General features: G+C 66.7%; 110 protein-coding genes (1 of these 110 cut by a window edge). 43 read left to right on the top strand and 67 right to left on the bottom strand.

Annotated elements, in window-relative coordinates:
* The coding region (locus tag QH168_RS20760; RefSeq protein WP_280236414.1) for a hypothetical protein at positions 1 to 564 on the bottom strand (564 nt) is incomplete at its 3' end.
* A 256-nt stretch (positions 565 to 820) separates the two neighbouring features.
* Positions 821 to 2,224: a dihydrolipoyl dehydrogenase gene (gene lpdA, locus QH168_RS20755; protein WP_280236413.1), complete on the bottom strand. Its 1,404-nt coding sequence runs from the start codon at positions 2,222 to 2,224 to the stop codon at positions 821 to 823.
* A 117-nt stretch (positions 2,225 to 2,341) separates the two neighbouring features.
* Between lpdA and QH168_RS20750 the strand changes: the two genes are divergently transcribed.
* Together QH168_RS20750 and QH168_RS20745 are read left to right on the top strand one after the other, a co-directional pair.
* Entirely contained in the window at positions 2,342 to 3,337 is a 996-nt protein-coding gene (locus tag QH168_RS20750; RefSeq protein ID WP_280236412.1) for an AraC family transcriptional regulator, read from the top strand.
* 228 nt (positions 3,338 to 3,565) lie between these two features.
* Entirely contained in the window at positions 3,566 to 4,633 is a 1,068-nt protein-coding gene (locus QH168_RS20745) for an NADP-dependent oxidoreductase (RefSeq protein WP_280236411.1), read from the top strand.
* Positions 4,634 to 4,816: 183 nt separating this feature from the next.
* Here the strand turns inward: QH168_RS20745 and QH168_RS20740 are convergent, their stop codons facing one another.
* Positions 4,817 to 5,791 (bottom strand): dipeptidase, encoded by a 975-nt coding sequence (locus tag QH168_RS20740; RefSeq protein ID WP_280236410.1) that lies wholly within the window; start codon positions 5,789 to 5,791, stop codon positions 4,817 to 4,819.
* Positions 5,792 to 5,898: 107 nt separating this feature from the next.
* Between QH168_RS20740 and QH168_RS20735 the strand changes: the two genes are divergently transcribed.
* The gene (locus tag QH168_RS20735; RefSeq protein ID WP_280236409.1) at positions 5,899 to 7,956 is read left to right on the top strand and encodes a prolyl oligopeptidase family serine peptidase; all 2,058 of its coding nucleotides are present in this window, start codon (positions 5,899 to 5,901) and stop codon (positions 7,954 to 7,956) included.
* 37 nt (positions 7,957 to 7,993) lie between these two features.
* Here the strand turns inward: QH168_RS20735 and QH168_RS20730 are convergent, their stop codons facing one another.
* The 6 genes from QH168_RS20730 to QH168_RS20705 form a co-directional block, all read right to left on the bottom strand.
* Entirely contained in the window at positions 7,994 to 9,043 is a 1,050-nt protein-coding gene (locus QH168_RS20730) for an ABC transporter ATP-binding protein (RefSeq protein WP_280236408.1), read from the bottom strand.
* Positions 9,040 to 9,798: a molybdate ABC transporter permease subunit gene (gene modB / locus QH168_RS20725; RefSeq protein ID WP_432421145.1), complete on the bottom strand. Its 759-nt coding sequence runs from the start codon at positions 9,796 to 9,798 to the stop codon at positions 9,040 to 9,042. Before modB ends, QH168_RS20730 begins: the two co-directional genes overlap by 4 nt.
* Positions 9,799 to 9,848: 50 nt before the next feature.
* A complete protein-coding gene (gene modA, locus QH168_RS20720) occupies positions 9,849 to 10,631 on the bottom strand; it encodes a molybdate ABC transporter substrate-binding protein (RefSeq protein WP_280236406.1) in 783 nt (260 codons plus the stop codon).
* Positions 10,631 to 11,029, bottom strand: coding sequence for a TOBE domain-containing protein (locus QH168_RS20715; protein ID WP_280236405.1), 399 nt, complete (start codon positions 11,027 to 11,029; stop codon positions 10,631 to 10,633). The genes modA and QH168_RS20715 overlap by 1 nt, the downstream gene beginning before the upstream one ends.
* Before the next feature lie 437 nt (positions 11,030 to 11,466).
* Positions 11,467 to 11,823 (bottom strand): DUF4288 domain-containing protein, encoded by a 357-nt coding sequence (locus QH168_RS20710; protein ID WP_280236404.1) that lies wholly within the window; start codon positions 11,821 to 11,823, stop codon positions 11,467 to 11,469.
* Positions 11,824 to 11,880: 57 nt separating this feature from the next.
* Positions 11,881 to 13,023 (bottom strand): helix-turn-helix transcriptional regulator, encoded by a 1,143-nt coding sequence (locus QH168_RS20705; protein ID WP_280236403.1) that lies wholly within the window; start codon positions 13,021 to 13,023, stop codon positions 11,881 to 11,883.
* A gap of 351 nt (positions 13,024 to 13,374) precedes the next feature.
* On the opposite strand from QH168_RS20705, the gene QH168_RS20700 reads away from it, so the two are divergent.
* Positions 13,375 to 13,620 (top strand): hypothetical protein, encoded by a 246-nt coding sequence (locus QH168_RS20700; protein ID WP_280236402.1) that lies wholly within the window; start codon positions 13,375 to 13,377, stop codon positions 13,618 to 13,620.
* 8 nt (positions 13,621 to 13,628) lie between these two features.
* Here the strand turns inward: QH168_RS20700 and QH168_RS20695 are convergent, their stop codons facing one another.
* Together QH168_RS20695 and QH168_RS20690 are read right to left on the bottom strand one after the other, a co-directional pair.
* Positions 13,629 to 14,489: an alpha/beta hydrolase family protein gene (locus QH168_RS20695; RefSeq protein WP_280236401.1), complete on the bottom strand. Its 861-nt coding sequence runs from the start codon at positions 14,487 to 14,489 to the stop codon at positions 13,629 to 13,631.
* Positions 14,490 to 14,521: 32 nt separating this feature from the next.
* Positions 14,522 to 15,127 (bottom strand): TetR/AcrR family transcriptional regulator, encoded by a 606-nt coding sequence (locus tag QH168_RS20690; protein ID WP_280236423.1) that lies wholly within the window; start codon positions 15,125 to 15,127, stop codon positions 14,522 to 14,524.
* Between the two features lie 418 nt (positions 15,128 to 15,545).
* Here QH168_RS20690 and QH168_RS20685 point away from each other — a divergent pair, with 418 nt between their 5' ends.
* Entirely contained in the window at positions 15,546 to 16,232 is a 687-nt protein-coding gene (locus QH168_RS20685; RefSeq protein ID WP_280236400.1) for a ZIP family metal transporter, read from the top strand.
* Between the two features lie 81 nt (positions 16,233 to 16,313).
* Here QH168_RS20685 and QH168_RS20680 read toward each other — a convergent pair whose 3' ends face one another.
* Positions 16,314 to 16,781, bottom strand: a complete 468-nt coding sequence (locus tag QH168_RS20680; protein WP_280236399.1) for a MarR family winged helix-turn-helix transcriptional regulator — start codon at positions 16,779 to 16,781, stop codon at positions 16,314 to 16,316.
* 123 nt (positions 16,782 to 16,904) lie between these two features.
* On the opposite strand from QH168_RS20680, the gene QH168_RS20675 reads away from it, so the two are divergent.
* Positions 16,905 to 17,909 carry an SMP-30/gluconolactonase/LRE family protein gene (locus QH168_RS20675; RefSeq protein ID WP_280236398.1) on the top strand — a complete coding sequence of 335 codons (1,005 nt, stop codon included), beginning with the start codon at positions 16,905 to 16,907 and terminating at the stop codon, positions 17,907 to 17,909.
* 86 nt (positions 17,910 to 17,995) lie between these two features.
* Here the strand turns inward: QH168_RS20675 and groL are convergent, their stop codons facing one another.
* The 8 genes from groL to QH168_RS20635 all read right to left on the bottom strand — a co-directional run bounded on the left by groL (position 17,996) and on the right by QH168_RS20635 (position 25,249).
* A complete protein-coding gene (gene groL / locus QH168_RS20670) occupies positions 17,996 to 19,621 on the bottom strand; it encodes a chaperonin GroEL (RefSeq protein ID WP_280236397.1) in 1,626 nt (541 codons plus the stop codon).
* A gap of 220 nt (positions 19,622 to 19,841) precedes the next feature.
* Positions 19,842 to 20,135 (bottom strand): hypothetical protein, encoded by a 294-nt coding sequence (locus QH168_RS20665; protein ID WP_280236396.1) that lies wholly within the window; start codon positions 20,133 to 20,135, stop codon positions 19,842 to 19,844.
* A gap of 79 nt (positions 20,136 to 20,214) precedes the next feature.
* Entirely contained in the window at positions 20,215 to 20,934 is a 720-nt protein-coding gene (locus QH168_RS20660; protein ID WP_280236395.1) for a Clp protease N-terminal domain-containing protein, read from the bottom strand.
* Between the two features lie 53 nt (positions 20,935 to 20,987).
* Positions 20,988 to 22,073 carry an NAD(P)/FAD-dependent oxidoreductase gene (locus QH168_RS20655; protein WP_280236394.1) on the bottom strand — a complete coding sequence of 362 codons (1,086 nt, stop codon included), beginning with the start codon at positions 22,071 to 22,073 and terminating at the stop codon, positions 20,988 to 20,990.
* Between the two features lie 165 nt (positions 22,074 to 22,238).
* Positions 22,239 to 23,120, bottom strand: coding sequence for an RNA polymerase sigma-70 factor (locus tag QH168_RS20650; protein ID WP_280236393.1), 882 nt, complete (start codon positions 23,118 to 23,120; stop codon positions 22,239 to 22,241).
* Between the two features lie 44 nt (positions 23,121 to 23,164).
* Positions 23,165 to 24,100: a CDP-alcohol phosphatidyltransferase family protein gene (locus QH168_RS20645; protein WP_280236392.1), complete on the bottom strand. Its 936-nt coding sequence runs from the start codon at positions 24,098 to 24,100 to the stop codon at positions 23,165 to 23,167.
* Positions 24,097 to 24,822: a phosphatidylserine decarboxylase gene (locus tag QH168_RS20640; RefSeq protein WP_280236391.1), complete on the bottom strand. Its 726-nt coding sequence runs from the start codon at positions 24,820 to 24,822 to the stop codon at positions 24,097 to 24,099. The genes QH168_RS20645 and QH168_RS20640 overlap by 4 nt, the downstream gene beginning before the upstream one ends.
* Before the next feature lie 154 nt (positions 24,823 to 24,976).
* Positions 24,977 to 25,249 carry a GlsB/YeaQ/YmgE family stress response membrane protein gene (locus QH168_RS20635; protein ID WP_280236390.1) on the bottom strand — a complete coding sequence of 91 codons (273 nt, stop codon included), beginning with the start codon at positions 25,247 to 25,249 and terminating at the stop codon, positions 24,977 to 24,979.
* A gap of 235 nt (positions 25,250 to 25,484) precedes the next feature.
* Between QH168_RS20635 and QH168_RS20630 the strand changes: the two genes are divergently transcribed.
* Positions 25,485 to 26,516: a beta-ketoacyl-ACP synthase III gene (locus QH168_RS20630; RefSeq protein ID WP_280236389.1), complete on the top strand. Its 1,032-nt coding sequence runs from the start codon at positions 25,485 to 25,487 to the stop codon at positions 26,514 to 26,516.
* Between the two features lie 21 nt (positions 26,517 to 26,537).
* Here QH168_RS20630 and QH168_RS20625 read toward each other — a convergent pair whose 3' ends face one another.
* Positions 26,538 to 26,993 (bottom strand): SRPBCC family protein, encoded by a 456-nt coding sequence (locus tag QH168_RS20625; RefSeq protein ID WP_280236388.1) that lies wholly within the window; start codon positions 26,991 to 26,993, stop codon positions 26,538 to 26,540.
* Between the two features lie 399 nt (positions 26,994 to 27,392).
* On the opposite strand from QH168_RS20625, the gene QH168_RS20620 reads away from it, so the two are divergent.
* The 11 genes from QH168_RS20620 to mnhG all read left to right on the top strand — a co-directional run bounded on the left by QH168_RS20620 (position 27,393) and on the right by mnhG (position 40,023).
* Positions 27,393 to 29,060 carry an FAD-dependent oxidoreductase gene (locus tag QH168_RS20620; protein ID WP_280236387.1) on the top strand — a complete coding sequence of 556 codons (1,668 nt, stop codon included), beginning with the start codon at positions 27,393 to 27,395 and terminating at the stop codon, positions 29,058 to 29,060.
* Positions 29,061 to 29,072: 12 nt separating this feature from the next.
* Complete coding sequence (locus tag QH168_RS20615) at positions 29,073 to 30,542, top strand: ATP-binding protein (protein ID WP_280236386.1); 1,470 nt, start codon at positions 29,073 to 29,075, stop codon at positions 30,540 to 30,542.
* A 42-nt stretch (positions 30,543 to 30,584) separates the two neighbouring features.
* On the top strand, positions 30,585 to 30,947 hold the full coding sequence (locus tag QH168_RS20610; protein WP_280236385.1) for a UBP-type zinc finger domain-containing protein: 363 nt from the start codon (positions 30,585 to 30,587) through the stop codon (positions 30,945 to 30,947).
* 198 nt (positions 30,948 to 31,145) lie between these two features.
* Positions 31,146 to 31,568, top strand: coding sequence for a hypothetical protein (locus tag QH168_RS20605; protein WP_280236384.1), 423 nt, complete (start codon positions 31,146 to 31,148; stop codon positions 31,566 to 31,568).
* Positions 31,569 to 31,653: 85 nt separating this feature from the next.
* Positions 31,654 to 33,888 (top strand): AAA family ATPase, encoded by a 2,235-nt coding sequence (locus tag QH168_RS20600; RefSeq protein ID WP_280236383.1) that lies wholly within the window; start codon positions 31,654 to 31,656, stop codon positions 33,886 to 33,888.
* A 203-nt stretch (positions 33,889 to 34,091) separates the two neighbouring features.
* Positions 34,092 to 36,917 carry a Na+/H+ antiporter subunit A gene (locus QH168_RS20595; RefSeq protein WP_280236382.1) on the top strand — a complete coding sequence of 942 codons (2,826 nt, stop codon included), beginning with the start codon at positions 34,092 to 34,094 and terminating at the stop codon, positions 36,915 to 36,917.
* Positions 36,914 to 37,297 (top strand): Na(+)/H(+) antiporter subunit C, encoded by a 384-nt coding sequence (locus QH168_RS20590; RefSeq protein WP_280236381.1) that lies wholly within the window; start codon positions 36,914 to 36,916, stop codon positions 37,295 to 37,297. The genes QH168_RS20595 and QH168_RS20590 overlap by 4 nt, the downstream gene beginning before the upstream one ends.
* Positions 37,294 to 38,889 carry a Na+/H+ antiporter subunit D gene (locus QH168_RS20585; RefSeq protein ID WP_280236380.1) on the top strand — a complete coding sequence of 532 codons (1,596 nt, stop codon included), beginning with the start codon at positions 37,294 to 37,296 and terminating at the stop codon, positions 38,887 to 38,889. The genes QH168_RS20590 and QH168_RS20585 overlap by 4 nt, the downstream gene beginning before the upstream one ends.
* Positions 38,886 to 39,419 carry a Na+/H+ antiporter subunit E gene (locus tag QH168_RS20580; protein WP_280236379.1) on the top strand — a complete coding sequence of 178 codons (534 nt, stop codon included), beginning with the start codon at positions 38,886 to 38,888 and terminating at the stop codon, positions 39,417 to 39,419. Before QH168_RS20585 ends, QH168_RS20580 begins: the two co-directional genes overlap by 4 nt.
* Positions 39,416 to 39,676, top strand: coding sequence for a monovalent cation/H+ antiporter complex subunit F (locus tag QH168_RS20575; protein ID WP_280236378.1), 261 nt, complete (start codon positions 39,416 to 39,418; stop codon positions 39,674 to 39,676). Before QH168_RS20580 ends, QH168_RS20575 begins: the two co-directional genes overlap by 4 nt.
* Positions 39,673 to 40,023 carry a monovalent cation/H(+) antiporter subunit G gene (gene mnhG, locus QH168_RS20570; RefSeq protein ID WP_280236377.1) on the top strand — a complete coding sequence of 117 codons (351 nt, stop codon included), beginning with the start codon at positions 39,673 to 39,675 and terminating at the stop codon, positions 40,021 to 40,023. Before QH168_RS20575 ends, mnhG begins: the two co-directional genes overlap by 4 nt.
* A gap of 10 nt (positions 40,024 to 40,033) precedes the next feature.
* On the opposite strand, the gene QH168_RS20565 is transcribed toward mnhG, so the two are convergent.
* The 5 genes from QH168_RS20565 to QH168_RS20545 all read right to left on the bottom strand — a co-directional run bounded on the left by QH168_RS20565 (position 40,034) and on the right by QH168_RS20545 (position 44,369).
* Positions 40,034 to 41,320 (bottom strand): phosphatase PAP2 family protein, encoded by a 1,287-nt coding sequence (locus QH168_RS20565; RefSeq protein WP_280236422.1) that lies wholly within the window; start codon positions 41,318 to 41,320, stop codon positions 40,034 to 40,036.
* A 154-nt stretch (positions 41,321 to 41,474) separates the two neighbouring features.
* Positions 41,475 to 42,620 (bottom strand): glutamate--cysteine ligase, encoded by a 1,146-nt coding sequence (locus QH168_RS20560; protein ID WP_280236376.1) that lies wholly within the window; start codon positions 42,618 to 42,620, stop codon positions 41,475 to 41,477.
* A gap of 12 nt (positions 42,621 to 42,632) precedes the next feature.
* Complete coding sequence (sodC, locus tag QH168_RS20555; protein WP_280236375.1) at positions 42,633 to 43,346, bottom strand: superoxide dismutase[Cu-Zn]; 714 nt, start codon at positions 43,344 to 43,346, stop codon at positions 42,633 to 42,635.
* Between the two features lie 120 nt (positions 43,347 to 43,466).
* Positions 43,467 to 44,006, bottom strand: a complete 540-nt coding sequence (locus tag QH168_RS20550; RefSeq protein WP_280236374.1) for a LytR C-terminal domain-containing protein — start codon at positions 44,004 to 44,006, stop codon at positions 43,467 to 43,469.
* Positions 44,007 to 44,024: 18 nt separating this feature from the next.
* Positions 44,025 to 44,369, bottom strand: a complete 345-nt coding sequence (locus tag QH168_RS20545) for a DUF3263 domain-containing protein (protein WP_280236373.1) — start codon at positions 44,367 to 44,369, stop codon at positions 44,025 to 44,027.
* Positions 44,370 to 44,586: 217 nt separating this feature from the next.
* On the opposite strand from QH168_RS20545, the gene QH168_RS20540 reads away from it, so the two are divergent.
* From QH168_RS20540 to QH168_RS20530, 3 genes are read left to right on the top strand one after another with little or no spacing between them, the layout of a single operon-like run.
* Complete coding sequence (locus QH168_RS20540; RefSeq protein WP_280236372.1) at positions 44,587 to 45,174, top strand: peptide deformylase; 588 nt, start codon at positions 44,587 to 44,589, stop codon at positions 45,172 to 45,174.
* Positions 45,167 to 46,147, top strand: coding sequence for an N-acetylglutamate synthase, CG3035 family (locus QH168_RS20535; protein ID WP_280236371.1), 981 nt, complete (start codon positions 45,167 to 45,169; stop codon positions 46,145 to 46,147). The genes QH168_RS20540 and QH168_RS20535 overlap by 8 nt, the downstream gene beginning before the upstream one ends.
* 45 nt (positions 46,148 to 46,192) lie before the next feature.
* Positions 46,193 to 47,008, top strand: coding sequence for an exodeoxyribonuclease III (locus tag QH168_RS20530; RefSeq protein ID WP_280236370.1), 816 nt, complete (start codon positions 46,193 to 46,195; stop codon positions 47,006 to 47,008).
* Positions 47,009 to 47,020: 12 nt separating this feature from the next.
* Here the strand turns inward: QH168_RS20530 and QH168_RS20525 are convergent, their stop codons facing one another.
* Both QH168_RS20525 and QH168_RS20520 read right to left on the bottom strand, forming a co-directional pair.
* Complete coding sequence (locus QH168_RS20525; protein WP_280236369.1) at positions 47,021 to 47,602, bottom strand: Uma2 family endonuclease; 582 nt, start codon at positions 47,600 to 47,602, stop codon at positions 47,021 to 47,023.
* Between the two features lie 85 nt (positions 47,603 to 47,687).
* Positions 47,688 to 49,619 carry an acyl-CoA dehydrogenase family protein gene (locus QH168_RS20520; RefSeq protein WP_280236368.1) on the bottom strand — a complete coding sequence of 644 codons (1,932 nt, stop codon included), beginning with the start codon at positions 49,617 to 49,619 and terminating at the stop codon, positions 47,688 to 47,690.
* Between the two features lie 154 nt (positions 49,620 to 49,773).
* Here QH168_RS20520 and QH168_RS20515 point away from each other — a divergent pair, with 154 nt between their 5' ends.
* The 5 genes from QH168_RS20515 to thiC all read left to right on the top strand — a co-directional run bounded on the left by QH168_RS20515 (position 49,774) and on the right by thiC (position 55,450).
* Positions 49,774 to 50,400: a TetR/AcrR family transcriptional regulator gene (locus tag QH168_RS20515; protein WP_280236367.1), complete on the top strand. Its 627-nt coding sequence runs from the start codon at positions 49,774 to 49,776 to the stop codon at positions 50,398 to 50,400.
* Positions 50,401 to 50,516: 116 nt separating this feature from the next.
* Positions 50,517 to 51,713, top strand: a complete 1,197-nt coding sequence (locus QH168_RS20510) for a homogentisate 1,2-dioxygenase (RefSeq protein WP_280236366.1) — start codon at positions 50,517 to 50,519, stop codon at positions 51,711 to 51,713.
* Positions 51,710 to 52,888: a fumarylacetoacetase gene (gene fahA / locus QH168_RS20505; RefSeq protein WP_280236365.1), complete on the top strand. Its 1,179-nt coding sequence runs from the start codon at positions 51,710 to 51,712 to the stop codon at positions 52,886 to 52,888. The genes QH168_RS20510 and fahA overlap by 4 nt, the downstream gene beginning before the upstream one ends.
* Positions 52,889 to 53,097: 209 nt before the next feature.
* A complete protein-coding gene (locus QH168_RS20500; protein ID WP_280236364.1) occupies positions 53,098 to 53,571 on the top strand; it encodes a VOC family protein in 474 nt (157 codons plus the stop codon).
* 217 nt (positions 53,572 to 53,788) lie between these two features.
* The gene (thiC, locus tag QH168_RS20495) at positions 53,789 to 55,450 is read left to right on the top strand and encodes a phosphomethylpyrimidine synthase ThiC (protein ID WP_280236363.1); all 1,662 of its coding nucleotides are present in this window, start codon (positions 53,789 to 53,791) and stop codon (positions 55,448 to 55,450) included.
* A 51-nt stretch (positions 55,451 to 55,501) separates the two neighbouring features.
* On the opposite strand, the gene QH168_RS20490 is transcribed toward thiC, so the two are convergent.
* The 3 genes from QH168_RS20490 to QH168_RS20480 form a co-directional block, all read right to left on the bottom strand.
* Complete coding sequence (locus tag QH168_RS20490; protein WP_432421144.1) at positions 55,502 to 56,452, bottom strand: ABC transporter substrate-binding protein; 951 nt, start codon at positions 56,450 to 56,452, stop codon at positions 55,502 to 55,504.
* Between the two features lie 75 nt (positions 56,453 to 56,527).
* Positions 56,528 to 57,256, bottom strand: coding sequence for an ABC transporter ATP-binding protein (locus QH168_RS20485; RefSeq protein WP_280236361.1), 729 nt, complete (start codon positions 57,254 to 57,256; stop codon positions 56,528 to 56,530).
* Complete coding sequence (locus QH168_RS20480; protein ID WP_432421143.1) at positions 57,253 to 58,062, bottom strand: ABC transporter permease; 810 nt, start codon at positions 58,060 to 58,062, stop codon at positions 57,253 to 57,255. The genes QH168_RS20485 and QH168_RS20480 overlap by 4 nt, the downstream gene beginning before the upstream one ends.
* A 146-nt stretch (positions 58,063 to 58,208) precedes the next feature.
* Between QH168_RS20480 and QH168_RS20475 the strand changes: the two genes are divergently transcribed.
* Complete coding sequence (locus QH168_RS20475; protein ID WP_280236359.1) at positions 58,209 to 59,354, top strand: GTP-binding protein; 1,146 nt, start codon at positions 58,209 to 58,211, stop codon at positions 59,352 to 59,354.
* 199 nt (positions 59,355 to 59,553) lie between these two features.
* Here QH168_RS20475 and QH168_RS20470 read toward each other — a convergent pair whose 3' ends face one another.
* Complete coding sequence (locus QH168_RS20470) at positions 59,554 to 60,690, bottom strand: epoxide hydrolase family protein (protein WP_280236358.1); 1,137 nt, start codon at positions 60,688 to 60,690, stop codon at positions 59,554 to 59,556.
* A 90-nt stretch (positions 60,691 to 60,780) separates the two neighbouring features.
* Here QH168_RS20470 and QH168_RS20465 point away from each other — a divergent pair, with 90 nt between their 5' ends.
* Complete coding sequence (locus QH168_RS20465; protein WP_280236357.1) at positions 60,781 to 61,434, top strand: TetR/AcrR family transcriptional regulator; 654 nt, start codon at positions 60,781 to 60,783, stop codon at positions 61,432 to 61,434.
* Between the two features lie 10 nt (positions 61,435 to 61,444).
* Here QH168_RS20465 and QH168_RS20460 read toward each other — a convergent pair whose 3' ends face one another.
* Both QH168_RS20460 and QH168_RS20455 read right to left on the bottom strand, forming a co-directional pair.
* Positions 61,445 to 62,068: an NAD(P)-dependent oxidoreductase gene (locus QH168_RS20460; protein ID WP_280236356.1), complete on the bottom strand. Its 624-nt coding sequence runs from the start codon at positions 62,066 to 62,068 to the stop codon at positions 61,445 to 61,447.
* Positions 62,069 to 62,279: 211 nt separating this feature from the next.
* Positions 62,280 to 63,470: a KasA/KasB family beta-ketoacyl-ACP synthase gene (locus QH168_RS20455; protein WP_280236355.1), complete on the bottom strand. Its 1,191-nt coding sequence runs from the start codon at positions 63,468 to 63,470 to the stop codon at positions 62,280 to 62,282.
* 90 nt (positions 63,471 to 63,560) lie between these two features.
* Between QH168_RS20455 and QH168_RS20450 the strand changes: the two genes are divergently transcribed.
* Positions 63,561 to 64,118: a TetR/AcrR family transcriptional regulator gene (locus QH168_RS20450; RefSeq protein WP_280236354.1), complete on the top strand. Its 558-nt coding sequence runs from the start codon at positions 63,561 to 63,563 to the stop codon at positions 64,116 to 64,118.
* A 63-nt stretch (positions 64,119 to 64,181) separates the two neighbouring features.
* Here QH168_RS20450 and QH168_RS20445 read toward each other — a convergent pair whose 3' ends face one another.
* The gene (locus QH168_RS20445; protein WP_280236353.1) at positions 64,182 to 64,691 is read right to left on the bottom strand and encodes a DUF2199 domain-containing protein; all 510 of its coding nucleotides are present in this window, start codon (positions 64,689 to 64,691) and stop codon (positions 64,182 to 64,184) included.
* 1,434 nt (positions 64,692 to 66,125) lie between these two features.
* On the opposite strand from QH168_RS20445, the gene QH168_RS20440 reads away from it, so the two are divergent.
* Positions 66,126 to 66,644: a nitroreductase/quinone reductase family protein gene (locus QH168_RS20440; RefSeq protein ID WP_280236352.1), complete on the top strand. Its 519-nt coding sequence runs from the start codon at positions 66,126 to 66,128 to the stop codon at positions 66,642 to 66,644.
* Positions 66,645 to 66,742: 98 nt separating this feature from the next.
* Positions 66,743 to 67,456: an HAD family hydrolase gene (locus QH168_RS20435; RefSeq protein ID WP_280236351.1), complete on the top strand. Its 714-nt coding sequence runs from the start codon at positions 66,743 to 66,745 to the stop codon at positions 67,454 to 67,456.
* A 111-nt stretch (positions 67,457 to 67,567) separates the two neighbouring features.
* On the opposite strand, the gene QH168_RS20430 is transcribed toward QH168_RS20435, so the two are convergent.
* Both QH168_RS20430 and QH168_RS20425 read right to left on the bottom strand, forming a co-directional pair.
* Positions 67,568 to 68,734, bottom strand: a complete 1,167-nt coding sequence (locus QH168_RS20430) for a hypothetical protein (RefSeq protein WP_280236350.1) — start codon at positions 68,732 to 68,734, stop codon at positions 67,568 to 67,570.
* On the bottom strand, positions 68,721 to 69,497 hold the full coding sequence (locus QH168_RS20425; RefSeq protein WP_280236349.1) for a hypothetical protein: 777 nt from the start codon (positions 69,495 to 69,497) through the stop codon (positions 68,721 to 68,723). The genes QH168_RS20430 and QH168_RS20425 overlap by 14 nt, the downstream gene beginning before the upstream one ends.
* Before the next feature lie 500 nt (positions 69,498 to 69,997).
* Here QH168_RS20425 and QH168_RS20420 point away from each other — a divergent pair, with 500 nt between their 5' ends.
* Together QH168_RS20420 and thiD are read left to right on the top strand one after the other, a co-directional pair.
* The gene (locus QH168_RS20420; RefSeq protein WP_280236348.1) at positions 69,998 to 70,399 is read left to right on the top strand and encodes a hypothetical protein; all 402 of its coding nucleotides are present in this window, start codon (positions 69,998 to 70,000) and stop codon (positions 70,397 to 70,399) included.
* A 9-nt stretch (positions 70,400 to 70,408) separates the two neighbouring features.
* Positions 70,409 to 71,263: a bifunctional hydroxymethylpyrimidine kinase/phosphomethylpyrimidine kinase gene (gene thiD / locus QH168_RS20415; protein WP_280236347.1), complete on the top strand. Its 855-nt coding sequence runs from the start codon at positions 70,409 to 70,411 to the stop codon at positions 71,261 to 71,263.
* A gap of 146 nt (positions 71,264 to 71,409) precedes the next feature.
* Here the strand turns inward: thiD and QH168_RS20410 are convergent, their stop codons facing one another.
* Positions 71,410 to 72,144, bottom strand: a complete 735-nt coding sequence (locus tag QH168_RS20410) for a TetR/AcrR family transcriptional regulator (protein ID WP_280236346.1) — start codon at positions 72,142 to 72,144, stop codon at positions 71,410 to 71,412.
* Between the two features lie 259 nt (positions 72,145 to 72,403).
* Here QH168_RS20410 and QH168_RS20405 point away from each other — a divergent pair, with 259 nt between their 5' ends.
* Positions 72,404 to 72,676, top strand: coding sequence for a MoaD/ThiS family protein (locus tag QH168_RS20405; RefSeq protein ID WP_280236345.1), 273 nt, complete (start codon positions 72,404 to 72,406; stop codon positions 72,674 to 72,676).
* 14 nt (positions 72,677 to 72,690) lie between these two features.
* Complete coding sequence (locus QH168_RS20400) at positions 72,691 to 73,998, top strand: hypothetical protein (protein ID WP_280236344.1); 1,308 nt, start codon at positions 72,691 to 72,693, stop codon at positions 73,996 to 73,998.
* On the opposite strand, the gene QH168_RS20395 is transcribed toward QH168_RS20400, so the two are convergent.
* The 7 genes from QH168_RS20395 to QH168_RS20365 all read right to left on the bottom strand — a co-directional run bounded on the left by QH168_RS20395 (position 73,989) and on the right by QH168_RS20365 (position 80,106).
* Positions 73,989 to 74,810, bottom strand: coding sequence for a hypothetical protein (locus QH168_RS20395; RefSeq protein WP_280236343.1), 822 nt, complete (start codon positions 74,808 to 74,810; stop codon positions 73,989 to 73,991). The genes QH168_RS20400 and QH168_RS20395 overlap by 10 nt on opposite strands.
* Positions 74,807 to 75,949, bottom strand: a complete 1,143-nt coding sequence (locus tag QH168_RS20390) for a YcaO-like family protein (protein WP_280236342.1) — start codon at positions 75,947 to 75,949, stop codon at positions 74,807 to 74,809. Before QH168_RS20390 ends, QH168_RS20395 begins: the two co-directional genes overlap by 4 nt.
* Positions 75,942 to 77,222 (bottom strand): TfuA-like protein, encoded by a 1,281-nt coding sequence (locus tag QH168_RS20385; RefSeq protein ID WP_280236341.1) that lies wholly within the window; start codon positions 77,220 to 77,222, stop codon positions 75,942 to 75,944. The genes QH168_RS20390 and QH168_RS20385 overlap by 8 nt, the downstream gene beginning before the upstream one ends.
* Positions 77,223 to 77,244: 22 nt before the next feature.
* A complete protein-coding gene (locus QH168_RS20380) occupies positions 77,245 to 77,400 on the bottom strand; it encodes a hypothetical protein (RefSeq protein WP_280236340.1) in 156 nt (51 codons plus the stop codon).
* Positions 77,401 to 77,549: 149 nt separating this feature from the next.
* Positions 77,550 to 78,818, bottom strand: a complete 1,269-nt coding sequence (locus QH168_RS20375) for an MFS transporter (protein WP_280236339.1) — start codon at positions 78,816 to 78,818, stop codon at positions 77,550 to 77,552.
* A gap of 452 nt (positions 78,819 to 79,270) precedes the next feature.
* Positions 79,271 to 79,744 (bottom strand): SRPBCC domain-containing protein, encoded by a 474-nt coding sequence (locus QH168_RS20370; RefSeq protein WP_280236338.1) that lies wholly within the window; start codon positions 79,742 to 79,744, stop codon positions 79,271 to 79,273.
* A complete protein-coding gene (locus QH168_RS20365; protein WP_280236337.1) occupies positions 79,741 to 80,106 on the bottom strand; it encodes an ArsR/SmtB family transcription factor in 366 nt (121 codons plus the stop codon). Before QH168_RS20365 ends, QH168_RS20370 begins: the two co-directional genes overlap by 4 nt.
* A gap of 112 nt (positions 80,107 to 80,218) precedes the next feature.
* On the opposite strand from QH168_RS20365, the gene cutA reads away from it, so the two are divergent.
* Positions 80,219 to 80,557 (top strand): divalent-cation tolerance protein CutA, encoded by a 339-nt coding sequence (gene cutA, locus QH168_RS20360; RefSeq protein WP_280236336.1) that lies wholly within the window; start codon positions 80,219 to 80,221, stop codon positions 80,555 to 80,557.
* A gap of 79 nt (positions 80,558 to 80,636) precedes the next feature.
* Here cutA and QH168_RS20355 read toward each other — a convergent pair whose 3' ends face one another.
* The 10 genes from QH168_RS20355 to QH168_RS20310 all read right to left on the bottom strand — a co-directional run bounded on the left by QH168_RS20355 (position 80,637) and on the right by QH168_RS20310 (position 92,485).
* Positions 80,637 to 82,373, bottom strand: coding sequence for a GMC family oxidoreductase (locus tag QH168_RS20355; RefSeq protein WP_280236335.1), 1,737 nt, complete (start codon positions 82,371 to 82,373; stop codon positions 80,637 to 80,639).
* A gap of 95 nt (positions 82,374 to 82,468) precedes the next feature.
* On the bottom strand, positions 82,469 to 82,930 hold the full coding sequence (locus QH168_RS20350; protein ID WP_280236334.1) for a PIN domain-containing protein: 462 nt from the start codon (positions 82,928 to 82,930) through the stop codon (positions 82,469 to 82,471).
* The gene (locus QH168_RS20345) at positions 82,927 to 83,157 is read right to left on the bottom strand and encodes a ribbon-helix-helix domain-containing protein (RefSeq protein ID WP_280236333.1); all 231 of its coding nucleotides are present in this window, start codon (positions 83,155 to 83,157) and stop codon (positions 82,927 to 82,929) included. The genes QH168_RS20350 and QH168_RS20345 overlap by 4 nt, the downstream gene beginning before the upstream one ends.
* Before the next feature lie 63 nt (positions 83,158 to 83,220).
* A complete protein-coding gene (locus QH168_RS20340) occupies positions 83,221 to 83,835 on the bottom strand; it encodes a TetR/AcrR family transcriptional regulator (protein ID WP_280236332.1) in 615 nt (204 codons plus the stop codon).
* A gap of 4 nt (positions 83,836 to 83,839) precedes the next feature.
* The gene (locus tag QH168_RS20335) at positions 83,840 to 84,622 is read right to left on the bottom strand and encodes an enoyl-CoA hydratase family protein (protein WP_280236331.1); all 783 of its coding nucleotides are present in this window, start codon (positions 84,620 to 84,622) and stop codon (positions 83,840 to 83,842) included.
* Positions 84,623 to 84,753: 131 nt separating this feature from the next.
* Complete coding sequence (locus QH168_RS20330) at positions 84,754 to 85,914, bottom strand: acyl-CoA dehydrogenase family protein (protein ID WP_280236330.1); 1,161 nt, start codon at positions 85,912 to 85,914, stop codon at positions 84,754 to 84,756.
* Positions 85,915 to 85,996: 82 nt separating this feature from the next.
* Positions 85,997 to 88,009, bottom strand: a complete 2,013-nt coding sequence (locus QH168_RS20325) for an acetyl/propionyl/methylcrotonyl-CoA carboxylase subunit alpha (protein ID WP_280236329.1) — start codon at positions 88,007 to 88,009, stop codon at positions 85,997 to 85,999.
* Between the two features lie 11 nt (positions 88,010 to 88,020).
* The gene (locus QH168_RS20320; RefSeq protein ID WP_280236328.1) at positions 88,021 to 89,619 is read right to left on the bottom strand and encodes an acyl-CoA carboxylase subunit beta; all 1,599 of its coding nucleotides are present in this window, start codon (positions 89,617 to 89,619) and stop codon (positions 88,021 to 88,023) included.
* Positions 89,616 to 90,764 carry an acyl-CoA dehydrogenase family protein gene (locus QH168_RS20315; protein ID WP_280236327.1) on the bottom strand — a complete coding sequence of 383 codons (1,149 nt, stop codon included), beginning with the start codon at positions 90,762 to 90,764 and terminating at the stop codon, positions 89,616 to 89,618. Before QH168_RS20315 ends, QH168_RS20320 begins: the two co-directional genes overlap by 4 nt.
* Before the next feature lie 2 nt (positions 90,765 to 90,766).
* Positions 90,767 to 92,485 carry an acyclic terpene utilization AtuA family protein gene (locus QH168_RS20310; protein ID WP_280236326.1) on the bottom strand — a complete coding sequence of 573 codons (1,719 nt, stop codon included), beginning with the start codon at positions 92,483 to 92,485 and terminating at the stop codon, positions 90,767 to 90,769.
* A gap of 219 nt (positions 92,486 to 92,704) precedes the next feature.
* Here QH168_RS20310 and QH168_RS20305 point away from each other — a divergent pair, with 219 nt between their 5' ends.
* Complete coding sequence (locus tag QH168_RS20305; RefSeq protein ID WP_014353372.1) at positions 92,705 to 92,860, top strand: hypothetical protein; 156 nt, start codon at positions 92,705 to 92,707, stop codon at positions 92,858 to 92,860.
* A 122-nt stretch (positions 92,861 to 92,982) separates the two neighbouring features.
* On the opposite strand, the gene QH168_RS20300 is transcribed toward QH168_RS20305, so the two are convergent.
* The 6 genes from QH168_RS20300 to thiO form a co-directional block, all read right to left on the bottom strand.
* The gene (locus QH168_RS20300) at positions 92,983 to 93,747 is read right to left on the bottom strand and encodes an adenylate/guanylate cyclase domain-containing protein (RefSeq protein ID WP_280236421.1); all 765 of its coding nucleotides are present in this window, start codon (positions 93,745 to 93,747) and stop codon (positions 92,983 to 92,985) included.
* Positions 93,748 to 94,091: 344 nt separating this feature from the next.
* On the bottom strand, positions 94,092 to 94,850 hold the full coding sequence (locus tag QH168_RS20295) for an ABC transporter permease (protein ID WP_280236420.1): 759 nt from the start codon (positions 94,848 to 94,850) through the stop codon (positions 94,092 to 94,094).
* Positions 94,850 to 95,803 carry an ABC transporter ATP-binding protein gene (locus tag QH168_RS20290; RefSeq protein ID WP_280236325.1) on the bottom strand — a complete coding sequence of 318 codons (954 nt, stop codon included), beginning with the start codon at positions 95,801 to 95,803 and terminating at the stop codon, positions 94,850 to 94,852. The genes QH168_RS20295 and QH168_RS20290 overlap by 1 nt, the downstream gene beginning before the upstream one ends.
* Before the next feature lie 246 nt (positions 95,804 to 96,049).
* On the bottom strand, positions 96,050 to 96,826 hold the full coding sequence (locus QH168_RS20285) for a thiazole synthase (RefSeq protein WP_280236324.1): 777 nt from the start codon (positions 96,824 to 96,826) through the stop codon (positions 96,050 to 96,052).
* Positions 96,819 to 97,037, bottom strand: a complete 219-nt coding sequence (gene thiS / locus QH168_RS20280) for a sulfur carrier protein ThiS (RefSeq protein WP_163823531.1) — start codon at positions 97,035 to 97,037, stop codon at positions 96,819 to 96,821. The genes QH168_RS20285 and thiS overlap by 8 nt, the downstream gene beginning before the upstream one ends.
* Complete coding sequence (thiO, locus tag QH168_RS20275) at positions 97,034 to 98,128, bottom strand: glycine oxidase ThiO (protein WP_280236323.1); 1,095 nt, start codon at positions 98,126 to 98,128, stop codon at positions 97,034 to 97,036. Before thiO ends, thiS begins: the two co-directional genes overlap by 4 nt.
* Before the next feature lie 52 nt (positions 98,129 to 98,180).
* Between thiO and thiE the strand changes: the two genes are divergently transcribed.
* On the top strand, positions 98,181 to 98,879 hold the full coding sequence (gene thiE / locus QH168_RS20270; RefSeq protein ID WP_280236322.1) for a thiamine phosphate synthase: 699 nt from the start codon (positions 98,181 to 98,183) through the stop codon (positions 98,877 to 98,879).
* A gap of 283 nt (positions 98,880 to 99,162) precedes the next feature.
* Here thiE and QH168_RS20265 read toward each other — a convergent pair whose 3' ends face one another.
* Positions 99,163 to 99,852 carry an NUDIX hydrolase gene (locus QH168_RS20265; protein WP_280236321.1) on the bottom strand — a complete coding sequence of 230 codons (690 nt, stop codon included), beginning with the start codon at positions 99,850 to 99,852 and terminating at the stop codon, positions 99,163 to 99,165.
* A 394-nt stretch (positions 99,853 to 100,246) separates the two neighbouring features.
* Here QH168_RS20265 and QH168_RS20260 point away from each other — a divergent pair, with 394 nt between their 5' ends.
* The 3 genes from QH168_RS20260 (at position 100,247) to QH168_RS20250 (ending at position 105,327) form a co-directional block, all read left to right on the top strand.
* On the top strand, positions 100,247 to 101,602 hold the full coding sequence (locus QH168_RS20260) for a hypothetical protein (RefSeq protein ID WP_280236320.1): 1,356 nt from the start codon (positions 100,247 to 100,249) through the stop codon (positions 101,600 to 101,602).
* Positions 101,599 to 102,564, top strand: coding sequence for a glutamate ABC transporter substrate-binding protein (locus QH168_RS20255; protein ID WP_280236319.1), 966 nt, complete (start codon positions 101,599 to 101,601; stop codon positions 102,562 to 102,564). Before QH168_RS20260 ends, QH168_RS20255 begins: the two co-directional genes overlap by 4 nt.
* 402 nt (positions 102,565 to 102,966) lie before the next feature.
* Entirely contained in the window at positions 102,967 to 105,327 is a 2,361-nt protein-coding gene (locus QH168_RS20250) for a serine/threonine-protein kinase PknG (protein WP_280236318.1), read from the top strand.
* A 47-nt stretch (positions 105,328 to 105,374) separates the two neighbouring features.
* Here QH168_RS20250 and QH168_RS20245 read toward each other — a convergent pair whose 3' ends face one another.
* Positions 105,375 to 106,580, bottom strand: a complete 1,206-nt coding sequence (locus tag QH168_RS20245; RefSeq protein ID WP_280236317.1) for an acetate kinase — start codon at positions 106,578 to 106,580, stop codon at positions 105,375 to 105,377.
* Positions 106,581 to 106,683: 103 nt separating this feature from the next.
* On the bottom strand, positions 106,684 to 108,756 hold the full coding sequence (pta, locus tag QH168_RS20240; protein ID WP_280236316.1) for a phosphate acetyltransferase: 2,073 nt from the start codon (positions 108,754 to 108,756) through the stop codon (positions 106,684 to 106,686).
* A gap of 110 nt (positions 108,757 to 108,866) precedes the next feature.
* Between pta and QH168_RS20235 the strand changes: the two genes are divergently transcribed.
* Positions 108,867 to 109,373 (top strand): nitroreductase/quinone reductase family protein, encoded by a 507-nt coding sequence (locus QH168_RS20235; RefSeq protein ID WP_280236315.1) that lies wholly within the window; start codon positions 108,867 to 108,869, stop codon positions 109,371 to 109,373.
* A gap of 189 nt (positions 109,374 to 109,562) precedes the next feature.
* Here QH168_RS20235 and fgd read toward each other — a convergent pair whose 3' ends face one another.
* Positions 109,563 to 110,594 (bottom strand): glucose-6-phosphate dehydrogenase (coenzyme-F420), encoded by a 1,032-nt coding sequence (gene fgd / locus QH168_RS20230; protein WP_280236314.1) that lies wholly within the window; start codon positions 110,592 to 110,594, stop codon positions 109,563 to 109,565.
* A 528-nt stretch (positions 110,595 to 111,122) separates the two neighbouring features.
* Between fgd and QH168_RS20225 the strand changes: the two genes are divergently transcribed.
* Positions 111,123 to 111,881, top strand: a complete 759-nt coding sequence (locus QH168_RS20225; protein WP_432421142.1) for an HAD-IIA family hydrolase — start codon at positions 111,123 to 111,125, stop codon at positions 111,879 to 111,881.
* Positions 111,882 to 111,924: 43 nt separating this feature from the next.
* Here the strand turns inward: QH168_RS20225 and QH168_RS20220 are convergent, their stop codons facing one another.
* Complete coding sequence (locus QH168_RS20220; protein WP_280236312.1) at positions 111,925 to 112,383, bottom strand: MarR family winged helix-turn-helix transcriptional regulator; 459 nt, start codon at positions 112,381 to 112,383, stop codon at positions 111,925 to 111,927.
* On the bottom strand, positions 112,380 to 112,632 hold the 3' portion of the coding sequence (locus tag QH168_RS20215) for a DJ-1/PfpI family protein (RefSeq protein ID WP_280236311.1). Its footprint extends 380 nt past the window's final position; 253 of the gene's 633 nt are visible here — the last part of the coding sequence; its start codon lies off the right edge, out of view; its stop codon occupies positions 112,380 to 112,382. Before QH168_RS20215 ends, QH168_RS20220 begins: the two co-directional genes overlap by 4 nt.

Below are 112,632 nucleotides of genomic sequence, written 5' to 3'. Positions count from 1 at the left end.
ACCGATCGGACCGGCGAAGAACGTCGGCACCACCAGCGGCGCACCGATGATCGCACCCGCCACACAACCGAGCACACCACCGACCAGCGAACCGAGCAACGTGCCCACCGCCGTCGCCAAACCGAACTGCGTAGCGGCCGTGCTCAACGCGGTATTGAAGTCGACCGGTTCATCGGCGGTCGGCTGCAACATCGCCGCAGGTCGAGCGGCCGCCGGATCGGTGCTCGGCGTGAGCACGGCGGTATCGCCCTCGACCCGCGCCGCGATCGGCCATTCCTTACCGTCCTTCAAATAGGTCAGCGGCATCCCCGCCACCAGCCGACCCTGATCGTCGAGCACCTGGAACTGAGAGCCCTGCGTGGTCAGCGAACCCGAATCGGTCCGCAGCACCACCGAGTTGTCGACCACGCTCGCCGTGTAGTGGATACCGGGCAGCACATCGGTCTGCACAGCACTGCCGGGCGCGGGAGCCGCATCGGGTGCGGGCGCGGCACCCGCGCTCGATGCGGAAGCCACCACGGCGGCCAACGCGAGAACGGATACAGCTGCCGACTTTATCGTCATGAATTCGAACACTTTCCTCGAGGTGAAACGAAGGACCCGAACAGCCGCAATCACGGCACCTGAACAGGCGACTCAAATGACATCACGAAATAAATCGAGGAAGCGTATGGGAGATGACAATTAAACGCAGGAAAGCGTCAAGACGGCATAAAGAAACAGGCTGGCCTGGCCTGCCGATGACCGCCGCCCGAATACGGACGACCCGGCGCGGTGCGGTGGCACCGGCGCCGGGTCGGCAGACAGGATCGAGCCGCGATCAGAAGTTGATCATGTGTCCGGCGAGGCCGTGGATGGCCTCTTGCAGAGCCTCGCTCAACGTCGGGTGGGTGTGCACGTTGCGGGCCAGTTCGTTGACCGTGAGGTCCCACTTCTGGGCCAGGGTCAGCTCCGGCAGCAGCTCGGAGACGTCGGGGCCGATGAGGTGGCCGCCGAGCAGTTCACCGTGGGTGGTGTCGGAGATGAGCTTGACGAAACCGGTGGGATCGCCGAGACCGTGCGCCTTGCCGTTGGCGGTGAACGGGAAGGTCGCGACCTTCACGTCGTAGCCCTCGTCGCGGGCCTGCTGCTCGGTGAGACCGAAGCTGGCGACCTGCGGCTGACAGAAGGTGGCGCGCGGCATCATCCGGTAGTCGCCGAGGGTCAGGGTCTCGGCGCCGCCGATGGTCTCGGCCGCGACCACACCCTGCGCCTCCGCGACGTGGGCCAGCTGCAACTTGGCGGTGACATCGCCGATGGCGTAGATGTGCGCCACGTTGGTGCGCATGTGATCGTCGATGGCGATGGCGCCGCGATCGGTGAGCGCGACGCCGGTGGTCTCCAGGCCGTAGCCGTCCACCCGTGGCGCGAAGCCGACGGCCTGCAACACCTTGTCGACGGTGACCGTCTCCACCGCGCCGGACTTGTTGTCCTTGATGCTGACGGTGACCTTGGACCCGTCGTCATCGATGGACTGCACGGCCGCACCGGTGGTGATGGTGATGCCGAGCTTCTTGTACGCCTTGGTGATCTCCTTGGAGACGTCGGCGTCCTCATTGGGCAGCGCGCGGTCGAGGAACTCGACGATGCGCACGTCGACACCGTAGTTCTTCAGCACGTAGCCGAATTCCATGCCGATGGCGCCCGCGCCGACGATCAGAACGGATCCGGGCAGGTCACGGGTGAGGATCTGCTCCTCGTAGGTGACCACGTTGGCGCTCAGCGAGGTGCCGGGCAGCAGCTTGGTGACGGTACCCGTCGCGATGATCACGTTGTCGAAGGTGACGGTTTCGGTGCCGCCATTGCTCAACGCCACCGAGAGGGTGTTCGGGTCGGTGAAGGTGCCCTTACCGTCGTATTCGGTGATCTTGTTCTTCTTCATCAAGAAGTGGACGCCCTTGACCCGGCCGTCGGCGACCTTGCGGCTGCGGTCGAATGCCGCGCCGAAGTCGAAGGACGCCTCACCGGAGATACCGAAGGTCTTCGCTTCCTTGGTGAAGATATGAGCCAGCTCCGCGTTGCGCAGCAGCGCCTTGGATGGGATGCAGCCGACGTTAAGGCACACGCCACCCCAGTATTTCTGCTCGACAATCGCTGTTCGCAGGCCGAGTTGAGCGGCACGGATCGCAGCGACGTAACCGCCGGGACCAGCGCCGAGAACGACGACATCGTAGTGGGAAGTCACGGCACCGAGCCTAACGCGGTTGCTGGAAGTTCACTCGCCTATCCCCCGCAATGGTGAGGGGTATCCGGTTACCCGTGGGTAGAACATCAGCGCCGCACGATGGTTACCGTGGGGGCCGTGGCTACCGGCACCGTCTCCGCTCCGTTGATCCGGCTGGTGCGTGATGCCGCGTTGCGGGTCGGTGTGGCGGCCGAGCAGCTCGCGGGGATTCCCGGCGTCGCCGACGATGAGCTGCGCGGTGAACTCGACCGGGTGCCGATGCCGTCGCTGTTGCGGCTGTGGGAGGCGGTCGCGCGGTCGGGTACCGGCGCCGGGCTCGCGGTTGTCGACGCGGCGCCGCTCGGGCGGCTCAGCACCTGGGACTATCTGATCACCACCGGCGCGACGTTCGCCGATTCGCTGACCGCCGCCCAGCCCTACCACGGGCTGGTCACCGCCGCCACCGAAGGTTTCGACCTGCACCGCGACGGTGAGCTGACCGTGGGATATCGCACCGGTGCCGGCGACCCGGCCGTGGCGGCGGTGGTCAACGAATACGTGCTCGGTTACTATCTGCGCCGCGCTCGGGAAGGGCTCGGCCGCACCGTGATTCCGGCGCGGCTCACCTTCAGCCATCCGGCGCCACGCGAATATCGCACGCTCACCGAGGCATTCGGCACCCAGCGCATCGAATTCGACGCACCGGCCGACACCATCACCTTCACCGCGGCCGACGCCGAGGCACCATTGGCCCGCGCCGATCCGGCCCTGGCGGAACTGCTGCGCAGCCACGCCGACCTGGTACTCGCCGCCGCCCGGCCGATCCCCGGCCCGCTCGACGAATTCCGTACCGCGCTGGCCGCCGCGATCGACACCGGCGATCCCACCCTGACCACCGTCGCCGCCCGATTGGCGATGAGTCCGCGCAGCCTGCAACGCCGCCTCGCCGAACACGACACCACCTGGCGCGCGGAGCTGGACCTGCTGCGTTACCGGCGCGCCGAACAACTGCTGGCCTCCGGCCTGACCACCGCCACTGTCGCGAGCCGGCTCGGTTTCACCGATGACCGCGCCCTGCGCAAGGCGTTTCAGCGGTGGAGTGGAGTGTCACCGGGCACGGTGCGTAATCGCTGACCGCTGCTACCGGACCAGGCACCGGGCGAACAGCCGCCGACCGACCCGACGGCAGACCGGCCCTGTGCAGCGGCACTCGGCGCGTCGACCACGGTTGCGACGCACGCCGACACCATGTCGCGTAAGGACCGGTTCGTGTCAGGCGCGGACCTGGGGCCCGGCCCGAAACCGCCATAGCTTCTTCGTATCCGGACGAACAGTCCGCGGAATACGAGAGAAGGCGCAACCATGTCATCCACCAAGCAGGATCTGCCCACCTCTGCGGTCGCCGGTTCGGCGCCGGACCGGGTGGACCTTCCGACGACGACCCGAGAGATCCGGTTGGCCGCGCGCCCGTCCGGCGTTCCGACCGCCGAGAACTTCGCGCTGGTCTCGACGCCGATCCAGGAACTCGCCGAGGGCCAGATCCTGGTTCGCAACACCTGGATGTCGGTCGACCCGTACATGCGTGGGCGAATGGACGACAAGCCGTCCTATATTCCGCCGTTCGCACTGGATACGGCGTTGGAGGGCTCCGCACTCGGCGAGGTGATCGCATCCCGGTCCGATATCCCTGTCGGCGCGACCGTCACCCATTTCGCGGGCTGGCGCGAGCACGCCGTGATCGATGCCGCGCAGGCAACGCAGGTCGATCTCGGACTGGCCGAACCTCGCCACTACCTGGGCGCGCTCGGCACCACGGGTCTCACCGCGTATGCGGCGCTCACCGATACCGCGCCGGTCCGGCCGGGTGACACGGTGTTCGTCTCGGCGGCGGCCGGTGCGGTCGGCAGCGTCGCCGGACAGATCGCGCGGGTGCTCGGCGCGAGCCGGGTCATCGGTTCGGCGGGCGGGCCCGTGAAGACCGAACTGCTGACGACCGAGTTCGGCTTCGACGCCGCCATCGACTACCGGGCGGGCGATCTTGCGGGTCAGCTGGCGCAGGCCGCACCGGACGGTATCGACGTCTACCTCGACAACGTCGGGGGCGATCATCTGCGCATCGCCGTCGAGGCCATGCGTCCGGGCGGTCGCATCGCGCTGGTCGGCGCGATCAGCGGCTACAACGGCGACTCCGCCCAGCGGGGACCGGATCTGTTCCTGGCCGCGACCAAGGAGCTGACCCTGCGCGGGATGCTGGTGAACAGCTACTTCCCGATCTTCGGCGAGTACATCGCCAAGGCCGCCGCCTGGCTCGCCGAGGGCACCGTGCGAACCAAGGAGACCGTGTACGACGGGCTCGACCAGGCGCCCGCCGCGTTCCTCGGGGTTCTCACGGGCGCGAACTCAGGGAAGATGCTGGTCCGGCTCGGATGAGGCAGATACCGTGGCGGATCCGCGCGGCCGCCAGGGACTTCCGACTGCTCGGCACCGCGCCGCTTCTCGACTCCACGGCCACGCCGGTGCGGCTGACACTCATCGTGCCGACCTCGGTCGCGGCAGTGGATCGTGATGCCCTTCCTCACTCAGCGCTGCGCCAAGTGGACGGCGCGCTGACGTTCAGTCCTGCCAGACCTGCTCGGCGACGCGACGGAAATTGCCGCCGAACACCGCCGCGCGATCGGATTCGGAGAATCCACGGGCGGCGAGCACCTCGTCCAGTCCGGTGACCCCGGACATGCCGAGCAGGTCTTCCGGTGGGGTCCACTGCAATGGGCCCCACCGGGTGTAGGCATCGGAGAACGCGCCGGGGTTGGTGCGGATCTCGTGATTGAAATCGTCGGCGTCGAACGAATAGTCGGAGCCGATGCCGATATGGTCGATACCGAGCAGTTCCGCACCGTATTCGATGTGGTCGGCCATGGCCGCGACCCGTTCGGCGCGCTCGTCGGCACCATTGCGTCCGAGGAAGATCCCGACGCCGTTGACGCCGATGACGCCACCGGTCTCCGCACAGGCCCTCGCCTGTTCATCGGTGATATTGCGCGGATGCGCCCACACCGCATCGAAATTGGCGTGGCTGTAGATCATCGGGGCGGCGGTGTGTTCGGCCAGGTCCAGGCCGGTGCGACGGGAACAGTGTGCTCCGTCGACGAAGACGCCTGCCGCGTTCAACGCGCGCACCAGATCGCGCCCGTAGGCGGTGAGCCCGGTGTCCTCGGTGTCGAGGCAGCCGCAGCCCGCGGCGTTCGCGTGGTTGTAGGTGGGTAGCAGGGAGCGGACGCCGAGATCACGGAATCGGACCACATTGTCCAGGTCGCCGTCGAGTGGGCCCGCATCCTCGAGGTCGAAAGCGAGCGCGATGGTGTCCGTGTCGCCGATCTCGGAAACCTTCGTGACCAGGCGGAACCGCCCGTCGGCCAGGGCATCACGGCGGAACCCGTACAGGAGCGCGAGAGTGTCGGTGCTCGTCTGCGGCGAATAGCCCACGTTCACCGACAGGTAGGTGCCGAGCGGATACCGCGCCAGCTCGGTGATGTCGGCGGTCGGTAGCAGCGGCAGGCAGCTGTGCTGCTCCCATAAGAACGGCGGCACGGCGACCTCCTGGATCGTTCGGCATTCGAGCAGCTCATCCTATGTCTCGGGCGCGGCCGCATCGGGTAGCCGCGTGGTGGTCGTCACCACTGGGCAACAATGTGGGCATGAGCGGCGTTGAGGAAAAGGTGACCGACCCCTATCTGTGGCTGGAAGAGGTGACCGGCGAGGCCGCCCTCGACTTCGCCCGCGCGCACAATGAGGTCGTCGTGGAGCGCTTCGCCTCGACCGACCGGTTCACCGAGTTGCAGCGCCGCATCCTCGACATGCTCGATACCGATACCAAGATCGCCTATCCGGGCCGTCGCGGTAGCTGGCTGTACAACTACTGGCGCGATGCCGAACATCCGCGCGGGCTGTGGCGGCGCACCACCTTCGCCGAATACGCCACCGATACCCCCGACTGGGATGTGCTGATCGACCTCGACGCCCTCGCCGCCGCCGAGGACGAGAACTGGGTGTGGGGTGGCGCGGGCGTGCTGCGGCCCGCGCAGAGCCGCGCGCTCATCTCACTCTCGCGTGGCGGTGCCGACGCCAAGGTGGTGCGCGAATTCGATCTGGAGACCAGGACATTCATCGCACCCGAGGACGGTGGATTCTTCCTGCCGGAGGCGAAATCGCAGATCAGCTGGATCGATATCGACTCGGTGTATGTGGGCACCGACTTCGGCCCCGATTCGCTCACCGACTCCGGGTATCCGCGTATTGCCAAACGCTGGCACCGCGGCACCCCGCTGACCGAGGCGGAGACGGTGTTCGAGGGCGAATCGGGTGACGTCGCGGTCTCGGCGGGCTACGACCGCACCCCCGGCTACGAGCGTCACTACCTGGGCCGCGCCACCGATTTCTTCAACGAAGAGGTGTATCTGCTGGAGGCCGATGGCGGCTGGCGGCATCTGGAGACGCCCTCGGACGCCAGTGAGTCCTGGTACAAGGATTGGCTGCTGATCCGGGTGAAGTCACCGTGGGAGGTCGGGTCGACGACCTATCCGGCGGGTGCCCTGCTCGCGGTGAACTTCGAGGAATTCCTCGCCGGTGGACGGGATTTCGAAGTGATCTTCGAACCCGACACACACACCTCGCTGCACGGCTACGGCTGGACCGAGAACCATCTGCTGCTCGTCACCCTCGAGGATGTGCAGACGAAGCTGTACGTGCTCACTCCGGGAGCCGACGGCTGGCGCCGGGAATCGCTGGCCGACACCCCACCGATGTCGACCACCGGTGTGATGAACCTCGATCCGCTCGAGGGTGGCGACGAATTCATGCTCACCACAAGCGGATTCACCACCCCGACCACACTGCTCGCGAGTTCCGTCGGTGGTGCGACCACCCGCCTCAAACAGGAACCGGGCTTCTTCGACACCGATGGCATCGAGACCGAACAGTTCTTCGCCCGCTCCGATGACGGAACCATGGTGCCGTACTTCGTCATCCGCCACCGCGACCACAAGGATTCGCCGCGACCGACCGTGATGTCCGGTTACGGCGGCTTCGAGGTCTCTCGCACACCCGCCTACAGCGGCGCCTCCGGTATGGGCTGGCTGGAACGCGGCGGCACCTGGGTGATGACCAATATCCGTGGCGGCGGCGAGTACGGCCCCGAATGGCACACCTCGGTGCAGAAAGCCAACCGGCACAAGGTGTATGAGGATTTCGCCGCCATCGCCCGCGACCTGGTCGCCCGCGGTATCACCACCCACGAACAGCTCGGCGCCGTCGGCGGTTCCAACGGCGGCCTACTCATGGGCGTCATGCTCACCCGCTACCCCGAACTGTTCGGTGGCATCGTCTGCCAGGTCCCGCTACTCGATATGAAGCGGTACCACCTGCTGCTCGCGGGCGCCTCCTGGATGGCCGAATATGGCGACCCCGACGACCCGGAGGAATGGGAGTACCTCGGCAAATACTCCCCCTACCAGCACGTCCGCGCCGACGCGCCCTACCCGCCCATCCTGCTCACCACCTCCACCCGCGACGACCGCGTCCACCCCGGCCATGCCCGCAAGATGGCGGCGCTGCTGGAAGAACTCGGGCACAAGGTCTGGTACCACGAGAACATCGAAGGTGGGCACGGCGGCGCGGCCGACAACAAGCAGTCGGCGTTCCAGGCGGCGTTGATCTATGAGTTCTTCACGCAGATGTTGGTGGAGAAGCAGAAGTGATGGTCACGGCAGAACGTCGCGTGCGCGCGGCTACCTGTCAGGCCGGATAGGCGCGGGTCTCGGTGGCTTTCACCGTCGCCCACAGCTGCTGCCCCGGACGTAGCTCGAGTTCGGCGACGGTGGCCGGGGTGATGTCGGCCAGGACCGGTGGGGTGCCGTCGAGCCGGACGCGGGTGGTGTGGGCGTGCTGTTCGATTCCGGTGATCGTGACCGGCCAGCTGTTGCGTGGACTACCGACGGGCTGATGCGGATAGAGGCCGACGGCGTGCGGCGCGAAGGCCACGTACACCGAGCCTTCGGCCGGTTCCGCGATGGTGAGGGCGCCGCCGCCGTCGAGCGTCACGTCCGTGCCCGTTGCGGTGCCGCGGTACAGGTTCAGACCCATGAGATGGGCGACGTAATCCGAGCGCGGCCGGGCCGCGACCTCGGCGGGAGCGCCCTGCTGTACGACGGCGCCGTCCTCGATGATGATCAACCGGTCCGCCAGCACCATCGCATCGAGCGGATCGTGGGTGACCAGCACCGTATGTCCCGGATAGTCGCGCAGATGCTGAGCGAGGTCGGCGCGTACCGCGAGCCTGGTTCCGGCGTCGAGGGCGGCCAGCGGCTCGTCCAACAGCAGCAGCTGAGGTTCGGTGACCAGCGCGCGAGCCAAGGCCACCCGCTGGGCCTGCCCGCCGGACAGGGCGCGGGGCTTGCGGTGGGCGCAGTCGCCGAGACCGACCCGAGTAAGCCATTGTTCGGCGCGTTCCCTGGCGGGTGCGCGTCGCATTCCGCGCGCGCGAAGACCGAACGCGACATTGTCCAGCGCCGACATATGACCGAACAGCAGGTAATCCTGGAAGACGACACCGACCTCACGGTGCTCGGCGGCCACGAACACCGATGGCGGTGTGTCCCAGCGCTTTCCGTCGAGACCCAGATATCCGTCGGTCAAGGCGAGCAGGCCGGCGAGTGCCCGCAACGCCGTGGTCTTACCCGCGCCGTTGGGGCCGAGTAGGGCAACCACTTCGCCCGGCTCCACATGCAGTGGAAGGTCGAGCGTGAACGATCCGCGCCGCACGCGCAGTTCGGCGTCCACCGTCATACCGCACCTCTAATCCAACGCTCCCGCAATGCGACCAGCACACCTACCGATACGGCCAGCAGCACGAGGCTCAGCACGATCGCCGCCGCCGGGTCGGTCTCCAGCGCCAGATAGACCGCGAGCGGCATGGTGGTGGTGCGGCCGGGAAAGTTGCCAGCGAAGGTGATCGTGGCGCCGAATTCGCCCAGCGCGCGCGCCCAGCACAGGACTGTTCCCGCCACCACGCCCGGCAGCACCGAGGGCAGCGTGACCCGGCGGAAGGTGTACCAGCCGCCAGCTCCCAGTGTCGCCGCCGCCTCCTCGAAGCGAGGATCGGCCGCCCGCAGCGCACCTTCCACCGAGATCACCAGAAACGGCATCGCGACGAATGCCTCCGCCACGATCACCCCGGCGGTCGTGAACGGGAGCGAAACACCGAACCACTCGTACAGGTAGCGTCCGATCAGCCCGCGCCGCCCGAGCACCAGCAGCAATGCGACGCCACCGACCACCGGCGGCAGCACGAGTGGCACCGTCACCAGCGCCCGGATCAGTCCGCGCCCCGGCAGGTTCGCCCGCGCCAGCAGCCACGCCAGCGGAATGCCGAACACCAGGCACACCACGGTCGCCGTCGACGCGCACACCAGCGAAAGTCGCAGCGCCTCACCGACTTCGGCGCTGAACAAACGGCTCGGCAGGGCGGCCCACGGTGCCCTGATCAGCAGCCCGATCAACGGCACCACGAGGAAGGCGAGCCCGCACACGGCGGGCAACATCAGCGCGATCGGCCGTCGCGCCCGCACCGCCCGCCGTCGCGCGGAGGTGGTCACGGCGTGTCGAATCCCGCCGCGGTGAAGACCGGCGCCGCCTGTTCCGAGGTCACGAACTCCACGAACGCCGCGGCGGCCGTGGCATTCGGGCCGTTCGCCAGCGGAGCGACCGGATAGTCGTTGACCGCTGTGGACGATTCCGGGAAGTCGATCCCCTCGACCGTCTCGCCCGCGGCCTGCACATCGGTGCGATACACCAGCCCGGCGTCCACCTCACCGAGAGTGACCTTGGTGAGCACCGCCTTCACATCCTGCTCACGGGTATCGGGCTGCGGTGTGATTCCCGCGGACTCGAATACCTTGTCCGCGGCCGCGCCGCACGGCACCTGTTCGGCGCACAATGCGAGCGTCGGCTCGGTCCGGCCGAAATCGGCGAGGCCGGTGATCTGTCCAGGGTTGCCCTTCGGCACCGCGATCTCGAGCCGGTTACGGACGAAGACCACCGGCTCGACGGTCACCTCACCGGTATCGCGGACCTGCTGCATGTTCTTCGGCGCCGCCGAGGCGAACACATCGGCCGGTGCGCCCTGATTGATCTGCTCGGCCAACCCCGAACTCGGGCCGAAGCTGTAGACGACCGTCACCCCTGGGTGCGCGGCTTCGAACTGCTTACCGAGTTCGGTGAACGTCTCGGTCAGCGAGGCGGCCGCGAACACCGTCACCGTGCCCGAGACCTCGTGTCCACCGGCGGACGAGTCGTCCGAACCGCATCCGGCCAGGCCGACCACCAGGGCGGCGGCCGCGATGGCGCCTGCGCCACGCATCATGTGCATCCTCATCAACTTTCCGGTATCTCCACCACGACATGCGTGGACTTCACCGACGCGACAGCGACACTGCCGACTTCCAGCCCCAGCTCGTCCACCGACTCCCGACTCAGCAGCGACACCAGCCGGAACGGCCCCGCCTGCATCTCCACCTGCGCCATCACGGTGTCCTTCACCACCCTGGTCACGATCCCGCGCATCCGATTACGCGCCGACGCAGCGACCGTGACCCCCGGCGCGGGCGCCTCGGCCGTAGACCGCAAGAACTCGGCCAGTTCCCGCCCACTCACCCCCTTACGCCCGTTCTCCAGCTGAATAGAGGAGAGCCGCCCCTGATCAATCCAGCGCCGCACAGTATCGTCACTGACCCCCAGCAGCCCGGCCACTTCACTGATCCGTAGATTCGCCACAGAGCCCATCATATTGCCGCAGTCGCGGGGTTGAAGGTGAATTTGATCCGCAGAGCGGCATAGGTGCCGATCGGCGCCCTCACCGCCGATAGCACGCGATCCGCTCGCCCCGATCTACGGGCGAGTCCGGCGCTGGGACGGCGCGGCCCCTCACGTCATCGAACGGCCACACATCAGACACCTCTCCTCGAACACCAGATATTTTCGAGATTTGATACTCATATGCGGATATGTCCGCGTTCTTTCACCGCAATTGCCGAACTATCACATAGCCCTCACGCGCGGTCGTCACATACTGTGCGTCCCCGGCCATCGGGCGCGGGTCGATCCATGGAGATCCCGCTTCGGCACCTGGTCGGAGACAGGATGCGCACCCCGGAGCAGAGCGCCATGGAACTACTGCCACACGACCACCGGGCCCGCTGCTCGTTCCACACCTATGCCAATGGGTCCTTACCCCCGAGGAACATCTCGAAGGACCTGTAATCGTCGACGCTGGAGAAGTGTCGCGAATACAGATCGACGGTGCCATCCGAATCCAATGACTCCGTAGCCTCGTTCACATCGACCACCGCGTAGAGCCTGACGAAGCTGCCGCCCTCGGACTCGTACACCTCGTTCCGCACATGACGTTCGGCCAGCTCGCGAGCCTGCTCGAGATTCTCCGCCCATACGAGCACGAAATCCTCGCGGTAGAAGACGCCCTGGCCACCACGTTTGCCCAGTTCGTAGACGATCAATGCGATGTAAGCTTTGCGGCTGTTCGACGAGCTGTTGTCACGCGGGTCGGTCACGGCTCGATTGTCCATCCACGGCCGAATTCTAGATGCCACACCGCGCCGTGACACTGTTCAGTGAGACTCGGCGCCTGCGGATTCCACACCGCTGATCTCCCCCATCAGCATGCGCAGGGTGAGCGAATGCTTCTCCGGGGGAAGCGCTTCGAGAGCTGCGCGGGCATGCCGTATGCCTTCGCTTCGGTCGCCCGCTCGGACCAGCATCAGGCCACGGTGCATTTCCAGGTGGGTGGCGAAACGTGGTAGTTCCGGTGGTAGGTCCGCGCGGGCGTTCTCCTGCGCTTCGATTGCGAGCTTCTCGTCGCCGAGACGGGCGGCGAGTAGGGATAGGAAGACATTCATCCGCCACCACGGCACCGCGTAGTCCGAGGTCTGCTCCTCCGAGTACGACACATCGAACTCACGTCGCCCGATATGGATCAGCTCATACGCAGTGGCTCGGTCACCGGATATCGCCGCCGCGTGAGCCTTTCCCCAGATGGCGTTCAGTCTGCCCAGACTGTGCTGCCCGGAGATGGCGAGCGCCTGGTCGGCGAAGTCGTGCGCGGTCGGGAGCAACGCACCTTCGTACCCCAGCGCGATCGCGGCGCGCCCACGCACCCAGATCCGAATACCGAAGTCATCGGACCGATCAGCAGCCTCCGCCGCCATCCGGTACCACGAAATCGCTTTCCTACCATCGCTACCCGGATAGGTCTTGGCGAACAACGTCATCAGCCGAGCCGCAACCGCCCACATACGCGGAGAATCCAACTGCTGTTGCAGTACGACCAGATCGGCGGCCAGCCGCTGCTGGATCTGGGCTGCTCCCTGGCTCATATAGTCCGATCCGTATCGCGCCAATGTCGCTTCCCATTCGTCCACGGTGGGACCACTGGCATGGAGGCGAGCAGAGAATCCGCGCGACAGGAGATCAGACGCCACGACCGGAGCTACCGATGTCGCCGCCAGATGGGACAAGAACTCGCGACGGTTCACATCGGTCTCCAATAGTTCCAACGGGCAATCCAACACCGCCGCGAGGTGCCGCAGCCAGAAGTTCGAGGGCTCGGTCTTGCCCGATTCCCAATGTCGCGAGATGTATTCGCGGGTCATATTGCATCCCGACGACCTCGACAGCTCGCCCGCGAGCCTGCCCTGACTCCACCCCTTGGCGGCACGAAGCTGTTTGATCAGTCGACCCGTGTCCGCTGACATGGCATCAAGACTGCCACCGTTGTCGGCACCGCGCACCGTCGCGGACAGAATGCCACTCCCATGCCACTAGCGGTGGTACGTCCCAGTCGCAGCGCAGACTCCGACAGCCCTTGCCACCCTCCTACCACTCGTGCGGCGCCTGGTTCAACCGGGAGCCTGAATGGACGCGCCGATCGCCGCCGAGATGTGGCTTCGGCGAGGCGCCGAATGCTCTGCCGACATCAGCATGGACCGACAAGGAGCTTTGATGCGTTTCGGAAGAAGCACAGCCGAACTGGCGGTGTTGAGTGTGCTCGGAGCAGGCGGGATGCTGACCGCGGATCAGATCGCCAGACAATCGAGACTCACCCGATGTCGCACCCGATGGGCGATAGCCCGGCTGGAGAAGCGTGGGCTCATCATGGGCGCCCGGATGAGCGGTCGATACTTCCGCTGGCCGAACAGATGCGGGCCGCGGGTGTCGACGCGCTGATCACGCCCGCGCCGGCGCATCTCGACTCGCTGACTCTGCACACGCTCATGGGGCTCGGTGATGTGGAGATGGTGTGGCCGCGGTTGTCGTTCGCGCGGTGGGCGGTTGTCGGGGTTCGCGGGTGAGCGGCGAATCACCTGTCGCGCAACCACTTCTCGATTCGGTCGATGGTGCTGGTCGGGTCTTTGATCCAGCCGTTGTGGCCGAGGGGGCGGGGTTCGTGCCAGCGGGTGATGTCGGCGTTGGGGAGTTTGTCGAGGAGGTGGCGGGCGGAGGGTTCTGGGGTGAGGTCGTCGCCGGTCATGGTGATGGACAGGACGGGGAGTTCGAGGCGGGCGATGCGTTCTTCGTAGTCGATATCGGCGCCGACGGGGACGAAGCGGCCGGTGCGGGCGAGGCGGGCCCAGTCGGAGATGAGGACCTTGGACTGGCGGCCGAAACCGTTCGGGCCGAAGCGGTCACCGGGCCAGAAGCCCGCCAGGTTAGCCGTCAGCGAGACCGCGGCGGTGCCGACGAGCATGCCTGGGCCGCTCAGGCCGCGGTAGCCGCGGTAGTACGGGGTGCCCGACGCGATCAGAATGAGTCCGCCGAGCCGCCCACGGATACGTGCGGCGTACATGACGCCGAGCTGGCCGCCCATGCTGTGGCCGAGTAGATAGGGCGTGCTGTCCGGGAAGCGGTCGCGCACCACCTCGAACATCGCCGGGAAATCCACCGACACCAGCTCGTGGTAGCCGTAGGTGCTCGACGCATCCGGTTTGGGGGTGCTGTCGCCGTTACCGCGTAGTTCGAGGATCGCCACGTCGAAGCCGCGTTCGGACAGCAGCCGGGCGAAGTAGCTGTAGTACTCGCCGGGGACGCCGAGCCCGGGCACCATCACCACGACCGGGCGCGGCAGATCCGGCGTCACCGGATGCCGATGCGCACCCGTGGCCGAGAGCAGGCGCACCGGGACGGTGCTGCCGTCGAGCATCTGGATCGGTACGGTCTCCACGCGCCAAGGCTACGCGGCGCGGGGCCCGGCGATCACGCGCCGACCGCACCCATGATCACCCGGCTGAGCACTCGGATCACATCGTCGAGCGGGCGGCGCGGGTCCGAGCCGCTCCATTCGTCGACCACGTAGTTGACCGCGCCGATGATGGCCAGCATCCGCATCTCGTAATCGCCGGGCGGGATCTCGCCGTGCATGGCGGCGTCCTCGGCCGCGCCGGCGAGCAGCGAACCCCACATGCGACGCAGTTCCAACCGGAACTTCTCCACCTTCGGTCCGGCGCCGACCACCTCGACCAGTGCCACTCTGGCCTTGCGCGGGTCGGTGCCGATGGACTCCACGTACGCGCGGACCGCGGCGTCGATGCTCTCCACGGCGGTGGCGTCGGAGCGTTCGGCCAATGCCGCCTCCACCGCGGTGCGCGATTCCCGATGGATCTGCTCGTACAGCTCGATCAGTAGGGATTCGCGTCCGGTGAACTCCTCGTAGAACTGTCGGGACGACAATCCCGCATCCTTGCAAATAGCACCCACCGAGCTGTTCGCGTATCCGTCGCGCGCGAATACGGTCAGACCGGATTCCAGAAAACGCGCGCGCCGCTGGCGTTGCCGGTCCTCTACGGGTTGGCCGGCATACATTCGTCCCGTATTCGCATCCTGTGACATTGGGGCAGACAATACCGAAAGGCCCGATCCCCTCGTCATGGATCGGGCCCTTCGCCGCAACTGGCGGCCGACCGCGCGTCGGCCGAGTCGGCAAGTCTGCGTCGGCTCGTTATTCGCTCATGGCGTCGGGGCAGGCGAGATGTTCGACACTCACCGGCCTTCCCCATCGCCGACGACATGCGAGCAACGGTCCGAGCACGTCGAATACAACATCTGTCAAACACGAACTCCGATCCCGGATTACCCGACCCGTGTCACTGGCTGTTTGCCGAATCGGACGATACCGACGGCTGCGCGACACCGGGCGATTTTGGAGGGAATTTTTAGAATTATTTCCTGACATTCGGCGCGGAAACGCGGCAGACCCCGACCGCTCACCTACCGTGACGGAATGGGCACCGCACTGCTCTATGGGCTCGGCACGGCAGTACCGCTGGTGCTCGGCGCCTTCATCGGACTGCGCTGGTCGCTGCCGAAGCCATTGCTCGCCTCGCTCATGGCTTTCGGCGCTGGCACCATGATCGCCGCGGTGACCAATGAATTGTTCGAACCCGCCTTCGTCGAGGCCGGGGTGTGGGTCGCCGGTATCGCACTGTTCGCCGGGGCCACGGTGTACGTGGTCGCCAATCGGTTCATCGAGCAGCGGCTCGGCCCCACCGCGATCGGCTGGGCGTTGATGCTGGGAACGGTGCTGGACGGCGTGCCGGAGAATACGGCGCTCGGCGTATCCCTTTCCTCGGGTGGCGGAGTGGTGTTGCTGGTCGCGGTGGCGGTGGGCAATGTGCCCGAGGCGATCGGCGGTTCGGCGCTCATGCGGGATCGGCACGGTTTCGCACCGGGCCGGGCGCTGACGCTGTGGACCATCACCGGAGTCGTTCTGGTCGTGGTGACGGTGCTGGGAAATGCGCTGTCGGACAACCTTTCCGACACCCAGATCAGCGCCGTACAGGCATTCGCGGGTGGTGCGACGATCGCGGTGCTCGCCGATTCGCTGATGCCGGAGGCGTACCGCGAAGGCGGCTGGTGGGTCGGGATCGCCACGGCGGCAGGGTTTCTCGTCGCCTTCGTGCTCGGCTAGCCGCCGACGTCATCAGCAGGACGTCCGGATCGGGTCGACGGCGCTGAGCCTCGAACAGGTCGGGATCCTCCTCGATTCGATCTAGCGCCGCTCCTGCGAGGTTGCCGCGGCCGACCGCGTCGAGTCGAACAGATCGGCACAGCGGGTGAGCAGATCGCACAGGGTCTGCCGTTCGGCGTCGGTGAATCCCGCCGCAACAGCGCGTTCCACGGCGATCGCGCGGGCATCGGCCTCGTGCATCGCAGCCTCACCCGCAGCGGTCAACCGGGTCTCCAGGACGTTCTTGTGCCAGGCGTGCGGAGTGCGCTCGATCAGACCGCGATCGACCAGATTGGTGAGCACCGTGTTCATGGTCGGCGGAGTCACCCCGCACAGGCGGGCCAGCGCGGCAGCCGAGATACCCGGATTCTCGACCAGATGCAGTAGGGCCGCGTACTGCGCCACGGTGACGCCCGCCGGTTTCAGCGCCGCCGTCTTGGCCGCGTTCAGGGCTTGTTCGGCGCGTTTGACGTACGAGCCGATGCGTTCGGCGGCAGGCATGGGCGTCATACATGGCATCGTATCCACCCTTCGTTTCATTAGAGCCTTGACCAATATTAGAACTCTAATCTACATTCGTGCCCATTCGTTGATGTGTCTGCACATCAGTTGACTCGAAGGAAGGCTCGAACCATGCCCCACGTCGTGTATCACCGCTGGTCGTCCGCCCTGTTCGCCGCGGTCGCCGGATTCGCCGTCGCCGGCTGCGGCAGCGACGCGGCATCGTCGGATCAGGTCCCGGTGATCGCCACCGCCGTCGAACTGCCCGGTGACCGGGTGTATCCGGAGGGGATCGCGGCGGACGAGCGCAGCGGCGATATCTTCGTCGGCTCCTTCGCCGATGGAACGATCTACCGCGCCGCCGCGGGCACCGAACGGGCCGAAGTGTTCCTGCCGAGTGGGGCCGACGGACGCAAGACGGCCAACGGGCTGCGGGTGGATCGGGAGGGCCGACTCTGGGTGCTCGATTCGACCGCAGGAGTGGCGGTGTACGACGTCGCCGCACGCAGTCTGCTGGCGCGCTTCGATGTCGCAGGTGACGTGGAACGCTTCATCAACGACATCGTGATCACCGCCGACGGCACCGCCTACCTCACCGACAGCAAACGCGCGGTGCTCTACCGGATCACCCCCGACGATCTGACCCGCGCCACCACCACCGGCGGACGCGGCGAACTCACCCCCGCCATCGACCTGAAACCGGCCCTCGAACCGCACGGCCCCCAGGCCTACACGCTCAACGGCATCACCGCCGACGCCGCGGGCACCTACCTGCTCGTCGTCGACTCCACCGGCGGCGATCTCTACCGCGTCGACCTCGTCGACGCCACGGCCCCCATCCGCAAGGTCACCCTGAACGGCGGCGATCTGTCCCTCGGCGACGGACTCGACCTCCACGGCACCACCCTGCGCGCCGCCCACAACACCGACAACACACTCACCCGCTGGACGATCACCGACAACGGCGCCACCGCCACCCGGACCGCTGTCGTGACAGACGAATCCCTCGCCACTCCGACCACATTGGTTCACACGGGCGAACGCACCCTTGTGGTCTCCTCACAATTCGACAAGGGCGGACCGCTCGGCCCCGGCACCCCGACCACCCCATTCCGAGTGATTACGGCCGCCATCTGATCGGACCGTGCCCCGAAACGCCGAAGGCCGGCCCACCAGATGGTGGACCGGCCTTCGGTTCGAGATGTGTTGCCGGGAGGCAGGACTCAGAAGTCCATGCCGCCCATGCCACCGGTCGGGTCGGCGGGCGCAGCCGCGGCCTTCTCCGGCTTGTCGGCGACAACGGCCTCGGTGGTCAGGAACAGGGCCGCGATGGATGCCGCGTTCTGAAGGGCCGAACGGGTGACCTTGACCGGGTCGGCGACGCCGGCGGCCAGCAGGTCCTCGTACTCGCCGGAGTCGGCGTTCAGGCCGGAACCCGCGGGCAGGTTCGAGACCTTCTCGGCGACCACGCCGGGCTCGAGGCCCGCGTTGAAGGCGATCTGCTTCAGCGGAGCCGACAGCGCGACGCGCACGATGTTCGCGCCGGTCGCCTCGTCACCGGTGAGCTTCAGCTCGTCCAGCGCCGGAGCCGACTGGAGCAGGGCCACGCCACCACCGGCGACGATGCCCTCTTCGACGGCGGCCTTCGCGTTGCGGACGGCGTCCTCGATGCGGTGCTTGCGCTCCTTGAGCTCGACCTCGGTCGCGGCACCGGCCTTGATCACCGCGACGCCACCGGCCAGCTTGGCCAGACGCTCTTGCAGCTTCTCACGGTCGTAGTCCGAATCCGAGTTCTCGATCTCGGTGCGGATCTGCGCAACGCGGCCCTTGATGGCCTCCGCGTCGCCCGCGCCCTCGACGATGGTGGTCTCGTCCTTGGTGACGACGACCTTGCGCGCCTGGCCGAGCAGCTCGATGCCGGCGGTCTCCAGCGAGAGGCCGACCTCTTCGCTGATGACCTCGCCACCGGTGAGGATGGCGATATCGGCGAGCTGGGCCTTGCGGCGGTCACCGAAGCCGGGGGCCTTGACGGCGACGGACTTGAAGGTGCCGCGGATCTTGTTCACGACCAGGGTCGACAGGGCCTCGCCCTCGACGTCCTCGGCGATGATCAGCAGCGGCTTACCGGCCTGGATGACCTTCTCCAGCAGCGGCAGCAGGTCCTTGACGGTCGAGACCTTCGAGCCGACCAGCAGCAGGTACGGGTCCTCGAGGACCGCTTCCTGACGCTCCGGGTCGGTGACGAAGTAGCCCGAGATGTAGCCCTTGTCGAAGCGCATACCCTCGGTCAGCTCCAGCTGGAGGCCGAAGGTGTTGCTCTCCTCGACGGTGATGACGCCTTCCTTGCCGACCTTGTCCATGGCCTCGGCGATCAGCTCACCGATGGACGCGTCGCCCGCCGAGATACCGGCGGTGGCAGCGATCTGCTCCTTGGTCTCGACCTCCTTGGCGGTGTCGAGCAGCTTGGCGGTGACGGCCTCGACGGCCTTCTCGATGCCACGCTTGAGACCCAGCGGGTTCGCACCGGCCGCGACGTTACGCAGGCCCTCGCGCACCAGCGCCTGCGCCAGCACGGTGGCGGTGGTGGTGCCGTCGCCCGCGACGTCGTCGGTCTTCTTGGCGACTTCCTTGACCAGCTCGGCGCCGATCTTCTCGTACGGGTCCTCCAGCTCGATCTCCTTGGCGATGGAAACACCATCGTTGGTGATCGTGGGGGCGCCCCACTTCTTCTCCAGCACGACGTTGCGACCCTTCGGGCCCAACGTCACCTTGACCGCGTCGGCGAGGCTGTTCAGGCCCCGCTCGAGGCCGCGACGGGCCTCTTCGTCGTACGCAATTGTCTTGGCCATTGCGGTGAGATCCTCCAAGTAATGAGGCTGACACACAGGATGACCGCATTGTCGGGCCACCCTATTTACGCTGGCCAGGCTCGGTGCCCGCGACGGACGACCAGGGGTGTCTCGGATACCCGATCTCACCGTCCCGACCTGGCACTCACGGGTAGAGAGTGCCAAAGCCCTTTTTAGCACTCGTGGGTGACGAGTGCAAGGAGAGCACCGGACCTGCCCCCTACATCCGGTCGGTGACGCGCAGCGCGAGCGCGAGGAACGCATCGGCGCGCCGCTCCTCGGGGGAGCGCGGCTCACCGTCGTCGACGGTGACGAGTTCGGCGTCGTTGATCAACAGTTCGGCTTCGACCCGCATGATCGCCCTGATGAACGGCGGCGCCACCTCGGGCGGCAGATCACCATTGACGACGTAGCTGCCGTCGTCGAGGGATTCGGTCGAGACATACGACAGCGCGCGCAGTAGATCATCGCGCCGCTCCCCCGCGATCAGGTCGGAGTTCTCATCATCCGCCATTGCTATAGGTTACCGGCAGTACCGAGGAGGCGGCGGCCCCACGCCCGAGCCGCCGCCACACCGCGAGCCGTCGCCGCACTCAGGGCGTGTCGGCGATGATGCCGGCGAGCAGCTCCTGGAGATGAGCCTCGGTCGCGGCCTTGTCCACACCGAGCCCGGACAGCACACCGGAGCCGTTCTCCTGCTCCAGCAACGCGAGCAGGATGTGTTCGGTGCCGACGTAGTTGTGGCCGAGGCGCAGCGCCTCACGGAAGGTCAGCTCCAGCACCTTCTTGGCCTCGGCGTCGAACGGCACCAGCGGCGGCACCTCACCGTCGCCGGGCGGCAGAGCCGCGACGGCGGCCGCGCGCACCGAATCCTCGGTCGCGCCCTGGGTGAGCAGTTCCCGTGCGGCGAGACCTTCGGGCTCGGAGAGCAGGGCGAGCACCAGGTGCGGCGTCCCGATCTGCGCATTTCCCGCGGTACGCGCCGCCTCCTGGGCCGCCATCACCACATTCTTGGCGCGCGGGGTGAATCGAGCGAAACCCGCGTCGGGGTCCATGGCACCCGCGTCGCCGGGGGTCTTGGGCACGAACCGCTTCTGGGCGGCCTGTTTGGTGACGCCCATGCTCGTGCCGATATCGGTCCACGACGCGCCGGAGCGCCGGGCCTGGTCGACGAAGTGACCGATCAGGTGGTCGGCCAGTTCACCGAGGTGACCGGCCGCCACCATCGCATCGGCCAATTGATCGAGGACATTGTCCGGGCGGGCCTTCTTGATGCCTTCGATGAGGTCATCGAGTTTGAGAGAGGATGTCATGCGTCAACCATAGGTTGACGAACACTAATCGTCAACCGTTAGTTGACGAGAGCTTATTTCGCTCCGGCTCCCGCCGCGGCGAACCGGACGATCGCCTCTTTGAACCGAGCGGCGGTGCGCCCGGTCAGCACGAGTCGTCCCGGCCGGTCGTCGGCGTGCAGGAACTGGATGACCCCGTCGCCGCGTCCGAGGCTCAGGCATTGGAAGTAGTACCGGAACTTCAGCTCGCCCGGCTCCCGGTGGCGCAGCCGCGCGGCGATCGCGTTCGCGGCGTGGGTTCCGGTCGGCAGCGCGGTCGCGCAGGCCATCCGCAATTCGCGGTCGCCGGGCCCGGCCACGACGGCGCTGTCACCGGCGGCGTACACGTTCTGGTGCGAGAGCGAGCGCAGCGTGGCGTCGGTGCGCACCCGGCCGCTCGCGTCCACCGCAAGACCGGCCCGCGCCGCCAGCTGCGGCACACCGAAACCGGCGGTCCACACCGTCGCGGCGCAGGCGATCGATGAGCCATCGGCCAGGCGGACCGCATCCGCGGTGACCTCGATGACCTTCGCGTCGGTGTGGATACGCACCCCCAACCGCTCCAGTACACGCCGGATATGGGCCTGCGCCCGCGGCGAGAGCCAGGCCCCTGGCTCGTCGGTGCTGACCAGTTCCACCCGGCCGCCACGGGATTCGGCGAGTTCGGCGGCTACCTCGATCCCGGTCGATCCGGCGCCGACCACCACGATCGGGCCATCGGCAGGCACGAGCGCCGCCGATTCCGGTGTGGCCACCGAGTAGGCGTATTCGGCCACGCCGGGAACACCGGCATCGTCACCGACGCTGCCGAGCGCATACAGCAACGTGTCGTAGGCGAGCGGCTCACCATCGCCGAACCGCAGCAGCGACCGCTGCGCGTCGATCTCGCTCACCTGCCCGTGCCGGAAGTGGATCCGCCCGGATTCCAGCAGTTCTCGCAGGTCCCACTCGCGGGTCTGCTGTCCGGCGAAGCGCTGGTGCAGCCGCACCCGTTCGACGAAATGGGTGCGCGCGTCGACCACGGTGACGTCGGCGTCCGGCGTCTTCGCGGCGAACCGGCGTGCGGCGGCCAGCCCCGCGTATCCGGCGCCGAGGACGACGATTCGATGCTGTGCGCTCATGGCGGCATTCCTCCCGTGCTGGGGATCGGTGACACTGTTCAGACCGGATGGCCCGCCGATCCCTGACAGCGAGATGCCGTGATCCCGGTCACGCACCGGCGAATCAGCCTGAACCGGATCGCCTATGCGGCATGCTCCGCTACCGACTCTCCGCCATTCACCGGTTCAGGCGGTGGCGCGCCCGAAATAGCCGAGCTTGTCCGGCGCCACCACCAGGCGCAGGGCGGTCACCACCGCGCCGTCGGTATCGGCCGTGCACACCGCCAGCGGCGCACCGTCCGACCAGGCACATACCGCTGGCAGCCCGTTGATCTCGACGATCTCGATCGTCACACCGGGTACCACCCAGCCGAACAGTTTGGTGAGATAGCGGGCCACCTTCGGTGCGCCGACCACCGGGCGGCGCGCCACGCCCGCCATACCGGCCCCGTCGGCCACGGAGACCACGTCAGCGGCCAGCATCTGCTCCAATGCGGCGATATCACCACCGCGGGCAGCCGCGAAGAACCGCTCCAGCAGCGCCCGCGCGTGCGCGGCGGGAATGTCGAAGCGCGCCTTACCGTCTCGCACCCGACGACCCGCCCGGTGCAGAATCTGCTGGGAATTGGCCTCGGACAGTTCCAGCATTCCGGCGATCTCGCGGTGCGAGTATCCGAAGGCCTCGCGCAGGACGAACACGGCGCGTTCGACAGGTGAGAGCCGTTCCAGCGCGGTCAGCAGCGCCATCGAGACGAGTTCGCGCTCCTGCGCCGATTCCAGCGGACCGAGATCACCCGCGCCGGTCGGCACCGGCTCGGGCAGCCACGGGCCCACATAGCTCTCGCGCCGCGCCCGCGCCGAATCCAGCCAGGTACGGCACAGATTCACCACCACGGTCGTCAACCAGGCCTGCGCCGAGCGGATCTCGCCGCGATCGGCACCCTCCCAGCGCAGATAGGTCTCCTGCACCGCGTCCTCAGCCTCGGTCGCCGAGCCGAGCATCCGGTAGGCGAGGGAGAACAGGCGCGAACGCTCGGCCTCGAAATCCACCAGACCCTGTGCGTCCACCGCCTGCCTCCCTCACTGTCGGCAGGGACGATACCCGGACACGCTCAGGTCTCGACGCCGTCCTGTTCGCGGGTGTCGACGGTGCCCTGTTCGCGTTTACCGCCCGGACGACGCAGCCGCAGCCGCGACGATCCACGCATGGCGGGACGGCGAATGGCCGGACGCTTGATCACCGGACGCCGCCGCGCCGCCCGTCGCTGCGCACGACGTTCGGCGGGCTTGTGCTCCCAGGTCTCCGGCCGGGCCGCAACCCAGCGCTGTGAGTACCAGGCGAACGGAATGTGGCCCAGGTACAGCACGATCAGCACCAGCAGCAGCACGATCGGGTAGGTGACCAGCGCCGCGGCAGCCGCGGCCACCAGCACCAGCAGACCGGCGGCAGCCTGCGGGGCCACCGATACCGACTTCATCGCCAGGGTCGGGATGGTGCTCACCGCGAGCAGGGCAGCGAAGACGGCCCATGCGGAAACGACGCCGAAACCGACCCACCAGCCATCACCGAACTGCACGTACAGCGCCACCGGAGCGAGGGCGATGAGTGCGGCGGCCGGGGCGGGTACGCCGACGAAATACTCACGCGCCCAATCGGGGCGGGTGTCGTCGTCCATCAGGGTGTTGAATCGGGCCAGCCGTAACACGATGCTGACCGCGAACAGCAGGGCGATGATCCAGCCGGTGCTGTTGTCGCTCAGCAAACCGATGTAGAGCACCAGCGCGGGCGCGACGCCGAAGGAGATGGCATCCGACAGCGAGTCGAGTTCCGCGCCGATCTTGGTGGTGGCCGCCAGCATGCGCGCGAGGCGGCCGTCGAGGGTGTCGAGCACGGCCGCCGCGCCGATCATGGCGAGCGAAACCCCGAATTCGCCGTCGAGGGCGAATTTCACCGCGGACAGGCCGGAGCACAGCGCCATGATGGTGACCATGCTCGGCAGCAACCGGATCGACCGGCGCCGCCGTCCGGCGGTGTCCTGCTCCATCATGACCCGGTGGTGGGCAATACGGCCAGGACGGTCTCGGCGCCGATAGTGCGCTGACCGACGTCGACGAGCAGTTCGGTGCCCGCCGGGAAATAGGTGTCGACACGGGAGCCGAACCGGATCAGGCCGTAGGTGTCGCCGATGGTGAGCACATCACCGGGCTTCGCATCGCAGACGATGCGGCGGGCCAGCAGCCCGGCGATCTGCACCACCACGATCTGCTCACCGGCGGGGGTATCGATGACCATGCTGTTGCGCTCGTTCACCGAGCTGGCCTCGGGCAGATCGGCGGAGCGGAACTGCCCGGCCTGATGCTCGACGGTGCGCACGGTCCCGGAGACGGGCACCCGCTGCACGTGCACGTCGAGCACGGACAGGAAAATGCTCACCCGTGGCAGCGGCTGATCGCCGAGGCCGAGTTCGGCAGGCGGCACCGCGGTGTCGACAAGGGCGATCTCACCGTCGGCGGGTGCGACGACGGCGCCGGCGCGGTTCGGCGGCACCCGGTGCGGATGCCGGAAGAACGTCGCGCAGGCCGCCGCGGCCGCGAGCCCACCGCGGCGCACCCACCGCCGCTTACCGCCGAGTACCGCGACGGCCAGCGGCGCCGCGACGAACGGCAATCCGGCCGGATGTAGCGGTGGGATCGCATTGCGCACCAGATCGGCGACATGGCCGAGGCCGGTGCGTTCAGGCGTGCCGGGCGGGGTGGGACGGCGTGCCACAGGCTCCTCTTTCGTGCTAGGTGCAAACGAACGCGCCGCTCGAGGCCCGTCACGGTGACGGTCTCGCGGCCCGTCGACGGATGGCAACTCTTCGTCGAACGGGTTCGGCGCAAGCGATCACACCTTACGGGAACCGCGCCCGTGGCACCCGGTGTCAGAGCGTGGACTTACGCCCGGTGAAGAGTTTGACCAGGTAGAGCAGGATGCAGGCACCGGCAAGGCAGGTGAAGAAGCTGAAGAACCAGCCCGCGCTCTCGACGTCTACGCCGAACAGTGCCAGCACGAAACCGCCGAGCAGACCGCCGACGATGCCGACCACGATATTGAGCAGAATCCCCTGTTGAGCGTCGGTTTTCATGATCTTGCTCGCGATCCAGCCCGCAAGCCCCCCGATGATGATCCACGCGATGATCCCGATTCCGAGCATGGCGACCTCGAATCCTCAGTTGGGCACGCCGCCGTTCGCGGCGTGTGCCAGGGATATACCCGGGTCATTGTGAGAATACGCACTCCGGCCCCGCATCGGTAGCGCTAATATGAGGGAGCCTCATGTCTACGGGTCGCGTAGTACCAGCTGATTCGTAGCTATCGACCAGTGAGGATCCGCATCGATATTCGGGGACGACCCGGCGGCGGCGCCGCAGGTACATAGGAGACGCACCATGGCTGCTCGATTCGCCCAGACCACTGGCGCAGAGCACACGGCGATCCTCGGGCTCGGCGTGTACCGCCCCGCCCGGGTGGTCACGAACGACGAGGTAGCGGGCCCGATCGACTCGAGCGACGAATGGATACGGACCAGGTCCGGTATCCGTACCCGGCGCTTCGCCGATGATTCGGAGACCATCAAGAGCATGAGCGTCGCGGCCTCGCGCGGCGCGCTGGAATCGGCGGGCCTCGAAGCCGATCAGGTCGATTGCGTCATCGTTGCCACCTCGACCCATCTGTTGCTCACACCGGCGGCGGCGCCGCAGATCGCCACCGACCTCGGCATGAACAGCCCGGCGGCCTTCGATATCTCCGCCGGATGCGCCGGTTTCTGCCATGCGCTCGCGCTCGCCTCGGATCTGGTGCGGGCGGGCACGGCGCGCCATGTGCTGGTGGTCGGTGTGGAGAAACTGACCGACGCGATCAATCCCGCCGACCGCTCCACCGCGTTCCTGTTCGCCGACGGCGCGGGCGCGGTCGTGGTCGGCCCGTCCGATGAGCAGGGCATCGGTCCCACGGTCTGGGGCTCGGACGGCACCCAGCATCACGCCATCCGTCAGGACAAGGACTGGGTGGAGTTCTTCACCGAGATCGAGGAGAAGGGCCTGGACGCGGTCCGGCCGTATCTGGCGATGGAGGGCACGGCGGTATTCCGCTGGGCCGCGCATTCTCTGGAGAAGGTGTGCCGCGAGGCGATCGATCGCGCGGGCCTGTCCACCGACGATCTCGACGCGATGATCCCGCATCAGGCCAACGGCCGGATCATCGAGATCATGGCAAGGGTGCTGAAGCTTCCCGACGATTGCGCGCTGGCCAACGATATCGAGGAGACCGGTAATACCTCGGCCGCCTCGATCCCGTTGGCCATGGAGCAGTTGCTGCGCACCGGTCAGTCCAAGCCGGGCGATACCGCGCTGCTCATCGCGTTCGGCGCGGGCCTGTCCTGGGCCGCGCAGGTGGTGGCGCTGCCGAACTGGCAGTCCTGAGCGGCCGGTGGCGGGTGCGAGCTACGCGCCCGCCTCGACGGTCGTCTTGATCTTGCCGAGGGTCTCGTTCATCCCCTGCACCAGCGCGGCTTCGAAGGCTTCCTCGCCGCCGAGCACCCCGTCGATGGCCTTGCGCACCACCCAGGTGACGCCGTTGGGCACATCGCGGCGCTCGATCAGCCGGGTGCCGGACGCGGTCGGTTCCAGGGTGTAGCTCCAGACGGTGGCGTTCTCGTTCATCCGGAAGGCGAAGGCCTGGTTCGGTTCGAAGCGGACGATGCGCGAGGTCGTCGGCCAGCGCTTCCAGCCGTCCTTGTTCAGGTTGATCGTCCAGGTACCCGCCTTCGGGGTGCCGAGCGCAACCATGCGGACGCATTGCGGGCTGAACTCCGGCATCCGCTTCAGATCGGAGATCACGGCCCAGACCTGCTCCGGGGGTGCGGCGATATCGATGGCGGCTTCGAGATTCTTCGGCAAGTCTGCCTCCGGTTATATGAGACTGCGAGTAACGCACATCATAATCGGGAAGATGCTCAGGTCACATTTTCGCATGTCTGCGGGCGGCGAATGTAACGACCGGCGCACAATGGGGATAGACGAGAGACACAGCCACCAGCGAACCGTCCGCAACGTGAGGTGATCGGCCGTGAACCTGCGCTCCCTGATTCATCGTCATCCGCCGCAACCGAGTCGAGCGGCGAACCGTCTTCCCCAGCTCCCCTTGATCGAACCCGAAGGGGAATCGACTCCGCGTGTCGAGGAGCGCCTCGAAAGACTGCTCACTCCAACCGAACTCGACCTGGTACTGCATCACCGCGTGTGAGCGGCCGGTCCGCGCCGACGACAACCACCCCGACGAGCCTCCATACTCGTGAGGTGAGTTCCCCCGCCGCACCCAAACCGGCCATTCTCAGCGTCGACGACGATCCGGGCGTCTCCAGGGCAGTGGTCCGCGACCTGCGCCGCCGCTACGGCGCCGACTACCGCATCCTGCGCGCCGAATCGGGTCCACAGGCGCTCGAGGCATTGCGCGAACTGAAACTGCGCGACCAACCCGTCGCCGTGCTGATCGCCGACTACCGGATGCCGGGCATGGACGGCATCGAATTCCTCGAACAGGCCATGGACCTGCATCCGTACGCGCGGCGCGTACTGCTCACGGCCTACGCCGACACCAATGCCGCGATCGACGCGATCAACATCATCGATCTCGACCACTACCTGCTCAAACCGTGGGACCCACCGGAAGAGAAGCTGTACCCGGTGCTCGACGCCCTGCTGGAAGCGTGGCGCGGTAGCGATCAGCGGCCGGTGACCGGGACCAAGGTGATCGGTAATCGTTGGTCGCCGCGGTCGTCGCAGGTGCGTGAGTTCCTGGCTCGTAATCAGCTGCCCTACCGCTGGTATCCGGCCGACGAACCGGAGGGCGCGCGGCTGCTCGAGGCCGCGGGCGCCGATCCGCGCCGATGTCCGGTGGTGATCACCGCCGACGGACAGGCGCTACTGCAACCGACCGACAACGAACTGGCCACCAGCGTCGGACTCAGCACCGAACCGGTCGGTGATTTCTACGATCTGATCGTGGTCGGCGGCGGTCCCGCCGGACTTGGCGCGGCGGTGTACGGCGCGTCCGAGGGGCTGCGCACCGTGCTGGTCGAACGCACCGCCACCGGCGGACAGGCGGGGCAGAGTTCGCGCATCGAGAACTATCTCGGCTTCCCCGACGGCCTGTCGGGCGCGCAGCTGGCCGACCGGGCGCGCCGCCAGGCCGCCAAATTCGGCGCGGAGGTGATCACCACCCGCGAAGTGGTCGGGCTCGAGGTCAACGGTTCGGCGCGCACGGTGCGCTTCGCCGACGGCGGACGGCTGTGCGGGCACACCGTGATCATCGCCACGGGCGTGGACTATCGGCGTCATCCGGCGCCGGGCGTCGACGAATTCACCGGACGCGGCGTGTATTACGGCTCGGCGATGACCGAGGCCGCCGAATGCGCCGAACACGAGGTCTATATCGTCGGCGGCGCGAATTCGGCGGGTCAGGCCGCGATGTTCCTGTCCCGCAACGCCCGAACGGTGCATCTGGTGGTGCGTGGGGATTCGCTGGAGAAATCCATGTCCCACTATCTGATCCAGCAGATCGCACAGACGTCGAACATCCGGGTGCACACCCGCACCGAAGTGGTCGGCGTCGACGGTGATGATCACCTGCACACCATCGTGCTGCGCGATAACGAGACCGGCGCCGAGGAGAAGGCGCCCACCGAGCGGCTGTTCCTGTTCATCGGCGCGGCGCCGCAGACCGATTGGCTCGACGCCGTCGTCCAGCGCGATAACGCCGGTTATGTGCTCGCCGGCCCCGATCTGCTGGTCGACGGCGCCCGCCCGGCCGGTTGGGAACTGCCGCGGCCACCGCACCATCTGGAGACCAGCGTGCCAGGGGTGTTCGTGGCCGGTGACGTGCACGCCGAATCGGCCAAGCGGGTGGCCTCGGCCGTCGGTGAGGGCGCGATGGCGGTCATGCTCGTGCACCGGTATCTGGCATAGGAGGGTCGGGCCGTGGGCAAGGAACTGATCTGTGATCCGGCGGAACTGCGCACACTGTTCCTGTTCGAAAAGCTCGATGACGAGCAGCTGGCCTGGTTGTGTGCCGATGGTCGGGTCGAGCGCATCGAACCGGGCCCGGTCTATCGCGAAGGCGATGCCGCCACCTGCTTCTACGTGCTGATGGACGGTGAGGTGCGGTTGACCAAACTGTCCGGCGGCCAGGAGATCGAGATGGTGCGCACCGACCACCGCGGTTCCTATGCCGGGGCGTGGGCGGCCTATCTGGGTGAACGGGCCGATCAGCACTACGGCGGTTCGATGTATGTCACGCGGCCGTCCCGGTTCTTCGTGCTCGACGCCGCCATCTTCGCGCGGATGATGCACGAATGGTTCCCGATGGCGGTGCATCTGCTCGAGGGCGCGTTCTTCGGCCAGCGCAACAGCAACGCGCGCATCGCTCAGCGAGAACGGCTGCTGGCGCTGGGTTCACTGTCGGCGGGCCTGACCCACGAGTTGAACAACCCCGCTGCTGCCGCCGTGCGCGCCACCTCCGGGCTGCGCGATCGGATCGCCGGAATGCGGCACAAACTGGCCATGATGGCGCAGGGCAAATTCGATACCGCCTCGTTGGAGGCGCTGGTGCGTTTACAGGAGGAGGCCGCGGCCCAGGTCGCCAAAGCGCCCGACCTGACTCCGCTCGAGGCGGCCGACCGTGAGGATCTGCTCGGCGAATGGTTCGACGAGCGCGGTATCGCCGATGGATGGGATATCGCACCGACCTTCGTACAGGCCGGTGTCGATGCCGACTGGCTCGACCGGGTGGCCGCGACCCTCGCCGACACCACCCCGCAGGTGCTCGAAGGCGCGATCCGCTGGCTGAACTACACCATCGAAACCGAATTGCTGATGAACGAGATCGCGGATTCGACCACCCGCATCTCCACCCTCGTCGGTGCGGCCAAACAGTATTCGCAGATGGACCGGGCCCCGTTCCAGGTGGTCGACCTGCACGAACTGATCGACAGCACGCTGGTGATGCTCAACCGCAAGATCGGCGATTCGATCGAGGTGGTCAAGGATTACGATCGCGCGCTGCCCCCGATCCCCTGCTACGCGGCCGAACTCAATCAGGTGTGGACCAATCTGATCGACAACGCTGTGTACGCGATGAACGGGTCGGGCACGCTCACCATCCGCACCCGACACGACAACGATTGCGCCGCCGTGCAGATCAACGACTCCGGCCCAGGTGTGCCCGCCGAGGTGCGCGAGCGCATCTTCGAACCGTTCTTCACCACCAAACCGGTCGGCGAGGGCACCGGCCTCGGCCTCGACATCTCGTTCCGGATCGTGGTGCACAAGCATCGCGGCGATATCCGGCTCGAATCCCGGCCGGGCGACACCACATTCACCGTCTGGCTGCCACTGCATCGAGCAGAGGACGAGCCCGCGAATCTGGAATCGACAGGAGATCCGGCCTGACCGAATCAGGGCCGACATAACCCAGGCCAGAAAGGACACAGCATGAGCGAGTCAGGAGTACCCGAGGGCATCGATCCGACCGTTGCGCCGAGCGGCCCCGGCTGTGTGGAATGCGAGGCCGCCGCGGGCTGGTGGGTGCATCTGCGCCGCTGCGCGCAATGCGGACACATCGGCTGCTGCGACAGCTCCCCCGCCAAGCACGCGAGCAAGCATGCCGCGGTGACCGGCCATCCGTTCATCCAGAGCTATGAGCCGGGCGAGGATTGGTATTGGGATTTCCGCACCGAGGAGATGTTCAGCGGCGGGCCGGAGCTGGCACCGCCGCATCAGCATCCCGAGGGGCAGGGCGTACCGGGACCGCGGGATCGGGTTCCCGCCGACTGGCAGTCACTGGTCAATCGCTGAGCTGGGACGATCCGCGCCTTCAGCGATCGATAAGGCGACGGCAAGGCCGGTATCCGACAGTGGGCCACGCACCTGTCTGTGCGCCCGGCGGGCGCTCGATCCTGTGAGGCACCCATGTCGAAGAACCGCTCCTACCCGGTACGCTGCACCGGACGCGCCGGAGGCTCCGGCGCCGCTGATCACCGGGGAACCCACGATATGAAGCGAATTCCTGCGACGATTCTGTCCGTCGGCGCAATGGCTCTCCTGCTGGCAGGCTGCGGACCGGACGAGACCACCGAGGCGAACGGGCTGCGCAAGGGCACCACCGACACCTCGAGCGCCGCCACGACGACCGCGGCGACCACCTCGGCCGAATCGAGCGAGACCTCCAGCGCACCGACCACGACGCGCACCGGAGGCGACACCTCCGGCGCGGCCTCGCAGACCACCTGCGCCGAGTTCAAGGAACTCGATATCGCGGGCCAGAAGGCGCTGATCGAGCAGATCCTGGTCGAGCATCCGGAGAGCACGTTCGCGGGCAGCCCCAACGTCGCGCTCGGCACGGCGAAGCTGGTCTGCCTGTCCGACAGCCTTGCCGATACCCCCGTCGCCGAGGCGGCCGGCATCGTCGAACCCTGATCCGGGACGAGGCGAACATCCCGGCGAACGCGGGCGCACCGAACGGTGTGTCCGCGTTCGTGGTTTCTGGGCAGAATGGTCAGCGATGGCTGACTTGGCACTGACCGCGCGTTTGAATCCCTCTGCCGCCGACGCCCGCCGTGGCGTGGTGCGGCTGCATGCCGAGGTGCTCACCGCACTCGGCCTGCGTGAATGGGACGGGATCACCCTGACCGGTTCCCGGCGGACCGCCGCGGTGGCCGGTCTCGCACCGGCGGGCACACCCGCGGGAGTGGCGCTGCTCGATGATGTGACCCTGTCCAATGCCGGAGTGCGGGAGGACGCGACCGTGGTGGCCTCGCCCGCGACCGTCTACGGGGGTAGGCAGATCTCGGTGAGCGGCTCGGCGCATGCCACCGGGTCGATTCCGGCGGCGACGCTACGGCAGGCGCTGCTCGGCAAGATCGTCACCGTGGGCGATACGGTTTCGCTGCTGCCCCGCGATCTCGGGCCGGATCTGCCGTCCTCGGCCGCGAGTCAGGCGCTGTCACGGACCTTCGGCATCGCCTGGACCACCGAACTGCTCACCGTCACCGCCACCGATCCGGCTCCAGGACCGGTGAGCGTGCAACCGAACACCGCCGTCGACTGGGGGCCCGGTGTCCTCGCGGCGGCGGGCGGCAACGGACACACTCCCGCCCGCACGGACCGCGAGGACTCGGCCGCGACCCTGACCACCGACCCGACGGGCACGGTCGCCGCGGCCCGTTCCGCCCCGATCCCGGTCGAGGATCTGGTGGGCGCGCACACCCAGGCCGCCAAGCTCGCCGAATGGCTGACCCTCGCCCTCGATGAGCCCGACCTGCTGAAAACCCTCGGCGCCTCGCCGCATCTCGGCGTGCTGATCACTGGGCCTGCGGGTGTCGGCAAGGCGACGCTGGCCCGCGCGGTCACCGCGCCGCGCCGCATCATCGAATTGGACGGACCCGCCGTCGGCGCCGCCGAGAGCGGCGCCAGGCTGCGCAAGGTCGCCGAAGCGGTGGCCGAGGTGAGCACCGGACAGGGCGGCATCCTGCTCATCACCGATATCGATGCGCTGTTGCCCGCGGCGGCCGATCCGGTGGCGACCCTCATCCTGGATCAGCTGCGGGCCGCCATCACCGAACCCTGCGTCGCGTTCCTGGCCACCACGGCCCACCCCACCGCCCTCGACTCCCGGTTACGCGCCCCCGACCTGTGCGATCGCGAACTAGCCCTCACGCTGCCCACCGCCGCGGGGCGCCGGGCGCTGCTGGAACAGTTGCTGCGCAAGGTGCCGACCGGAGTGCTGAAACTCGACGAGATCGCGGCCAAGACCCCCGGTTTCGTGGTGTCGGATCTGGCCGCGCTGTGCCGCGAGGCGGCGCTGCGTGCGGCCTCGCGCGCCAATCGCGATCAGGCCGAACCGGAACTCGGTCAGCAGGATCTGCTCGGCGCGCTCGAGGTGATCCGGCCGCTGTCGCGTTCCGGGATGGAGGAATTGGCCATCGGCAGTCTCGGGCTCGACGATGTCGGCGATATGGCCGAAACCAAACAGGCTCTCACCGAGACGGTGCTGTGGCCGCTGCGCCATCCCGATTCGTTCGCCCGGCTGGGCATCGAACCACCGCGCGGCGTGCTGCTGTACGGCCCACCCGGATGCGGCAAGACCTATCTGGTGCGGGCATTGGCGGGCAGCGGCCAGCTCAGCGTGCACGCGGTCAAGGGCGCCGAGCTGATGGACAAATGGGTCGGCTCCTCCGAGCGGGCGGTACGCGAGCTGTTCCAGCGGGCGCGGGATTCGGCGCCGTCGCTGATCTTCCTCGACGAGGTCGACGCCCTCGCACCGCGTCGGGGGCAGAGTGCGGATTCCGGTGTCGGCGATCGGGTGGTGGCCGCGCTGCTCACCGAACTCGACGGGGTGGAGCCGTTGCGTGAGGTGGTAGTGCTCGGCGCGACCAACCGTCCCGAACTCATAGATCCGGCGCTGCTGCGTCCGGGCAGATTGGAGCGGCTGGTGTTCGTACCGCCGCCGGATGCGCAGGCACGGCTGGCGATCCTGAACACGACCGGACGTTCGGTGCCGCTGGCCGATGACGTCGATTTGGCGACGTTGGCCGAGGAACTCGACGGCTACTCCGCCGCCGACTGCGCCGCGCTGCTGCGCGAGGCCGCGCTCGCGGCGATGCGCCGCGATGTGGCCGCCGCCGATGTGACGGCGGCGGATCTGGCGTCGGCGCGTTCGGTGGTGCGGCCCTCGCTGGACCCCGATCAGGTCGAATCCCTGCGCCGCTACGCCGAAGCGCGGGTCGGCAACCACTGAGCGCGACCGCTCCCTCGCGCGGACGCGACACAGACGTTCGGCCGGTCGCGGGTCGGTCCACACCGGGGCCGAAAGATTTGCGGGAACATAGCGCGTTCGGCCGAATATGGCGGAGCGCACCGGGACCTGGACGCAAGTCCTACTACCTACCCACGTAGGATGGCATCGAAACACCCCGCCGCACCGACCCGACGGAGTGAAGCTTGCTCGGAATTCTGCTCGCCCATGCCCTGACCGCCCTTTTGGCGCCGCTCTGCATTCGGGCGATGGGCCGCAACGGGTTCTATCTTCTTGCCCTCGTTCCCCTCGGCTGCCTGGCCTGGGTCTTCGCCAACTGGAACGAGACGAAGCAGGTCCGGCTCAGCTGGGCGCCGAGCATCGAGATGAACATCGACCTGCGTTTCGACTCGCTGGCGGCGGTGATGTGCGCGCTGGTGCTCGGGATCGGATCGCTGATCCTGTTCTACTGCGGACGCTATTTCGACGATTCCGAACCGCGGCTCGGGGTGTTCGCGGCGCAGATGGTGGGCTTCTCCGGTGCCATGTTCGGTCTGGTCACCAGTGACAACATGGTGTTGCTGTTCGTCTTCTGGGAGACAACGACCGTCCTGTCCTTCCTGCTGGTCGGCCACAATTCCGAACGCGCCGAGAGCCGAAGGGCCGCCATCCAGGCGCTGCTGGTGACTGCGGCGGGCGGGCTGGCCATGCTGGTCGGCATCATCATCCTCGGGCAGGTCAACGGCAGCTATCTGCTGTCGGATCTGCTGGCCGCCGAACAGCCGCCGAGCGGGCTCGCGGTGAATGTCGCGGTGGTGTTGATCCTGGTCGGCGCGCTCAGCAAATCCGCCATCGTCCCGCTGCATTTCTGGCTTCCCGGCGCGATGGCCGCGCCCACCCCGGTCAGCGCGTATCTGCACGCCGCGGCCATGGTGAAGGCCGGTGTGTACCTGGTTGCCCGGCTGGCGCCGGTATTCGCCGCCAATCCGGTCTGGCATCCGATCGTGCTCGTACTGGGCGGTGCATCGATGTTGCTCGCCGGTGTGCGTGCGCTCCAGGTCAGCGATCTCAAACTGGTGTTGGCCTTCGGCACCGTGAGCCAGCTCGGCTTCCTGATCCTCATGGTCGGCATCGGCACGCCGGACGCGGCGCTGGCCGGTGTGGCATTGATCGTGGCGCACGCCCTGTTCAAGGCATGTTTGTTCATGGTGGTCGGCATCGTCGACCATGGCGCTGGTACCCGTGATCTGCGGTTGCTGACCGGACTCGGACGGCGCGCACCAGTCCTGTGCGGTGTGGCGGTGACGGCCGCGTTGAGCATGGCGGGTATCCCGCTGATGGTCGGCTTCGTGGCGAAGGAGAGCGCGCTCGACGCGACCCTGCACGCCGGGATCCTCACCGAACCCTCCCGCCTGCTGCTCACCGGAGTGGTCGCGCTCGGCTCGATGCTGACCGTCGCCTACAGCGCCCGCTTCCTGTGGGGCGCGTTCGGCGACAAGCCCGGCGTCGCCGAACCGCAGTGGCATCGGCCCGGCGCGCTGCTACTGGGCGCACCCGCGCTGCTGGCCACCGCCAGCCTGATCGCGGGCCTGGCCGCGCCGGGCCTCGACCGGCTGATCAGCCCGTACGCGCGTTCGGTGCCCGGCGTACTCGACGCGCATCTACTGCTGTGGCACGGCTTCAACGGCGTCCTCGCGCTCACGGTCCTGATCATCGCCGTCGGCCTGGTGATCTTCCGGTTCCGCGGACAGATCGGGGAGTCCCCGCGCCCGATACTCGGCAACGCCGACCGCGCCTACGACGCCACCCTGCGTGGCATGGACAAACTGTCGCTGCGGATGACCGGCTCGGTGCAGCGTGGTTCGCTGCCGGTCAGCCAGGCGATCATCCTCTGCACGCTGATCATCCTGCCGTCGGTCGTGCTGGCCCTCGGCACCAGAACCGGCATCGAGCTGCGGTTGTGGGATTCGCCGCTGCAATTGGCGATCGGCGCGATCATGGTGGCCATGGCGCTCGGCGCGACGGTGTTGCGTAACCGCCTGGCCAGCGTGCTGGTCGTCGGCGTCACCGGATATGGCTGCGGCGTCATCTTCGCGCTGCACGGCGCACCCGATCTCGCGCTCACCCAGTTCCTGGTGGAAACCCTCACGCTGGTGGTGTTCGTGCTGGTGCTGCGAGCCTTCCCGGCCGAGATCACCGGCTCGCGCAGCACCGCGTTCAATGTCCGGCGCGCGGTGCTCGCGGCCTGCGTCGGCGTCACCGTCACGGTGCTCGGCGCGTTCGCGGTGGCGGCCCGCAGCACGACGCCGATCTGGCAGCGCATCCCGGACGCGGCCTACGAATTCGGCGGCGGTAAGAACGCGGTGAACGTCCTACTGGTCGACATCCGCGCCTGGGACACCCTCGGCGAGATCTCGGTGCTGGTCGTGGCGGCCACCGGCGTGGCATCGCTGGTGTTCCGCAGCCGCCGTTTCGGCAGCGCGCCACGCGCCGCGGACGCACCGAACTACCGGCCCGGCTTGGTGAGCTGGTTGCCCGCGGGCAGGCTGGTCGACCGGCGCCAACGGTCGATGGTCATGCAGATCACCACCCGGCTGGTGTTCCCGACCATGATGGTGCTGTCGGTCTACTTCTTCTTCTCCGGTCACAACGCTCCCGGCGGCGGATTCGCCGGTGGACTCACCGCCGGACTGGCCCTGGTACTGCGGTATCTGGCGGGCGGACCCTATGAACTCGGTGAGGCGCTGCCGGTGGAGGCCGGGCATCTGCTCGGCGCGGGGCTCACTCTCGCCGCCGGCACCGCGACCACCTCGCTGATCTTCGGTGCACCGCCGCTGTCCTCGGCGATCCTCGAGGTGACGCTACCGCTGCTCGGCCATGTGAAGCTGGTGACCTCGCTGTTCTTCGACCTCGGCGTGTATCTCATCGTGGTCGGGCTCGTGCTCGACGTGCTGCGCAGCCTCGGCGCGCGCCTCGATCGCGAGTTGGCCGAATCGCCCGGTCCCGCCGAAGTACGGGAGGCGGTCAAGTGAGTGCGAATCTGACCCTGCTGATCGTCATCGGCGTGCTGGTGGCATGCGGTGTCTACCTGATCCTCGAACGGGCCGTGTCGAAGATGCTGCTCGGCATGATCCTGTTCGGCAACGCGGTGAACCTGCTGATCCTCACCATGGCGGGCGCGGACGGGAAACCGCCCATCAGCGGCGCCGCCGATGACGCCCATGAGGAGATGGCCGATCCGCTGGCCCAGGCCATGGTGCTCACCGCGATCGTCATCACCATGGGCCTCGCCGCTTTCGTGCTCGCGCTCGCCTACCGCTCCTTCACCCTGACCACCACCGATGACGTCGAGAACGACCCGGAGGATGTCGGGATCGCGGCCAAGCGCGAGCAGGAGGATCCCGAGGAATGAGCGTGTCGTCCGACCTGCTGCCGGTGCTGACACCGCTGCCGGTCCTGATCCCGCTGCTGGCCGCGGCCACCACCCTGGTCTTCGGCCGGCGCCCGCGCACCCAGCGGATGGTCGCGCTGATCGCGCTGTCCGCGGCGGTGGCGGTGTGCGCGGTGCTGCTGTTCCTCGCCGACCGTGACGGTACGACCGCGCTCCAGGTGGGCGCGTGGGAGACCCCGATCGGCATCACGCTGGTGGTGGATCGGCTGGCGGCGGCGATGGAGCTGGTGTCGTCGATCGTGCTGCTCGCCGTCGCCGTCTACGGTGCGGGCCAGAACATTCGTGACGCCGACTCCCAGCAGCCGACCTCGATCTTCTGGCCGACCTATCTGGTGCTGAGCGCGGGCGTGTCGATGGCCTTCCTCGCGGGCGATCTGTTCAACCTGTTCGTCGGCTTCGAGATCCTGCTGGTCGCCTCGTTCGTGCTGCTCACCCTCGGCGCGACCGAGGAACGCATCCGGGCGGGTGTGTCCTATGTGATGGTCTCGATGTTGTCGTCGCTGATCTTCCTGACCGGCATCGCCCTTGCCTACGGCGCGACCGGAACGCTCAATATGGCCCAGCTCGCGGTCCGCATGGACGAGGTGCCGGTGGGCGTCCGCAATGCGGTGTACGCGGTGCTGCTGGTGGCGTTCGGCATCAAGGCCGCGGTGTTCCCGCTGTCGAACTGGCTGCCGGACTCCTACCCCACCGCGCCCGCGCCGGTGACCGCCGTCTTCGCCGGTCTGCTGACCAAGGTCGGTGTGTACTCGATCATCCGCACCTACACGCTGATGTTCCCCGACGGCGGCTTCGACAATGTGCTGCTGATCTCGGGTCTGTTGACGATGCTCGTCGGCATTCTCGGTGCGATCGCGCAGAGCGATATCCGCCGATTGTTGTCGTTCACGCTGGTCAGCCATATCGGTTACATGGTGTTCGGTGTCGGGCTCGCCAGCCGGATGGGCTTGTCGGGCGCGGTCTACTACATCGCCCACCACATCCTCGTGCAGACGGCCTTGTTCCTGGTGGTCGGCCTGATCGAACGCCAGGCCGGATCGGCGTCGCTGCGCAGGCTCGGCGGGCTCGCCGCGGCGAGTCCGCTGCTGGCGATCCTGTTCCTGGTGCCGGCGCTGAATCTGGGTGGTATCCCACCGTTCTCCGGTTTCGTCGGCAAGGTGGCCCTGTTGCAGGCGGGCGCGCAGAACGGCAGTGTGCTGGCCTGGGTGCTGGTCGGCGGTTCGGTGGTCACCAGCCTGCTCACCCTGTACGTGGTGGCGCGGGTGTGGAGCAAGGCGTTCTGGCGGCCGCGGGCCGAAGCCCCTGAGGGTCATCTGGCGGCGGCGACGCTGCCCACCCTGGTGGAGGACTCCACCGACATGCTCTACGACGAGCGCGCCGATCCCGGTCGGATGCCCTCGCTGATGGTGATCTCCACCGCCGCGCTGGTCGCGGTCGGTCTCGCGCTCACGGTCTGGGCCGGGCCGATCCTGAACATCGCCGACCGGGCGGCCGACGACCTACGCGATCGCGGCGTCTACATCACCGCCGTGCTGGGATCGGAGCCGCGATGAGCCGGGAGACCGTGATCAGGATCGCCATCCTGCTGTGGCTGGCCGCGGTGTGGGTGGCGCTGTGGGGCAGGCTCAGCGTCGCCAATGTGGTGGCCGGGCTTGTGGTCGGCGCGCTCATCATGGTGACGCTGCCGCTGCCGCGGGTGCCGGTCACCGGATGGGTGCGGCCGGTGCCACTGCTGCAACTGATCGCCGTCAGCGTGTACTACGCGCTCGAATCGAGTTTGCAGGTGGCCTGGTTCGCGGTCCGCCCCGCCCCGCCGCCCATCTCCGGCGTGCTGCGCGTGTACTTCAGCTTCAAATCGGATCTGGTGCTGGTGCTGTGCACCAATCTGCTCAACCTCATCCCCGGCACCATGGTGCTGGAACTCGACCGCGAACGCTGTGTGGTGTACGTGCACGTGATGGATGTGGGTAGCGATAAGGCGGTGGACAAGTTCTATCGCACCACCAGGCAGTTGGAGCGGCTGCTGATCGCCACCTTCCAGCGGCCCGCCGCACCGCGCCCCACCTCGGAGGTGAAGTCATGATCGTCGTCGCCGTGACGGCCGCCGTCCTGCTGGTGGCGGCCGCGCTGATCACCGCCTACCGCACCCTGGCCGGGCCGAGCACCCTCGATCGTGTGGTCGGCATCGATTCGCTGGTCGCGATGGCCATCTGCGGGCTCGCCGTCTGGGCCGCCTACAGCCGTGACACCACGGTGGTGCCCGCCATCGTCGCATTGGCGCTGGTCGGGTTCCTCGGCTCGGCCGCGGTGTCCCGATTCCGAGTGCAGGACGACCGATGAGCACTGTCCTCGATTGGATCTCCGGCATCCTCATCGTGCTCGGTGCGGCGCTGGCGTTCACCGCAGCCATCGGCATCGTCCGGTTTCCCGACACCCTCATGCGCATGCATGCCGCCACCAAACCACAGGTCATCGGCCTGAACCTGGTGCTGGGCGGCACCATCATCCGGGTCTACGACAGCCCGGACGCCTGGATGTTGATCCTGGTCGGCCTGTTCACCCTGCTGACCGCTCCGGTGATCGCGCATCTGATCGGCCGCACCGCCTACCGCGAACAGCGACACCGCGACGGGCTGCTCGCCGTCAACGAACTGGGCAACGAACTGGATCAGCGGCCGAGCAACTGAGCACCGGCTGCTATTCGGCCGAAGCCGCGACCGGCTCGATCTCCTCCGCGCGCACCTTCTGCCTGCGGGCGAACCAGGTGCCGTGGAAGGCCGCGGCCACAGCGGCCAGCAGCGCCAGCACAATGGTGCCCGCCAGCACCGGATACTCCGCCATCGGTACAGCCAGATAGCGATAGGACACCAGCAGGGCGGCCAGCACCAACGTGCCACCGGCCACCAGCCGGATGCGGAACCAGCCCCAGCCGCGCTCGGGTTCGCGCAGCGCCGACTCCACGGTGAGGCACAGCACCGCGCCGGCGACCAGATCGACGCCGTAGTGGTAGCCGAAGCCGAGGGTCGCCGCCAACGTGCACAGCAGCCAGAACATCCCGCCCCAGCGCAGCCAGCGGGGTGCGAGACCGCCGTCGGCGGCGCGGCGGGTGTGCAGGAACACCGCGAGCGCCCATGCGGTGTGCATGGAGGGCATGCAGTTGCGCGGAGTGACGCCGTCGAAATCCAGCGCCGACGGATTGCGATCGACCGGCGGCACCACCTGCGGCCAGTAGTTGCCCAACTGGAATCCGGCGCCGTCGGCGCCGAAGGCGAACATCGGGCCGACCACCGGGAACAGCACGTAGATCAGCGGACCCACCAGCCCGAGCACCAGAAACGTCCGCACCAGATAGTGCCCCGGCCAGCGTCCGGTGGACACCACCCCGCGCAGCTGCCACACCGCGACCACGATCGCCGCGGCGGGCAGTTCGATATAGACCCAGTGCAGCACCGCCTCCACCGACGGGCCGAGAGTGTCCAGTACCCGGCCCATCACCCACGCCGGATCGCCGAGGGCGTGATCGGCCAGCATGACGTATTCGTCGAGCACCTGCGGCTGGGTGAGGATCGTGACATGCAGCCATACGTCGCCGACCTTGGTGGCCAGGATCAGCAGCGCGCCCAGCGCCGCCGCGTGCAGGGCGTTACGGCGTTCGGCGCCTTCCCAGCGCACCAGCGCGAGCACCGCGATCGCGGTCAACACGATCACCGGGCCGTTGCCCACCGCGAACGGGTCCCCCGCCAGCATTCGGCCACCCGCGCAGACGGCGTCGATCGCCACCGCGGCGCCCGCCGCGATCCAGCGCCGCCGCGTCGGCAGCCCGACCAGCGCCAGCGCCAGCCCCGCCCACGGCACCGTCATCGACTTGGGTGTGCCCGCGAAATCACGCCACAGGCTCTCCAGCGGACCTTCGAAACCCTGGATCAGCGCCACCACTTGGAGGGCGATCAACAGGGCGGGCACCGCGGCGATCGCGGCGCCCATGGCGAGGACTCGAATCCGGGTACGCGGCACGGACAATCGGTCCGCGTCGCCAACTCTGGAGTTCGGGTCTTCGACTAACACATCGACCATGTTAAACGGCAGGTGAACGTGGTCCCCCGGCCGACCGAACGTCAGCAGACGACAGCCGCCGCGCTCACTGGTCGAGTTCCTTGACCAGCGCGTCCACCACCGCGACGAGATCACCCTGCGCCGCGGCCGCCACCTTGCGCTGCCGCTGGTAGGAGGCGCCGCGAACGGGAATTTCGGCGACCGAGGCGAGTTCGTCGGAACAGCCGAGCAGCTTCGCGGTGGGCTCCAACCGGTTCAATAGCTCGGACAGATCATCTGTGACGAGACGCTCATTGCTGTCGGCGTCGACGATGACGATCGCGTCGAGGCCATATCGCGCGGCCCGCCACTTGTTCTCCTGCACATGCCACGGCGGCAGGGTGGGCAACTCTTCGCCGTTTTCCACCCGCCGGTCCAGATCGACGATCAGACAGTGGATGAACGCCGCCATCGCGGCCAGTTCGGCCCTGGTGGAAATACCGTCGCAGACCCGCACCTCGATGGTGCCCCATTTCGGTGCCGGCCGGATATCCCAGTGCATACCGCCGAGTTGTTCGAACACACCGGTTTTGAACTGGTCGTGCACGAAATACTCGAACTGGGTCCAGTTCTCGAACTGGAACGGCAGACCGGCGGTGGGCAGCTGCTGGAACATCAACGCGCGGTTGCTCGCATAGCCGGTATCGGCGCCCGACCACATCGGTGACGACGACGACAGCGCGAGCAGATGCGGATACGACAGCAGCAGCGAGTTCAGGATCGGAAAGACCTTGTCCTGATGCGACACTCCGACGTGCACGTGCACGCCCCAGATCAACATCTGCCTGCCCCACCACTGGGTGCGTTCGATCAGCTCGTCGTAATGCGGTGAGCGGGTCAGCTGCTGGGCCGACCACTGCGCGAAGGGGTGGGTGCCCGCGCAGAACAGGTCGACACCGAGCGGATCGGCGGCGCGACGCACCGTGTCCATGGTGCCGCGCAGATCGTCCATCGCCTCGCCGACGGTGTCGTGCACACCGGTGACGAGTTCGACGGTATTGCGCAGCAATTCCTTCGTCACCTGCGGCGTGCCGTCGTGGGCACGCAGATCACCGACCGAATCGAACACTGTCGCAGCGGTATTGGACAGATCGCGGGTCACCTTGTCGACGAGCGCGATCTCCCATTCCACGCCGATGGTCGGGCGGGGCGAACCGTGGAAGACAACCCTCTCGATCCCAGCCCCGCCCATGCCGGCACGCTCCTACTGGATGACGCCGCAGGCGACACGGCCGCCCGCGTCGCCGGTCGCGAGGGTGGCCTCGTCCGGGCCCGCGACACCGTCGGCGCGGTTGTAGCGGCCGGGGATGTTGCCGAAGTTGTCGGCGTCGGCGTGGATGATCAGCGCCTTGCCGCGGATATCGGACATGGTCACCTTGTCGGTGGTGGTGACGAGGGTGGCGTTGCCGTCCTCGCGGACCTGCAACGAGGTCAGATCACCGCTGGCCGGATGCGAATTGGCGGCGCCGACCTGGAGATGGCCACCGGCGGAGAGGAAGTCACCGGCCGAACCGCCGGTGGGAGCCATCGAATTGGGCTCACACTTGCCCACCTGGTGGATATGCAGACCGTGGAATCCGGGACGCAGACCATGGGCCTCGACGCTGATCCGCAGATGGCTGCCCGCCTCGGTGATATCGGCGGTGCCGACCGTGGTGCCGGTGGCATCCTTAAGATCGACCTTCGTGCCACCGGCTTCCGTGGAGTCGCCGTGTCCGCCGGTGCTGCCACCGTGGCCACCGCCGTGACCGCTCTCGGTACCGGCCGGGGCGGGTGAACTCGTCCACACCGGCGGGGTCGTTCCCTGGACGTCACTCGACTCCTGGCTGTTCGTGCAGGCGGTGAGGCCGAAGACGGCGATCGCCAGCACCGGGGTCACGGTCCGCCAGGACGGGCGACGAGTTGTGGACGGTGCCATCGGGGAACTCCTTTACGAGTACCGAGTTTACGAGTAAAGCTGGGTGGACACGTTGTTTTATCGGTCAAGATGATGCCACGCCCGCCGTGTCGCTCGATCCTCGGGCCGTGTCGGAGCGGGTCAGTTCCCGGTCACCACGACGACCACCCCGGTGGAACCGGCGCCCAATCCGGAGATCATCGGCGCGACGCCCGCACCGAGAACGGCAGCGACGGCTTCGGCCGCCGCCTTGTCTCCGGTGGCGGTGCCGTAATAGACGGTGGTGGCCGGAATGGTCGAGCCCGCGTAGTTGCCCGCCGAGGCATTGGTCCAGCCGTTGGCGGCGAGCTGGTTCACCGTCTTCGATGCCAGCCCGGCGACCAGGCTGTTGTTGAGCACCCGGATCGGCGTCGCCTGATCCACCGTCGATGTGGCGCCGGTGGTGGTGGTCGGAGCGGCCGTCGTGGTGGGTGCGGCGGTGGTGGTCCGCGCGGAGGTGGCCTGCGGGGCCGCCGCCACCGACGTCGTCTCCGGCGCACTGGTCTCGGCCGATTCGGTGTCGGAGTCCGCGCTCGACAGCGACATCGCGCCAAGACCGGCGAAAACGATGGCGAGTGCGATCAGCACCATCGCCAGCGCGCGCAGCGGGATCCCGCCGGGAGTGGGTTTCGGATAACTCACCTGTTCGAGCCTAGTCCGTCACACCTGGAACCCGAGCCGCCGCGCGGCGCGGGCCTTCTGCCTGCTGGCCCGCAGCCGGCGCAGCCGTTTGACCAGCATCGGGTCGGCGGCCAGCGCTTCCTGCCGGTCCACGAGGGCATTGAGCACCTGGTAGTACCGGGTGGGCGACATCGAGAACAGCTCGCGGATGGCTTCTTCTTTGGCCCCCGCGTACTTCCACCACTGACGCTCGAAGGCCAGGATGTCGTGTTCGCGACGGCTCAGGCCGTCGTCGTCACCGGCCTGCTGAGTGGCCGCGACCTCTTCGCTCGTAGAAGGGCTGTCCTGGATTGCGGTAAGGTCCCGCGCTGCTGCGCCGTCCATCTTGCTCCCTCGCCGAGTCACCGTCGGACGAAATGATGCTTGTACGTCGCGGATCATTCAACCACGGGGACACACGATCGCGCCGTCTGTCCACCGGCGTGTCCGGTACCAGCGGTTACGTGTCGCATGGACGGTCCGGCCACCGTCGGCCACCCGGAAAAACGTCCGCCGAGGGGCGGCGCGCGCCGCCTGACGTCGACGCGGCAAAATTGTGCCCATGGCAATCCTCCCTATCGTGATCGTCGGCGATCCCGTTCTGCACAATCCGACCGAACGGGTGACTCAGTCGCCGGAGGAGCTGGCCGGGCTGATCGCGGACATGTACGAGACGCTCGACGCCGCCAATGGTGTGGGTCTCGCGGCGAACCAGGTGGGGAAGCCGCTGCGGATGTTCGTCTACGACTGCCCGGATCAGGCCGCTGATGGCACGGTCACCCGTCGCCGCGGCGCGGTGATCAATCCGGTGCTCGAGACCTCCGAGATCCCCGAGACCATGCCCGATCCCGATGACGATGAGGAGGGCTGCCTGTCGGTCCCCGGTGAGCAGTTCCCCACCGGCCGCGCCGACTGGGCCAAGGTCACCGGCGTCGACGAGCACGGCGAACCGGTGGAGATCGAGGGCAAGGGCTTCTTCGCCCGGATGCTGCAACACGAGGTCGGCCATCTCGACGGCTTCCTCTACGTCGATGTGCTGGTCGGCCGCAATGCCCGCGCCGCGAAGAAGGCCATCAAGCGCAGCGGCTGGGGCGTACCGGGTTTGAGCTGGGTGCCCGGCACCGTGCCGGATCCGTTCGGGCATGACTGATTCCGCCGATATTCCGCTCGGTCGCCGGGTGGTGCTGCGTTATCTGCTGCCCGAGGGCTATCCACAGCCGATGACGGATGTGATCGGCGAACTGGTCTCCCTCGATCCGCCGACCGTGCGCGGCGCCGACGGCCAGGTGGTCTCGGTCTCCGCCGACCGCGTGGTGGCATTGAAAGCATTGGGGCCGAGGCCGATTCGCACCAGCGAGATCCGCGCGGTGGAAGCGGCGGCGGCCGATGGCTGGCCCGGCGCCGAACACGCCTGGATCGACGGCTGGTTGGTGCGCGCCGGGCACGGCTACACCAATCGCGCGAACTCCGCCGTGCCGCTGGGCAATTCGGATGGACCCGCACTCGTCTCCGCGGATGCGCTGCATCGGATCGAGGCGTGGATGACCGCACGCGGCCTGCCGTTGCGGTTGCTGCTGCCGGATCGGTTGGCGCCGCCGCCCTCGGGCTGGCACACCTGGGGTGAGACGGCGGTGCTCGGGATCGACCTGGACAATTTCGTGCTGCCGCGCGGTCCGTCGATGGTGCGCATCGCACCGGCCCCCGATGCGGCATGGCTGGAGCTGCATCGTCATCGGGGCGCCGAACCTTCGGATCCGCCCGCCCCCATACCCGAGGTGGACGTGCTGACCTCGGTGCGCGACGGCGAACTCGGCTTCGCCTCACTCGGTGTGCCCGCGCCCATCGCGATCGGCCGCGGCGCGCTCACCACCGCGCCCGACGGGCTGCGCTGGATCGGACTGACCTGCGTAACCACCGAGGAGCAGCATCGACGGCACGGACTTGCCGCACTGGTCTGCGCCGAGCTGATCCGCTGGGGCCGCGACCGGGGAGCCACCCATGCATATGTGCAGGTCGAAACCGATAATTCCGGTGCGCTCGCGCTGTATCGCGGACTCGGTTTCCTCGACCACCACCATTACCGCTACGCCGCCCCCGGACCCCGTATCCCGGTGGTGCGGTAGAACGGGATCAGACCGTTCGCTCCACTCTCTTCGACAAGGAACCCCGTGCGCCTCGCGACCTGGAACGTCAACTCGATTCGCTCCCGGATGGACCGGGTCGCGGCCTTCCTCGACCGCCAGGACATCGATGTGCTGGCCATCCAGGAAACCAAATGCCGCGACGACCAGTTCCCATTCGAACGGTTCGACGAACTCGGCTATGAGGTGGCGCACCTGGGCGTCAACCAGTGGAACGGTGTGGCCATCGCCTCCAGGGTCGGTCTGGCCGATGTTGAGCTGGCGTTCCCGGATCAGCCCGGCTTCGACAAGAACGCGGGCGAATCGTTGATCGCCACCCCGGTGGTCGAATCGCGCGCCATCGGCGCCACCTGCGGCGGGGTGCGGGTGTGGAGCCTGTACGTACCCAATGGCCGCGCCCTCGACGATCCGCACTACACCTACAAACTGGAGTGGCTGGCCGCACTGCGCGACAACGCCGCCCGCTGGCTCACCGAAGACCCGCAGGCCAAGATCGCACTGGTCGGCGACTGGAATATCGCACCCACCGACGACGACGTCTGGTCGCCCGAATTCTTCGCCGGCAAAACCCACACCTCCCAGCCCGAACGCGACGCCTTCACCGCCGTCCTCGACACCGGCTTCGCCGACGTCATGCGCCCCTTCGCCCCCGGCCCCGGCGTCTACACCTACTGGGACTACACCCAGCTGCGCTTCCCCCGCAAAGAGGGCATGCGCATCGATTTCCTCCTGGCCTCCCCCGCCCTCGCATCGACCGCCACCGACGCCGTCGTCGACCGCGAGGAACGCAAGGGCAAGGGCGCCAGCGATCACGCCCCGGTGATCGCGGAGTTCACCGACTGAGCATTACGCCGACTACGAGACCCACACCTTCAGCGGCTCGGTGTCGAGCGTGACATCCACCGGCGACGGAATCCGGACCGAACTACCGAACGGCACCGTCAGCCGTCGCTCGTACCGGCCATCGATGGGCTCGCTGTGCACGGTCAACTCGCACGATTGACGATCGATCAGCAGGTACACCGGAATACTCGATTCAGCGTACGCACGCGGTTTTTCGTCGCGATCTCGACGATCGGTGTCCTGATCGTGTGAGGTGACTTCCACAGCCATCAGCACCGGTTCCGGATCGGCCCATTCACCGCACCCGACGAACGCCTCGGCGTCTGCGAGGACGCCATCGGGCCGCGCGCGGCCGGACCGATAGCCACGGACCTTCAACCCCTGCTCGGTCCACAGAAATAGCTCGGGACGCAGTGCAATGAAGATTCGAATCAACCACTGGATGATCCGTCCGTGATCACCATCCGGCACTGCCTTCGCCCCCAGTTTCCCCTCGATGTACTCCAACCGAACACCCTCCGAGACACGCTCGGCCAACCGAGCGAGTTCCTCGAACTCCTCGGTTGTCATGAGCGACTCGTGCACTGCGGTCATGGCACAAAGATACAGGCTGGCGACCCTCCCGAACAGGACGTTTCCGCCCCGGACGGCGACAGTCAGCGCCGGATCGAAAGGTCGGTCAGGGATTCATCTCGTACGCGTCCGACAGTGCACGGGCCTGCCCTAGCACGCGTTCGAAGCGGGTGCGGTCGGCGACCGGGCGGCGGATCAGGTCGAGGGCACGGTGCTGCTGGGCGGTGGTCGCGGTGGGTTTGTTGTGCAGGGTGAGCGCGTGCGTGGAGAACTGGCGGACGAACAGGTCGAAGATCTGGTCGAGTACGGCCGCGTCGGTGCCGTCGATCTCGGCCTGCTCGAGCACCAGCTGGGCGTAGGGCACCGCGGTGAACAGTTCGCCGAATGCGAAGAGAAAATCGACATCGCGCTGCTGCTGCGCCGTCGGCCCGGCCGCGACGAGCAAGGATTGGAATGCGCGGATCTGTTCGAGGAACACCGCAACGTTCGGTACGTGGGCGAAGCGCTCGAAGATCGGTCGCCAATCGCCGAATCGGATCCGTCCGAGCCCACTGCTCGGGCCCTGTCGGAACAGGAACTCGTCGTCGGCGGCGTCGCGGCGGGTCGGCACCGGTGCGTGGTCGGCCGCGCGCAGCTGGGCGCCGAGTGCGGGCACAGCGGCGGCCGCGCGCGGGGACAGACGCCTGCTCGACCAGCTCAGCGCACCCGAGACCGCGCGAACGGCGCCCTTGGGCGCACCGCCCGCACCGGGCAGATAGCGCAGCGCGGCCAGACCGGCGTCGGATGGATGGAACATGTACCCGGCCATGAACTTCAGCGACAGCGCCATGTTCACGTGCACGGTGCCTTCCAACCGCGGCAGACCGAAGAGGCCGAGCATCGCCATCGGGAAGTACATGTCCTTCTCGAAGCCGCGGGCCGCGATCACATCGGCCAGGTCTTCGATGATGCGCTGTCCCTGCCGGGTGACCGTCATCTTCTCGATGGCATTGAACAGCAGATAGCGGCGGTCCCGCGGCGATGCCGAACGCAGGTAGTCGATGGCGCGCGCACTGTAGAGCTTCATCGCGATCAGCCGCGCGTACGAATCGGTCACCAGTGCCTGCACCTGGGGGAATTCAGTCACCCGGTGGCCGAACAGGACGCGGTTGTCGGCATGCCGGATGGCCTCGTAGAAAGCGTGCTCGCAGGCGCCGATCGCGCCGAAGCCGAGGTTGAACTTGCCGACGTTGACGGTGTTCATCGCGGCATGGAATGCGGCCTCACCACGATGCAGAATGTCCTGCTCGCCCACCGGGTACTGCTCCAGATCGAAGGCGGCCACATACATCTGGCCGTCGACCACATTGCCGCGCAACCGGTAGTTTTCGTGCCCGCTGTCGGCGACGAAGAACAGATAACCCTCGTAGTCGTCCTGAGTCGGCTTGTCCCGCAGTGCCTTCGAGCTGTCGATGATCGGTTTGTCGGCGCGGCGGCCGAAGACCGACACCATCGCGGCCGCATTACCGTTGCCGATGTAATGCTTGCCGCCGGTCGCCAGGAAACCGCCGTCGCCGGTCGGCTCGAGCACCATATCGGTGGAGTAGACGTCGGCGCCGTGCTCCTTCTCCGAGAGCCCGAAGGCGAAGATCTCCCCCGAGTCGAGCAGTGCCGCGGCGCGTCGTTTGGCGGCGGCGTTATCGCTCTGCCAAATCGGTCCGAGGCCGAGGATGGTGACCTGCCAGACGTACCAGTACTGCATGCTGTAGAAGCCGAGGATCTGGCTCATCATCGCGATCCGCGCGGTGTCCCAGCGTTTGCCCGGGTCGCCGTCGGCCTCGGCAGCCGGGGTCAAGAAGGTGGCGAACACCCGCTCGCGTTTGACGAAGTCGAGAAACTCCGAATACCAGATCCGGTCGCGATCCTCCTGCTTCAGCACGGCCTTGCCACGTGATTCGAACCAGTCGACGACGGCGCGCAGCAGACGTCGGGTTGTCGCGTCGAACTCCGCGAATTCGCAGGTCTTCGGGTTGAACAGGGGGCCGGTCTGGCGTGTCATGTCAATTCTCCTCGGGCCGGGTCGGCGGTCCGGCGCACAGCCGGAGGCAATTTCCTACAGGAATGTAGCATTATTATTCATTAGCGTAGGAACTGCTGGTGGCACCCGCAAGACCAGCGACAACGCCCACGACTCCGCTGATATCGTGAATTCCATGAGCACCGAATCGGCTGTGCGGCCGCGACGACGGGCACAGCATCTCGGCCCGGAACGCCGCCGGCCGCAGGTGCTCGACGCCGCGCTGGCGATTGCGATCGAACAGGGCATCGCGGCGGTGACCGTCGCGGCGATCGCCGAACGGATGAGCGTCACACGGCCGGTGGTGTACGCGTGCTTCCCCGACCGGGTCGCCCTGATCGAAGAACTGATCCGGCGCGAGGAGTCGTACGTGATCGGCGGAGTCCTCGGCGCATTGCGCAAACGTGCGGTCGACGCCGGTGAGCCGGTGTTCGTCGAAGGGTTCCGGGCCCTGCTCGAGGTGGTGGCCGCGCGGCCGGATTCCTGGCTGCTGCTCTACGGCAATCCGGACCCCGCGGTGGCCGATTCGTTCGGACGCGGCCGCGGTCTCGTCGTCGAACGATGCACCCGGCTGCTGCGCCCCACCCTGCGGGCCTGGGGCACCGAAGATGCCGATCGCAAACTTCCGGTGCTGGTCGAGCAGTGGATCTCGGCCGGGGAAGGCGCGGTGCGGAGCCTGCTCGCCGGGACCGGCGAGTGGACGCCGGACGAGTTGGGCGCGTTCGTCGGCGCCGCGGTCTACCGCGCGCTGCGCAACGCCTGAGCCGAGCACGCTCGATTACGCGGTGCGCGGAATATCGCGCCGCGAGCGGCCCCGCCGACAACAGTCGCGGCATACGATGGGTCAGGCTGTCCGTCCGTTCGGCGGGAGGTGTGGTCATGGCTTTCTATCGACAGGTGGGATCGGTGCCGCCGAAGCGGCACACCCAGCATCGCGATGAGCAGGGGCGCCTGTTCTACGAGGAACTCATGGGCGAGGAGGGCTTCTCCGGCGATTCGTCGCTGCTATATCACCGCGGTCTACCACCGGCGATCATCGACGCGACGGTGTGGGAGCTGCCCGATCAGTCGACGACCCCCAATCATCCACTGCGCCATCGGCATCTGCGATTACACGAACTGTTCCCCGGTGACAGCTGGGCCGGTACGGATGCGGTCACCGGACGACGGCTGCTACTCGCGAATACCGATGTGCGGTTGTCCTACGTCGTCGCCGGTGCGGCATCACCGCTGTACCGCAATGCCATCGGCGACGAACTGGTGTACGTGGAATCCGGTGGCGCGGTGGTGGAGACGGTATTCGGCGCGCTGCCCGTCCGGCAGGGCGATCACGTGCTGATCCCACGGGCCACCACCCATCGCTGGCTGCCCATCGGCCCCGACCCGTTGCGCGCCTATGCGATCGAAGCCTCCAGCCACATCACCCCGCCCAAACGGTACCTGTCGAAATTCGGACAGCTGCTGGAGAATTCGCCGTACTGCGAGCGCGATCTGCACGGACCCGGCGAACCGCTGCTCACCGCCGGCACGGAAGTCGAGGTGCTGGTCAAGCACCGACCCGGCGGACAGATCGCGGGCACCCGAATGGTGTACGCGACGCATCCGTTCGATGTGATCGGCTGGGACGGCTGTCTGTATCCGTTCACCTTCAATATCGGCGATTTCGAACCGATCACCGGGCGGGTCCACCAACCACCACCGGTGCATCAGGCGTTCGAGGGCATCAATTTCGTGGTCTGCAATTTCGTTCCGCGCAAGGTGGACTATCACCCGCTGTCGATTCCGGTGCCCTACTACCACTCCAATGTCGATTCCGACGAGATCATGTTCTACTGCGGCGGGAATTACGAGGCCAGGCGCGGTTCGGGGATCGGGCAGGGATCGATCTCGGTACATCCCGGCGGCTACGCGCACGGACCGCAGCCGGGGGCGTACGAGGCGAGCATCGGGGCGGAATCCTTCGACGAGCTGGCCGTCATGGTCGACACCTTCCGCCCGCTCGAGTTGGGCGAGGGCGCGTTGGCCTGCGAAGACCCCGACTACGCGTGGACCTGGTCCGGACGGGGACCGCGGTGAAGACGCGAATCGAGGTCCCGCAGGATTCGCTGTTCGGGCCGGAGCATCTGCCGTACGGCGTGTTCGCACCCGGCGGCGACGACTATCGCGTCGGCGTACGAGTCGGTGAGCATGTCATCGACCTCGCCACGGCGCTCGACGATTCGGTATTCGCCAGGCCGAATCTCAATTCTTTTCTGGCCCAGGGTCCATGGCGTTGGGCGCAGGTGCGTGAGCGGGTACGTGAACTGGTCTACGACGGTCTCTCCGCCGACGCGATCTTTCCGCTCGCGGCGGTGCACCTGGCCCTGCCGGTGCGAATCGGCGATTATGTCGATTTCTACGCGAGCATCGATCACGCGACGAATCTGGGAAAGCTCCTGCGTCCAGGGTCGGAGCCGCTGCTACCGAATTGGCGTCACCTTCCGGTCGGGTATCACGGTCGCGCGGGCACAGTGGTGGTGTCGGGCACCGATATCGTTCGACCGTGCGGACAGCGGCGAACCGATTCCGGCACACCGGATTTCGGACCCTCGCGACGGCTGGACATCGAGGCCGAACTCGGCTTCGTCATCGGTATCGGCTCCGAACTCGGCAGTGCGATCGACACCGCGGAATTCGCCGATCACGTGTTCGGCGTCGCGTTGATCAATGACTGGTCGGCCCGCGATATCCAGGCCTGGGAATATCAGCCGCTCGGCCCATTCCTCGGCAAATCGTTCGCCACCTCGATGGGAGCATGGATCACCCCGCTGGCAGCGCTGGAATCGGCCAGGATCCCGGTCCAGCCACAAGATCCGTTGCCCCTGCCCTATCTGCGCGAACAGCAGCACTGGGGGCTGGATATCGAGCTGTGCGTGCGCTGGAACGGTGTTCCGGTGGCCCATCCGCCGTACTCGGGGATGTACTGGTCACCGGCGCAGATGCTGGCGCATCTGACCGTCAACGGCGCCGCCACCCGCTCCGGCGATCTCTACGCCTCCGGCACCATCTCCGGCCCGGCCGCCGACCAGCGCGGATCATTCATGGAGCTGTCCTGGGGCGGCGCGGAACCCGTCCCGGTGGGCGACGCCGAGCGCACCTTTCTCCTCGACGGCGACGAAGTCACGATCACCGCTACCGCGCCGGGCAATGCGGGCGCCCGCATCGGCCTCGGCGAGGTCACCGGCCGGATCCTTCCGGCGCGCGATCACTGACCTCCCCCGTATGGGAATTGCGCCGAGCCGAGCAACCGGTCGAGGCGCAGCCGCACCGCGAACAGTGTCGAGCCGATACCGCGGCCGCTGCCGATCGGTCACCGAGCGGTCCGGCTCCACAGCTCGGTTCCACGAAAAACCGCGATGAATTTCGTCGGAAAGCGCAGTCTGCATATACAAGGCCAGCCCATCCGATCGGGAGGACAATCATGCAGAAGATCGTCACCAATCTCTGGTACGACACGCAGGCCGAGGAGGCCGCCGAGTTCTACTGTTCGTTGTTCCCGGATTCCACGATCATCCGAGTCCTGCGCTTCACCGAATCCGGGATGGGCGAGGCGGGAGCTGTGATGACCGTGGACTTCGAACTCGCTGGTCAACGCTTCACCGGCATCAACGGCGGAGGTGAGTACAGCTACACCCACGCCATGTCACTGCTGATCAACTGCGACAGCCAGGACGAGGTCGACCGGCTCTGGGCGGCCCTGCTCGCCGACGGCGGCAAGGAGATCGATTGCGGTTGGCTGTTCGACAAATACGGCGTCCCCTGGCAGGTCTGGCCAGCCGAGGCCGATGAGCTGCTGGTCGGCGATCCGGCAGCGGTCGACCGAGCCACCGCCGCCATGTTGAAGATGAAGAAGATCGACGTGCAGGTGATGCGCGACGCCTACGCGAACGGCTGACCTCGCGCCGCGGCGCGGAGCACCCGGCGGTGCGTCGAGACCGCCGGGCGCTGTTGGCCGGTCTGCTTCGGGCGTTGCCGGGGCGGGTATGGTCGGGCCGGTACATCACGCCAACGGGGGCTCGCACCAGCGGGCTGAGAGGACGGCTAGCCGAAAGGCGATCAGGGCCGTCGACCGTATGAACCTGACCGGGTAATGCCGGCGTAGGGAGGAAATTATGGGTTCCACTGGCCGTTCCGCGACCACCGCGGGTGTCGACACGGTGACCACCGGGCCGATCCAGGGCAGTGTCAAACACTACGAACACGTCGACGCCGACGGTTTGACCTTGCGCATCCCGGTGCGCCGGATCAACCTGACCACCGGCGCACACTTCGACGTCTACGACACCTCGGGGCCGTACACCGACGACACCGCCACCATCGACCTCGAAGCGGGTCTGCCCAAACTGCGCGACGAATGGGGCAAGCCCGAGATCGGCGGGCCGCGCACCCAGCTGGCCTGGGCGCGGGCGGGCATCATCACCGCCGAGATGCGCTATATCGCCGCGCGCGAAGGCGTTTCGCCCGAACTGGTGCGTGACGAGGTCGCCGCGGGCCGCGCGGTGATCCCCGCCAACCATCGCCACCCCGAATGCGAACCGATGATCATCGGCAAGAAGTTCGCGGTGAAGATCAATGCCAATATCGGCAATTCGGCCGTGTCCTCCTCGATCGCGGAGGAGGTGGAGAAGATGGTGTGGGCCACCCGCTGGGGCGCCGACACCATCATGGACCTGTCCACCGGCAAGAACATCCACGAGACGCGCGAATGGATCATGCGCAACTCGCCGGTCCCGGTCGGCACCGTGCCGATCTATCAGGCGCTGGAGAAGGTGAACGGTGATCCGACCCAGCTGACCTGGGAGATCTACCGCGACACCGTCATCGAACAGTGCGAGCAGGGCGTCGACTACATGACGGTGCACGCGGGCGTGCTGTTGCGCTATGTGCCGCTGACGGCCAAGCGGGTCACCGGCATCGTCTCGCGTGGTGGCTCCATCATGGCGGCATGGTGTCTGGCACATCATCAGGAATCGTTCCTCTACACCCACTTCGAGGAATTGTGCGAGATCCTCGCGCGCTACGACGTCACCTTCTCCCTCGGTGACGGTCTTCGCCCCGGTTCCATCGCCGACGCCAACGACGAGGCCCAGTTCGCCGAGCTGCGCACCCTCGGCGAACTCACCAAGATCGCGAAATCGCATGGCGTGCAGGTGATGATCGAGGGCCCCGGCCATGTGCCGATGCACAAGATCGTGGAGAACGTGCGGCTGGAGGAGGAGCTGTGCGAGGAGGCGCCGTTCTACACCCTCGGCCCGTTGGCCACCGATATCGCGCCCGCCTACGACCACATCACCTCGGCCATCGGCGCGGCGATCATCGCTCAGGCCGGTACCGCGATGCTGTGCTACGTCACGCCGAAGGAACATCTCGGCCTGCCCAACCGCGATGACGTGAAGGTCGGTGTGATCACCTACAAGATCGCCGCGCATTCCGCCGATCTGGCCAAGGGGCATCCGCGCGCGCAGCAGCGCGATGACGAATTGTCCAAGGCGCGTTTCGAATTCCGCTGGGTGGACCAGTTCAACCTGTCGCTGGATCCCGATACCGCCCGCGAGTACCACGACGAGACCCTGCCCGCCGAACCGGCCAAGACCGCGCACTTCTGCTCCATGTGCGGTCCGAAGTTCTGCTCTATGCGGATCTCGGCCGATGTGCGCGAGTACGCACAGAAGCAGGGTCTCACCGATGTGGAGGCCATCGAAGCGGGGATGGCGGAGAAGTCCGCCGAGTTCACCGGCGCGGGTAAGCAGGTGTATCTGCCGGTCGTGTCCTAGGCGGCCGATTCCGGCGGTGGCGGCCTCGGCTGCCACCGCCGGATGTGCTCGCTACTGCTGGTCGAAGCGCTTGTCGACGAAATCGCTGAATGTCACCTTGCCCGGAATCGCGCCCGCCTCGGTGAAGGCGTCGGCGATCTCCTGTTCGGAGGCGACGACCTTGTCGTCGAGCGGGATCGGTTCCTTGATCGAGCGGGTCCAGGTGGTGCGGGAGGCGTCGACGGGGATCGCGGTCAGTTCGGCGTATTTGGTCGACCACAGGTCGAGGTTGTCCGATGACCAGGTGGTCGCGGCCGCGTAGCGGGTCAAGAAATCGCTGATGGCCGCCGACTTTCCGGCGTCGCCGACCGCTGCGTTCGAGGCGACCCAGAAGTTGTAACCGTTCGCGGCCTGGTCGGCGGTGGCGATGGTTTTGGCGCCGACCTCGTTCTCCGCGATGGCGGTGTACGGGTCCCAGACCGCCCAAGCGTCGACATCACCGCGGGTCAGCGCGGCGTATCCGTCGGCGGGTGCGAGGTAGACCGGTTCGACATCGTCGAGGCCGAGGCCCGCCTTCTGGAGTTGCAGCAGCAGGTTGGCATTGGCCGAACTGCCCTTGGTCACCGCGACCTTCTTACCTTTCAGTTCGGCGGCCGAACCGATCGCGGAATCCTTGCCGACGAGGATCGCATCGCCCTTACCGGTCGCCGCGAGCGCACCGATGATCTTGATATCGGCATTGGCTGCCGCACCGAAGATCACCGGGGTGTTCCCGGTCTGCGCCAGATCGATCCCGCCCGCGCCCACCGCCTCGATCAGCGGCGGACCGGCGGTGAAGGTGGAGAATTCGATCTTGTACGGCAGATTCTCCAGCTGACCCGATGCCCGCAGCAGCACCTCGATGGAGATCGCCTTCTGATCACCGACCTTCAGGGTCACCGTGCTGAGATCCACCGGGCCACTCGGCACCGGTTCGGCATCGTCACCGCAGGCACTCGTCGCGAATACGGCCGCGGCCACCATGGCCGCACCGGCCAGCCTGGATATCGAGAATCGTTTCACGAGAACCGCTTTCCTGCGTCGTCGGATGGAGGGAGGTCAGGAGTCGACGCCGAGCAGCGCCAGCAGACGCCGGACATAGTCGGCGGATTCGGGTGCGGCGTGCGCGCGCGGTCGCGGCAGATCGACACGCACCTCATCGGCGATCCGGCCGTTGTCGAGCACCAGCACGCGGTCGGCGAGCGTGACGGCTTCGGCGACATCATGGGTGACGAGCAGGACGCCGAAATCGTGTTCGGCATGCAGCCGCAGCAGCAGTTCGTGCATGGCCAGCCGGGTCAGCGCGTCGAGCGCGCCGAACGGTTCGTCGAGCAGCAGCAGCGTCGGATGCGCGACGAGTGCCCTGGCCAGGGCGGCCCGTTGCGCTTCGCCGCCGGACAGGGTCAGCGGCCAGGCATCGGCACGTTCGCCCAGGTTGACCTGGGCGAGCAGCTCACGAGCGATGCGTTCGTCGGTGCGTCGATTGCGCGGGCTCGGCCGTCCGAGCGCCACATTGCGCACCACCGGCAGCCACGGAATGAGTCGCGGCTCCTGGAAGACGAACGTGGGTTGAGCGTCGGTGTGCACCGCACCGCGATCCGCGTGTTCCAGTCCGCCGATGATGCGCAGCAGCGTCGATTTGCCGGAACCGCTGCGGCCGACCAGTGCGACGATCTCGCCCGCCCCGATCTCGACCTCGATCCCGTCGAGGACGGAGTTGTCGCCGAAACTCTTGCCGAGTCCGGTGATTCGAGCTGCCGGTGCGGTGGCGGTCTGGGTAATGGTCATCGGTGGATCCCTCGGTCGACGGACGGGCGCCAGCGCAGGGCGCGATGTTCCAGCGCGCGCACGATCGAGTCGGTGGCCAGCCCGAGCAGGCTGTAGATGAGCAGCCCGACGATGACGATGTCGGTGCGCAGGAATTCGCGGGCATTGTTGATCACGAAGCCGAGCCCGGCGCTGGCATTGATCTGCTCGGCCACGATCAGCGACAGCCAGGCGATGCCGAGGCTCTGCCGCGCGCCGACCAGGATCTGCGGCAGCGCACCGGGCACGATGAGCAGCCGCAGCCGTTCCACGAGCGTGAGTTGCAGGGTGCGGCCCAGTTCCAGCAGTTTCGGGTCGAGCTGGCGGATACCGGCGAAGGTGTTGAGGTACAGCGGGAAGAACACGCCGAGCGCGATCAGATAGATCTTGGGTTCCTCACCGATGCCGAACCAGATGATGAACAGCGGGATCAGACCGAACAGCGGAATGGTGCGCAGCATCTGCAACGGCGGATCGAGTACGTACTCACCGACTTTGCCGAGCCCGGCGACGATACCGAGGACGAGCGCGAACACCGCACCGAGCACGAACCCGAACAGCGCGCGCTCCCCCGACACCAGCAACGCCTCACCGAGCTGCCCGGACCGATAGATCTCCAACCCGGCATCCAGCACCACCGACGGCGCGGGCAGCTTCTTGGCCGACACCCAACCGCTGGTACTGGCGATCTGCCACAGCAGCAACAGCGCGATCGGTGCGAGGGCACGCAGAAACCCCGGGCGTCGGTACAGCGGGGTCCGCCGCTCGGGCACAGTGCGCCTCTCCATGAGCATTCGTGCATGATGCGGGCCACGGGCCGCCCACCGACAGAGTTGCACTCACCCTGAATAGATCGCCCGCGTTTCGTGGTGCGTACCGGACGAACAGCTCACCCGCACACATCCGCACTAATGAAAATGGTTATCATTTGTAGATGACCATTTCGACACCACAGCAACTGCCGGTGACCGTGCTGTCCGGGTTCCTCGGTGCGGGCAAGACCACCCTGCTCAACCACATCCTGGCCAATCGGGAGGGCCGCAGGGTGGCGGTGATCGTCAATGACATGAGCGAGGTGAATATCGACGCGGCGCTGGTGGCGGGCCAGGGGCATCTCGATCGGACCGAGGAGAAGCTGGTCGAGCTGACCAACGGGTGCATCTGCTGCACCCTGCGCGAAGACCTCATCGAGGCGGTGGGCAGGCTCGCGCGGGAGGGGCGCTTCGATCAGCTGGTCATCGAATCGACCGGCATCTCCGAACCCATGCCCGTGGCGGCCACCTTCGACTGGGAGTTCGAGGACGGGTTCACACTCGGTTCGATCGCCCGCCTCGACACCATGGTCACCGTCGTCGACGCGTCGACCTTCCTCGCCGAGATCGCGCGCGGTCAGGCACTCGCCGAACGGAATCTCCAGGCCGGCGAGGGCGATGAGCGCGGTATTGCCGATCTGCTGGCCGATCAGGTGGAGTTCGCGGATGTGCTGTTGATCAACAAGACCGATCTGGTGAGCGAGCAGGCCGCGGGCGCGGTGGAGGCGGCGGTGCGGCGAATGAATCCGCGCGCCAAGGTCTTACGGACACGCCACGGCGTGGTCGAACTGAGCGAGGTGCTCGATACCGGCCGCTACGATCCGGTCGCCGCCGCATCGACCGAAGGCTGGGACGAGGAGCTGGCGGGCGGGCATGTGCCGGAGACCGAGGAGTACGGCATCAGCAGCCTCACCTACACCGCCGACCGGCCGTTCCATCCGCAACGACTGTCGGATGCACTGGAACAGCTGCGCGGATTGTTGCGCAGCAAGGGTTTCTGCTGGATCGCCAGCCGCTCGGAACTGGCCGCCATCTGGTCGCAGGCGGGGCCGAATCTGGTGTTCGAACCGGCCGCCTGGTGGTCGTCCCTCGAGGTTCCGGCCGGTCAGGAGATCGTCTTCATCGGGATAAAACTCAATCGCGACCACATTCGCGTCCTGCTCGACCACGCACTGCTCACCGACGCCGAGCTGGAAGCGGGGCCGCGCACCTGGGCCACCTATCCCGACCCGTTCCCGGCCTGGGGCGAACTGCACGAGCACGCGTGAATCGGCCCGGTCACCACCCGCACGGAATCGGCACACCTCCACCGATCGCACGGCGACCGGCCACGGATTCGCACCGTAGCGGGTTCGGTCGACCGTGCCAGGCCGATAGCCGCGCCTCAGCCAGCTCCGAGCGCGTGCGGCCGACCGGGTCACACGAAGATGCCGCCCAGGTCCGGCGCCCTGGGCGGCATCGATCCGTTCAGTCGAGTCCGGCGAAGAATTTCCGGATGTCACCGGCCAACACCTCGGGCGCCTCATGCGCGGCGAAATGTCCTGCGGCGTCGTTGGGTCCGCCGACGACGGAGCCGACATCATAGGAATTCCAGCTGACGATACCGCGATGATCGCGTTCGGCGAATCGGCGCATCGACTGAAAATCGCCCTTGAACATGGCCAGTGCGGTCGGCGTGCTGGTCGGCCCTGACGGGCGCTCGGTGGCATGGGCCTGGTCGTAATAGAAGCGGATCGAGGTGGGCCCGGTGCCGGTCAGCCAGTACAGCGCGATATTCGCGATGATGAATTCCCGGTCCAGGCCCTCACCGAAGAGCTGGGCGTTCCAGCCGAGCAGTCCGAGCGGTGAATCGGCGAGGGCGTAGGCCAGCGTCTGCGGCTGCTGGCTACAGAACAGGTTGAACGCCATCTTGTTGTCCTGGAACCACTTCAGATGTTCCAGCGCCGCCAGATCTTCGGCGGAGATGCCCTCGAATTCGGCCGGATCACCGGACGGGAACGAGAACAGCTGCGTGACATGCACGCCGACCACCCGATCGGGCGCCAGCCTGCCGATCTCCGGCGAGATCATCGAACCGCCGTCGTTGCCGATCGCGCCGAACCGTTCGTAGCCGAGGCGATCCATCAGCTCCACCCAGGCGCGGGCGGTGCGCTGAACGCCCCAGCCCGCGCTGCGGGTCGGACCGGAGAAGCCGAAGCCCGGCAGCGAGGGAATCACCAGATGGAAGGCGGGCGCGTCGGCGGATTCCGGCGCGGTCAGCGCTTCGACGATGTCGAGGTATTCCAGGACCGAGCCCGGCCAGCCGTGCGTGAGGATCACCGGCAGCGCGTCGGGGCGAGCCGAGCGGATGTGCAGGAAGTGAATGCTCTCGCCGTCGATATCGGTCACGAACTGCGGGTATGCGTTGAGACGCGCCTCCACCGCCCGCCAATCGAACTCCTTGGCCCAGTACTCGGCGAGGGCGCGGACCCGATCGCCGGGGACACCGTAGGCATCGCCGACGCCCGGAAGTTCATCCGGCCACAGCGCGCGGTTCAGCCGATCGGTCAGGTCGTCGAGCCGGGACTGCGGGATGTCGATCGTGAACGGGCGGATGGCGATCATGGCGCGACTCCTCGAGTTGGAACGGAATGCTTTGTTCTGTTCGAACAGTATCAGAACAGAACATTCCGTTTCAAGAGGTACGCTCGAAGGATGTCGAAGACTTCCGATACCGCCGCGACCAAGGCCCTACCCGGCCGCAAAGCCCAGGCCGCCCGCAATGACGGCATCATCCTCGACGCGGCGCGCTCGGTATTCCTCGCCGACGCGGGCGCACCGATCTCCGCCGTCGCGGATCGGGCCGGGGTCGGAATCAGCGCGCTCTACCGCCGCTATCCGAGCAAAGACGCTCTGCTACGCACCCTCTGCTACGACGGACTGCGCCGATACAACGCCGAAGCCGAAGCCGCGCTGGAAGATTCGGACGGCTGGCGCGGATTGATCGGCTTCCTCGAGCGGGTGGTAGACGCCGATGTCCATTCCCTCACGGTCCGACTCGCGGGCACCTTCACACCGGACGATTTGATACTGCCCGATGTACACCGCTCCGGTGAGATGACGGCCGAGCTGGTGCGCCGGGCACATGCGAGCGGACGGCTGCGGCCGGAGGTGACCGATCTCGACCTCGGGCTCGCCCTCGATGCCTGCGCCGCCGTCACCACGCCCGATCCCGAGCGCACGACGCAGCTGCGCCGTCGCGTGCTCGCACTGCTGATCGACGGGATGACCGTCGAGGGCGAACTCCCCGGCCCGCCGCCGGAGCCGGGCGAGTTCGCCTGGCGCTGGCAACCACGGGCGGGCCGGTGACCGCCGGTCATCAGTGCGAGATGCCCGGTGCCTGGTGCAGGTAGGTGCGGTCGGTCAGCTGCTCCAGCATGAAATCGGCGATATCGATGCGGGAGATCTTCAGGCTGAGACCCGGTTCGGTTCCGGGGAAACCACGCCGATAAGTGCCGGTGGCCGGGCCGTCGGTGAAAGCGCTGGGCCGCACGATGGTCCAGTCCAAACCGCTCTCCCGCACATACCGTTCCTGCACTTCGTGGTCGGCGTAGGCGGGGCGCAGGACCACCCCGAACAGGATGTACTTCCAGAGGAAGTTCAGATTGGGCCTGCTGTCACCGATGCCGAGGGTGGACTGGCAGATCAGCCGCTTCACCCCATTGCGCTGCATGGCCGCGATGACCGTGCGGGTGCCCTCGGCGCGCACGACACCCTTGCGGCCGTTGCCGAGGGAGACGAGCACCGCCTCCTGTCCGGCGACCACCCGCTCGACAGCGGCCGGATCGAGCACATCGCCGACGACCACCCGCAGCCGATCGGAGGTGCTCGTGACATTGGCAGCGTCACGGGTGAGGACGGTGACCTCATGCCCCTGCTTCAACGCCTGCGCGACGACGTGGCGGCCTATGGTTCCGGTGGCTCCGAAGATCGCGATTCGCATGGTGTTCTCCTGAATTCTCGAAAGCTGTTGTTCCGTTGGTGAATCCAGTACATCAACTGCGAGCGAGACGTTCCATGGTCTGAGGTCTCGCGAACATAAGCGGGCGTCTACTCCTCGCGACGGGCTCGGCACCGGCGGACTGCCCTTCGAGGACCGATCCGTGGCAGCGTTGCCGGATGAAGCGCGCGCGGCATCCGGCCCTTGTGAGCCCTCAGACCCGGCCCAGCGCCAAGGCGACGTTGTGCCCGCCGAAACCGAAAGAGTTGGTGAGGGCGTAATCGATACGTTGCGAACGCGGCGCACCGGCGACGATATCGAGGTCGACATCCGGGTGCTCCAGATTGAGCGTCGGCGCGACGACCTGTTCTCGCAAGGTGAGGGCGGTGATGACGGTTTCCAACGCGCCGACAGCACCGATGGAGTGGCCGAGGGCCGATTTCGGGGCGTAGATCGAGGCGGACGGCGTGACAGCCGTGATCGCGTTGGCCTCGGAAGCGTCGCCGATCGAGGTCGAGGTGGCGTGTGCGTTGACATGAGCGATATCCGAATTCACCAGTCCCGCAGCGGTAATCGCCTTGCGCATAGCGCGCGCCGCACCGTTGCCCTCTGGCTCGGAGGCGACGATGTGATACGCATCGGAGGTGATACCCGCGCCGAGGACGCGGGCATGCATGCGCGCACCCCTGGCCCGCGCATGCCGCTCGGATTCGAGGACCACCAGCGCTCCCGCTTCTCCGAAGACGAAGCCGTCGCGGTCCCGGTCGAACGGGCGCGAGGCGCGTTCCGGCTCGTCGTTGCGGGTGCTCATGGCCCGCATCATGGCGAAGCTCGCGATGGGCACCGCGTGGATATGACCCTCGACGCCACCCGCGACGACCACATCGGCCTCGCCCGTGCGGATCAGCCGCCAGGCGTGCGCGATGGCCTCCGAACCGGATGAGCATGCCGACACCGGCGCGTAAACTCCTGCTCGCGCGCCGATTTCGAGGCTCACCGCGGCGGCTGGGCCGTTCGGCATGACCATCGGCACCGTCATCGGCGCCACCTTGCGGTAGCCGCCCGCACGCATCGCGTCCACCGCATCGATCAGAGCGTCGCCGCCACCGAGCCCGGTCCCGATGACGACCGCGAGCCGCTCACCCTCCACCTCGGGCGCCCCGGCCGCACGCCACACGCGTCGGCCGAGCACCAGCGCCAGTTGCTCCACATACGAATGCCTGCGCTGCTCGACCCTGGTCAGTTCATCGGCTGGATTCTCGGCCAGCGTGCCGCCGATCCGCACCGGGAGGCCCTCGGCGAATTCCTCGTCCAGCCGGCCGATTCCGGTGTGGCCGAGCAGCAGTTTCGACCAGGTCCCGTCCATATCGGCGGCCAGTGAGGTGGTGGCCGCGTAGGCCGTCATGACCACGCCGTCCGTCGGTCTCGGAGTTTCTGAAGCGACTGTTACATTCACGATGCCATGAATACCTGTACCGATCGCTACAGTCAACCCATGGCCCGCCCTCTCGACCACGCCAAACGCGCCGAACTGCTATCCGCCGTGGTGCGCTATATCGCCGAACACGGCCTCGCCGACCTCTCGCTGCGCCCGCTCGCCGCCGAACTCGGCACCAGCTCGCGCATGCTGATCTACTACTTCGACACCAAGGAGAACCTGCTGGTCCAGGCGTTGGCTACGCAGCGACCCGATATCGCGGAGGTGTTCGCCGACATCACCGATGCCGCCGCCCTGCGTGACCGGCTGTGGAATTTCTGGTCCGCGAACGCCTCCGGCACGAGCGCGACCAGCGTGAAGGTGATGCTCCAGGTCCTCGGCGCCGCCTGCGCCCCGCACGGCCCCTATGCCCGCTACGCCAACGACGCCATCGCCACCTTCGTCGCCGCCCTCGCCGACGGCCTGCGCACCGTCGACACCATCGACGACCCGGACGCCGTCGCCACCCTGCTGATCTCCGGCCTGCGCGGCATCTTGCAGGACCGCTTCATCACCGGCGATATCGACCGCACCGACCGCGCGGCCCGCCGTCTGATCGACCAGACGCTGCGGTGAGGAATTGGACGATCCGTGGTGGGTGCGAACGGGCCGCCGTCGGACAGGCCGCGCTGGTCGTCACTACCGAGGGTGCAGCAACCGTTCCGCGATGCCCTGCACGCGGGCGAGCGTGATGCCGGTCCGCTGGTCGACGGCCAGCGGATGGTCGGTGGGTTCCAGCTCCAGCGTCGGACGGATGCCGACAGGCTGGCTGTGCATCCTGGTCTTCAGATTGATCGTCGTCAGTTCGTAGATCGGCAGCTCGGTCGCCATCCAGCCGAAATACGACGGCTCGTCCACCCGCTCCGGGCTGTTCCACAGCTGCGAAACGCGGCGAAAATTGTCCCTGCTCAACGAAACCCACACACCCCACTCGAAGTCCTCCGCCGCGTCCAGGACCGGAAGCACCACCCGAGCCCGGACGAAGAAGTGCTCATCGGCGATCACGCACCGCTCATCACCGAGAACATTCCCCACCCCACCCACCAACTCCGCACTCCAGTAGGCAGGCGCGACCGCACCATAGGTGAACGGCAGGTCATCATGGTCCTGACCGCAGGACGAGCAGCGGAACCCCAGATCGGTCGACATGCAGTAAGCATAGGTAGCGACCATCACCTCGCCGAGCCGCGAATACCCCTGGCGGTCCCGAGGTGCATCTTCGAAGCGTTCCGCGACAGAATCACGATCAACCGGAATCTGCGTGCACCCTGACCGATTCGGTGCCGCCACCGACTTGTCGGCCTGACAGCGCCTTCGACCCGAATCGCGCTTGTCCAACCGGTTTCGGTTGTTCCGGTCGCTCATCCACCGTAAGACAGGCACACACCTGTCAGCCCGCACCACGGAGCACGGAGCACGGAGCTACATAGCGTGATGCAAATCACTACGAATCCAGTTCTAGCGCTGGAACCAAACCTCGCACACCTGCGTCCAAACATATTGAACAGCAGTCTAATTCCGTTCAGACCAATCAATATGGGGGTACATGATGAGGCTTCTTACTCGTTCGGCAGCCATGTGCACGTTGGTGATGGCAGCTATCGCCGGGAGTCTGATCGAACCAGCAGTATCCGATGCCCAGACCGGTGGACCGCACTGCGATGTGACGGCCGACAATCCTCACGAATCACATGGATCTCCTGGCTGGATCGTCGGGAAGGCACGAATCAGCTGTACAGGAAGCGTCGATGAGCTGACGGTAGTTGCCAAACTCCAAGAACGGCAAAGCGGCAAGTGGGTGGACGTGGTCGGCCCACGCGTCGCGTCATATGCTTCGACAAAGGCGGGCAAACGGTACTCGGCGCAAGCCGACCTTCGGTGCAAGCGGGGGACGTTCCGAACGGCCGCTTCGGGGTCCGGTACCTGGAACGGGCGCCCCTCGGGGTCGATGGCCTGGGAGTACTCGGGACAGGTGACGGACCCGTGTTGAGACACGCGGGCAGAACATTGCACGGTTCAAAAGGAAGGAATCAGGGTGTCCGATCAGGCATGGGACCGGCTGGCATCAGAGTTGTCCGAGGTTGCAGCAAGGTTCGGGGCGGCAATCTATGTCTACGAGAAGAATATGGTCCTTTCCGCAGCGGTTCCCGCAGCAGACGGGCTATTGATCCCGAGCGTGTCCGTCGACTGGTTCGACGATGACACGGCGCGCGTGCGGACCGGGTGGTGTGTCGACGTAATCTTGGAGTACACCGACCCAGAACCTGGACGCACAACATTTGTCACCAGGTTGGTCGATGCCGTCTGTTCGGGAGGCGCCACCGAGTACGCAATCCTCGGCCCCGAAGGAGACTGGAGGGGCGTCGAATGGGAAGTCCGCGATGAACATGGAAACCGATGGGCATCCGGCCACTTCGACACTGATCGACGGCGAGCAGCCCGGCGGATTCCACGTTGGTCCTGACCGTATCGGCGACCGAACCGTGCACTGCCCTACCGTGACGGCCTGCCGCAGCGGCGTGGATCACCCGATCACGTTTCTGCTCGCCGATTCATGTCGGTGCCCGCTGCCATACTTCTGCCATGACCGAGACCAGCGGCCCCGCCGAGGGGACCAAATCCATCGACACCTACGACGACCCGGACGCGCCCTGGAACCGGGAATTCTCTCCCGAGGAGATCGCCAACTGGAATGATGGCGTCATCAAGGAGTTCCGCGAGAACGGCGGCAAGGTCGGCGGCGATTACGCCGGGGCGACTCTGCTCCTGCTCACCACGACCGGCGCGAAGAGCGGCCGTGAGCGCGTCGTCGCCCTCGGCGCCCTCTACCGCGGCGACATCCTCTACATCAGCTCGTTCATCGAAGACCGCTACCCCGCCTGGTACCACAACATCAAGGCCAACCCCGAGGTAAAGGTCGAACTCGGCCCCACCACCTACCGCGCCACCGCCGAAGCCCTGGAAGGTGAACGCTACGACGAGTTCGCCGCCTGGGCACTGCGCGAAAACCCGCTGCTCGCCGACTACCAGTCCAAGGTGTCCCGGCCCCTGCCCCTGGTCGTCATCACATTGGGCGAACCGATCACCACCAACCCCTCCTGATCACGGCGAAATGCCGCGCCGCACAGAACAACCGGCGGCGCGGCACGCCTTGCCGCAGCGCCTCGGACAGCCCACGAGGTCTGCCAGACTGACAACCCGTGACGAAACATCGAGGGTTGGTCATCTGGGATATCGACGGCACGTTGATTCCGGCTGATCTCCGCTGGTTACAGCGGGCGATCGCGCGCACGTACTCCGTTCCGGAAGACGCTGTCACTTTCCCGACCGCACGAGTGCACGGGTACACCGATGAATCGATCGCCATCGACACCGCGATCTCCTCCGGCGTCCCAGCCGATATCGCCGAATCCGGTATCGCCCGGTTTCATCGGGAGTTGTCATCGGTAATGTCCGAGGGAAAGCAGGAACTCGCGTACGAACAGCCGGCCTACCCCGGCGCCGCCGAGTCGATCGCGGAATTGCATAACAGAGGATTCGTCCAAACCGTACTCACCGGAAACCTACGCGCGGCGGCAGAAGTCAAACTGCGGGTCAACGGGTTGAACACGCACTTGGATCTGGACGTGGCCGCGTTCGGGGACGATGCGCGAGATCGGTTCGAACTACCACCTATCCTCTCTCGGCGGGTTGCGGCGAGGTACGGGCCCATCGATGGCGCACGGACGGTGGTAATCGGCGACGCACCCAATGACGTTGCATGTGCTCGGAATGCCGGATTCCGCGTTGTCGCCGTCGCGCACCGGCTGAGCCGAGTGGAACTGTCCGAGCACACCCCGGACGCAATACTGGATGCATTGCAGGGATCTGCGGTGGTGTCGGCGATCGAGTCGGTCATCGCCCCCGCTCATTGACATCGGGAGCAGCATCGCATGCCGCCACGCGGTGCGATACTGCCTAGCCCGAAGGAGGGATCACAGTAACCGACCTGACGTGGGATCAGCTGGCATCGGAGTTGCCCGAGGTCACGGCACCGCTCCCGGTCCGCCTATGGTCGGCCCATCGGGCCAGAGTTGTTGCAGAGCAGTAGGTGTCAGCGGAGTGCGGTACGCCTGGTGCAGTACCGACTCGATCACGGATGACGCCGAATCCGCGAGATTGACGAACCAATCGCTACCTGCCGCGTATGCCCACATATAGGTCCTGAGTTGCGGATTCGTGCTGCGATCGGTCAGCAGGTCGGCGATGTAGCGGTCAGTCCACCAGGGGACTCGTAATCGCGCCCGACGTGCGCAGTCCTCGACCGAGGCACCGGCGTTGAGCGCCAGATGCAGTTCAGCGCGCACGAGTTGGGTGTAGTGGTCGAGGCGTACCCGGGCGATCAGGGCCGGATCGTCGGGCGTGATGAATAGTGGCGCGGCCTGCGCCCAACCCTCGAGCAAAACTTGCTGAGGTCCGTGAACGGACAGGAGCCGAACCCAAGGGACGTCCTCTGTGGCGCAGCGGTCGGCAATGGCGGCACTTTGCAGTCCATGGCCCAGAACCTCATGCAGTGCGAATTGACGCGCCTGCACGGTTGTATAGCTGGCATTGCGGGTATTGAGCCTCAATCGGACACGGTGGCCTGCACCATCCAGCCAGTAGGCCCAGTAGGCGTCAACGTCGACCACTTCGATTGCGAGATCGTAAACCGCAGCGGTTCCGGTGGCTCGACGGACTGCCGCCTCGTATCCATTTGCAGCAACACGGATTGCGCCGGGAACATCTTCGGGATCGAGGGTTCCCTCGGTGTCTGCGAGATCGCCGGCGGTGGTGTCACCCCACTTGACACCGAGAGCATCGACCGCTTCTCGGGCGACCTCACCTCTTTCGACGATGTACTCCCCGGGCCAGCCCGCGGCAGGACAGCCCTGTGTTGCGCGTATGTAGGTATCGAGTGGGGGACGCTCGCCCATGAGTGCACGAAGGTAGGCGAGGTCGGCGTGGATTCGCTGGGTCAGTGCCGGTTCGTCGGTCTCACCGAGCAACTCGCGGAGCCGATACAACGTCGTGAGCCGATCGGCAGGAGCCGGTGCAGGTGTGTACTCGGGCGGGGGATGAAAATCGAAGTCGATCACCGCGGCGGCTCCACGGCCGGTTTCATGCCGATCCCATGCTCTGATGGCCGCCTCGATGGCGTCACGCGTGTTCACGGGCAACATCCCAACGCAGGGTGATGGACTGGTTCGGTCGTAAGTATTCGCGGGTCAGACTCACGGTGACATCGTTACTCTCGTCGTCCCAGATCAGGTCCTCGGTCACCGAGCGCTCCGAGCCGTCCGGGTATTCCTCGAGCGCCGAACAGCAGACCATGCGCCCGGCATCGGCATGCCGCAAATTGATCGAGAACCGACGCGTGTAGCGGTATACCGACTGTCGCCAGTACAGAGAATCGATGAAGCGACCGCCGTCGCACGTGTAACTGATATCGGCCGACTCGCCCGGTTGGACGGCCGGTGAGATCTGACAGGCGAACTTGGACAGATTCGGGGTGTCGTGGAGTGGTTGTATTGCCAGCCGCCGCTTTGCCCCACGGAGAGGCTCGATCGTCAGCCCGCCCACGGTGTGCTCGAACCATAGTTCCCGCTGCACGCGAGTCAGCGGACGGTCGCTGAGGTTCAGCGTACGGTAGCGGTAGGTCAGACAAGCGGAACCGCCGCTGCCGATACGGATTTCGAGTTCGGTATCCAGATCCACGATGTGGCCTGCCAGCTGAGCGAGTCGGCTGGTATCCAGATTGTCGAGACCTTCATCGTCGGACAGCGGCGGCAACGTGGTGATGTGTCGACCGTCAGGCTCGAACAGACCATGACCGAACTCGACTTGGTGCACCGACGAGGGCGCTGGAGCAGCCGCCTCCGCGATCGGAGCGAACAACTGCGCAGCCGTGCGACCGGGAAACAGACCCTCCAGCACTCGGCAGTGGTCCGGATACGGGAGGCCCTTCAGCTCACCGCCGAGCCACCGATAGAACTGTGCGTCCGGGGCCGGTACCGACCAGATCAGGGTCGATCTGCCTCGCCGCCCGGTCGTACTCCCGACAGAACGCACTGTAGGTCTGCCAATGCTTCTGACGTAGCTCGGCTTTGAGTCGAATGCTGCCCGAACCCACCGTGGACCCCCACTTTCTTGTCCTGACGCGAGCCGAAAGTTAGCACAAACGGGATAAGACGAGACATTGAAGTTCAAGACGATAGTGGCACGGCGACGCGGCACGACACCACTCACCGACAGTGTGGAAGCAACCCGAAACGATGAACTCAGGGAAGCGAGCCGATGCTGACGATACGAGTACCGAGCAGTCCCTTGATCCTCCTGCGGGCATATGGCGGGCCCATCCGGTGCAGGAGAATGCCGGGCGCTGAGATCGCCGCGAGGCGTTTGCACAACGCAAGCCGACGCTATGGGAGGCGGTGATGAGGCTTCGACGGCGCGAGAAGCTGGACAGCAGTCAACTGGCCGAGGTCCGGGCGATCCTGCGCGAGGCCCGCAGAGCGGATGTGGAAACGCTGTCGCGCATCGCTGCGGAGTTGCGGAAACAGACCGGTCAGCCCCGCCTACAGGACGAGATCGACGGGGTCATGGCCCGATACTGGGCAGCGCACCCGGAACGCGGAAGATCAACCGACGGCCAGAAGAGCCGAGGTCCGGATATGGACGACGAGCCGAAAGGCTGGGTGCAATGGTTGGACGGGACCTGGGGACTGCTGTATGCGGACGGGTTCGTCCAGGATCTGGCGTCGCGCCGAACCGAGATGGCGGCGGAGGGTTGTCCGGAGGGATCGAGGGCGGGCATTCGCCGAGACGCACCCCGATAAGGTGGGCGGGTGGAATTGCTGCCCTTGGTGCCCAGTGGTCAGACGCCGGTTCGGGCGCTCACTATTGCCGGAACGGACTCCGGGGGTGGGGCCGGGATTCAGGCCGACTCGCGGACCATGGCGTTGTGTGGGGTGCACGCGTGTGTGGCGGTGGCGGCGGTGACGGTGCAGAACTCGGTGGGGGTGAGCGGGTTCCACGAGATTCCGCCGCGGATCGTGGCCGATCAGGTGCGGTCGGTGGTGGGCGATATCGGGGTCGGGGCGGCGAAGACCGGGATGTTGGCGTCGACGGCGATCATCGAGGCCGTGGCCGAGGTCTGCCGGGAGGTCGGGATCGGGCGCGATGACGAGGTGCCACTGGTAGTGGATCCGGTCGCGGCGTCCATGCACGGCGATCCGCTGCTGCACGAGGAGGCGCTCGACGCGGTACGCAACACCCTGTTCCCGATCGCCACCATCGTCACCCCGAACCTGGACGAGGTGCGCCTCATCACCGGCGTCGAGGTCACCGACGACGCCAGTGCCCGCCGAGCCGCCGAGGCCATGCATGCGCTCGGACCGCGCTGGGCCGTGGTCAAGGGCGGGCATCTGCGCTCCTCGGACCACAGCACCGACCTACTGTTCGACGGCGATCGCTTCCTCGAATTCAGCGCACCACGCATCGACACCGGCAACGACCACGGCGGCGGCGACACCCTCGCCGCCGCCATCGCCTGCGCCCTCGCGCACGGCTACTCGGTACCCGACGCGTTCGAATTCGCCAAGGAATGGACCCGCCGCTGCCTGGCCGCCTCCTATGACCTGGGCAAAGGCCACGGACCGGTCTCACCGCTGTGGCGTCTGGAGTCCACGGGCCTGTCGTAGCCCGTTTTTGTCGGTGGGCCGGCGCATACTGAGGTCGTCGCAAACACCGTTGGCCTCAATGGCGCGGCACAGCGAGAACAACGTGGTTCGTGTGTAAGCGGCAAGACCGGGGGCGGCTGCGGAGGCAGAGCGGCGGTAGGAGCCGCTCAGCCCGCTGTGAAGGCGAGGTGCAATGGCTGATCGGCATCGATGGTGAAACCACTGAGGCGTGCGTCCGCGCGGACCAGCGCCGAGATCATCTCGGTGAGGTAGGCGACGAAACGCTCCACCGGCATCGGGTTCTCGCGGCGGTTGGCGCCGAGCCACCAGTCCGTGGCCGAGGCCACCGCACCGAACACCGAATAGATCACCAGCTCGACACCGTTCGGGTCGATCGGACGATCCGCGACCGAACCGAGGAACAGATCGGCGACCTGCCTGGCCGCCTGTCGCGCCGACTGCAATGAACGCGGCGATTCCGACGCACTGCCCTGCCGCTGGGCGAAATGCCCGTTCAGGATGAAGCGGAATACGTTGGGATGCTGGGTCACCACCGTCACGTACTCGTTCGCACCGCGCCGGATCAGCTCCCGCACCGGATCATTGGTGAGATCGACGCCGTCGACGATCCGCTCCCACAGCAGATCCCGCATCCGGTCCACGATCGCGTCGTACAGATCGGCCTTATCCGCGAAATGCCGGTAGAGCTTGGGTTTCGCCGCCCCCGCCGCCTTCGCGATCTCCCCCATGCTCACCTCGGGCCCGAACGTCCCCAACGCCTGGAACGCCGCGTCGACAAACTCCGCCCGCACCTTGACCCGATGCTCGCGCCACCGCTCGGTCCGCGCATCGACCCGCCGCCCAGGAACCTCCCCCGCACCCCGGCTACCGCGTCTCACCACAACCGGGGATGGTACCCACCGGCCGAATGAGCCGGTCAGGCGCCGGTCGTGCGAGCGCATCCCGGGTACCGGCAGTGGGTGTTGGACTCGACCATCGAACCGACGCTGAATGCCTGGCGCGGGTACACGACCGCCCGATCCGCGGTGTGCATCCGAACCGTAGCTCTGCGGTCGGGCTACGTGTAGGCTCTGACCGACGGCAGCGCATCTCGTATCTGCCGAAGTTGCTGTACAGCAAAAGGTTTCGGGGGAGGCTACCATGCACACCGTCATACTTCCAGCGGCATTGCGTGTTCACGCGGATGGAATTCCGAAGGTCCAATGTCCGGGTTCAACTCTCGATGACGTCATTTCACATTTGACTCGACAATACCCGGGGATAGGGTCGAGAATCATTTCAGCGGACAATACGATCCGCCGCTTCGTCAACATTTATGTCGACGATGAAGACGTCAGATCACTCAACGGTATGAGCACCCCACTACAGGAGGGGGCGACAATCATTATCCTGTCGGCGGTAGCGGGCGGCTGAAAGTTTCCTGCCCCATGAGTGAATCGGCAGTATTCTCACTCCTCGGACTCCTCGGCATCATCGGTCATGTCTGCTACTACACAGCGCGGGATGGCATAGGTCATCTCACGTCGACATTCGCCCCTGCACTCGGAGTCCGCATACCCTATCCGTTCAATACGATCTGCCATATTGCCGCGCCTGCCCTGGCTTTCGGGTTGGTGACTGTCGGCTCGAGGCCAGCTCTCTTCGGAGCAGTCGCATTATTCAGTTCATGGCTACTGTGTCAGCCCTACCGAATCTCCAACCACCTCATATTCACCTGGATGTGCCTGGTAGCACTCGCCTTCGCGGGATCCGATCAGGACGTGGCAATGCGGTGGCTGCTGGCCGTTCTGTACCTGTCAGCAGCGGCGATCAAGCTGAATCGCGAGTTCTTGACGACGGAGGCCAGTGCGGCAATCTTCATGCTGAGCCGGTATTGCGAGCGGATGGGGTTCGGAGTCCCGCATCAGATGGCACGTTGCGCGCCATGGGCGGCTGTAGCAGCCGAGGCATCGATCGGGCTACTACTGCTGACGCCGTGTCCGCTACTCGTGACGTACACACTGGCCGCGGTCCTGCATCTCGGTTTCGGAATTCTCGGAAACTTTCACTTCTCATTGCTGGTGCTCGCGCCCTGGTCCCTCGCTTTGTCCGTGGCGCCGGGGACCGATACGGCGGTCCAGGTCGCTGTGTTCTTCGGCGCGATTATCGGAGTTGTGTGCGGGCGGTTCCTCACCTCGCCCGAGGTGTTTCCGGAGCGGGGCATCGGAATATTGACAAACACCGGGTTGGCTACCGCTTACTGTGCGATATCGGCGTTTATTTTCACAACAGCCGATCCGGCGAATTCGTCGATGGTGAGCTGGTCTGCGGTCACACCGATAATTCTTGGTGTGATCAACATCGTCTTGCTTATTTCTGGAATTAAGTCCGAATGGTCGTTCGCAATGTTCTCCAATACGCGCCCATTCTGGTCCGAGCGAGTGATCGGCGTTCGGATCGCATGGCGCGAGTCGTACTTCCATGTCATCGTTCCGCAAGCTGTCACAGAATCGGTTCGGGCACCCGCGCATATACGCGCCAAAATCGCGGATCGGTCAGCTGTTTTCAGTAGCGCGATGGCTGCCGAGCTGCAACGACTGGCACCGGACGAGGTTGTCGTACGCGCTGCTCGCCTGGACCGCGAGCGCATGCTGTTCGTCCCGGCAGATTCAGCGGATGCACATCAGCCCAGCCCCGGTGTCTTCCGTCATCCACCGGTGCTGCCGCGAGACTTGCATCTGCCCTACTACGGTTGATGCTCGCGCCAACGACGTTCGGCCAGGGCATAGTTGGCCCAATAGTCGGCTTCACCAATCCGCTCGTGTCCCATGTCGTTATGGATCATTCGGATTGCGAACTGCCGATATGAGTCGGCAAACGGCAGCAGCGGCCTGATATGAGCGAGCAGATGATAGGTGTCCTTATCGTTCACCATGATGTGCACCATCGAATCGTCGTGGAGACCCTGCCTGTCGAGCAGGACATGCAGTGGCTCGGGAACAGCAGTTCTCGGGAGACTTGCATACGAGGCGAACTCGGGCCAGTAGAAGAACTCCGTAGGATCGTTCTGTGGCGCGACGGCAATTGCGAGAGCGGGCCCGGACCAGCGCAGCGTGTTCCTGATCGCGGCATACGCACCAGCGGAGGATCCATGCCAAACCACGCCCCGCGACAGATGAGCCGCGGACAAGTTCTGGATCAGTCCACGGACGAACGGCCAGAGAGCTTCATCGCCCAGCAAATGCCACCCGATCGAGCAGTCCTGTGAGTACAACAGGATGGGATCGCACAGGAACACGCATACCGCACCGACTCGTCGGGAACTTCCGCGGCGATAGAACACAGGTGGTGTGTACTTCTCACGTTTGGCCTGGCCGTGGATGAAGACGTGCAACGCATGGTCGTGAATCCGGGCCGGTATGCGGACCTGGAGCCTTAGCTCATACCCCTCGGATGTGTGTGCGGAGAGTTCGACAGTATCGAGGCGGCCCTCGGCATGCTGTTCGACCCAATGCCCGACGATCCGCGTTTCGATGTCGTCGATATCGGGAAGGAGGTGCTCGATCACCGTGGCACGTGGCCTCTGGCGCTGTAGACGAGTCCCGGCGCGAACACCCGCACTACCGAGAAAACGTCGCTGCGCGTGGACAGGTCGACCCAGAGCGGTTCGATGCCTGTCTGCTCCGCGATTCTCGCAGCGAGACCGCGGCGCTCGGCAGCCATCGAATCGGTATTCAGGACCTCACCATCGAGCGCGTCAGCCCAGGAAACACCGGACGATGCCAGGGCAGGCACCGGCGGTGGTGCGGTGATGTCAGGGGCACAGTCCGACGGAATGTCGTCGCGGGTACCGACGATCTCGGTCAGCCGCGATTGAACCGCCTCCGTGACTGCCCGTGACAGTGCTACCGCAGGATCGGTATGAGAACCAGAGCCCGCGCACGTCAACGGGAAATCCGGCGACCAGACGAATGCCACAGCGGTCGGAATGCGGAATCGGTTCGGAACCATGGCGACTTCGAACGATATGTCAGCATCTCGCAACTTGGTGAACAGGGCCTGACAGTGGTCGCTGCCGACGGTCGAGACATCGACGACCCGCCGATGGTCCTCGCCGATGCCGGCGAGCGAAGAGACCACATCGCGCTCGATCAACTCGTACATGGCATGCACCAATGCCTCGTCGACCGAATTCCCAGAGGCCAGTCCTGCGCTGCTGGTTCGGAAAACGGCAGGCCGCCAGTCGTAACCGGTGCCGAATGAGAGGTCGACGAGCCCGCGCGGCACCATCGTCGGCGTATCGCTGATCAGGGTCCGCGCGTGATACCAGTCGAGCCTCAGCTGCCGCACGATTTCGGCATCCATGCGTAGCTGTAGATCAGAAAGGTCGTAGGTCAAATCGAGATCGTTCGCGGAGGCCGCCGTACCCGCAAGATCGGGGTGTTCGGCGTGCTCGAGCTCGATGCACTCCATGACGGCGGACAAGCGCGCCAGCATCGGCGTCAGGCCCTTTCCTTGCGAGACAACCAGAGTCTCGGACTTCGGGCGAGTCGCCATGACCACCGGTATGCCGATGTAGTCGAAATCGGTGACGTCTGCCACCCGCGTTACTCCATAGTCCAGCAGCAGTGGGGAGATCAGCGCCCATGTTTGCTCGGGTGTACGAGCCCGGTAGGTGCCATGAAGGTCGATTCTGGCGTCATTCATGTAACGCTGCCTCGCGCTCGGTAAGGGCGATTTCTTGCAGGTACCCGATGATGAACAAGGCCAGCCCCTCGACCGCATCGGATTCTGAGCGAAGACCGCGACGCGCATACTCTTGTTCCAGATCTTGCTCGGCGATCCCCCACAGCTCGCTGAGAATTGATCGGCCCGCTGCGCGATGCAGCGCCCGCGGATCCACCCTCGGGTGGCCTACGACGAAATCGGCGTGCGCACTCCGGTAGGCGGTCGCGTTCGCTCTGTCCGCAGCGGTTTCCTCGGCGAGCAGCACCGCGCAATGCGCCGGGTTGTCGAGGTCGAAACGCGGTAAGAACAGGAGGGCGGGCTCGACCGAAAGGGCCGCGAGGTCGGCGAGGCGCCGCTCGAGTGGCATTCCGGGCGCGCCATCAGAGGTGTTCATCGAACTGAACTCCATGAATCGCCGCCACACCTCGGGAAACCCACGATGGAAGATCTGTTGATAGCGAACCCTGTCCAGGTAGCGCAAGCCTGGTGTCGAAGGGTCGTCGGAGAAGAAGTTGCACCAATCGCGATGAAAGGAGGTGTTCCATGGAGCCGGAGCACAGGCCGGCCCAGAAACCGGACCAGCGCAGGTTCGCAGTGCCTCGATCGCGTCCTTCTTCTTCACGTCACCGAAGTTGCGATCCTCGTTCAGACGACCATCGATCCAGTGGGCGAGCTCGGCCAACCCTGCTCTGTTCAACTCGTGGAGGGCGCGGCCGCGGGTGCGCTCGGAGTAGTAGATTCCGCGAACGATGGTCAATGCGTCTTCTTGATCGCAATCTCCGAGTATTCCCGCCGAAACAGCCTGTCTCAGTATGCTTCGCATATTGACCAGAGCGATGGTCTGCGCATGCTGATCGCCGATGTCGGCGTGCGCCACCGCGACTTCGGCGTCATCGTAGATATCACCCCGGCGATACGCGGTGAAAACCTCACCGATACCCCTCATACCCAGCGACTCGAGGTCGGCCGCGCGCAATGCTCCGATGCTGGCGGCGCCGGCCACCACCACTCCGCGCTGCATGGCGCCGACGATCTCCTTGTGCCGGATCGTGGCAGAATGATGGAAAAGCCCGTCGATGATCAGGACGGTATCGCCTCGATCAATATTCGGATCGTAGAGATCCCCATGTCTGATCGGGGTATGAATTCGAGCGTGGGGTGTCACGGCGAGGATTTCATCTGGACTGATAGTAGGTCCAGCGAATACGTGAAGAATCGACATTTCGTCGGCTGACAGCGCCGGCGGGACCATGCCCCGCCGGCACCGCTCGCATCTAGTCCGCGGTGTCCGCGTCGGACAGCGACACCGGACGACGCATCTCGAGCCGGAACAGCTTCTCGAACTGACCCGAGGTCAATTCCGTGGCCCGGCTCAGGATCTCACTGTTCCCCGGCGCTTCAAGATCTACAGGCATGGTTGGTGCTGTCATTTCATTCCTCCCTTAAACGGGACGAATTCCCGCCCCGTACAACCGAATCTAGCGTCGGCCCCAATGTCCGTCAAGAACGAAAATGTTGCCTCTTGTCATGAATACCGTTGTGCCATAGTCTTTTTCATGCCTGTAATGCCGCCGGTCGGTCAGTCGTCGACCTCCCACTCGGGCGGGAGTGTGCGATGAGTTCGCAACGGAGATGTCAATAGCAGAATGATGGGCGTCGTCATCACGGCGACGCCTACCCATAGGGTGACCTGCGCCGACCACACACCGGCGATAAGCCCTCCGAGGAGGGCTCCGAATGGCGTGGCACCCTGTGTGACAACGCCGCTGGCCGCCGTTACGCGACTCAGGTATCTATTCGGGGTAACTCGGGCGCGAAGTCCCGCTGCGGCTACCGACCGGCCGACCAGAACAACTCCGAGCAGGACCTGAGACACAGCGACGAGCACGACAGCCTGGCCGCGGAACACCCCGGCAAGAGGAATGGTCACCATTGCGAGCGGCGCGAGGCCGGAGAAAACCATTGTCATGCGGATCTCGCCTATCCTGCGGCGCAACGCCGGACAGACCAGAGAAGCCGCCAGACCGGAGACCGCGGCGAGTGAGCTCAGCACGCCGAACAGCCACGGCTCGATTCCCAGTGTTTTCAACAAGAAGTATGCGGTGGCCGACATGATGATGCCGGCGCCGAGATTGTTCAGGGCGGTCTGCCCGAGCAGGAGCCGCAGCAACGGTTGGCCGACCACAATCCGCACACCGTCGGCTACCTCCTTTCGGAAGTGCCGTTCCGGCTTCGCCAGACGCACCGGCTCGGACGGTTTCATCCGGCGTATCAGTGTTGCCGAAAAGAACTGGAAGGTCGCTGCGGCGCCGTACAGCACGGGGGCGGCGACCGAGTGTGAAACAGCGCCCGCAATGGCAGGAGAGACGGTGCTGATGGTGTTGTCGGCGGTCTCCAGGCGCGCCTTGGCGTCGGCCACGCGCTTCTTCGGAAGCAACAGAGGAAGGACGCTGGTGTGTGCGATGCTGAAGAACACCCCTGCGACACTGAGTACCAAAGCCACTACCATGAAGTGGACGATCGTCAGGACACCCATGAAGTAGGCCAGGGGAATGCTGGCGAGAGCGACGGTGTAACCGACTTCTGCTGTGAGGAGAACAGATCGCTTGGGCCACCGATCGATCCACACCCCCGCAGGCAAACCGACGAGCAGGTATCCGGCCTTGCCACACATGGCGATGAAGCCCATTTGCAGCGGAGAAGCCCCCAGCATCGTGACAGCGGTGACCGGCAGGGCGAAACCCGCGATCTCACCCGCAGTGCCACGTAGTCCATTTGCCATCCACAACCTGCGGAAATCGGGCACACGAAGGACTTCGGTAGAGATTTCCTCAGCCGTAGCCGTCACCTAGTACTCCTTCTGCACCATGCCGGAGATCGAGCCGGGAATTGCCGAGCCCGGCGCAGGACGCTCGAAGCTCATCGGTCAGGACTTCGCTCTCCCGATCGCAACGGCCGATCACACGGCAGATGATTGCGATCGGCTATCGGTGATCTGTACCGCATACAACGGGCGTACCGTTGCCATGGCTCCCCTCCCCCATGTGATGACTCCCAGTGCAATACCGACCGGATCAGTCACGCCCCCAATATCGTTCAGAGCAGCGCTCCGCGTTGAACGCTACCGATCGCAGCGGGTGATGGCAAGCTTTTCGACGCGGCTGCGGTCAGGCACCGACCTCACCGCGGCCACGGCGTCTCACCACAACCGGGGATCGTACTCACCGACCGATCGCGGCGGGCCGGTGCCCGAAGCAGCGGCCGCGCACAACCGTCCGTCGAAGCGAGTGCGTCAACAGGCTAGGCCTGGGTGCTGAGGTATCGGGCGAGGGTATCGACGAGTTCGCGGGTGCCTTCCTCACGCTGGGCGCCGGTGTCGAAACCGTCGAGGTGGGCGCCGAATTCGACAAGGGTGAGCTTGGTTCCGGCGGTGGTCGGTTCGAATTCCCAGGTGGCGACAGAGGTGGAGATGTGGTCGCCGTTGATCCACATGTCATAGGTGTAGACGAGGCGTTCGTTATCGATGATGTCGGTGTAGGTGGCGACGAAACGGGAGGTCAGCTTCTTTTCGAAGGTGCCTTCGTTGATCTCGCGGCCACCGACCCGGAAGTCGAGCGAGACCTCGCCCTGCTCCCATCCTTCCTCGCCACCGAACCATTTGCTCTTGGTGACGGGGTCGGCGAATGCCCGGAAAGCGACGTCGGGTGCGACGGGCACTTCGCGCTCGATGGTGAACTGGGCGTGGTTGATGGAGCGGGTCACGGTGTCGGTCATTGTTCTTCTCTTTCTGTAGTGGTCATTGATTCGGTCAGTAGTGCCTCGAGTCGGTCCATTTGCCGCTCGGCCGATGGACGTTGCCGCCGCAGCCAGTCGATCGCGGACCCGAAGGCCCCGGGAACCAGCTGGTAGGTACGCACCCGGCCGATCTTGGCCGAGCTGACGATCAGCCCCGCTTCCAGCGCTTTCAGGTGCTGGACGATCGTCGGCATCGCGACATCGAACGGCTCGGCCAACTCCGACACCGAGGCCGGTCCCCGCGCCAGCCGTTCGACGATCGCCCGACGAGTCGGATCGGTGACCGCCCGGAACACACTGTCCAGGCCACCGTCCGGCTCATCGCGTGAATACTTAGGCACATACCTAAGTATTCACGACGATGCCCGTCCGCGCAACCCCGGAAGTCGAACTACCGCGAATTCGCTCGACCGGAGCCGCGGTCCTGCGGTCGCCTCGAGGGACGATTGCCTCATGACCGACGAAGTCGTAGACGTGACCATCAGCGCCGGTGACCCCGAGTGGCTGGCCGAGTTCACCCGGCGGCTGGTTGCCGACCGGCTGGCGGCGTGCGGGAACATCATTGCCGGGGTGCGATCGATCTATCGGTGGGACGGGGCGGTGCACGATGACGCCGAAACGCTGGTCGTGCTGCATACGCGGCGGTCACTGGTGGATGCGATTATCGAGCGGGCCGAGGCCGAACATGCCGATGAGACGCCGCAGGTGCTCGCCGTTCCAGTGGTGCAGGCACATCCGGGATATCGGCAGTGGGTGCTGGATTCGACCGTCGAGCCGACGCTGGACGCCTGATCTGCCGCGAAACAGGTGGACGGCGTGCGGCTGTTTTCCGGTTATCCAGCGGCGATGGTCGACCCTGCGCCGACTCTGATCAGGCCCCGACCCCGTCGGGTTCGGACGCGCGTTGCGAACCGAAACCGACGATCGGCAGACGCAGCGCCGCGGGCGCGTGCGCTGGAACCACGGGATGGCGTGGGGGGACCGGTGGGAGACGTCGATGCGGAGTGCCCATCGGAGGTCGGGTGTCGGCCTCACCGTTGTTGGGCCAGAGCGCGGCGGCGCGTTCGGCCTGCGCGACGATGGTGAGCGAGGGGTTGACGCCGAGGTTGGCGGAGATGGCCGAGCCGTCGACGATGCTGAGGGTCGGATAGCCGTAGACGCGGTGATAGGAGTCGATGACGCCGTGCTCGGGGTCGGCGCCGATGGCGCAACCGCCGATGAAAAGAGCGGTCATCGGGACGTCGAACAGGTCGGGCCAGGTGCTACCGGCGGTGGCGCCCAATTTCTCGGCGACGCGGCGGGTGGCTTCGTGACCTGCGGGGATCCAGGTGGGATTGGGTTCGCCGTAGCCCTGTTTGCTGGCGAACTTGCGGCCGAACAGACCGCGGCGGGTGGAGGTGGTGATCGAATTGTCCAGCGACTGCATGACCAGCAGGATCAGGGTGCGTTCGCTCCACTGACGGGTACGTAGCAGGCGCGCGGTGCGGATCGGCTGTTTCAATGCCAGCGGCAGTACCCGTACCCACGGCGGAATCCGATGACCACCATCGATCAGATAGGTCTGCAATAAACCCATCGCGTTGGAACCCTTGCCGTAGCGGACGGGTTCGACATGGGTGTCTGGCGTCGGATGGAACGACGATGTGATCGCGACACCGCGCGTGATGTCCATATCCGGGTCGATCTCGGTGCGCCCGGCGCCGAGTATGGCTTCGGAATTGGTGCGGGTCAGCACACCGAGCCGTTTCGACAGACCGGGCAGCACGCCGGTATCGCGCATCGCGAACAGCAGCCGCTGCGTTCCCCAGGTTCCGGCGGCCAGCACCACCCGGCCCGCACTGAAGGTGCGCCGACCGCGACGGGTCCAGGATCCGGTGCGGTGGGTGTCGACCAGCCAGGTGCCATCCGGTTGCGGGCGGATCGCGGTCACCGTCGTCATCGGATGCACCTGCGCCCCGGCCTGTTCGGCCAAACCGAGATAGTTCTTGACCAGCGTGTTCTTCGCGCCGTGGCGACAACCGGTCATACATTCACCGCATTCGATACACCCGGTGCGGTCGGGCCCGACACCACCGAAATACGGGTCGGCGACGGTCTTGCCGGGCTCGCCGAAATACACCCCGACGGGAGTGGGCACGAAGGTCTCGCCCGCACCCATATCGGTGGCGACAGCTCGAATGATGTCGTCGGCCGGGGTCATATGCGGGTTCCGCACCACACCGAGCATCCTCTTCGCCTGCTCGTAGAACGGGCCCAATTCGTCATCCCAATCGGTGATATCGGCCCACTGCTGATCCGCGAAAAACGCGGGGCCCGGTTTGTAGAGGGTGTTGGCGTAATTCAGCGAACCACCGCCGACACCCGCACCCGCCAGGATGAAACAATCACGCAGCCGGTGAATGCGCTGGATCCCATAGCAGCCGAGCTTGGGCGCCCACAGATAGCGGCGCATATCCCAGTTGGTGGCGGCGAATTCGGCATCGGTGAACCGGCGGCCCGCCTCCAGCACCCCGACCCGATAGCCCTTTTCGACCAACCGCAACGCGGTGACGCTGCCACCGAACCCGGACCCGACGATCAGCACGTCGACATCGAGCGCACCGCTCATCTGACACCTCCGGCGCCGACGTTAACAGCCGTGGACGTGCGGGTTCACAAGATTGTGCGGTATCGCAAAGTGTTCGTGTCGCGGACTCCGACGCATCACAACGGAGATGCGCCGGGTCCATCCTGGATCAACAGCTGAAACGACGAGAACGAGGGTGTCAGTGGCGCCACCGCGCGGAAGTCACGTTCGTCGAGGGTGACGATCGCGTTGGTCAGATACCGTTCGGCGACAACGATATTCACCGCGTCTGCCAAATCCAGCCGTAGCCCACCGTATTGCGTGATGAGCCGTTGCGCGACGCGGAGGTCGTGATGATCCACCGGCGGCACAAGAATGGCGCCCTCTTCCGCCGAGGTCAGCAGATCGTCGAGGACGAGGTCGGCGATACGACGGTCCTTCCCGAACCGCGCGATGAGTAGATGATCCACCTCGTCCAGAACCAGCGGAGATACGACGGCGACCGAGGTGGCCAGCAACTCCCGGACTGTGTCCTGCTGCGGCGCGGCATTGTCATAGGCGGCGATGAGTGCCGAGGTATCGGCGATGAAGAAGCTCAACGCTCGTAGGCGGTGCGCAGGTGCTCATCGGCCTTCGCGGCGAACTGCGGATCACCGGAATCGAACGACGGCCACTCCCGTTTCCGAGGCGTCCGAGGCGCTCGCAGCAAGACCAGATCGATACCTTCTCGAATCAGGTCGGCTTCGGAACGACCCGCGGCCTCGGCGGCTTGCTTGAGACGCGACGTCTGCTCCTGGTCCAGGTAAACGCTCGTCTTGACCTTCATGAACGTAGGGTACCACGTAGGGCATTCACTGGTCGCGTACGAATTACCGGCCGACCTGCACCGCTAGCGCGTGCCCTCCAGCGCCGAGTGCAACGTCACCGCCCACTGGTGCACGATCTGCTTCCGACGCACGGAATCGTCGGTCAATACGTCGGCGAGGCCGAGGCCGCGAGCCATATCGAGGGTGGCCTGGACGAGGTGGTGAGCTACCGGGTCGGCGTCGTCGACGCCGAGCGCTTCGACCGCGCGGCGATGCGAGATCCGGCCGAAGCGTGCCTCCAGCGGGACGATGCGTTCACGCAGGGCCGGGTCGGCGGCGGCGTGGGTCCACACCTGGAGCGCCGCCTTGAACAGGGGGCTGGTGTAGGACTCGACCAGGCCCGCGACCACGGCCTCGGTGCGTCCGACGCCGACGGCGGTGGCGGCGACCGTCTGCGCTTCCGTTTTCGCCTGCTCGGTCCTGGTGTCGAACATGAACTCGAGGGCGGCGGTGATCAGGTCTTCCCTGGTGGGGAAATGGTGCTGGGCCGCACCACGCGACACCCCGGCGCGCTCGGCGACCACGGCCACCGTCGCGGCCGCCCAGCCCATCTCGGCCAAGCAGTCGATGGTCGCCTCGAGCAGCCGCTGCCGGGTGGCCCGGCTACGGTCCTGCTTCGGTTCGTGGGGTGTCGCCATGGGCTTATTGTGCCCAGCTCGGCGGACGCTTCTGTAAGAAGGCCGTCATGCCCTCGATCACCTCGGGGGTGCCGAAGAAGCTGCCGGAGCGTTGTGCCAGCTCCTCGGCTTCCGCGTCGAATCCGGCCAGCAACTGTGCGTTGACCAGCCTTTTGGATTCGGCCAGCGCCTGCGGCGAGCCTTTGCGCAGCTCACCGCACAGCCGCCGCACCTCTGCGGCCGCGTCGTCGGCGGCGATGGTGATGAGCCCGATCTGCTGCGCGACGGCGGTGTCGAACTTCTCACCGGTGAGGTAGTAGCGACTTGCCGCGCGCTGATCGAGCTTGGGCAGCAGGGTCAACGAGATCATGAACGGCGCCATGCCGATGCGGACCTCGGTGAGCGCGAAGCTGCTCGACGGACCGGCGACCACCAGATCACACGCGGCGATGATGCCCATGCCGCCGGCGCGCACATTGCCGTCGATCCGGGCGAGCACCGGTTTCGGCGCGGCGACGAGACCGCGCAGCACATCGATCATCTGCCGGGTGCGTTGATCGGCCGCGGTGGCCGGATCGGAGTTGGCGGCCTCGCTCAGATCCGCCCCGGCGCAGAAGGTGTTGCCGGTGTGGGTGAGCACGATGCCGCGTACCGCGGAATCCGCTACGGCGGCGTCGATTCCGGCCAGTAGCTCCCGCACCAGCTTGGATGACAGCGCGTTGCGGTTGTGCGGTGAATCGAAGGTCAGCGTCGCGAATCCGTCGGCGACCTCGTATCGCACGAACGGAGTTTCCGTTGCCTCGCTCATGTCTGCACCTTTCCGGCGTTCGGCGTCGACACGCTCGATGCCTCGGCTGTGGTGGATGTTCGCTCGCTGCGCGCACTCATCCGAATCTCCATTCCGGCCCCGCACCCGACGATGCGGGGCCGCAATCGACATCAGTAGGACTTCGGCAGACCCAGCGAATGCTGGGCGACGAAGTTGAGGATCATCTCCCGGCTCACCGGAGCGATCCGAGCGATCCTGGCGGCGCCGAGCATGGCAGCCAAACCGTATTCGCGGGTGAGACCGGCACCGCCGTGGGTCTGGATGGCCTGGTCGAGAGCCTTGATGCTGGCCTCGCCCGCGGCGTACTTGGCCATGTTCGCGGCCTCGGCGGCGCCCATCTCGTCACCGGCGTCGTAGAGCGTCGCGGCCTTCTGCATCATCAGCTTGGCCTGTTCCAGCTCGATCTTCACCTGCGCCAGCGGATGCGCGATGCCCTGGTGGGCGCCGATCGGGGTCTTCCAGACCGTGCGCTCCTTGGCGTACTCGACGGCCCGGTCGATGGCATAGCGGCCCATGCCGACGGCCATCGCGGCGCCCATGATGCGCTCGGGGTTCAGCCCGGCGAACAGCTGCATCAGCGCGGCGTCCTCCTTGCCGACCAGGGCACCGGCGGGCAGCCGGACATCGTCGAGGAACAGGGTGAACTGGTGGTCCGGTTCGATGATGTCCATCTCCTGCGGCGTCTTGTTGAAGCCGGGAGCATCGGTGGGAACGATGAACAGGGCGGGCTTGAGCTTGCCGGTCTTGTGATCCTCGGTGCGGGACACGATCAGCACGGCCTCGGCCTGGTCGACACCGGAGATGAAGATCTTGCGGCCGTTGAGGATCCAATCGTCACCATCGCGGCGCGCCGTGGTGGTGATCTGGTGCGAATTGGAACCCGCATCGGGTTCGGTGATGCCGAAGACCATCTTGCCGGTGCCGTCGGACAGTTTGGGCAGCCAGGCCGCTTTCTGCTCGTCGGTGCCGTATTTGGTGATAATGGTGCCGCAGATGGCCGGGGAGACCACCATGAGCAGCAGGCCCGCGCCCTGGGCGGCCAACTCTTCCATCACCAGCGCCAGCTCGTACATGCCCGCGCCACCGCCGCCGAACTCCTCGGGCAGGTTGACACCGAGGAAGCCGAGCTTGCCCGCCTCCGCCCACAGTTCGTCCAGCGGCTCGTTGGCACGCGCCTTGGGCAGCACGTAGTCGCGGTAGTTGTACTTCGAGGCGAGCGCGGCGACCGCGGCCCGCAGTTCCTTGCGCTCGTCGGATTCGATGAAGCTCATCCGCATTACTCCTGTGTCTGATGTGTCATGGGCGGGAGCCCTACCTGGTTACGCTTCGCTGCCGCCCCCTGGCCCGGCCCGCTCATGCCGGATCTTCCGAGGGCTCGTCGACGACGGCGAGCACGGCCCCCACCTCGACCTGCTGGCCGACCGCGACATTGAGGGCACTGAGCACACCGGTGGCGGGAGCGAGGATGGTGTGCTCCATCTTCATCGCCTCCAGCCACAGGATGGGCTGACCGTGTTCGACCCGATCGCCGACCACGGCACCGACCCGGATCACGCTGCCCGGCATCGGCGCGAGCAGCGATCCGGCGGCCACCTGATCGGCCGGATCGGTGAACCGCGGCAGCCTGCGGACCGCGACCGGACCGAGCGGCGAATCGACACAGACGAGATCGTCATAGCGCGAGATCTCGAACTGCCTGCGCACCGGACCGCGTTCACCGGGCACGCTCAACACCACGCGTTCGGGCGCGAGATCGACCAGCTCGAGACCGTCGTGGCCTTCGACCCGCACACCCGTTCGGGTGAACCGGTAACGCACCTCGTGCGTTCCGCTGGTGCGGCTCTCATACGATTTGGTCTGCGGTGCGGAGGCGAGATTGCGCCACCCGCTGGGCATCGCGCCGCCGACCCGAGCGGCCCGCCGATTGGCCGCCGCGTCCGCGAGTGCCGCAGCGACGATCGATAGTGCCTCATCGGCCTCGCCGGTCAGCGGTGCGGACAAGGCGTCGAGTCCGTGCGTGGCGAAGAACGCGGTATCGGTATCACCGGCGAGGAACGCCGGATGCCGCAGCACTCGCACCAGCAGATCACGGTTGGTGACCAGGCCGTGGATCTTGGCCCGCTGCAAGGCGGTGGCCAGCAGATGTGCGGCCTCGGCGCGGGTTTCGGCGTAGGAGATCACCTTGGCCAGCATCGGGTCGTAGTGCACGCCCACCACCGAACCGTCGACAACGCCGGTATCGAGCCGCACTCCGCTCTGCTCGAGCACGGTGAATTCGCCTGCGGTGAAGGGGACGTCGAGTTTGTGTACCGGCCCGCTCTGCGGCTGCCAGTCGTGGGCCGGGTCCTCGGCGTAGAGCCGGACCTCGATGGAATGACCGCGCTTGGCGGGCTGGGTCGAGGGCAGCGGCAGACCGGAGGCGATCCGCAGCTGCCACCGGACCAGATCGAGTCCGGTGGTCTGCTCGGTGACCGGATGCTCCACCTGGAGGCGGGTGTTCATCTCCAGGAAGAAGAACTCCCCCGACTCATCGGCCAGGAATTCGACGGTGCCCGCGCCCTCGTAGCCGATCGCCTCGGCCGCGAGCCGCGCCGCCTCGAACAGCCGATCCCGCATGCCGCCCCCCGCCGCGTCGATCTTCTCGACCAGCGGCGACGGCGCCTCCTCGACCACCTTCTGATGACGACGTTGAATCGAGCATTCCCGCTCGCCCACCGCCCAGGTGGTTCCCGCGGTATCGGACAGGATCTGGACCTCGATATGGCGTCCGGTCTCCAGGTACCGCTCACAGAACACCGTCGGATCGCCGAACGCGGATTCGGCTTCACGCCGTGCGGCCTCGATCTGCCCGGACAACTCGCTCAGCTCACGCACCACGCGCATACCGCGTCCGCCGCCACCGGCCGAGGCCTTGATCAGCACCGGCAGATGCGCCTCGGTGACCTCGGCCGGGTCGAGTTCGGCCAGCACCGGAACCCCGGCGGCGTCCATCATCTTCTTGGACTCGACCTTCGAGCCCATCTGCTCGATGGCGGCCACCGGCGGACCGATCCACACCAGACCGGCGTCCAGGACCGCGCGCGCGAATTCGGCGTTCTCGGAAAGAAATCCGTATCCGGGGTGGATGGCGTCGGCTCCTGCCGCGTTCGCGGCCTCGATGATCAGCTCACCGCGCAGGTAGGTCTCACCGGGCGTATTGCCGGGCAGCCGGATCGCGGCATCGGCCTCGGCCACATGCGGTGCGTTCGCGTCGGCGTCGGAATACACCGCGGTGGTGGCGATGCCCATCCGACGGCAGGTGGCGAACACCCGGCGCGCGATCTCACCGCGGTTGGCGACCAGAACATTGGTAATCGCTGTAGTCACGGCCGTCCGCCTCACATTCGGAAGACGCCGAAGCCCTCGGCGCCCTGGATCGGAGCTGTATGAATGGCCGACAACGCCATTCCGAGCACGGTGCGGGTATCGCGGGGATCGATGATGCCGTCGTCGAAGAGCCTGCCGGACAGGAACATCGGCATCGCCTCCGCCTCGATCTGCGCCTCGACCATCGCCGCGAGACCGGCGGCGGCCTCCTCGTCGAACGGCATGCCCTTGGCCTCGGCCGCGCCGCGCTGCACGATGGTGAGCACGCCGCCCAACTGCGCGCCACCCATGACCGCGGACTTCGCACTCGGCCAGGCGAACAGGAAGCGCGGGTTGAACGCGCGACCGCACATGCCGTAGTGCCCAGCGCCGTAGGACGCGCCCACCAGCAGCGAGATATGCGGGACCTTCGAGTTGGCGACCGCGTTGATCATCATCGCGCCGTGCTTGATGATGCCGCCGTGCTCATAGTCCTTGCCGACCATGTAGCCGGTGGTGTTGTGCAGGAACAACAGCGGGGTGTTCTTCTTGTTCGCCAGCTGGATGAACTGGGTGGCCTTCTGTGATTCCTCGGAGAACAGCACACCGCGTGCATTGGCGAGGATGCCGATCGGGTAGCCGTTGATCTCGGCCCATCCGGTGACCAGGCTCGAACCGTAGAGTGGTTTGAACTCGTCGAAATCGGAGCCGTCGACCACGCGGGCGATCACCTCGCGCGGATCGAACGGAATCTTCAGATCCGAGGGCACGATGCCGAGTAGTTCCTCGGGATCGTAGAGCGGCGCGATCACCTCGGCGCGCGGCTCCGGGCCCCGCTTCTTCCAGTTCAGCCGCCGGACGATGCTGCGGCCGATGCGGATGGCGTCCTGTTCGTCGGCGGCCATGTAATCGGCGAGACCCGATGTGCGGGCGTGCATCTCGGCACCGCCGAGGGTTTCGTCGTCGGAGTCCTCACCGGTGGCCATCTTCACCAGCGGTGGACCGGCGAGGAAGACCTTCGCGCCCTCCTTCACCATCACCACATAGTCGGACATACCGGGGATATAGGCGCCACCAGCGGTGGAATTGCCGAAAACCAGGGATATCGTGGGGATTCCGGCCGCCGAGGCCTGGGTGAGATCGCGGAACATCGCGCCACCCGGGATGAACACTTCCTTCTGCGTGGGCAGATCGGCGCCACCGGATTCGACCAGCGAGATCACCGGCAGACGGTTCTCCCGGACGATGTCGTTGATCCGCAGCGTCTTACGCAGGGTCCACGGGTTGGAGGTGCCACCGCGCACGGTCGGGTCCGGGGCGACGATCATGCACTCCACGCCCTCGACGACACCGATACCGGCGATCGTCGACGCCCCGACATGGAAATCGCTGCCCCAGGCCGCGAGCGGGCACAGCTCCAGGAATGGCGAATCCTCGTCCAGCAGCAGTTCGATGCGTTCACGCGCGGTGAGCTTGCCGCGCTTGTGATGGCGGGCCACCTTCTCCGGGCCGCCACCGGCGATGGCCTTGGCGAATTCGGCCTCCAGCTCGGTGAGTTTGTCGGACATCGCCTCCGCGGCCGCGGCGTACTCCGGCGACGACGGATCGAGGGTGGAACGGAAGGTCGTCATGACTGGTACCCCAATACTTTCGACGCCAGCATGGTCAGGATTTCGTTCGTGCCGCCGCCGATGCCGATGATGCGGACGTCGCGGTAGATGCGTTCGATCTCGGATTCGCGCATGTAGCCCATGCCGCCGTGCAGCTGAACACCCTGGTTGGCCACCCATTCGGCGGTTTCGACGGCGGTGTTCTTGGCGAAGCACACCTCGGCGATGAGCCCCTGCTCACCGGCGGCGTGCCGTTCGACCAGCGCCCGCGTGTACACCCGCGCCACATCGACCCGCCGCGCCATCTCGGTGAGCGTCATCTGCACCGACTGGCGGCTGATCAGCGGCCGACCGAAGGTCTCGCGGTTACGGCACCATTCGAGGGTGAGATCGAGGGCGCGCTGCGCCTGCGCGTAGGCCTGTACCGCGAGACCGACCCGCTCGCTGACGAAAGCCGTCGCGATCTGGGCGAATCCGGTGTTCTCCGCGCCGACCAGGTTCTCCACCGGCACCCGCACGTCCTCGTAGGACAACTCACCGGTATCGGAGGCCAGCCAGCCCATCTTCTCCAGCTTGCGCGCCACCGTGAATCCCGGCGTATCGGTGGGCACGATGATCAGCGAGACGCCCGCGGCACCAGGCCCACCGGTGCGTACTGCGGTCACCACGAAGTCGGCACGACAGGCCGAGGTGATGAACGTCTTCGCACCATTGATGATGTAGTGGTCGCCGTCGCGGACCGCCGAGGTGCTCAGGTGGCCGACATCGGAACCACCACCGGGCTCGGTGATGGCCAGCGAGCCGATCAGATCACCGGCCAGGGTCGGCTTCACCCAGCGATCGATCTGCTCGGTATTGCCGGAGGCAATGATATGCGGCAGCGCGATACCGCAGGTGAACAGCGAGGCCCAGGCACCGCCGGAGGCACCGGCCTGGTGGAACTCCTCACCGACGATCACCGAATCGATCGAATCACCACCGGAACCACCCGCCGATTCCGCGACGTCGATGCCGAGCAGACCGAGTTCACCGGCCTTCTTGTGCAGTTCACGCGGCAGCTCGCCCGCGCGCTCCCAGGCGTCGAGGTCGGGCAGGACCTCCCGCTCGACGAACCCGCGCACGGTGGCGCGCAGCTCTTTACGTTCCGGCGTATCCCAGACGCTCATGGTCAACCCTCCAGCAGCTCGGTCGGAATGTCGATGTGACGGGAACGCAGCCATTCGCCGAGCCCCTTGGCCTGCGGATCGAAACGGGCCTGATAGGCCACGCCCTTACCGAGCAGACCGGAGATGATGAAGTTCAACGCGCGCAGGTTCGGCAGGACATGCCGGGTGACCTCGAGCGTCGCGGTTTCCGGCAACAGTTCACGCAACCGGTCGACGGTGAGGGTGTGCACCAGCCAGCGCCACTGTTCGTCGGTGCGGACCCAGACGCCGATATTGGCGTCCCCGCCCTTGTCACCGCTGCGGGCCAGCGCGATCGTGCCGAGCGGCACGCGCCGGGTGTCGTTCGCCGCCAACGATTCCGGCAGTTCGGGCGTGGGAACCGGCTCCAGTGCCCGTGTTTCGGCCGCCTGCGCGATATCGACCCGGTTGCCGTCCGCCAACACCGCGATATGCGGCACCTCACCCGCATCGACGAAGCCGGGGGTGTACACGCCGTAGGGCGAACCGTTGCCGGGCAACGTGGTGAAGCTGCACCCTGGATAGCTGGCGAGCGCGAGTTCGACGGCGACGCTGGAGAAGGCCCGACCCACCTTGTTCGGATCGGGATCGCGAACCACACAGCGCAGCAGGGCGCTGGCCTGTTCCTCGGAGTCGGCGTCGGGACGGTCGAGGCGGGCGAGGGTCCAGTCGAGTTCGGCCGGACGCACCGTCAACCAGGATTCCAGCTGACGTTGCGCCAGTTCGGCTTTCGCTTCGATATCGAGTCCGGTGAGCACGAACTCCATCTCGTTGCGGAATCCGCCGAGGGTATTGAGCGAGACCTTCAACTGCGGCGGCGGCGCCTCACCGGTCACGCCACTGATCAGCACCCGGTCGGCGCCCTCCTGCTCGACCCGGATGCTGTCGAGCCGGGTGGTGACATCGGGTCCGGCGTAGCGCGCGCCCTGGATCTCGTACATGAGCTGGGCCCGCACCGTGTCGACGGTGACGGCGCCACCGGTGCCCGCATGTTTGGTGATGACGCTGCTGCCATCACGGCGGATCTCGGCGATCGGGAAACCGGGGCGACCAAGATCGGCCAGTTCGGTGAAGAAGGCGTAGTTGCCGCCGGTGGCCTGCGTACTGCATTCGATGACGTGCCCCGCCACCACGGCGCCCGCGAGCCGGTCGTAATCGGTGCGCTCCCAACCGAAATGGGCAGCTGCCGGACCGACGATCACCGAGGCGTCGGTGACACGGCCGGTGACCACGATATCGGCGCCGGAGTTCAGACATTCCACGATGCCCCACGCGCCGAGGTAGGCATTGGCGGTGAGCGGGGAGCCGAGGTCGAGTTCGGCGGCGCGAGCGGCGAGATCGTCGCCCTCGACATGGGCGACCTTGGCCTCGAGGCCCAGTTCGGCGGCCACCTTGCGCAGTTTCTCGGCCAGCCCGGCCGGATTGAGCCCGCCCGCATTGGTGACGATCTGCACGTTGCGTTCCAGCGCGAGGCCGAGGCAGTCCTCGATCTGCTTGACGAAGGTCTTCGCGTAGCCGAGGCTCGGATCCTTCATCCGGTCCCTGCCCAGGATCAGCATGGTCAGTTCGGCGAGATAGTCGCCGGTCAGCACGTCGAGCTGCCCGCCTTCGAGCATCTCGCGCATTGCGCTCAACCGGTCGCCGTAGAACCCGGAACAGTTGCCGATCCGGATCAGGTCCGGATCGTCGGCCAGCCTACTCATCAGCGGGTATGCCTCCTGTCGCGCTGGATCGGGCCGTCGCTGGGATCACCACGGCGCCGCACGGCGCCCTGGATCCGCGTACGCCACCAGCATCACAGCCGACCCTGAAAAAATCAAGCTTGCGTGCTTGTTAATCGGCGGTTATCGTCCGCGATGGATTCACGCAGGCGAAACGGGCCGGGCGCGGCCGGGCGGGAGCGAGACGGCACAATCGGCAGCATGTCCTCCGATGTCGCCGTGGTCTTCCTCTTCGCTCTCGCCGGGTTCCTCATCGGCGGGGCGTATACCACGTGGAAGACCGCACGCCCGCTCGCCATCGCGCTCGGCGTATGCGCGGTGCTGGCGGCGGTCGGCGCGGTCGTCTGGTTGATCTGAGCGGGCGTCCAGCTCACGCGGAGTGAGATCAGCGTTTGCGGCCTGCGCATGGCCGCACCGCCGATGCCGAGACCGAGGGCCGGTGGTGAGCCCCCTCGGCCGCGAGAACCTCGCGCCGCAAATCAAACACTGCTCAGTCGGAAGATCCGCAGATCCTCGGGCACACCGCTGAGCGGCGCGCTGAACATCCCCCGCCGGTACGGCTTGACGGCGTAACCGAGTTCCTCCAGCACACCCGGCGACACCGAACGCAACGTGGCCTCCGAGAGCATGGTCCGCCCATTGCCGCCCGCCTCCATGACGCGCGCCGCGATGGTGACATCGACCCCGAGCCAGTCGCCGCCGATCTCGCGCGGCGACCCGGTGTGCAGTCCGACCCGCATCTGCGGACGATAACCGTCCACACTCACCTCGCCCAACGCGCGTTTGGCCGCCACTGCGGCGCGCACGGCGGCATCGGCGGTCGGGAAGACCGCCATCACGCCGTCACCCATTCGCTTCACCACCTGACCGCCCCGCTGCGCGATCGGCGGTTCGATGGCCTTGGCCACCCGGCGCAACAGTTCGAGGGTGGCCTCGTCACCGGCCGACAGCGACCATTTCGAGAACGACACCAGATCGGTGAACATGACGGTGACCTCCTGGGTGCCCCGTCCGCGACCGACCCGCTCCAGCGCGGCCTGCCACACCTGAAGCGCGCCGAATCCGATCTCCCTGGCCGCGCTCGGCCTGGCGCCGACGAACTTGTCCGCCGCTCGGGCGACCGCGCGCGGACCACCCGGCCCGGACACCGACAGCGGATCACCGAACGACGGATCACCCGGGAGCTGTTCACGCGCCTTGCGCAGCGCACCGATAACGTCCGGGCGCTGGTTCGCCGCGGTCATCAAGGCCGTGAACGCGCGCGGCCGGGGACGTCGGGAAGATCCGGCTTCCGCCGGGGGAATGATCACGCCGGGATCGACGTCATCAGCTTCCGGTTCCGGTCCGGACACCGCACCGCCGGAAGGTGTTTTGCTCACGCCCCGAGGGTATCCCAGCCACCCGCGCACCGGTGGGGCCCATGGAACGGCATCCGGCCCGGTGCGAGGGTTCGCACCGGGCCGGAAAATACCGCACCGTCCGCCGGGCAGTGGCGGACGGTGCGCGAGGGGTGCGGACCTCCCGACAAGGTCGTTACCCCACAACCCGAGTGGCGAGGGAGGGCTACTCGGGTAGCCAATTATTCGAGTTATGCGTCGCGTTGGTTCACCGCGAACAGCGCGGCGCCGAACACGATCGCGACGAAGGCGATGAAGTAGAGCAGGCTGCCCCACACACCCCAGTGCCAGTTTCCGGCCGGGCCGTCGACCGAGAGGAAGCGGCTGGCGTTCTGGAACGGCAGGAACGGGGTGACATTGCGGCCGAAGCTACCGAAGGCGCCGAGCAGCGGCTCGATCAGCAGCGACCACAGCACGATCAGCGAGATCGCGGCCGCCGACTGGCGCACCAGCACACCCACACCGATGGCCAGCGCCACGCACAGGAAGGCGTAGATCGGCAGACCGTAGATGCTGCGCCAGTGGCCGTCGAGCACCAGGGTCGCGGCCGCATCCGAACCGCCGACCAGCTTGCCGACCAGGAAGGCGCCGAAGGCGAGCGCCGCGGTGAGCACCGCGGCGTAGACGCCGACCAGCAGGGTCTTGGTGAGGATCACCAGGTTGCGGTTCGGGACCGCCTGGAACGTCGTGCGGATGACGCCGAACCGGTACTCGCTGGTCACGGTGAGCGCCGCCATGATCATCAACACCATGACGCCGAACCCGGAGACACCGGCGGTCACGGTCGCGACATCGAGCGTCGGCACATCACCCGAATCCGAACTCGCCGTCCGCACCACCAGCGCGAACAGCGCCGCCAGGCCGAGGCCGAGCACGACGACGATCACCGAGCACCACCACGGCGACCTGGTCGAGGTCAGTTTGATCCGTTCCGCTTCCAGCACGCCGATCACAGCGCACCTCCCATCACCTGGTCGTCCGTGGCGACGCCCGCACCGTGGTACTGCACGGCGCCGCCGGTCATCCGCATGAACGCCTCCTCCAGCGAGGCCCGCTGTGGTGCGAGTTCGAACAGCGTGATGTCGTTCGCGCCCGCCAGCTTGCCGACCGCGTCGCTGGTGACGCCCGCGATCATCAGCGCCGGACCGTCCTGGCCGGAGCCGTCCTCGCGCACGGTCATACCGTTGGAGGTGAGGATGCTGCGCAGCTGGTCGAGCTGCGGGCTGCGCACCCGCACCGACGACTCCGAGGCGCGGTCGATGAATTCCTGCGTGGTCGAATCCGAGATGAGCTTGCCGCGACCGATCACCACCAGATGTTCGGCGGTCTGCGCCATCTCCGAGAGCAGATGGCTCGACACCAGCACGGTGCGTCCCTCGGCGGCCAGACGCTGCATGAACCGGCGGATCCACAGGATGCCCTCCGGGTCGAGGCCGTTGACCGGCTCGTCGAACAGCAGCACCGCCGGATCACCGAGCAGTGCGCCCGCGAGGCCGAGCCGCTGCGACATGCCGAGCGAGAAACCGCCCGCGTTCTTACCGGCCACCTCGGACAGGCCGACCAGCCGCAGCACTTCTTCGACCCGCGATTTCGGGATGCCGTTGGAGGCGGCCATCCATTGCAGATGAGCGCGCGCGGAACGGTTGGGATGCACCCATTTGGCGTCGAGCAGGGCGCCCACCTCGCGCAGCGGCTGGTCCAGGTCGTGGTACGGCCTGCCGTTGATCAGGGCGGTACCGGCGGTCGGCCGGTCCAGCCCGAGGATCATGCGCATCGTGGTCGACTTACCCGCGCCGTTCGGTCCGAGGAAGCCCGTCACCTGTCCGGGGCGAACGGTGAAGGTCAGATCCTGAACCGCGACGGTCTGCCCGTAGTGCTTGGTCAGGCCCTTCAGTTCGATCATGCCTACAGCATTGCGCAGATCCGGCTGCCGCGCGTCGGTATAAAGGCTTGTCGTCGGTCATCCTCGAGGATGATCTCGATCCGGGGGTATCACCCCCGCGACCCCGAGGACGTACCGGCACCGGGCAAGGGCACCGATATCAGTGGCTCCGGCACATGGACCTGGGGTATTCGCCTGCGTCGAACCGGTCTGTGCGGATCCAGCGGATCCTTCGTGGTCGGCGGCCCCGGCCAGCGTGCCTCCTGATCAGCCGATAGCGGGCGAGGACGCCTGGGCCCAGAAGCGCTTGGGTATCCGACCGGCCGCGCGCGCCAGGCGACCGGCGCGCACCGCATCCGCCATGGCAGCGGCCATGAGCGCGGGCTGCCTCGCCCTGGTCACCGCCGTCGCCAGCAGGACCGCCGAGCAGCCCAGTTCCATGGCCAGCGCGGCGTCGCTCGCGGTGCCGATACCGGCGTCCAGGATCACCGGCACACCGGCCTCGGCCACGATCATCTCGATATTGTGCGGATTACCGATGCCGAGGCCGGTGCCGATCGGGGCGCCGAGCGGCATCACCGCCGCGCAGCCCGCCTCCTCCAGCCTGCGGGCGAGCACCGGATCGTCGTTGGTGTAGGGCAGCACCACGAAACCGGCGTCGACCAGCTTTTCCGCGGCGTCGAGCAGTTCGATCGGATCGGGCAGCAGGGTGCGCTCATCGGCGACCACCTCGAGCTTGACCCAATTGGTGTCGAGCGCCTCCGCCGCGAGCTGCGCGGTGAGCACCGCCTCGGCCGCGGTGCGGCAGCCGGCGGTGTTCGGCAGCGGGGCGATATCGAGACGCTTCAGCAGATCGAGCACACCGGTGCCGCCCGCCGCGTCGACCCGGCGCATCGCGACCGTGGTCAGCTCGGTACCGGAGGCCATCAGCGCCTCCTCCAGCACGGCCAGGCTCTCGGCACCGCCGGTGCCCATGATGAGCCGCGACCCGAACTGCCTGCCCGCGATCTCCAGCGGAGCATCGACGACCGGTGCGTCAGCCACCCTGGACCGCCGTCAGCACGTCGATCTGCCAGCCACGGCCGACCGGCTCGTCCCAGCGCGACTTCGGGAACACCGCGCCGTCGACGGCGAGCGCGACGCCCTGGCACGGCAGCTCCAGCCGGGTGAGCAGCTCACGCACCGTGAGCGGCTCGGCGAACTCGTGGTCCTGGCCGTTCACGGTGACGCCGATGGGCACAGATATCGCGGTCATCGAACTCCTCCTGCGGATGAGACAGCCGGCGCGGACGGCGCCGTGAAGCGTTGCGGATCGGCCGAGGCCACCTCGGGCAGCGGGGCGTCCGCCAACTCGGCCAGTACCGCGTCGGCGGTGATGGCGGTGGTGAGCATGCCGTTGCGACCGTGTCCGGTGGCGGCGACGATCCGATCGGTGAGCCTGCCGATGAGCGGCAGATTGTCCGGGGTGCCCGGACGCGAACCGCAATTCGCCTCGGCCAGTTCGTATTCGCCGATGCCCGGCAGGATCGCCTCGGCGTCGGCGATCAGGTCGCGGACACCGCCGACGGTGACCGTCACATCGAAGCCCGCCTCGTATTGTGTTGCGCCGACCACGATTCCGTCGCCGCGCGGAACCAGGTAGACCGGCCTGCCGTGCACCCGCGCCCGGATCACGCGGGTCGGCACGGGTTGCGCGCCCGGCCGGTGCCGCAGCCGCAGGATCTCGCCCTTCACCGGGCGCACCGGCAGTCCGGGCCACAGCGCAGCCGAGGCCGCGCCAGCGGCGAGCACGATCCGATCATGTGGCAGGGCGTCGAGATCGTCGACGGTTTCGGCGCGCAGCTGTATCCCGGCCGCGTCGACGGCACGGCGCAGCGCGGTGATCAACAGCCGGTTGTCGATGGCGGGTTCGGCGGTGGCCAGCATGCCCGCGCGGACGGTGCGGGCAAGTCCCGGTTCGAGTTCGCGCACCCCGGCGCGGTCGAGAACGCGCAGGTCATGGCCGTGGTCGCCGACCCAGTCGGCAATGGTGCGCAGATCGGCGGCGTCGGCGGCGTCGAGCGCGACGGTCAGCGTTTGTTCGGCCACGTACACATCGGCGCCGGTCGTGGCCGCGAGCCGCGCGGCGAATTCGGGCCAATGCGCGAGCGCCGCGGCCCCGAAGGCGAGCACCGCGTCCTCGCCGGGCCAGCCCTCCGACAGCGGGGCCAGCATCCCACCGGCAACCCAGGAGGCGCCGGAGGCGACAGCGGGATCGAACAGCGTGACCGTCCATCCGGCCTCGGCAGCCCGCCAGGCCGCGGCGAGCCCGATGGCGCCGCCACCGACGACGGCCAGAGTCCGCATTCGTTCCTCCTCGTGTTCGCATCCCCACGGTAGCGCGGCTACGGTCGAAGGCGTGCAACCCTCCCACCCGAACCGACCGCTGCCGCCACGGGAGCGCCTGGCCACCGCGCGGTTGTATCTGTGCACCGATGCCCGCCGGGAAAAAGGCGATCTGGCCAAGTTCGCCGAGGCCGCACTCGCGGGCGGAGTCGACATCATCCAGCTACGCGATAAGGGGTCACCGGGCGAGCAGAAGTTCGGCCCGCTGGAGGCCAAGGCCGAGCTCGGCGCCCTCGCCGAATTGAAGGCCGCCGCGCGCAGGCACGGTGCGCTGGTCGCGGTGAACGATCGGGCCGATCTGGCGCTCGCCGCGGGCGCGGACGTCCTCCACCTCGGTCAGGGCGATCTGCCGCCGTGGTACGCGCGCCGCATCCTCGGCCCCGATGTGGTGATCGGCCGCTCCACGCACAACCGCGCCCAGGCCGGGCTCGCCGCCATCGACGAACACATCGACTACTTCTGCGCCGGACCGATATGGGCCACCCCCACCAAACCGGGCCGGACCGCCGCCGGACTCGATCTGGTCCGCTCCACCGCCGACGCCCATCCGACCCGGCCGTGGTTCGCCATCGGCGGAGTCGACGCGCAGCGGCTGCCCGAGGTACTGGCCGCGGGCGCCGACCGGGTCGTCGTGGTTCGGGCAATCACCGAAGCGCGCGATCCCGAGGCCGCCGCGCGCGAACTGAAGGCCGCGTTGCTCGCCAACGTCTGAGCACATCGCGGCCAGGCCGCCCGCCGCGGCGGACGGGGTCGCGCTGATGCGGCAGCCATGAAACGCCGCGACCTGGCGGCCGTGGGCGCATCCGCCCTGGCCCGCGCCCCACTCCGGCCAGACCGAGCACCGCGAAGAAACACCGCGCCAGGTTCCCACCCGAGCGCATCGCGGGTACGCCGTCCGCATACGGCATGCCCGTCCTGGTCGTGCGCAGGATGGTGGCGGCCGTGGTCCGTCCCGCAGGGATCACATCACCGCGGGCAGGCGCCATGCTCAGTACTCAGGACAAGATCTGGCCGGTGGTCAATGCGAAGGTCGCGGGCTCGGCCTGCTCTGCGGCGGTATCACCCTCGGCCGGATCCAGCAGACCTTCGATGATCGTGGCGAAATCTCCCGGCCCGTCCGCGACGGCGTGTAACCAGATGAAGCCCTGCTCGGCGAGGTCTACGGTGCGCGGCAACGCTGCTGCCAGGGCGGGGGCCTGGGTGATACCGGCCAGGTCGACCCGCGCGGGAACGGCGCGCAGTCCGGGCCAGGCCAGCGCGAATCCGGGATGCAGTGGACGCGCGTCCACCTCGTCCTCCGGCACCCAGGCCAGTTCGACGCTCTCCCGGTTGGCGCTGGTCGCGAGGGTGAGCGCGGCATCGGCGATGACCGTGGTGTACGTCCAGCCACTGGATGCACAAGCCGTGACCCGTTCGGCACGCACCCGGACATCGGTCGAGGCGATCCCGGCTTCCTCCCAGGCCTCGCGCACCGCGGCGTGCATGGGCGTCTCATGACTGTCGCGGGCGCCGCCGGGCAACGCCCAGGTACCGCCCTGATGACTCCACGGGGCACGATGCTGTAGCAATACCGCCGAACCGCCGCCCTCCAGTGGCGCCCGCAGCAGCAGACCGGCGGCCCCGAACTTTCCCCAGTGGCGGACCCCATCCGGTCCGCGCGACCAGCCGTCGCCGTCACCACGCATATCGCACCATCCTTGTCACCTGGCAACCCCATAGTGCCCCACCCGCGGCGACCAGCGGGCGCAGTCGGTGCGACGCAGGCATCCGATATCGGCGGCGGCACGTTGCTGCCCCCGGCGACCAGCGGGCACGGTCGGTGCGACGCAAGCATCCGATATCGGCGGCGGGCACGTTCCTGCCCCGGCGACCAGCGGGCACGGTCGGTGTGGCTCCGGGCCGACCCGGCCGACGATCGGCGACACGCCCCGCATACCCGTGCGAGGCCACTAACCTTGGCCGGTTACGGTGGCGGACCGAGCTCATTGCGAATGGATGAGTTCTCGGCGCACAGGACGGGGCCAGACAGAATAGGCTCCGAATCAGCGCAAAGAGGCGCCCCTGAGCGGGGAGGTGGACATGACGCGGTTGGCAGCGGATCGGGCGGCGGCGGTACTGGAGCCGGCGACCGATGCCGAGCCGCCGAACGGGAGTGGGCGACGGCTCCCGATGCGCCCGCATGTGCGGGCGATGCGGGAACAGCTGGACCCGGCCAATCTACGGTCGTTCGCCCGGTCCACACCGGGCAGACTGATCGGGGTCGGGCTACTACTGGCGATGGTGTGCCTGGCCGCCGGTGTGGTGACGGCGGTGACGGTCAACGAGCGGCAGAACGGCCTTGACGTCCTACTCGCCGAAACCGAACCCGACGCCCACTCCGCACACCGGATCTACACCTCGCTCTCGGTCGCCGACGCAGCGGCCGCGACGGCGTTCATCTCCGGCGGCCTGGAACCACAGCATGTGCGCGATCGCTACAGCCAGGCCGTCGGCGAATCGGCGGCCGAACTCGCCGCACTGTCCGGGCAGGGCACCGATCAGCGGCTGCGCACCGGCATCTCCACCGGGCTACCGGTCTACACCGGACTGATCGAAACCGCGCGGGCCAACAACCGCAGCGGCTATCCGGTCGGCGCCGCCTATCTGAGCGAAGCGTCGAACCAGATGCAGACCAGACTGCTGCCGATGGCGGGCGAACTACAGCAGCACCGCTCCGATGCGGTCGACGTTGCGCAACGTCGTCATGTGCGGCCGCCGTGGGTGGCGATCGCCCTGCTGGTGCTGACATTGGCCGGATTGGTCTTGGCCCAGGTGGATTTCGCGCGACGCTGGCATCGCACCTTCAACCCTGGACTGCTGCTCGCCTCGGGCGCGGTGGTGCTGCTGCTGGTGTGGACGGTGGTCGCGGGAGCCATCTCGGCGACGTCGATGATCCGCGGCCGCGAGGATGCCGCGCTGCCCGCCGACCGTCTCACCGAGAGTCGGATCCTGGCTCAGCAGGCCCGTTCCGCGGAAACGCTGAAGCTGGTGCGCCGCGACGCCACCGGCGACTACGACCTCACCTACGACGCCAACCGGACCAGGCTCACCGAACTGCTCGCCGATGACGCACCCGGCGCCGCGGATGCCCGTGCGGCACTGGATCGTTGGCATGCCGCACATCTGCGGATGAACCAGGCGCTCGACCGCGGTGATTTCGTCGCCGCGGCGGCCGTGGCGACCGGACCGGGCGCCGCCGACGCGGCGGCACAGGTCGACGCCCTCGACAAGGCGCTGGCCGCCGGGATCGCCGACACCCGGAACAACCTGCGCGATGACATCTCTCAGAGCGCGCGAGTATTGGATTTCCTCGCACCCGGTGCGCTGATCCTCGGCATTCTCGCCGCGGCCTGCGTGGTGCTGGGTGTCTGGCCCCGACTGCGGGAGTATCGATGAGAACCGTACGCACCGCCCTGGTGCTCGCCGCGGCGGCCCTGATCGGCAGCTGTGCCACCGAGCCGACCATGCGCACCGCCATCGACGGCACAGATTTCACCTCGCCGCCGCTGCCCGCGCAGGCGGAGACGATCAGCACCGATACCAGCGTGACGCCGAAACCCGAACCGGATTGTGGTGATCCCACCGCGAGCCTGCGCCCCAGCACCGCCGCCAGCGGACCCGCGCTCGACGCCATCCGCGCCCGCGGACGTCTGGTGGTCGGCCTGGACGCGGGCAGCAATCTGTTCAGCTTCCGCGATCCGATCAGCGGCGCGATCGTCGGATTCGACGCCGATATCGCCAGGGAGGTCGCCCGCGATCTGCTGGGCAGCCCGGATCTCATCGAATACCGGAGCCTGTCCTCGGCCGACCGGGAGAAGGCGCTCCAGGACCATTCGGTGGATCTGGTGGTGAAGACCATGACCGTCACTTGTGAGCGGCGGCAACGGGTTTCGTTCTCCACCGTGTATCTGCTCGCGCATCAGCGGGTGCTGGCGGTGAAGGGTTCGGGGATCGAGACCCTGCCGGATCTGGCCGGTAAGCGGGTCTGCATCGTGGCCGGAACCACCTCGGTGGACCATATCCGCCGCCATCAGCCCACCGCCACCATATTGAGCGTGCCCACCTGGGCCGACTGTCTCGTGGTGCTCCAGCAGCGCCAGGTCGACGCGGTCAGCACCGATGACGCGATCCTGGCGGGCCTCGCGGCCCAGGACCCCTACACCCATGTGGTGGGCCCGGACATCAGCGAGGAGCCCTACGCCATCGGAATCTCCAAGGGCAACGACGATCTCGTGCGCTTCGTCAACGGCACCCTGGCCCGCATCCGCGCCGACGGCACCTGGACCCGCATCTACGACCGCTGGCTATCCGTACTCGGCGAGACCCCCCGCCCACCCGATCCGGTCTATCAGGACTGACCGATGCGCAGAACCGGCGGCCCCCCGGAGGAACCCGCGACATCCGACGATGCCGCGGGCGCCGCCGACCCGCTGAACGCCACCGGCGGCCCCCACCCCGAATCCGACGACTCCGCCACCGAACCGACCCGCCCGACCCCACCGACCACCGATACCTCCGGTCGCCACGCCAAGGCCGAGCCCCAACCGCCTTTCGCTCCACCGACAGCCGATCCTGCGGGAACAAATCGGCCCGCCACACCAACGGCTCCACACTCAGCAGACCAAACCCACTCACCCGCGACCTCCGAACCGCAATCGGGCTCCGACCCCCAGGCGGCACCACACCGAGTAGCCACACCTGACTCGACCGCGACCCGGCAACCGCAACCGGGCTCTGGCGTGCGGGCGACAGCCCCGCGCATGGCGGGCGAGCCCGACCATCCCTCGATCCGTGAGCCTCGACCCGGCCCTGCCACGCAGGCGGTACCGGGCACAGCCGAATCCGGCTCACCCGCGCTCCCGGAGCCGCCACTCGGCACCCAGGCGGTCCCCGGCACCCAGGCGATACCGGGCACCCAGATGACACCCGGCCGGTCCGGTGCCCCCGGTCGCGATTCGGCTGCCACCATGCGGACCTCGGGCCGGAGTGTGCGCACGGCGCTGTCGCGTCCCGCGGTGCGCAAGCTGGGGGCGGGGTTGGTGGAGATTCCTACGGTGGAGCCTGCCGATCCGCGTGATGCCGTGTTGGCGGATCCGGTTGTCGCCGAGGGTAAGCGGTTCTGCTGGCGGTGCAATTCGCCGGTGGGGCGGGCGACGCCGACGCATCCGGCGACCACCGTCGGCACCTGCGACAAGTGCGGTGCGCCATTCGATTTCCGGCCGTCGCTACATCCCGGCGATATGGTGTCGGGCCAGTACGAGATCCAGGGCTGCCTCGCCCACGGTGGGCTCGGCTGGATCTATCTGGCGATCGATCGCAATGTGAGCGACCGATGGGTGGTGCTCAAGGGTCTGCTGCACGCGCGTGACGCCGAGGCGCAGGCCGTGGCGGTGGCGGAGCGGCAGTTCCTCGCCGAGGTCGCGCATCCGAGCATCGTCAAGATCCACAACTTCGTCGAGCACACCGGTTCGGATGGCACACCGGTCGGCTACATCGTCATGGAATACGTCGGCGGCCGATCCTTGCGCGATATTCTCGACAGCCATCCGCGCCCGGAGCGTATGCCGGTCGCCGAGGCCATCGCCTATGTGCTCGAGGTGCTGCCCGCACTTGACCATCTGCATTCGATCGGACTCACCTACAACGATCTCAAACCCGACAACATCATGGTCACCGAGGATCAGGTCAAACTCATCGATCTCGGTGCCGTCGCCACCATCGAGGCGTACGGGAACCTGTACGGCACCAGGGGATTCCAGGCGCCGGAGATCGCCAAGACGGGACCGACAGTCGCCTCCGACATCTACACCGTCGGCCGCACCCTCGCCGTGCTCACCGTCGACATGCCGATGGAACACGGCCGCTACCTCGACGGCATTCCCGATCCGGCCGAGCATCCGGTGCTCGCTCAGCACGAGTTCTTCTACCGGCTGCTGCTGTGCGCGACCGATCCGGATCCCGCACGCCGCTTCCCCTCCGCGCGCGCCATGTCCGCGCAGCTGGCCGGGGTGCTGCGGGAGATCCTCGCGATCGAGACCGGCGCCGAACATCCACAGCTGTCCACAGTGTTCAGTCCACAGCGCGCCGGATTCGGCACCGAGGAATTGCTCGGTCAGACCGACGCCTACGCCGATGGTGTCGCCCGCAGCGCCGAGCTGTCGGCTCGCGAGGTGGCGTTGGCCCTACCGGTGCCGATCGTCGATCCGGCCGATCCCTCGGCACCGCTGCTGACCGCCGCGGTGCATCCCGATCCGGAACACGCATTGGAGGCCCTGGACGACGCGAGGGAGCGCGCGGCGGCCGATCCCGATAACGCTCCGGCGAATCTCGAGGCGGAGTTGCGGCTGGCCGAAGCGCGTGTGCGGCTGGACCGCGGCGAGCCGGCGGCGGCTACCCACGTGCTCGACGGCATACCCGCCGCGGACCGGGACTGGCGCGTCGACTGGTACACCGGTCTCGCCGAACTGGTCGAACTCGATTTCGAGAAGGCTTTCGCCCGATTCGATGCCGTCCTGAACGTGCTGCCCGGCGAGATCGCACCCAAGCTCGCCCTCGCAGCAACCGCGGAACTCGTGCTGCAACAGTGGGATTCCATCGACCCGGAGCAGTGGCGCGCATACGCGGAGAAGTTCTACGCCACCGTCTGGCGCACCGATCACGGTGTGGTGAGCGCGGCGTTCGGTCTGTCCAGGCAACTCACCCATGCGGGCCGGGTCGATGACGCAGTGCGCGCGCTCGACGAGGTGCCGCCGACATCGCGCTACTTCACCACCGCTCGGATGACCGCCGTCCTACTCCTGCTCACCGCGACTCCACCCGACGAACTCGAGGAGAACACCTTGCATATCGCGGCGGCGCGGGTGCAGGCGCTACCCGCCGCCGAGCACCGCGCGGTGCAGTTGCGTCTACTGGTGCTCGGCGCGGCTCTTGCCTGGTTGCAGGCGGGCAACACTCCGAAACGGCCGGACGCCACCCTGTTCGGCGAGCCGTTCACCGAACGCGATCTGCGCGATGGCACCGAGGTCGGCCTGCGCACCCTGGCGCGGATCTCGCCCAACCGCACACATCGGTACGCGCTGGTCGATCTCGCCAATGCGATCAGGGCGACGACCTGGTTCTGAGCGAACCCGCCGCCGACCCCTGCTGGACCGGATCGCCGGTCCGGGCCTCAGCCCGCGATCCCGGCGACCACCTGCTGCGCCGCCCGCGCGATCGCGAGTTCTTCGTTCGTCGGCACGACCAGCACGGCCACGTCCGCCTCCGGTGGCGAAATGAACCGCGCGGACCGGCCTTTCGCATGATTGCGCTCCGGGTCGACAGCGATCCCGAACCGTTCCAGACCGGCCAACGCATCGGCGCGCACATCGGGGCTGTTCTCCCCCACACCGGCGGTGAAGGTGATGGCGTCCACGCCGCCCAGTTCGATCAGGTACGCGCCGAGATAGCGCCGCAGGCGGTGGATGTAGACGTCGTAGGCCAGCTGTGCGGCGCGATCGCCGTCGTCGATGAGCCGCCGCAGTTCGCGGAAGTCGTTGACGCCGGACAATCCCTTGAGTCCCGAATTGCGGTTCAGCAGTTCATCGATCCGGTCGATGTCCATATTCGCCGAACGCATCAGATGCGCGATGATGCCCGGATCGAGATCACCGGTGCGGGTGCCCATGACCAGGCCCTCCAACGGTGTGAGTCCCATGGTGGTGTCCACGGGCTTGCCGTCACGGATCGCCGAGGCCGAGGCGCCGTTGCCGAGATGGAACACGATCTGGGAGATCTCGTCGGGTGCGCGGTCCAGCAGTTTCGCCGCCTGCCCGGAGACGTACTCGTGTGAAGTCCCGTGAAATCCGTATCGACGAATGCCGTGGGCTGCCGCGACTTTCGCGTCTATCGCGTAGGTCTTGGCGGCGTCGGGCAGATCATGGAAGAACGCGGTGTCGAAGACCGCGACCTGCGGGATATCGGGCAGCAGCGCACTGACCGCTTCGATACCCATCACATTGGCCGGATTGTGCAGCGGGGCCAAGGCCGACAGTTCGGAGATGGTGGCGATGGCGCGATCGTCGAGCAGCGTGGGCCGGTAGAACACCTCGCCGCCGTGCACCACCCGATGCCCGACCGCCGTCATCGCCTCATCGGTCAGATCATGGCCGGATTCGGCGAACATCCGGAAGGCCAGCCGCAGCCCGGCGGTGTGGTCGGCGATCGGACCGCGATGCTCGACGGTGTGCCCGTCCACCGTGTGCTCGATGCGGCCGTCGTCCTCACCGATTCGCTCCACCAGCCCCGATGCGGTGATCGCACCGGAATCCGGTTCCAGCAGCTGATATTTGATCGACGACGAGCCCGAGTTGATGACCAGCACACGCTCGTTACCCATCACGCCTCCTCCGACGCCACCGCCGCGTCAACGAACCCGGCACACTCCCGGTAACCCCGCACCGGACCCGCTTGTTCCACCCCTGTGACCCGCGCGACAGGGCTCATTCGCCCTGCGCCTGGATCGCGGTGATGGCCACGGTATTGACGATATCGGCGACCAGCGCACCACGGGACAAATCGTTGACGGGCTTGCGCAGACCCTGCAACACCGGACCGATCGCGATCGCTCCGGCGCTGCGCTGCACCGCCTTGTAGGTGTTGTTGCCCGTATTGAGGTCGGGGAAGATGAACACCGTTGCGCGCCCGGCGACTTCGGAGTCGGGCAGTTTGGCGTCGGCCACGGTCGGCTCGATCGCGGCGTCGTACTGGATCGGGCCCTCCACCAGCAGTTCGGGTGAACGTTCGCGCACCAGTTTGGTGGCCACCCGCACCTTGTCCACATCCGCGCCGCTGCCGGATTCCCCGGTCGAATACGACAGCATCGCCACCCGCGGATCGATCCCGAATCGCGCCGCCGTCGCTGCCGAGGACACCGCGATATCGGCGAGCTGTTCCGACGTCGGGTCCGGTACCACGGCGCAGTCGCCGTAGGCGAGCACACGGTCGGCCAGACACATCAGGAACACACTCGACACCGTCGACACACCCGGCACCGTCTTGATGATCTCGAACGAGGGCCGGATGGTGTGCGCGGTGGTGTGCGCGGCACCCGACACCATGCCGTCGGCGATGCCCCGATGCACCATCATCGTGCCGAAATAGGAGATATCGGAGACGGTTTCGCGGGCCCGCTCGAGCGTCATGCCCTTGTGTTTGCGCAGTTCGGTGTATTCGCGGGCGAAGTCCTCGAGGTGCTCGGAGGTGCTCGGATCGAGGACCTCGGCGTCGGTGATGTCGACGCCGAGTTCGGCGGCGCGCGCCCGGATGGCGGTCTCGTCACCGAGAATCACCAGGTCGGCGATCTTGCGCTGCAAGACACGGCCAGCGGCGCGCAGGATCCGATCGTCGTCGCCCTCGGGCAGCACGATGCGTTTGCGGTCGGCCCGTGCCCGTTCGATGAGCTGGTATTCGAACATCTGTGGGGTCACCACGGTGGAGCGCGGCACCTCGAGCCTGCGGAGGAACTCACCGGCGTCGACATGCTGTTCCATCAGGGCGAGTGCGGTGTCGACCTTGCGCGGATTGCCCGCCGACATGCGCCCGCGGGTGCGGTGGGCGGCGCCCGCGGTGTCGTAGGTACCGAGCGAGGTGGTGAGGATCGGCAGCTTCGGCTTCAGACCGGTCATCAGCCGGGCGACCGCAGGATGCGGCAGCAGACCACCGTTCATGATGATGCCCGCCAACGACGGAAAGCCCTCCGCCTCATGTGCGTTCACCACACTGAGCAGCACATCGGAGCGATCACCGGGCGCGATGACCACCTCACCGTCGACCAACCGCTCCAGAATGTGTTCGGCCGTCATACCGCCGACCATGATCTTCAAGGCCTCGCGGTGCAGCAACTCCGGATCGCCGCTGTACATCTCACCGTCGATGGCGGCGCACAACTCGGCCATGGTCGGCGCGATCAGCAACGGCACCTCGGGCAGCGTCCACGACGGCACCGCGAAACCGGACAGCGCGGCGCACACCTGATCGAGCTGTGCGGGATCGCAGCGGTTGGCGATGATGGCGGCCAGCTGTGCGTGCTCGGCCGACAACTCCGATGAACACAGCTCCGCCAGCTGCTTCACCTCGTCGGGGCTGCGGTCGGAACCGCGAACCACCAGCAGCACCGGTGCGCCGAGGTTCACCGCGATCCTGGCGTTGTAGCGCAGCTCGCTCGGGCTGGCCACATCGGTGTAATCGCTGCCGATCACCACCACCGCATCACAGGCCTTGGCGACCTCGTGGAACCGCATCACGATCTCGCTGATCGCGGCATCGGGATCGGCATGCACCTGCTCGTAGGTGACACCGATGGCCTGCGCGTAATCGATATCGGCGGTGCTGTGCTCGAGCAGCAGCTCCAGGATGTAGTCGGGCTCATCGGTCGACCGGGTGATCGGCCGGAACACCCCGACGCGCGCGGTGGTCGCGCACAACATCTGCAAGACGCCGAGCGCCACCGTGCTCTTACCGGTGTCGCCTTCGGGTGAGGCTATGTAGACGGTGGACGGAGCTGAGTCGGCCATATCGCAGAGCTTAGTGAACCCGCGGCAATCGGACAGGGCGACGATCAGCGCCGGATTGTGCCGTGTACAACACCGGCCGACGGTTCGACCCGCCGGATATAGTCCCCGGAATGGCCGAGCCGTTTCCGAATACCCAATGGGGTTCCCGCGACAACCTGCTCTCGCGCCTCGCGCATCCGATCGCCGCGAGCAAACCCGGTTCGTGGTTGATTCGCACACTCACCCCCGCCGACCGCGCCGTGCTGCGCCGCACCAACGGCAAACGCACCCTGCTCGGACCCATCGGAGCGCCGGTCATCCTGCTCACCACCACCGGACGCAAATCCGGTCAGCCGCGCACCCAGCCGCTGCTGTACGTCCACGACGGCGACACGCTCTATGTGGTCGGCAGCAATTTCGGCCAGGCCCATCACCCGGCGTGGACCGGGAACCTGCTGGCGAACCCGGCGGCGACCGTCGTCATCGCGGGCGAGACCATCCCCGTCACGGCGACGCCGGTCGCGGACGACGCCAAGGACGCCGTCTACGAGCGGTTCATCGAGGTCACCCCCGCCTACGGCGCCTACCGTGAACGCACCACCCGCGACCTGCGCATCTTTGCCCTGACCCGAGCCTGAACAGGCGCTGGACCAGGTCGGTTCGCGACGGCTTCCCCCGCACGGCGACGGCCGCACCTACCAGGGTCATCCGAACCAGTTCACGAGTGGCGGTCCGACTCGCTGCCCACCTCTCGCCTCGACATAGACCTGACGCCGCACGTGGGGCCTCGGGTGCGGCGTCAGGGGCGCGGTGCAGGAAAACGCGCGTCAGCCCAGTGCGCGCAGGCGCGGCGCGAGATCCCGCTGGAACAGATCCAGGAAGCGGCGCTGATCGTGGCCGGGAGCGTGGAAGACCAGGTGGTTGAGCCCCGCGTCCAGGTACGGCTTGATCTGGGCGACGGCGGCATCGGGATCGCTGGCGACGATCCACCGCTTGGCGATCTGCTCGATCGGCAGCGCGTCGGCGGCGGCCTCCATCTCGATGGGATCGGTGATGGAGTGCTTCTGCTCGGCGGTCAATGACAGCGGCGCCCAGAACCGGGTGTTCTCCAGCGCCAGCTCCGGATCGGTGTCGTAGGAGATCTTGATCTCGATCATCCGATCGATATCGGCAACCTCGCGTCCCACCTTGGCCGCGCCCTCGGCGACGGCGGGCATCAGCTTCTCGGTGTAGAGGTCCATACCCTTGCCGGAGGTGCAGATGAAGCCGTCACCGGCGCGGCCCGCGTACCTGGCGACCAGGGGGCCACCGGCCGCGATGTAGACGGGGATGCCGCCCTTGGGCACGTCGTAGATGGACGCGCCGACGGTGCGGTAGTACTGGCCGTCGAAATCGGTCCGGTCGCCGGTCCACAGCGCGCGCATGAGATCGACCGATTCCCGCAGCCGCGCGAAACGCTCCTTGAATTCCGGCCATTCGCCGGTGTATCCGGTGGCGATCTCGTTGAGCGCCTCACCGGTGCCGACACCGAGCATCACCCGGTCCGGGTACAGACAACCCATCGTCGCGAAGGCCTGCGCGATCACGGCCGGGTTGTAGCGGAAGGTCGGGGTCAGCACGGAGGTGCCGAGCAGGATGCGCTCGGTGCGTTCACCCGCCGCGGCCATCCAGGCCAGTGAGAACGGCGCGTGTCCGCCCTTGTGCCGCCAGGGCTGGAAGTGGTCGCTGACCGTCGCGCTGTCGAGGCCGTGCTCCTCGGCCAGCACCGCGAGCTCGACCAGCTCCCGTGGTCCGAACTGTTCCGCCGACGCCTTGTACCCGAGTTTGAGATCCGCCACCTGCGCCACTCCTGTCGCCATCGTGCGGAGTCACCGCACACCATTGCATCGCTTCCGCGATCGCTCGATACAGCCGAGAGCGGCCGAAGATTTGTTCCCGGCGCCGCAACCTGCATCGCTACCCGCGCCATCGCTTCGGCGCGGTCCGCCTTCGACCATAGCCAGCGGGGCGGGCGCGCTGAAGCCCTGCCACGAGAATGCGCACGGCACGTCTGCACGAAGGCCGGTGCCGGGGGTCGGTCATGACGATCGCCGCGCGGTTGCGCCGAACGCGAGAAAGGCCGTTGCGCCGAACGCGAGTAAACCCTCGCGGCGCACGCAAGAAGGGCAGATGCGGCGAACGCGAGAAACCCTCGCGGCGCACGCGAGAAGGGCCGGTGCGGCGAATTCGGGAGAGTACGCCGTGAGTTCGCCCCGGTTCCCGGCAGAGGGCGTCGATCCCGCGACTCGGCGTGACGTACCACGCAATGCGCCCCGCCCGGCCGCCGATAGCGGACAATTGGCCGGGTGACCTCCGCAGACGATCGGATCCTTTCCTACCTGACCGATATGGACGGCGTGCTCGTGCACGAGGACCATCTGGTTCCCGGCGCCGACGAGTTCCTGTCCGAGCTGCGGGACAAGGAGATCCCGTTCCTGGTCCTCACCAACAACTCCATTCGCACCCCGCGCGATCTCCAGGCCCGCCTCCGGCACAGCGGTCTCGACATCCCGGAGGAGGCGATCTGGACCTCAGCCCTGGCCACCGCGACCTTCCTGCACGAACAGCGACCACGCGGCACCGCGTACGTGGTCGGCGAATCCGGGCTCACCACCGCGTTGCACGAGATCGGCTACGTCCTCACCGACAGCGATCCCGACTACGTGGTACTCGGTGAGACCCGCACCTATTCGTTCGAGGCGATCACCACCGCGATCCGCCTGGTCGAGCGCGGCGCCCGGTTCATCGCCACCAACCCCGACGCCACCGGCCCGTCCCGCGACGGCGTCCTACCCGCGACGGGTTCGGTTGCCGCCCTGATCACCCGCGCGACCGGCCGCGAACCGTACTACGTCGGCAAACCCAACCCCCTGATGATGCGCTCGGCCCTGCGCCGCATCGGCGCCCATTCCCGCACCAGCGTCATGATCGGCGACCGCATGGACACCGACGTCATCTCCGGCATGGAAGCCGGTCTACGCACAATCCTGGTCACCACCGGAATCTCCACCCGCGCCTCCGTCGAGCAGTACCCCTACCGCCCGACCCTCGTAGTGGACTCGGTCGCGGATCTGATCGGCCGAACCTCCACCCCTTTCGCCGACTGAGCGCATCGCCATGGCCGCGAGAGGATCGGCCGACGACGACCGCCTACCGATCGCCGGTGATCGCGTCGAGCGCATCGGTCAGGCGGGTCAGTGCGGCGACGGTGGGGGCGAAGTCGGCGCCGAGTTCTTCGGCCAGGAGTTCGGCCATGACGGCGTGTTGCGGGTTGATCTTGGCGATGGCGTCGCGGCCCGCTTCGGTGATGGCGACGAGCTTGGCGCGGCGATGCGCCGGATTCGGGCGATATTCGGCCAACCCCTTGCCGACGAGCAGGTCGGCGATGCGTTGCACGCTCTGGCGCGTGATGCCCATCGCGCGCGCGACGCCCGCGACCGGCAGTGGTTCGCGCAGGACCGCACCGAGCACCTGCCACCACGCGGCGGTGAGCCCGGCCGGAGCGGCCAATTCCTCGGCGATGGAGAGGAATTGGCCGTTCAGACGGAACACGGTGATCGCGGCGGTGCTGAACAGCTCCCGCTCATCGGGCGCGTCCTCCGCGCTCACGAAGCCGCCGCCTTGGCCTCCTGTTCGGCGAGCACCGGGAACGCCGAGGCATCGCGCTGCGCGAAGAGCCGGTACCAGGCGTCGAGGATGTGCGGCTCGTAGAGATCGATCCTGGCGAAGATCTCGCGGGCGAATTCCCATGGAGCGGCCGGGCCAGCGGTGATCAGGTCGCCATCGGTGACGGCGGGCTCCTCCACATAGTTCGCACCACCGGTGTATCCGCTGTAAGCGAGGTATTCGGCGGCCCCG

Origin of the sequence: Nocardia cyriacigeorgica (assembly GCF_029868385.1) — a bacterium.
Lineage (GTDB): Bacteria > Actinomycetota > Actinomycetes > Mycobacteriales > Mycobacteriaceae > Nocardia > Nocardia cyriacigeorgica_F.
The sequence above is the reverse complement of the archived record's forward strand: the minus strand, read 5'-3'. Positions and strand labels throughout refer to the sequence as shown.

What these genes read in the sequence shown, in the direction of transcription:
- QH168_RS20745 (WP_280236411.1), top strand. Translation starts at nt 3,566, where the DNA reads ATGTCATCCACCAAGCAGGATCTGCCCACCTCTGCGGTCGCCGGTTCG.
- QH168_RS20735 (WP_280236409.1), top strand. Translation starts at nt 5,899, where the DNA reads ATGAGCGGCGTTGAGGAAAAGGTGACCGACCCCTATCTGTGGCTGGAA.
- QH168_RS20730 (WP_280236408.1), bottom strand. Translation starts at nt 9,043, where the DNA reads ATGACGGTGGACGCCGAACTGCGCGTGCGGCGCGGATCGTTCACGCTC.
- modB (WP_432421145.1), bottom strand. Translation starts at nt 9,798, where the DNA reads ATGTTGCCCGCCGTGTGCGGGCTCGCCTTCCTCGTGGTGCCGTTGATC.
- modA (WP_280236406.1), bottom strand. Translation starts at nt 10,631, where the DNA reads ATGAGGATGCACATGATGCGTGGCGCAGGCGCCATCGCGGCCGCCGCC.
- QH168_RS20705 (WP_280236403.1), bottom strand. Translation starts at nt 13,023, where the DNA reads ATGTCAGCGGACACGGGTCGACTGATCAAACAGCTTCGTGCCGCCAAG.
- QH168_RS20700 (WP_280236402.1), top strand. Translation starts at nt 13,375, where the DNA reads ATGTCGCACCCGATGGGCGATAGCCCGGCTGGAGAAGCGTGGGCTCAT.
- QH168_RS20690 (WP_280236423.1), bottom strand. Translation starts at nt 15,127, where the DNA reads ATGTATGCCGGCCAACCCGTAGAGGACCGGCAACGCCAGCGGCGCGCG.
- QH168_RS20685 (WP_280236400.1), top strand. Translation starts at nt 15,546, where the DNA reads ATGGGCACCGCACTGCTCTATGGGCTCGGCACGGCAGTACCGCTGGTG.
- QH168_RS20680 (WP_280236399.1), bottom strand. Translation starts at nt 16,781, where the DNA reads ATGACGCCCATGCCTGCCGCCGAACGCATCGGCTCGTACGTCAAACGC.
- QH168_RS20675 (WP_280236398.1), top strand. Translation starts at nt 16,905, where the DNA reads ATGCCCCACGTCGTGTATCACCGCTGGTCGTCCGCCCTGTTCGCCGCG.
- groL (WP_280236397.1), bottom strand. Translation starts at nt 19,621, where the DNA reads ATGGCCAAGACAATTGCGTACGACGAAGAGGCCCGTCGCGGCCTCGAG.
- QH168_RS20665 (WP_280236396.1), bottom strand. Translation starts at nt 20,135, where the DNA reads ATGGCGGATGATGAGAACTCCGACCTGATCGCGGGGGAGCGGCGCGAT.
- QH168_RS20660 (WP_280236395.1), bottom strand. Translation starts at nt 20,934, where the DNA reads ATGACATCCTCTCTCAAACTCGATGACCTCATCGAAGGCATCAAGAAG.
- QH168_RS20655 (WP_280236394.1), bottom strand. Translation starts at nt 22,073, where the DNA reads ATGAGCGCACAGCATCGAATCGTCGTCCTCGGCGCCGGATACGCGGGG.
- QH168_RS20645 (WP_280236392.1), bottom strand. Translation starts at nt 24,100, where the DNA reads ATGATGGAGCAGGACACCGCCGGACGGCGGCGCCGGTCGATCCGGTTG.
- QH168_RS20635 (WP_280236390.1), bottom strand. Translation starts at nt 25,249, where the DNA reads ATGCTCGGAATCGGGATCATCGCGTGGATCATCATCGGGGGGCTTGCG.
- QH168_RS20630 (WP_280236389.1), top strand. Translation starts at nt 25,485, where the DNA reads ATGGCTGCTCGATTCGCCCAGACCACTGGCGCAGAGCACACGGCGATC.
- QH168_RS20610 (WP_280236385.1), top strand. Translation starts at nt 30,585, where the DNA reads ATGAGCGAGTCAGGAGTACCCGAGGGCATCGATCCGACCGTTGCGCCG.
- QH168_RS20605 (WP_280236384.1), top strand. Translation starts at nt 31,146, where the DNA reads ATGAAGCGAATTCCTGCGACGATTCTGTCCGTCGGCGCAATGGCTCTC.
- QH168_RS20600 (WP_280236383.1), top strand. Translation starts at nt 31,654, where the DNA reads ATGGCTGACTTGGCACTGACCGCGCGTTTGAATCCCTCTGCCGCCGAC.
- QH168_RS20585 (WP_280236380.1), top strand. Translation starts at nt 37,294, where the DNA reads ATGAGCGTGTCGTCCGACCTGCTGCCGGTGCTGACACCGCTGCCGGTC.
- QH168_RS20580 (WP_280236379.1), top strand. Translation starts at nt 38,886, where the DNA reads ATGAGCCGGGAGACCGTGATCAGGATCGCCATCCTGCTGTGGCTGGCC.
- QH168_RS20575 (WP_280236378.1), top strand. Translation starts at nt 39,416, where the DNA reads ATGATCGTCGTCGCCGTGACGGCCGCCGTCCTGCTGGTGGCGGCCGCG.
- mnhG (WP_280236377.1), top strand. Translation starts at nt 39,673, where the DNA reads ATGAGCACTGTCCTCGATTGGATCTCCGGCATCCTCATCGTGCTCGGT.
- QH168_RS20565 (WP_280236422.1), bottom strand. Translation starts at nt 41,320, where the DNA reads ATGGGCGCCGCGATCGCCGCGGTGCCCGCCCTGTTGATCGCCCTCCAA.
- QH168_RS20560 (WP_280236376.1), bottom strand. Translation starts at nt 42,620, where the DNA reads ATGGGCGGGGCTGGGATCGAGAGGGTTGTCTTCCACGGTTCGCCCCGC.
- sodC (WP_280236375.1), bottom strand. Translation starts at nt 43,346, where the DNA reads ATGGCACCGTCCACAACTCGTCGCCCGTCCTGGCGGACCGTGACCCCG.
- QH168_RS20545 (WP_280236373.1), bottom strand. Translation starts at nt 44,369, where the DNA reads ATGGACGGCGCAGCAGCGCGGGACCTTACCGCAATCCAGGACAGCCCT.
- QH168_RS20540 (WP_280236372.1), top strand. Translation starts at nt 44,587, where the DNA reads ATGGCAATCCTCCCTATCGTGATCGTCGGCGATCCCGTTCTGCACAAT.
- QH168_RS20535 (WP_280236371.1), top strand. Translation starts at nt 45,167, where the DNA reads ATGACTGATTCCGCCGATATTCCGCTCGGTCGCCGGGTGGTGCTGCGT.
- QH168_RS20525 (WP_280236369.1), bottom strand. Translation starts at nt 47,602, where the DNA reads ATGACCGCAGTGCACGAGTCGCTCATGACAACCGAGGAGTTCGAGGAA.
- QH168_RS20520 (WP_280236368.1), bottom strand. Translation starts at nt 49,619, where the DNA reads ATGACACGCCAGACCGGCCCCCTGTTCAACCCGAAGACCTGCGAATTC.
- QH168_RS20515 (WP_280236367.1), top strand. Translation starts at nt 49,774, where the DNA reads ATGAGCACCGAATCGGCTGTGCGGCCGCGACGACGGGCACAGCATCTC.
- QH168_RS20510 (WP_280236366.1), top strand. Translation starts at nt 50,517, where the DNA reads ATGGCTTTCTATCGACAGGTGGGATCGGTGCCGCCGAAGCGGCACACC.
- QH168_RS20500 (WP_280236364.1), top strand. Translation starts at nt 53,098, where the DNA reads ATGCAGAAGATCGTCACCAATCTCTGGTACGACACGCAGGCCGAGGAG.
- thiC (WP_280236363.1), top strand. Translation starts at nt 53,789, where the DNA reads ATGGGTTCCACTGGCCGTTCCGCGACCACCGCGGGTGTCGACACGGTG.
- QH168_RS20490 (WP_432421144.1), bottom strand. Translation starts at nt 56,452, where the DNA reads ATGGTGGCCGCGGCCGTATTCGCGACGAGTGCCTGCGGTGACGATGCC.
- QH168_RS20485 (WP_280236361.1), bottom strand. Translation starts at nt 57,256, where the DNA reads ATGACCATTACCCAGACCGCCACCGCACCGGCAGCTCGAATCACCGGA.
- QH168_RS20480 (WP_432421143.1), bottom strand. Translation starts at nt 58,062, where the DNA reads ATGGAGAGGCGCACTGTGCCCGAGCGGCGGACCCCGCTGTACCGACGC.
- QH168_RS20475 (WP_280236359.1), top strand. Translation starts at nt 58,209, where the DNA reads ATGACCATTTCGACACCACAGCAACTGCCGGTGACCGTGCTGTCCGGG.
- QH168_RS20470 (WP_280236358.1), bottom strand. Translation starts at nt 60,690, where the DNA reads ATGATCGCCATCCGCCCGTTCACGATCGACATCCCGCAGTCCCGGCTC.
- QH168_RS20465 (WP_280236357.1), top strand. Translation starts at nt 60,781, where the DNA reads ATGTCGAAGACTTCCGATACCGCCGCGACCAAGGCCCTACCCGGCCGC.
- QH168_RS20460 (WP_280236356.1), bottom strand. Translation starts at nt 62,068, where the DNA reads ATGCGAATCGCGATCTTCGGAGCCACCGGAACCATAGGCCGCCACGTC.
- QH168_RS20455 (WP_280236355.1), bottom strand. Translation starts at nt 63,470, where the DNA reads ATGACGGCCTACGCGGCCACCACCTCACTGGCCGCCGATATGGACGGG.
- QH168_RS20450 (WP_280236354.1), top strand. Translation starts at nt 63,561, where the DNA reads ATGGCCCGCCCTCTCGACCACGCCAAACGCGCCGAACTGCTATCCGCC.
- QH168_RS20445 (WP_280236353.1), bottom strand. Translation starts at nt 64,691, where the DNA reads ATGTCGACCGATCTGGGGTTCCGCTGCTCGTCCTGCGGTCAGGACCAT.
- QH168_RS20440 (WP_280236352.1), top strand. Translation starts at nt 66,126, where the DNA reads ATGACCGAGACCAGCGGCCCCGCCGAGGGGACCAAATCCATCGACACC.
- QH168_RS20420 (WP_280236348.1), top strand. Translation starts at nt 69,998, where the DNA reads ATGAGGCTTCGACGGCGCGAGAAGCTGGACAGCAGTCAACTGGCCGAG.
- QH168_RS20405 (WP_280236345.1), top strand. Translation starts at nt 72,404, where the DNA reads ATGCACACCGTCATACTTCCAGCGGCATTGCGTGTTCACGCGGATGGA.
- QH168_RS20400 (WP_280236344.1), top strand. Translation starts at nt 72,691, where the DNA reads ATGAGTGAATCGGCAGTATTCTCACTCCTCGGACTCCTCGGCATCATC.
- QH168_RS20390 (WP_280236342.1), bottom strand. Translation starts at nt 75,949, where the DNA reads ATGAATGACGCCAGAATCGACCTTCATGGCACCTACCGGGCTCGTACA.
- QH168_RS20385 (WP_280236341.1), bottom strand. Translation starts at nt 77,222, where the DNA reads ATGGTCCCGCCGGCGCTGTCAGCCGACGAAATGTCGATTCTTCACGTA.
- QH168_RS20380 (WP_280236340.1), bottom strand. Translation starts at nt 77,400, where the DNA reads ATGACAGCACCAACCATGCCTGTAGATCTTGAAGCGCCGGGGAACAGT.
- QH168_RS20370 (WP_280236338.1), bottom strand. Translation starts at nt 79,744, where the DNA reads ATGACCGACACCGTGACCCGCTCCATCAACCACGCCCAGTTCACCATC.
- cutA (WP_280236336.1), top strand. Translation starts at nt 80,219, where the DNA reads ATGACCGACGAAGTCGTAGACGTGACCATCAGCGCCGGTGACCCCGAG.
- QH168_RS20355 (WP_280236335.1), bottom strand. Translation starts at nt 82,373, where the DNA reads ATGAGCGGTGCGCTCGATGTCGACGTGCTGATCGTCGGGTCCGGGTTC.
- QH168_RS20345 (WP_280236333.1), bottom strand. Translation starts at nt 83,157, where the DNA reads ATGAAGGTCAAGACGAGCGTTTACCTGGACCAGGAGCAGACGTCGCGT.
- QH168_RS20340 (WP_280236332.1), bottom strand. Translation starts at nt 83,835, where the DNA reads ATGGCGACACCCCACGAACCGAAGCAGGACCGTAGCCGGGCCACCCGG.
- QH168_RS20335 (WP_280236331.1), bottom strand. Translation starts at nt 84,622, where the DNA reads ATGAGCGAGGCAACGGAAACTCCGTTCGTGCGATACGAGGTCGCCGAC.
- QH168_RS20330 (WP_280236330.1), bottom strand. Translation starts at nt 85,914, where the DNA reads ATGAGCTTCATCGAATCCGACGAGCGCAAGGAACTGCGGGCCGCGGTC.
- QH168_RS20320 (WP_280236328.1), bottom strand. Translation starts at nt 89,619, where the DNA reads ATGACGACCTTCCGTTCCACCCTCGATCCGTCGTCGCCGGAGTACGCC.
- QH168_RS20315 (WP_280236327.1), bottom strand. Translation starts at nt 90,764, where the DNA reads ATGAGCGTCTGGGATACGCCGGAACGTAAAGAGCTGCGCGCCACCGTG.
- QH168_RS20310 (WP_280236326.1), bottom strand. Translation starts at nt 92,485, where the DNA reads ATGAGTAGGCTGGCCGACGATCCGGACCTGATCCGGATCGGCAACTGT.
- QH168_RS20305 (WP_014353372.1), top strand. Translation starts at nt 92,705, where the DNA reads ATGTCCTCCGATGTCGCCGTGGTCTTCCTCTTCGCTCTCGCCGGGTTC.
- QH168_RS20300 (WP_280236421.1), bottom strand. Translation starts at nt 93,747, where the DNA reads ATGACCGCGGCGAACCAGCGCCCGGACGTTATCGGTGCGCTGCGCAAG.
- QH168_RS20290 (WP_280236325.1), bottom strand. Translation starts at nt 95,803, where the DNA reads ATGATCGAACTGAAGGGCCTGACCAAGCACTACGGGCAGACCGTCGCG.
- thiS (WP_163823531.1), bottom strand. Translation starts at nt 97,037, where the DNA reads ATGACCGCGATATCTGTGCCCATCGGCGTCACCGTGAACGGCCAGGAC.
- thiO (WP_280236323.1), bottom strand. Translation starts at nt 98,128, where the DNA reads ATGCGGACTCTGGCCGTCGTCGGTGGCGGCGCCATCGGGCTCGCCGCG.
- QH168_RS20265 (WP_280236321.1), bottom strand. Translation starts at nt 99,852, where the DNA reads ATGCGTGGTGACGGCGACGGCTGGTCGCGCGGACCGGATGGGGTCCGC.
- QH168_RS20260 (WP_280236320.1), top strand. Translation starts at nt 100,247, where the DNA reads ATGACGCGGTTGGCAGCGGATCGGGCGGCGGCGGTACTGGAGCCGGCG.
- QH168_RS20255 (WP_280236319.1), top strand. Translation starts at nt 101,599, where the DNA reads ATGAGAACCGTACGCACCGCCCTGGTGCTCGCCGCGGCGGCCCTGATC.
- QH168_RS20250 (WP_280236318.1), top strand. Translation starts at nt 102,967, where the DNA reads ATGGCGGGCGAGCCCGACCATCCCTCGATCCGTGAGCCTCGACCCGGC.
- QH168_RS20245 (WP_280236317.1), bottom strand. Translation starts at nt 106,580, where the DNA reads ATGGGTAACGAGCGTGTGCTGGTCATCAACTCGGGCTCGTCGTCGATC.
- pta (WP_280236316.1), bottom strand. Translation starts at nt 108,756, where the DNA reads ATGGCCGACTCAGCTCCGTCCACCGTCTACATAGCCTCACCCGAAGGC.
- QH168_RS20235 (WP_280236315.1), top strand. Translation starts at nt 108,867, where the DNA reads ATGGCCGAGCCGTTTCCGAATACCCAATGGGGTTCCCGCGACAACCTG.
- fgd (WP_280236314.1), bottom strand. Translation starts at nt 110,594, where the DNA reads ATGGCGACAGGAGTGGCGCAGGTGGCGGATCTCAAACTCGGGTACAAG.
- QH168_RS20225 (WP_432421142.1), top strand. Translation starts at nt 111,123, where the DNA reads ATGGACGGCGTGCTCGTGCACGAGGACCATCTGGTTCCCGGCGCCGAC.